This is a genomic window from Pseudomonas sp. rhizo66 (assembly GCF_031931925.1).
Classification (GTDB): Bacteria; Pseudomonadota; Gammaproteobacteria; order Pseudomonadales; family Pseudomonadaceae; genus Aquipseudomonas.
In genome coordinates this window covers 1-112,556 of sequence record NZ_JAUJWZ010000011.1, presented here as the reverse complement: position 1 = coordinate 112,556, position 112,556 = coordinate 1, and the positions used below count along the sequence as shown (strand labels likewise).

General features: G+C 60.6%; 110 protein-coding genes (1 of these 110 running past the window's edge). 51 read left to right on the top strand and 59 right to left on the bottom strand.

Annotated features, from left to right (window positions below):
* The 4 genes from ahcY to QZR14_RS14965 all read left to right on the top strand — a co-directional run.
* Nucleotides 1-827, top strand: partial view of an adenosylhomocysteinase gene (gene ahcY / locus QZR14_RS14980; RefSeq protein WP_250605838.1) — the 3' portion only. 583 nt of this gene lie to the left of the window's left edge; 827 of the gene's 1,410 nt are visible here — the last part of the coding sequence; the start codon falls outside the window, past its left edge; the stop codon is at nt 825-827.
* A gap of 173 nt (nt 828-1,000) precedes the next feature.
* A complete protein-coding gene (metF, locus tag QZR14_RS14975) occupies nt 1,001-1,846 on the top strand; it encodes a methylenetetrahydrofolate reductase [NAD(P)H] (protein ID WP_250605837.1) in 846 nt (281 codons plus the stop codon).
* 192 nt (nt 1,847-2,038) lie between these two features.
* Nucleotides 2,039-2,851 (top strand): substrate-binding periplasmic protein, encoded by an 813-nt coding sequence (locus QZR14_RS14970; protein ID WP_250605836.1) that lies wholly within the window; start codon nt 2,039-2,041, stop codon nt 2,849-2,851.
* Nucleotides 2,852-3,073: 222 nt separating this feature from the next.
* Nucleotides 3,074-4,948: a DEAD/DEAH box helicase gene (locus QZR14_RS14965; protein ID WP_311996974.1), complete on the top strand. Its 1,875-nt coding sequence runs from the start codon at nt 3,074-3,076 to the stop codon at nt 4,946-4,948.
* A 50-nt stretch (nt 4,949-4,998) separates the two neighbouring features.
* Here the strand turns inward: QZR14_RS14965 and QZR14_RS28085 are convergent, their stop codons facing one another.
* The 4 genes from QZR14_RS28085 to QZR14_RS14950 form a co-directional block, all read right to left on the bottom strand.
* The gene (locus QZR14_RS28085) at nt 4,999-5,073 is read right to left on the bottom strand and encodes a hypothetical protein (RefSeq protein WP_141234587.1); all 75 of its coding nucleotides are present in this window, start codon (nt 5,071-5,073) and stop codon (nt 4,999-5,001) included.
* Between the two features lie 110 nt (nt 5,074-5,183).
* The gene (locus QZR14_RS14960; protein WP_038358767.1) at nt 5,184-5,762 is read right to left on the bottom strand and encodes a YceI family protein; all 579 of its coding nucleotides are present in this window, start codon (nt 5,760-5,762) and stop codon (nt 5,184-5,186) included.
* A gap of 31 nt (nt 5,763-5,793) precedes the next feature.
* Nucleotides 5,794-6,345, bottom strand: coding sequence for a cytochrome b (locus QZR14_RS14955; protein WP_166221461.1), 552 nt, complete (start codon nt 6,343-6,345; stop codon nt 5,794-5,796).
* A 341-nt stretch (nt 6,346-6,686) separates the two neighbouring features.
* Entirely contained in the window at nt 6,687-8,450 is a 1,764-nt protein-coding gene (locus QZR14_RS14950; protein WP_250605833.1) for a flavin monoamine oxidase family protein, read from the bottom strand.
* Between the two features lie 223 nt (nt 8,451-8,673).
* Here QZR14_RS14950 and QZR14_RS14945 point away from each other — a divergent pair, with 223 nt between their 5' ends.
* Nucleotides 8,674-10,080 (top strand): adenosylmethionine--8-amino-7-oxononanoate transaminase, encoded by a 1,407-nt coding sequence (locus tag QZR14_RS14945; RefSeq protein WP_250605832.1) that lies wholly within the window; start codon nt 8,674-8,676, stop codon nt 10,078-10,080.
* Between the two features lie 143 nt (nt 10,081-10,223).
* On the top strand, nt 10,224-10,943 hold the full coding sequence (locus tag QZR14_RS14940) for a 16S rRNA (uracil(1498)-N(3))-methyltransferase (RefSeq protein ID WP_311996973.1): 720 nt from the start codon (nt 10,224-10,226) through the stop codon (nt 10,941-10,943).
* Between the two features lie 92 nt (nt 10,944-11,035).
* Here QZR14_RS14940 and trhA read toward each other — a convergent pair whose 3' ends face one another.
* Nucleotides 11,036-11,653 carry a PAQR family membrane homeostasis protein TrhA gene (gene trhA / locus QZR14_RS14935; RefSeq protein WP_123454262.1) on the bottom strand — a complete coding sequence of 206 codons (618 nt, stop codon included), beginning with the start codon at nt 11,651-11,653 and terminating at the stop codon, nt 11,036-11,038.
* A gap of 208 nt (nt 11,654-11,861) precedes the next feature.
* Here trhA and QZR14_RS14930 point away from each other — a divergent pair, with 208 nt between their 5' ends.
* Nucleotides 11,862-12,782: a LysR family transcriptional regulator gene (locus QZR14_RS14930; protein WP_129395882.1), complete on the top strand. Its 921-nt coding sequence runs from the start codon at nt 11,862-11,864 to the stop codon at nt 12,780-12,782.
* Between the two features lie 199 nt (nt 12,783-12,981).
* Here QZR14_RS14930 and madM read toward each other — a convergent pair whose 3' ends face one another.
* The 16 genes from madM to pilG all read right to left on the bottom strand — a co-directional run bounded on the left by madM (nt 12,982) and on the right by pilG (nt 31,399).
* Nucleotides 12,982-13,746: a malonate transporter subunit MadM gene (gene madM, locus QZR14_RS14925; RefSeq protein ID WP_038861195.1), complete on the bottom strand. Its 765-nt coding sequence runs from the start codon at nt 13,744-13,746 to the stop codon at nt 12,982-12,984.
* 5 nt (nt 13,747-13,751) lie between these two features.
* On the bottom strand, nt 13,752-14,144 hold the full coding sequence (gene madL, locus QZR14_RS14920; protein ID WP_016984760.1) for a malonate transporter subunit MadL: 393 nt from the start codon (nt 14,142-14,144) through the stop codon (nt 13,752-13,754).
* A 65-nt stretch (nt 14,145-14,209) separates the two neighbouring features.
* Nucleotides 14,210-15,130 (bottom strand): malonate decarboxylase subunit epsilon, encoded by a 921-nt coding sequence (mdcH, locus tag QZR14_RS14915; protein ID WP_311996972.1) that lies wholly within the window; start codon nt 15,128-15,130, stop codon nt 14,210-14,212.
* Entirely contained in the window at nt 15,127-15,747 is a 621-nt protein-coding gene (locus QZR14_RS14910; protein WP_250605829.1) for a malonate decarboxylase holo-ACP synthase, read from the bottom strand. Before QZR14_RS14910 ends, mdcH begins: the two co-directional genes overlap by 4 nt.
* Nucleotides 15,741-16,526, bottom strand: coding sequence for a biotin-independent malonate decarboxylase subunit gamma (mdcE, locus tag QZR14_RS14905; RefSeq protein ID WP_311996971.1), 786 nt, complete (start codon nt 16,524-16,526; stop codon nt 15,741-15,743). Before mdcE ends, QZR14_RS14910 begins: the two co-directional genes overlap by 7 nt.
* Nucleotides 16,523-17,374, bottom strand: a complete 852-nt coding sequence (locus QZR14_RS14900) for a biotin-independent malonate decarboxylase subunit beta (RefSeq protein WP_311996970.1) — start codon at nt 17,372-17,374, stop codon at nt 16,523-16,525. Before QZR14_RS14900 ends, mdcE begins: the two co-directional genes overlap by 4 nt.
* Nucleotides 17,367-17,666: a malonate decarboxylase subunit delta gene (locus QZR14_RS14895; protein WP_311996969.1), complete on the bottom strand. Its 300-nt coding sequence runs from the start codon at nt 17,664-17,666 to the stop codon at nt 17,367-17,369. Before QZR14_RS14895 ends, QZR14_RS14900 begins: the two co-directional genes overlap by 8 nt.
* Nucleotides 17,666-18,538 carry a triphosphoribosyl-dephospho-CoA synthase gene (locus tag QZR14_RS14890; protein WP_311996968.1) on the bottom strand — a complete coding sequence of 291 codons (873 nt, stop codon included), beginning with the start codon at nt 18,536-18,538 and terminating at the stop codon, nt 17,666-17,668. The genes QZR14_RS14895 and QZR14_RS14890 overlap by 1 nt, the downstream gene beginning before the upstream one ends.
* Entirely contained in the window at nt 18,538-20,208 is a 1,671-nt protein-coding gene (gene mdcA / locus QZR14_RS14885) for a malonate decarboxylase subunit alpha (protein ID WP_311996967.1), read from the bottom strand. The genes QZR14_RS14890 and mdcA overlap by 1 nt, the downstream gene beginning before the upstream one ends.
* A gap of 322 nt (nt 20,209-20,530) precedes the next feature.
* Nucleotides 20,531-20,902 (bottom strand): DUF6124 family protein, encoded by a 372-nt coding sequence (locus QZR14_RS14880; protein ID WP_311996966.1) that lies wholly within the window; start codon nt 20,900-20,902, stop codon nt 20,531-20,533.
* Nucleotides 20,903-21,431: 529 nt separating this feature from the next.
* Nucleotides 21,432-21,902 carry a chemotaxis protein CheW gene (locus QZR14_RS14875; protein ID WP_311996965.1) on the bottom strand — a complete coding sequence of 157 codons (471 nt, stop codon included), beginning with the start codon at nt 21,900-21,902 and terminating at the stop codon, nt 21,432-21,434.
* Complete coding sequence (locus tag QZR14_RS14870; RefSeq protein WP_311996964.1) at nt 21,895-27,804, bottom strand: Hpt domain-containing protein; 5,910 nt, start codon at nt 27,802-27,804, stop codon at nt 21,895-21,897. Before QZR14_RS14870 ends, QZR14_RS14875 begins: the two co-directional genes overlap by 8 nt.
* An 11-nt stretch (nt 27,805-27,815) precedes the next feature.
* Complete coding sequence (locus QZR14_RS14865) at nt 27,816-29,864, bottom strand: methyl-accepting chemotaxis protein (RefSeq protein WP_105704569.1); 2,049 nt, start codon at nt 29,862-29,864, stop codon at nt 27,816-27,818.
* Nucleotides 29,865-30,018: 154 nt separating this feature from the next.
* Nucleotides 30,019-30,558: a chemotaxis protein CheW gene (locus tag QZR14_RS14860; protein ID WP_186620027.1), complete on the bottom strand. Its 540-nt coding sequence runs from the start codon at nt 30,556-30,558 to the stop codon at nt 30,019-30,021.
* A gap of 10 nt (nt 30,559-30,568) precedes the next feature.
* Entirely contained in the window at nt 30,569-30,934 is a 366-nt protein-coding gene (gene pilH / locus QZR14_RS14855) for a twitching motility response regulator PilH (protein ID WP_007913674.1), read from the bottom strand.
* A 60-nt stretch (nt 30,935-30,994) separates the two neighbouring features.
* Complete coding sequence (pilG, locus tag QZR14_RS14850) at nt 30,995-31,399, bottom strand: twitching motility response regulator PilG (RefSeq protein WP_007913673.1); 405 nt, start codon at nt 31,397-31,399, stop codon at nt 30,995-30,997.
* A gap of 225 nt (nt 31,400-31,624) precedes the next feature.
* Between pilG and gshB the strand changes: the two genes are divergently transcribed.
* The 7 genes from gshB (at nt 31,625) to QZR14_RS14815 (ending at nt 37,635) form a co-directional block, all read left to right on the top strand.
* A complete protein-coding gene (gshB, locus tag QZR14_RS14845) occupies nt 31,625-32,596 on the top strand; it encodes a glutathione synthase (RefSeq protein WP_311996963.1) in 972 nt (323 codons plus the stop codon).
* A gap of 107 nt (nt 32,597-32,703) precedes the next feature.
* A complete protein-coding gene (locus QZR14_RS14840; RefSeq protein WP_250605820.1) occupies nt 32,704-33,603 on the top strand; it encodes an energy transducer TonB in 900 nt (299 codons plus the stop codon).
* 134 nt (nt 33,604-33,737) lie between these two features.
* Nucleotides 33,738-34,310, top strand: coding sequence for a YqgE/AlgH family protein (locus tag QZR14_RS14835; RefSeq protein ID WP_311996962.1), 573 nt, complete (start codon nt 33,738-33,740; stop codon nt 34,308-34,310).
* Complete coding sequence (ruvX, locus tag QZR14_RS14830) at nt 34,310-34,747, top strand: Holliday junction resolvase RuvX (protein WP_064589634.1); 438 nt, start codon at nt 34,310-34,312, stop codon at nt 34,745-34,747. Before QZR14_RS14835 ends, ruvX begins: the two co-directional genes overlap by 1 nt.
* 81 nt (nt 34,748-34,828) lie before the next feature.
* Nucleotides 34,829-35,335 carry a bifunctional pyr operon transcriptional regulator/uracil phosphoribosyltransferase PyrR gene (gene pyrR / locus QZR14_RS14825; RefSeq protein ID WP_250605818.1) on the top strand — a complete coding sequence of 169 codons (507 nt, stop codon included), beginning with the start codon at nt 34,829-34,831 and terminating at the stop codon, nt 35,333-35,335.
* A 27-nt stretch (nt 35,336-35,362) separates the two neighbouring features.
* The gene (locus tag QZR14_RS14820; RefSeq protein WP_007913665.1) at nt 35,363-36,367 is read left to right on the top strand and encodes an aspartate carbamoyltransferase catalytic subunit; all 1,005 of its coding nucleotides are present in this window, start codon (nt 35,363-35,365) and stop codon (nt 36,365-36,367) included.
* A complete protein-coding gene (locus QZR14_RS14815; RefSeq protein ID WP_311996961.1) occupies nt 36,364-37,635 on the top strand; it encodes a dihydroorotase in 1,272 nt (423 codons plus the stop codon). Before QZR14_RS14820 ends, QZR14_RS14815 begins: the two co-directional genes overlap by 4 nt.
* Nucleotides 37,636-37,737: 102 nt before the next feature.
* Here QZR14_RS14815 and QZR14_RS14810 read toward each other — a convergent pair whose 3' ends face one another.
* Nucleotides 37,738-38,169: an NINE protein gene (locus QZR14_RS14810; RefSeq protein ID WP_007913651.1), complete on the bottom strand. Its 432-nt coding sequence runs from the start codon at nt 38,167-38,169 to the stop codon at nt 37,738-37,740.
* 247 nt (nt 38,170-38,416) lie between these two features.
* Here QZR14_RS14810 and QZR14_RS14805 point away from each other — a divergent pair, with 247 nt between their 5' ends.
* Nucleotides 38,417-39,034 (top strand): C40 family peptidase, encoded by a 618-nt coding sequence (locus tag QZR14_RS14805; protein WP_250605816.1) that lies wholly within the window; start codon nt 38,417-38,419, stop codon nt 39,032-39,034.
* A 105-nt stretch (nt 39,035-39,139) separates the two neighbouring features.
* Here the strand turns inward: QZR14_RS14805 and QZR14_RS14800 are convergent, their stop codons facing one another.
* Nucleotides 39,140-40,174, bottom strand: a complete 1,035-nt coding sequence (locus QZR14_RS14800; protein ID WP_311996960.1) for a type IV pilus twitching motility protein PilT — start codon at nt 40,172-40,174, stop codon at nt 39,140-39,142.
* A 56-nt stretch (nt 40,175-40,230) separates the two neighbouring features.
* On the opposite strand from QZR14_RS14800, the gene QZR14_RS14795 reads away from it, so the two are divergent.
* From QZR14_RS14795 to QZR14_RS14750, 10 genes are all read left to right on the top strand, one after another.
* Entirely contained in the window at nt 40,231-40,917 is a 687-nt protein-coding gene (locus QZR14_RS14795) for a YggS family pyridoxal phosphate-dependent enzyme (protein WP_311996959.1), read from the top strand.
* A 23-nt stretch (nt 40,918-40,940) separates the two neighbouring features.
* Nucleotides 40,941-41,759 carry a pyrroline-5-carboxylate reductase gene (gene proC, locus QZR14_RS14790; protein ID WP_311996958.1) on the top strand — a complete coding sequence of 273 codons (819 nt, stop codon included), beginning with the start codon at nt 40,941-40,943 and terminating at the stop codon, nt 41,757-41,759.
* Nucleotides 41,760-41,769: 10 nt separating this feature from the next.
* Entirely contained in the window at nt 41,770-42,360 is a 591-nt protein-coding gene (locus QZR14_RS14785; RefSeq protein ID WP_250605812.1) for a YggT family protein, read from the top strand.
* Nucleotides 42,357-42,653: a DUF167 domain-containing protein gene (locus QZR14_RS14780; RefSeq protein WP_311996957.1), complete on the top strand. Its 297-nt coding sequence runs from the start codon at nt 42,357-42,359 to the stop codon at nt 42,651-42,653. Before QZR14_RS14785 ends, QZR14_RS14780 begins: the two co-directional genes overlap by 4 nt.
* A gap of 227 nt (nt 42,654-42,880) precedes the next feature.
* On the top strand, nt 42,881-44,020 hold the full coding sequence (metX, locus tag QZR14_RS14775) for a homoserine O-succinyltransferase MetX (RefSeq protein WP_250605811.1): 1,140 nt from the start codon (nt 42,881-42,883) through the stop codon (nt 44,018-44,020).
* A gap of 7 nt (nt 44,021-44,027) precedes the next feature.
* Nucleotides 44,028-44,648 (top strand): methionine biosynthesis protein MetW, encoded by a 621-nt coding sequence (gene metW / locus QZR14_RS14770; protein WP_008083798.1) that lies wholly within the window; start codon nt 44,028-44,030, stop codon nt 44,646-44,648.
* Between the two features lie 26 nt (nt 44,649-44,674).
* Nucleotides 44,675-45,109, top strand: a complete 435-nt coding sequence (locus tag QZR14_RS14765; RefSeq protein ID WP_250605810.1) for a DUF4426 domain-containing protein — start codon at nt 44,675-44,677, stop codon at nt 45,107-45,109.
* Nucleotides 45,106-45,702, top strand: coding sequence for an RdgB/HAM1 family non-canonical purine NTP pyrophosphatase (rdgB, locus tag QZR14_RS14760; protein WP_250605809.1), 597 nt, complete (start codon nt 45,106-45,108; stop codon nt 45,700-45,702). The genes QZR14_RS14765 and rdgB overlap by 4 nt, the downstream gene beginning before the upstream one ends.
* Before the next feature lie 68 nt (nt 45,703-45,770).
* A complete protein-coding gene (gene hemW, locus QZR14_RS14755) occupies nt 45,771-46,904 on the top strand; it encodes a radical SAM family heme chaperone HemW (protein ID WP_250605907.1) in 1,134 nt (377 codons plus the stop codon).
* 22 nt (nt 46,905-46,926) lie between these two features.
* The gene (locus tag QZR14_RS14750; protein WP_007913629.1) at nt 46,927-47,250 is read left to right on the top strand and encodes a DUF3392 domain-containing protein; all 324 of its coding nucleotides are present in this window, start codon (nt 46,927-46,929) and stop codon (nt 47,248-47,250) included.
* A 126-nt stretch (nt 47,251-47,376) separates the two neighbouring features.
* Here QZR14_RS14750 and QZR14_RS14745 read toward each other — a convergent pair whose 3' ends face one another.
* The 5 genes from QZR14_RS14745 to QZR14_RS14725 all read right to left on the bottom strand — a co-directional run bounded on the left by QZR14_RS14745 (nt 47,377) and on the right by QZR14_RS14725 (nt 50,586).
* Nucleotides 47,377-48,165 (bottom strand): hypothetical protein, encoded by a 789-nt coding sequence (locus tag QZR14_RS14745; RefSeq protein WP_311996956.1) that lies wholly within the window; start codon nt 48,163-48,165, stop codon nt 47,377-47,379.
* A 178-nt stretch (nt 48,166-48,343) separates the two neighbouring features.
* Nucleotides 48,344-49,069: a tRNA (guanosine(46)-N7)-methyltransferase TrmB gene (gene trmB, locus QZR14_RS14740; protein ID WP_007913622.1), complete on the bottom strand. Its 726-nt coding sequence runs from the start codon at nt 49,067-49,069 to the stop codon at nt 48,344-48,346.
* Between the two features lie 9 nt (nt 49,070-49,078).
* A complete protein-coding gene (locus QZR14_RS14735; RefSeq protein WP_250605807.1) occupies nt 49,079-49,873 on the bottom strand; it encodes a thiazole synthase in 795 nt (264 codons plus the stop codon).
* A gap of 60 nt (nt 49,874-49,933) precedes the next feature.
* Nucleotides 49,934-50,134: a sulfur carrier protein ThiS gene (gene thiS / locus QZR14_RS14730; RefSeq protein WP_123454333.1), complete on the bottom strand. Its 201-nt coding sequence runs from the start codon at nt 50,132-50,134 to the stop codon at nt 49,934-49,936.
* 71 nt (nt 50,135-50,205) lie between these two features.
* A complete protein-coding gene (locus tag QZR14_RS14725) occupies nt 50,206-50,586 on the bottom strand; it encodes a DUF423 domain-containing protein (protein WP_077574908.1) in 381 nt (126 codons plus the stop codon).
* Between the two features lie 74 nt (nt 50,587-50,660).
* On the opposite strand from QZR14_RS14725, the gene mtgA reads away from it, so the two are divergent.
* Complete coding sequence (gene mtgA / locus QZR14_RS14720) at nt 50,661-51,383, top strand: monofunctional biosynthetic peptidoglycan transglycosylase (RefSeq protein ID WP_250605805.1); 723 nt, start codon at nt 50,661-50,663, stop codon at nt 51,381-51,383.
* A 150-nt stretch (nt 51,384-51,533) separates the two neighbouring features.
* Here mtgA and rpoH read toward each other — a convergent pair whose 3' ends face one another.
* From rpoH to ftsY, 4 genes are all read right to left on the bottom strand, one after another.
* Complete coding sequence (gene rpoH, locus QZR14_RS14715; RefSeq protein WP_003229146.1) at nt 51,534-52,388, bottom strand: RNA polymerase sigma factor RpoH; 855 nt, start codon at nt 52,386-52,388, stop codon at nt 51,534-51,536.
* Between the two features lie 115 nt (nt 52,389-52,503).
* Nucleotides 52,504-53,529 carry a permease-like cell division protein FtsX gene (ftsX, locus tag QZR14_RS14710; RefSeq protein WP_099757424.1) on the bottom strand — a complete coding sequence of 342 codons (1,026 nt, stop codon included), beginning with the start codon at nt 53,527-53,529 and terminating at the stop codon, nt 52,504-52,506.
* Entirely contained in the window at nt 53,526-54,197 is a 672-nt protein-coding gene (ftsE, locus tag QZR14_RS14705; protein ID WP_003229148.1) for a cell division ATP-binding protein FtsE, read from the bottom strand. Before ftsE ends, ftsX begins: the two co-directional genes overlap by 4 nt.
* Nucleotides 54,194-55,696, bottom strand: a complete 1,503-nt coding sequence (ftsY, locus tag QZR14_RS14700) for a signal recognition particle-docking protein FtsY (RefSeq protein ID WP_311996955.1) — start codon at nt 55,694-55,696, stop codon at nt 54,194-54,196. Before ftsY ends, ftsE begins: the two co-directional genes overlap by 4 nt.
* 344 nt (nt 55,697-56,040) lie before the next feature.
* Here ftsY and QZR14_RS14695 point away from each other — a divergent pair, with 344 nt between their 5' ends.
* The 5 genes from QZR14_RS14695 to QZR14_RS14675 all read left to right on the top strand — a co-directional run bounded on the left by QZR14_RS14695 (nt 56,041) and on the right by QZR14_RS14675 (nt 61,376).
* Entirely contained in the window at nt 56,041-57,396 is a 1,356-nt protein-coding gene (locus QZR14_RS14695; RefSeq protein WP_007913612.1) for a M16 family metallopeptidase, read from the top strand.
* Nucleotides 57,389-58,876: a M16 family metallopeptidase gene (locus tag QZR14_RS14690; protein ID WP_311996954.1), complete on the top strand. Its 1,488-nt coding sequence runs from the start codon at nt 57,389-57,391 to the stop codon at nt 58,874-58,876. Before QZR14_RS14695 ends, QZR14_RS14690 begins: the two co-directional genes overlap by 8 nt.
* Nucleotides 58,876-59,490, top strand: coding sequence for a 16S rRNA (guanine(966)-N(2))-methyltransferase RsmD (gene rsmD, locus QZR14_RS14685; RefSeq protein ID WP_250605802.1), 615 nt, complete (start codon nt 58,876-58,878; stop codon nt 59,488-59,490). Before QZR14_RS14690 ends, rsmD begins: the two co-directional genes overlap by 1 nt.
* A gap of 63 nt (nt 59,491-59,553) precedes the next feature.
* On the top strand, nt 59,554-60,549 hold the full coding sequence (locus QZR14_RS14680) for a hydrolase (RefSeq protein ID WP_311996953.1): 996 nt from the start codon (nt 59,554-59,556) through the stop codon (nt 60,547-60,549).
* Complete coding sequence (locus QZR14_RS14675) at nt 60,546-61,376, top strand: AraC family transcriptional regulator (protein WP_250605800.1); 831 nt, start codon at nt 60,546-60,548, stop codon at nt 61,374-61,376. The genes QZR14_RS14680 and QZR14_RS14675 overlap by 4 nt, the downstream gene beginning before the upstream one ends.
* A gap of 78 nt (nt 61,377-61,454) precedes the next feature.
* Here QZR14_RS14675 and QZR14_RS14670 read toward each other — a convergent pair whose 3' ends face one another.
* Both QZR14_RS14670 and QZR14_RS14665 read right to left on the bottom strand, forming a co-directional pair.
* Entirely contained in the window at nt 61,455-62,309 is an 855-nt protein-coding gene (locus QZR14_RS14670) for a sulfurtransferase (protein ID WP_311996952.1), read from the bottom strand.
* 32 nt (nt 62,310-62,341) lie between these two features.
* Complete coding sequence (locus QZR14_RS14665) at nt 62,342-63,013, bottom strand: TetR/AcrR family transcriptional regulator (RefSeq protein WP_007913599.1); 672 nt, start codon at nt 63,011-63,013, stop codon at nt 62,342-62,344.
* 146 nt (nt 63,014-63,159) lie between these two features.
* Here QZR14_RS14665 and QZR14_RS14660 point away from each other — a divergent pair, with 146 nt between their 5' ends.
* The 5 genes from QZR14_RS14660 (at nt 63,160) to QZR14_RS14640 (ending at nt 67,848) form a co-directional block, all read left to right on the top strand.
* Entirely contained in the window at nt 63,160-64,590 is a 1,431-nt protein-coding gene (locus tag QZR14_RS14660; RefSeq protein WP_250605798.1) for a coniferyl aldehyde dehydrogenase, read from the top strand.
* A gap of 29 nt (nt 64,591-64,619) precedes the next feature.
* Nucleotides 64,620-65,165: a twin-arginine translocation pathway signal protein gene (locus tag QZR14_RS14655; RefSeq protein WP_311996951.1), complete on the top strand. Its 546-nt coding sequence runs from the start codon at nt 64,620-64,622 to the stop codon at nt 65,163-65,165.
* A gap of 105 nt (nt 65,166-65,270) precedes the next feature.
* Nucleotides 65,271-66,866: a GMC family oxidoreductase gene (locus QZR14_RS14650; protein ID WP_311996950.1), complete on the top strand. Its 1,596-nt coding sequence runs from the start codon at nt 65,271-65,273 to the stop codon at nt 66,864-66,866.
* 115 nt (nt 66,867-66,981) lie between these two features.
* Complete coding sequence (gene coaD, locus QZR14_RS14645; protein WP_003229157.1) at nt 66,982-67,461, top strand: pantetheine-phosphate adenylyltransferase; 480 nt, start codon at nt 66,982-66,984, stop codon at nt 67,459-67,461.
* Nucleotides 67,462-67,596: 135 nt separating this feature from the next.
* On the top strand, nt 67,597-67,848 hold the full coding sequence (locus QZR14_RS14640) for a YfhL family 4Fe-4S dicluster ferredoxin (RefSeq protein ID WP_003195146.1): 252 nt from the start codon (nt 67,597-67,599) through the stop codon (nt 67,846-67,848).
* A 142-nt stretch (nt 67,849-67,990) separates the two neighbouring features.
* On the opposite strand, the gene QZR14_RS14635 is transcribed toward QZR14_RS14640, so the two are convergent.
* From QZR14_RS14635 to QZR14_RS14625, 3 genes are all read right to left on the bottom strand, one after another.
* Nucleotides 67,991-68,314 (bottom strand): multidrug transporter, encoded by a 324-nt coding sequence (locus QZR14_RS14635; RefSeq protein WP_311996949.1) that lies wholly within the window; start codon nt 68,312-68,314, stop codon nt 67,991-67,993.
* A gap of 69 nt (nt 68,315-68,383) precedes the next feature.
* A complete protein-coding gene (gene mutM, locus QZR14_RS14630) occupies nt 68,384-69,196 on the bottom strand; it encodes a bifunctional DNA-formamidopyrimidine glycosylase/DNA-(apurinic or apyrimidinic site) lyase (protein ID WP_250605794.1) in 813 nt (270 codons plus the stop codon).
* A 12-nt stretch (nt 69,197-69,208) separates the two neighbouring features.
* The gene (locus tag QZR14_RS14625) at nt 69,209-70,021 is read right to left on the bottom strand and encodes an HDOD domain-containing protein (protein WP_311997020.1); all 813 of its coding nucleotides are present in this window, start codon (nt 70,019-70,021) and stop codon (nt 69,209-69,211) included.
* Between the two features lie 228 nt (nt 70,022-70,249).
* Here QZR14_RS14625 and QZR14_RS14620 point away from each other — a divergent pair, with 228 nt between their 5' ends.
* The 6 genes from QZR14_RS14620 (at nt 70,250) to ilvD (ending at nt 77,993) form a co-directional block, all read left to right on the top strand.
* Nucleotides 70,250-70,789: a type 1 glutamine amidotransferase domain-containing protein gene (locus QZR14_RS14620; protein WP_311996948.1), complete on the top strand. Its 540-nt coding sequence runs from the start codon at nt 70,250-70,252 to the stop codon at nt 70,787-70,789.
* Between the two features lie 180 nt (nt 70,790-70,969).
* Nucleotides 70,970-72,166, top strand: a complete 1,197-nt coding sequence (locus QZR14_RS14615; protein WP_007913577.1) for a class I SAM-dependent rRNA methyltransferase — start codon at nt 70,970-70,972, stop codon at nt 72,164-72,166.
* Nucleotides 72,167-72,610: 444 nt separating this feature from the next.
* Nucleotides 72,611-73,684, top strand: coding sequence for a SagB family peptide dehydrogenase (locus tag QZR14_RS14610; protein WP_311996947.1), 1,074 nt, complete (start codon nt 72,611-72,613; stop codon nt 73,682-73,684).
* Complete coding sequence (locus QZR14_RS14605) at nt 73,681-74,658, top strand: diiron oxygenase (protein WP_311996946.1); 978 nt, start codon at nt 73,681-73,683, stop codon at nt 74,656-74,658. Before QZR14_RS14610 ends, QZR14_RS14605 begins: the two co-directional genes overlap by 4 nt.
* A complete protein-coding gene (locus tag QZR14_RS14600) occupies nt 74,651-75,883 on the top strand; it encodes an MFS transporter (RefSeq protein ID WP_311996945.1) in 1,233 nt (410 codons plus the stop codon). Before QZR14_RS14605 ends, QZR14_RS14600 begins: the two co-directional genes overlap by 8 nt.
* A 268-nt stretch (nt 75,884-76,151) precedes the next feature.
* Nucleotides 76,152-77,993 carry a dihydroxy-acid dehydratase gene (gene ilvD / locus QZR14_RS14595; RefSeq protein ID WP_250605789.1) on the top strand — a complete coding sequence of 614 codons (1,842 nt, stop codon included), beginning with the start codon at nt 76,152-76,154 and terminating at the stop codon, nt 77,991-77,993.
* 190 nt (nt 77,994-78,183) lie between these two features.
* Here ilvD and QZR14_RS14590 read toward each other — a convergent pair whose 3' ends face one another.
* On the bottom strand, nt 78,184-79,245 hold the full coding sequence (locus tag QZR14_RS14590) for a haloacid dehalogenase-like hydrolase (RefSeq protein ID WP_311996944.1): 1,062 nt from the start codon (nt 79,243-79,245) through the stop codon (nt 78,184-78,186).
* Nucleotides 79,246-79,487: 242 nt separating this feature from the next.
* Between QZR14_RS14590 and QZR14_RS14585 the strand changes: the two genes are divergently transcribed.
* A complete protein-coding gene (locus QZR14_RS14585) occupies nt 79,488-80,879 on the top strand; it encodes an L-cystine transporter (protein ID WP_250605787.1) in 1,392 nt (463 codons plus the stop codon).
* 90 nt (nt 80,880-80,969) lie between these two features.
* Here the strand turns inward: QZR14_RS14585 and QZR14_RS14580 are convergent, their stop codons facing one another.
* Nucleotides 80,970-81,482, bottom strand: a complete 513-nt coding sequence (locus tag QZR14_RS14580) for a dihydrofolate reductase (RefSeq protein WP_250605786.1) — start codon at nt 81,480-81,482, stop codon at nt 80,970-80,972.
* 85 nt (nt 81,483-81,567) lie between these two features.
* Between QZR14_RS14580 and QZR14_RS14575 the strand changes: the two genes are divergently transcribed.
* Nucleotides 81,568-82,941 carry a DUF2868 domain-containing protein gene (locus QZR14_RS14575; protein WP_311996943.1) on the top strand — a complete coding sequence of 458 codons (1,374 nt, stop codon included), beginning with the start codon at nt 81,568-81,570 and terminating at the stop codon, nt 82,939-82,941.
* Nucleotides 82,934-84,319 carry a GTPase/DUF3482 domain-containing protein gene (locus QZR14_RS14570; RefSeq protein ID WP_311996942.1) on the top strand — a complete coding sequence of 462 codons (1,386 nt, stop codon included), beginning with the start codon at nt 82,934-82,936 and terminating at the stop codon, nt 84,317-84,319. Before QZR14_RS14575 ends, QZR14_RS14570 begins: the two co-directional genes overlap by 8 nt.
* Before the next feature lie 172 nt (nt 84,320-84,491).
* Here QZR14_RS14570 and QZR14_RS14565 read toward each other — a convergent pair whose 3' ends face one another.
* The 7 genes from QZR14_RS14565 to QZR14_RS14535 form a co-directional block, all read right to left on the bottom strand.
* Nucleotides 84,492-85,052, bottom strand: coding sequence for a phosphonate degradation HD-domain oxygenase (locus QZR14_RS14565; protein WP_311996941.1), 561 nt, complete (start codon nt 85,050-85,052; stop codon nt 84,492-84,494).
* On the bottom strand, nt 85,052-86,185 hold the full coding sequence (locus QZR14_RS14560) for a TIGR03364 family FAD-dependent oxidoreductase (protein WP_311996940.1): 1,134 nt from the start codon (nt 86,183-86,185) through the stop codon (nt 85,052-85,054). The genes QZR14_RS14565 and QZR14_RS14560 overlap by 1 nt, the downstream gene beginning before the upstream one ends.
* Before the next feature lie 189 nt (nt 86,186-86,374).
* Nucleotides 86,375-87,400: a putative 2-aminoethylphosphonate ABC transporter substrate-binding protein gene (locus tag QZR14_RS14555; RefSeq protein WP_007912988.1), complete on the bottom strand. Its 1,026-nt coding sequence runs from the start codon at nt 87,398-87,400 to the stop codon at nt 86,375-86,377.
* Nucleotides 87,401-87,446: 46 nt separating this feature from the next.
* On the bottom strand, nt 87,447-89,171 hold the full coding sequence (locus tag QZR14_RS14550) for a putative 2-aminoethylphosphonate ABC transporter permease subunit (protein ID WP_311996939.1): 1,725 nt from the start codon (nt 89,169-89,171) through the stop codon (nt 87,447-87,449).
* Nucleotides 89,171-90,247 carry a putative 2-aminoethylphosphonate ABC transporter ATP-binding protein gene (locus QZR14_RS14545; protein ID WP_250605779.1) on the bottom strand — a complete coding sequence of 359 codons (1,077 nt, stop codon included), beginning with the start codon at nt 90,245-90,247 and terminating at the stop codon, nt 89,171-89,173. The genes QZR14_RS14550 and QZR14_RS14545 overlap by 1 nt, the downstream gene beginning before the upstream one ends.
* A 193-nt stretch (nt 90,248-90,440) precedes the next feature.
* Nucleotides 90,441-91,304 carry a LysR family transcriptional regulator gene (locus QZR14_RS14540; protein ID WP_250605905.1) on the bottom strand — a complete coding sequence of 288 codons (864 nt, stop codon included), beginning with the start codon at nt 91,302-91,304 and terminating at the stop codon, nt 90,441-90,443.
* 16 nt (nt 91,305-91,320) lie between these two features.
* Complete coding sequence (locus QZR14_RS14535; RefSeq protein ID WP_311996938.1) at nt 91,321-93,576, bottom strand: heavy metal translocating P-type ATPase; 2,256 nt, start codon at nt 93,574-93,576, stop codon at nt 91,321-91,323.
* 84 nt (nt 93,577-93,660) lie between these two features.
* Here QZR14_RS14535 and cadR point away from each other — a divergent pair, with 84 nt between their 5' ends.
* Entirely contained in the window at nt 93,661-94,110 is a 450-nt protein-coding gene (cadR, locus tag QZR14_RS14530; protein ID WP_007912999.1) for a Cd(II)/Pb(II)-responsive transcriptional regulator, read from the top strand.
* Between the two features lie 20 nt (nt 94,111-94,130).
* On the opposite strand, the gene QZR14_RS14525 is transcribed toward cadR, so the two are convergent.
* The 4 genes from QZR14_RS14525 to QZR14_RS14510 all read right to left on the bottom strand — a co-directional run bounded on the left by QZR14_RS14525 (nt 94,131) and on the right by QZR14_RS14510 (nt 97,816).
* The gene (locus tag QZR14_RS14525) at nt 94,131-94,964 is read right to left on the bottom strand and encodes a hypothetical protein (protein ID WP_250605777.1); all 834 of its coding nucleotides are present in this window, start codon (nt 94,962-94,964) and stop codon (nt 94,131-94,133) included.
* 152 nt (nt 94,965-95,116) lie between these two features.
* On the bottom strand, nt 95,117-96,088 hold the full coding sequence (locus tag QZR14_RS14520) for a thymidylate synthase (protein ID WP_034153704.1): 972 nt from the start codon (nt 96,086-96,088) through the stop codon (nt 95,117-95,119).
* 50 nt (nt 96,089-96,138) lie between these two features.
* Nucleotides 96,139-96,954: a prolipoprotein diacylglyceryl transferase gene (gene lgt, locus QZR14_RS14515; protein WP_095186949.1), complete on the bottom strand. Its 816-nt coding sequence runs from the start codon at nt 96,952-96,954 to the stop codon at nt 96,139-96,141.
* A 79-nt stretch (nt 96,955-97,033) separates the two neighbouring features.
* Nucleotides 97,034-97,816, bottom strand: coding sequence for a sulfite exporter TauE/SafE family protein (locus tag QZR14_RS14510; protein ID WP_311996937.1), 783 nt, complete (start codon nt 97,814-97,816; stop codon nt 97,034-97,036).
* Nucleotides 97,817-97,948: 132 nt separating this feature from the next.
* Here QZR14_RS14510 and QZR14_RS14505 point away from each other — a divergent pair, with 132 nt between their 5' ends.
* On the top strand, nt 97,949-98,695 hold the full coding sequence (locus tag QZR14_RS14505; protein WP_123454401.1) for an NRDE family protein: 747 nt from the start codon (nt 97,949-97,951) through the stop codon (nt 98,693-98,695).
* Nucleotides 98,696-98,925: 230 nt separating this feature from the next.
* Here QZR14_RS14505 and ptsP read toward each other — a convergent pair whose 3' ends face one another.
* Both ptsP and QZR14_RS14495 read right to left on the bottom strand, forming a co-directional pair.
* On the bottom strand, nt 98,926-101,205 hold the full coding sequence (ptsP, locus tag QZR14_RS14500) for a phosphoenolpyruvate--protein phosphotransferase (protein ID WP_250605775.1): 2,280 nt from the start codon (nt 101,203-101,205) through the stop codon (nt 98,926-98,928).
* 22 nt (nt 101,206-101,227) lie between these two features.
* A complete protein-coding gene (locus tag QZR14_RS14495; RefSeq protein ID WP_003229203.1) occupies nt 101,228-101,707 on the bottom strand; it encodes an RNA pyrophosphohydrolase in 480 nt (159 codons plus the stop codon).
* A 143-nt stretch (nt 101,708-101,850) separates the two neighbouring features.
* Here QZR14_RS14495 and QZR14_RS14490 point away from each other — a divergent pair, with 143 nt between their 5' ends.
* On the top strand, nt 101,851-102,507 hold the full coding sequence (locus QZR14_RS14490) for an HAD family hydrolase (protein ID WP_311996936.1): 657 nt from the start codon (nt 101,851-101,853) through the stop codon (nt 102,505-102,507).
* Nucleotides 102,508-102,627: 120 nt separating this feature from the next.
* Here the strand turns inward: QZR14_RS14490 and QZR14_RS14485 are convergent, their stop codons facing one another.
* Together QZR14_RS14485 and ilvA are read right to left on the bottom strand one after the other, a co-directional pair.
* Entirely contained in the window at nt 102,628-103,041 is a 414-nt protein-coding gene (locus QZR14_RS14485; RefSeq protein WP_250605773.1) for a DUF2269 family protein, read from the bottom strand.
* A gap of 40 nt (nt 103,042-103,081) precedes the next feature.
* Complete coding sequence (gene ilvA, locus QZR14_RS14480; RefSeq protein WP_041072159.1) at nt 103,082-104,596, bottom strand: threonine ammonia-lyase, biosynthetic; 1,515 nt, start codon at nt 104,594-104,596, stop codon at nt 103,082-103,084.
* A gap of 148 nt (nt 104,597-104,744) precedes the next feature.
* Between ilvA and rpiA the strand changes: the two genes are divergently transcribed.
* The gene (rpiA, locus tag QZR14_RS14475) at nt 104,745-105,419 is read left to right on the top strand and encodes a ribose-5-phosphate isomerase RpiA (RefSeq protein WP_007913886.1); all 675 of its coding nucleotides are present in this window, start codon (nt 104,745-104,747) and stop codon (nt 105,417-105,419) included.
* Between the two features lie 146 nt (nt 105,420-105,565).
* Here rpiA and QZR14_RS14470 read toward each other — a convergent pair whose 3' ends face one another.
* The 4 genes from QZR14_RS14470 to QZR14_RS14450 all read right to left on the bottom strand — a co-directional run bounded on the left by QZR14_RS14470 (nt 105,566) and on the right by QZR14_RS14450 (nt 109,894).
* Nucleotides 105,566-106,483 carry an SdiA-regulated domain-containing protein gene (locus QZR14_RS14470; RefSeq protein ID WP_311996935.1) on the bottom strand — a complete coding sequence of 306 codons (918 nt, stop codon included), beginning with the start codon at nt 106,481-106,483 and terminating at the stop codon, nt 105,566-105,568.
* Between the two features lie 117 nt (nt 106,484-106,600).
* On the bottom strand, nt 106,601-107,524 hold the full coding sequence (locus QZR14_RS14465; RefSeq protein ID WP_311996934.1) for an SdiA-regulated domain-containing protein: 924 nt from the start codon (nt 107,522-107,524) through the stop codon (nt 106,601-106,603).
* A 268-nt stretch (nt 107,525-107,792) separates the two neighbouring features.
* Complete coding sequence (locus QZR14_RS14455; RefSeq protein ID WP_250605770.1) at nt 107,793-108,458, bottom strand: fumarylacetoacetate hydrolase family protein; 666 nt, start codon at nt 108,456-108,458, stop codon at nt 107,793-107,795.
* A gap of 41 nt (nt 108,459-108,499) precedes the next feature.
* Entirely contained in the window at nt 108,500-109,894 is a 1,395-nt protein-coding gene (locus tag QZR14_RS14450) for an FAD-binding oxidoreductase (protein WP_250605769.1), read from the bottom strand.
* Nucleotides 109,895-110,100: 206 nt separating this feature from the next.
* Between QZR14_RS14450 and serA the strand changes: the two genes are divergently transcribed.
* Nucleotides 110,101-111,330, top strand: a complete 1,230-nt coding sequence (gene serA, locus QZR14_RS14445; protein ID WP_064116317.1) for a phosphoglycerate dehydrogenase — start codon at nt 110,101-110,103, stop codon at nt 111,328-111,330.
* Nucleotides 111,331-111,427: 97 nt separating this feature from the next.
* Here the strand turns inward: serA and QZR14_RS14440 are convergent, their stop codons facing one another.
* Nucleotides 111,428-111,853, bottom strand: a complete 426-nt coding sequence (locus QZR14_RS14440) for a DUF4399 domain-containing protein (protein ID WP_093429790.1) — start codon at nt 111,851-111,853, stop codon at nt 111,428-111,430.
* Between the two features lie 135 nt (nt 111,854-111,988).
* Between QZR14_RS14440 and QZR14_RS14435 the strand changes: the two genes are divergently transcribed.
* Nucleotides 111,989-112,552: a transporter substrate-binding domain-containing protein gene (locus QZR14_RS14435; protein WP_250605768.1), complete on the top strand. Its 564-nt coding sequence runs from the start codon at nt 111,989-111,991 to the stop codon at nt 112,550-112,552.
* Nucleotides 112,553-112,556: the final 4 nt, after the last annotated feature.

Below are 112,556 nucleotides of genomic sequence, written 5' to 3'. Positions count from 1 at the left end.
CCAAGAACGACAACAAGTACGGCTGCCGTCACAGCCTGAACGACGCGATCAAGCGTGGTACCGACCACCTGCTGTCCGGCAAGCAAGCGCTGGTCATCGGTTACGGTGACGTGGGCAAGGGCTCCGCTCAGTCCCTGCGTCAGGAAGGCATGATCGTTAAAGTCTCCGAAGTTGACCCGATCTGCGCCATGCAGGCGTGCATGGACGGTTTCGAACTGGTTTCGCCGTTCATCGATGGTATCAACGACGGTTCCGAAGCGAGCATCGACAAAGCGCTGCTGGGCAAGATCGACCTGATCGTGACCACCACCGGTAACGTCAATGTTTGCGACGCGAACATGCTCAAAGCCCTGAAGAAGCGCGCCGTTGTCTGCAACATCGGTCACTTCGACAACGAAATCGACACCGCTTTCATGCGCAAGAACTGGGCATGGGAAGAAGTGAAGCCACAGGTACACAAGATCCACCGTACCGGCCCGGGCGCTTTCGACGCACAGAACGACGACTACCTGATCCTGCTGGCCGAAGGCCGTCTGGTGAACCTGGGCAACGCCACGGGTCACCCAAGCCGCATCATGGACGGTTCGTTCGCCAACCAGGTTCTGGCACAGATCTTCCTGTTCGGCCAGAAGTACGCCGACCTGTCGCCAGCCCAGAAAGCCGAGCGCCTGACCGTTGAAGTACTGCCGAAGAAACTCGACGAAGAAGTGGCCCTGGAAATGGTTCGCGGCTTCGGCGGCGTGGTCACTCAACTGACCAAGCAACAGGCTGACTACATCGGCGTCACTGTCGAAGGCCCGTTCAAGCCGCACGCTTACCGCTACTGATTGGCTGAGCGTCGACGCGGTGTGCCTGGCGCACCGCGTTGCCTGACTGGCGCTGCTGACCGCTCTGTGTAGGAGCTGCCGCAGGCTGCGATCTTTTGATCTGCAAAGATCGCAGCCTGCGGCAGCTGCTACAGGGTGCAGCGTCCGGCTTACGTGTTTCCAAGGGTATGACCATGTCCCAAGACCGTCGCTACAGCTTCGAGTTCTTCCCGACCAAGACCGATGCTGGGCATGAAAAGCTGCTCAACGTTGCCCGTCAGTTGGCAACGTACAATCCCGATTTCTTCTCCTGCACCTATGGCGCTGGTGGTTCGACCCGTGATCGCACCCTCAACACCGTTCTGCAACTGGAAAGCGAAGTCAAAGTACCGGCCGCACCGCACCTGTCGTGCGTCGGCGACAGCAAGGACGACCTGCGCGGCCTGCTGAACGAGTACAAGGCGGCCGGCATCAAGCGCATCGTTGCCCTGCGTGGCGACCTGCCGTCCGGCATGGGCATGACCAGCGGTGAGCTGCGTCACGCCAATGAACTGGTGGAATTCATTCGTGAAGAAACCGGCGATCATTTCCACATCGAAGTCGCTGCGTACCCGGAGATGCATCCGCAAGCACGCAACTACGAAGACGATCTCGCCAACTTCGTCCGCAAGGCCCGCGCCGGCGCCGACAGCGCCATCACCCAGTACTTCTTCAACGCCGACAGCTACTTCTATTTTGTCGAGCGTTTGCAGGCGCAGGGTGTCGATCTGCCGATCGTGCCGGGGATCATGCCGATCACCAACTACAGCAAACTCGCGCGCTTCTCCGATGCCTGTGGTGCGGAAATCCCGCGCTGGATCCGCAAGCAGCTGGAAGCCTACGGCGATGACACCCAGAGCATTCAGCGCTTTGGTGAACAGGTTGTCAGCGAGATGTGCGAACGCCTGCTGCAAGGCGGCGCACCAGGTCTGCATTTCTATTCCATGAACCAGGCTGAACCTAGCCTGGCGATCTGGAATAACCTGAAGTTGCCTCGTTGAAACAGCGGCAAGCTTCAAGCTGAAAGCAACAAGCAAGATCAAAAGATCGCAGCCTTCGGCAGCTCCTACATAGGATTTAATTACACCTGTAGGAGCTGCCGAAGGCTGCGATCTTTTGCTTTTAAATCCCCGAATTAGAGCTTGTGCAGGCACTTTCTGGCTCTTTCGCGTTTCTCGTCGTAATCTCAAGCCATGCCTTTGATCACGCAGTTATTCGCCGTGCTGGTTTTTGCTTGCCTGAGCTTCGCCGCTCGAGGCGAGAAGTTGCGTATTGTCACCGAGCCGTGGGCGCCTTACGTCTACGAAGAGAACGGTAAAAACCTCGGACTGGATTACGAAACCACGGCCATTGTCTTCAAACGTCTGGGTATCGAAGTCGAATGGCAGTTCCTGCCGTGGAAGCGCTGCCTGTCGATGCTTGAGACCGGTCAGGCCGATGGTGCACTGGATATCTTTCACAGTGATGAACGCGACGCCACCCTGCTTTACCCGAGCGAACCACTGTCGGACGTCGAGTTCGTGATGTTCTACGCCAACGACCGGCCGCACCCGTTCAGCACACTCGAAGAACTCAAAGGCCTGACCATTGGCACCTCGCCGGGCTATCTCTACAGCCCAGATTTCAGCGAATCAACACTGTTTACCCGTGAACCAGCCCCGACCCACGAAGCCAACTTCGGCAAACTGGTGCGCGGTCGCATCGACTTGCTGATCACCGATCGCCGCGTCGGTCAGCATTTGCTCGATGAGCTGAATATTCGCGATCAGATCACCGAAAACCCCACTGTCATTAGCCGCCAGAGCCAGTTTCTCGCGGTTCGGCGCAATGCCGGCATGGATTTGCTGGTGCAGCGTTTCGGTGCCGAGCTCAAGCGATTCAAGCGCGAACCGGCCTACGCCGAGCTGAGCGCACGCTACGGCGCCGCCCCCGCCAGCAGCCCATCAATGAATTCAGCCACGGCCAGCGGCAAAACCGTTGAGCAGCAGGAAAGCAGCGCGCAGTGATTGCTCTGTTATACTCCGGCGTTCCCGCCAGGCTCACGCCCGGACGCCCGGAACCGTAACAGGCCTCTCGCCCCGCTACAGCGCAGCTTTGCAGCCCGCGCGAGCGCTCCAGACGTGCCTTCGGAACCGCAGCAGGACCGGACGGGATTGCGTCCTCTTAAACGCCATTCGCGCCAGGCAAGACTCCCATTGGGCCAAGCCCTAACTAAAACAGGATTACTCATGTCCTTTGCTTCCCTCGGTCTCTCCGAGGCTTTAGTCCGCGCCATCGAAGATGCGGGCTATACCGAGCCTACTCCGGTGCAACAGCGGGCCATTCCCGCCGTGTTGCAAGGTCGCGACCTGATGGTTGCGGCACAGACAGGTACCGGTAAAACCGGCGGTTTCGCCCTTCCGATCCTGGAGCGGTTGTTCCCCAACGGTCACCCGGACAAATCCCAGCGTCATGGCCCGCGCCAACCGCGCGTACTGGTCCTGACCCCGACCCGCGAACTCGCGGCCCAGGTTCACGAGAGCTTCAAGATCTACGCCCGTGACCTGAAATTCGTCAGCGCCTGCATCTTCGGCGGCGTCGGCATGAACCCGCAGGTTCAGGCCATGTCCCGTGGTGTCGACGTGCTCGTTGCCTGCCCGGGTCGTTTGCTCGACCTCTGCGGCCAGGGCAGTGTTGATCTGTCCCACGTTGAAATCCTCGTCCTCGACGAAGCCGACCGCATGCTCGACATGGGCTTCGTGCACGACGTGAAGAAAGTCCTCGCGCGTCTGCCGTCCAAGCGTCAGAACCTGCTGTTCTCAGCGACGTTCTCCAAGGACATCACCGACCTCGCCGGCAAGCTGCTGCACAACCCGGAACGCATCGAAGTGACGCCGCCGAACACCACGGTCGAGCGCATCGAACAACGCGTGTTCCGTCTGCCGGCCAGCCACAAGCGTGCGCTGCTGGCGCACCTGATCACCGCCGGCGCGTGGGAACAGGTACTGGTCTTCACCCGCACCAAGCACGGCGCCAACCGTCTGGCCGAGTACCTGGACAAGCACGGCCTACCGGCTGTGGCGATCCACGGTAACAAGAGCCAGAACGCGCGCACCAAAGCACTGGCCGACTTCAAGGCCAACCAGGTACGTATCCTGGTTGCCACCGACATCGCCGCACGCGGTCTGGACATCGATCAGTTGCCACACGTGGTCAACTTCGAACTACCGAACGTCGATGAAGACTACGTGCACCGTATCGGCCGTACGGGCCGTGCCGGTCGTTCAGGCGAGGCGATTTCGCTGGTCGCGCCGGACGAAGAAAAACTGCTGAAAAGCATCGAACGCATGACCAAGCAGAAAATTGCCGACGGCGACCTGATGGGCTTCGATTCGAGCACCATTGAAGCCGAAAAGCCGGAAGCGCGTGAGCGTCCGGACATGCGCAACCCGCGCAACCCACGTGGCCCGCGCGGCGACGGCCCGAATGGCGGCGGCGGTGGCGGCGGTCGTAAAGATAAAGGCAAAGACAAGGGCAAGGAAAAACCGGCCGGTGAACGTGGCGAGCGCCCTGCCCGTCAACAGAAGCCGCGCGAAGGTACGCCGAGCCGTGAACAGCGTCCAAGCCAGCCGCCACGTGCAGCGGCGGATCGTGCACCGGACGAGTTCCTCGACGACGATATCGATAACTTCGGTAACCGCGTTGACTACGTGCCGAAAGCCGCTCCAGCCGGCGGTCGCGGCCGTCGTCCAGGCGCACCGGCGCAAGGTGCAGGCGCAGGTTCGGGCGCACCACGTGGCGGTCAGTCGCAGGGTCGTCAGAACGGCCCGCGCAACAGCAACGGCTCGAGCACCGGCACTCCGCCAGCCAAACGCAGCGGCCCGCGCAATGGCGCACCGCGTGATGGTCAGGGTCGTCGTGACGAGTCTTCGTCGCGCAACCGCCGTCCGGCCCGTGACGATCAGCCACGCAGCGAGCCAGCCGTGCAGAACCCGCGCAGCAACGGCCCGAAGATCATGCACAAGGAATCGAAAGCCGACCGCTTCCCGACGCCTGAGCAGCTCGATCAACTGCCAAGCCGCCCGCGTGGCGAGAAACCAGCCCTGCTGACCCGCAATCGCTGAGTTAATGCCGCCTTAAAAGATGCCCCGCTTCGCAAGAGCCGGGGCATTTTTTATGGACGACCCAAACCCGCTTTCTGTAGGAGCTGCCGAAGGCTGCGATCTTTTGATCTTAGAAAAGCCAACATCAAAAGATCGCAGCCTTCGGCAGCTCCTACAGGGGATCAGGGTTGTGACGGGCAATAAAAAACGCCCCCAGCCTTTCGACCGGGGGCGTTTTTATGTGGCAGAGCGAAAGTTATTTAACTTTCACGCCTTCCAGCGAGATGTCCAGATCTGCGGTTTGCGAGGTAGGACCTGGGCCCTTGATCCCGAAATCGTTCAGGTTGAGGGTGGTTTTGGCATTGAAGCCAGCGCGCTCGCCGCCCCATGGATCCTTGCCTTCGCCGTTGAACGTAGCCTTGAAGGTCACAGGCTTGGTCACACCGTGCAGGGTCAGGTCGCCAGTCACATCAGCAGTCTTTTCACCGGTCGATTTAACGGCGGTGGAGACGAACTTGGCATCAGCAAACTTGCCAACGTCCAGGAAGTCTTTGCTGGCGATGTGCTTGTCACGTTCAGCGTGGTTCGACCACAGGCTGGCGGTTTTCACATCAACCGAGATCTTGCTGGCTTCAGGCTTGGCCGAATCCCACGAGAACGTACCGTCGAAGTCTTTGAAAGTACCGTGAATGAAGCTGTAACCCAGGTGGCTGATTTTCCAGTCAACGAAGGCGTGCTGGCCTTCCTTGTCGATTTTGTAGTCCGCAGCCATGGCCTGACCAGCCGAGAGCAGTGCAGAACCGATTGCCAGAGCGGCCAGAGTCTTTTTCAACATGCTTTCTTTTCCTTTGAGTCGAGGTTGAATTTCAGGCTTTGCGACCGAGCATTCGCGTCAGGGTCGCATCACGATCGATAAAGTGGTGCTTCAATGCTGCCAACGCATGGAGACCGGAAAAAATTACCAGTGCCCACGCCAGCCAGAGATGAATCACCCCAGCGGTATCTGCCTGATCCGGTAGCCCGGAGACCAGTGCAGGAACTTCAAACAGGCCAAACACCGGGATCCCGACACCGTCTGCGGTGGAAATCAGGTAACCGGCAATCATCACAGCGAACAGCGCCAGATACAGAAACCCGTGGCCAAACTTTGCGCCGATACGGGTCATGCGGCTGTAGCTTTGCAGCGTCGGCGGCGGTGGGCTGATAAAGCGCCACAGCACCCGCAACACCATCACTCCCAGCAGCACCAGACCGATGCTCTTGTGCAGGTCCGGCGCGTCTTTGCGCCAAGTGCTGTAGTAATCCAGCCCGACCATCCACAGGCCCAGCGCGAACAATCCGAAGACCACCAGCGCCACGCCCCAGTGCATGAAAATGCTGACCCAACCATAGCGCGAAGAAGAGTTACGTAGCTGCATTGCCCAAATCCTGTGAGAACTGCGAACCAAGACTAGCGAGTTATCTATCGAATTAAAGCGGAAAATTTTGCTTTGAAATATCGAGAAATACGATCAAGAGTCTGGAAGTGGCGTGTTAAGGAAAGATTAAAGGGAAAAGTCTGGCTGGATGTTAGGTGGAAGGTCCTGATGATGTGCCGCTTGAACAGGCCTCATCGCGGGCAAGCCCCACAGTGGTCGGTAGCGCTCACAAACTCTGCGTTCACCGCAAAAACCTGTGGGAGCGGGCTTGCCCGCGATGAGGCCCTCACAGGCAAAAAAAAGCGCGGCATAAAGCCGCGCTTCTTCATTCACCGCAAGGTTTACTGCGCCTTGGTCTCGGTCGTTGCAGCAGGCTTGGCCGCTGGCTTCTTCGCCGGTTCAGCCTTTTTCGCTGCCGGTTTGGCCGCAGGCTTTTTCGCTTCGGTCTTCGCCGCCGGTTTCTTAGCCGCTGGCTTGGCCGCTGCTTTCTTCGCCGGTTCAGCTTTCACGGGTGCCGCAGGCTTCGGAGCTTCCACCGGAGCTGGCGCAGGGGTCGGTGCAGGTGCTGGAGCGACCGGCGCTGGAGTCGGCTCTGGGGCCTTCACAGGCTCAGGCTTCTTCTCGTCATCCGAACCGCCGAACAGATTAGTGAAGAAGTTGCCCTTCTTCGCCGCCACGGCACCCGCCGCGCCTGCCGCTGCTGCAGCCGGCACCACTTTCGCCGGTTCAAACGATTTGCCCGCCGCCAGGTCTTCAACCTGACTAGCCGCACGCTGACCGGTGCGCAGTGCACCTTCCAGGGTGCCCGGGTACAAGGTGTCGGTGTGTTCGCCAGCGAACGTCACGCGTTGCAGCGGACGTTCCCACAGTCGCCAGAACTTGCTGATCTGGCCCGGGCCGTAAGCCAGGTAGGCGCCGCCCATCGACGGGTCGGTGCTGTAGCGACGGATTTCATAACCGGTGAACGAGCCACGGGCCTGTGGATAAAACGCGTGCAGACGAATCAGCACCTGATCGACCATCTGCTTGTCGCCAAACGCCTGCATCACACGAGCGTTGTCGCCGGACAGGTTGATCACCACGTTGGCCCCGCCCTTCAGGGCTGGCTCGATCCAGAGCATGCCGAGGCCGGCGTTGCTGTAGATCTCGCCGGACATGCGCGCCTTGCTTTCCCACACCGGCGTCTTGAACTTCAACATGATCTGGTCGCGCCAGCCATAGTTGGTGCCCTTGATCGCCGCCAGATGCTGGGCATCCAGTGCCGGGGTCAGGGCAATCTTGTTCAGCGCGCGCAATGGCACGGCCAGTACAACGTAATCGGCCTGGTAACCGACGCTGCCGACCTTGACGGTCACGCCGTCCTTGTCCTGAGTGATCGCCGACACTGGCGAGTTGGTCTTGATGGTTTTGATCTGTTTGACGAACGCCTGCGCCAGCACCTGGCTGCCACCGACCAGACGCGAAGCGCGCAGGTCACGGTCGGAGATGCCGCGATACACACGGTTCTGCTGCGCGAAGTACAGCAGCGACAGACGCGAAGGCTCGTCGTAATGCGTGCGGATATCCTGGTTGATCAACTGACGCGCAGTGGCCGGCAGGTTCTGCTTGTCGAGCCAACTCGACACGGTGATCTGGTCCAGCGCGTGCAGGGTGCTGGTCGCCGCCGGGTTCTGTGGATCGTCGATCGAACGCGCCAGATCATCGAGGGTTTTCTGGTAGCGCTTCAAGGCATCGGCGGTGGCCGGCTGCTTGGTCGCCAGATCGGCAGCGGAGAAATACTCGCCGTCGATCAGGTAGCCCGGGGTCCGCACGAATTCCGGCGCAGGCGTGGTACCGAGTTTGAATGTCGAGACGTACTTGTTCAGCACCGGCTGGGTCTTGTCGTTGCCGATCCACTCGCTGGTGGCCATACCGGAGCGACCGCCCAGGCTCGGTTTGGCTTCCAGCAGGGTGACCTGCCAGCCCTTGTTTTGCAGCTCGTAAGCGGCGGTCAGGCCCGACAGGCCGCCGCCGATCACGATTGCGGTTTTATCCTTGGCCAGCGCCGTAACGCTGAACAGCCCCAACATCACCAGCGCACAGGCGCGCAGCCAACCGACAGACATTCAGCGAACTCCGGAAATACACATAGGAAAAAGCAGTTGTGCGGGTCAGACGACCCAAAGAACCGCGAAGAATACGTTAGCCATCAAAACGCCGCCAGCGACGTCTATCGGCTCATACAAAGTAGCTCAATCGACACAATGGGTTGTCCCCACGCGATGCATTGCATAGGCTTGCGCGATTGTTTGCCCGCGCCTGTCGCGAGCCGCCTCGAGGAGACTGTAAATGGGCCTTAATAATCAGTGGATGCAACGCGATCTCGCGGTGTTGTGGCATCCCTGCACCCAGATGAAAGACCACGAACAGCTGCCGCTGATCCCGATCAAGCGCGGTGAAGGCGTCTGGCTCGAAGACTTCGAGGGCAAGCGCTACCTCGACGCGGTCAGCTCTTGGTGGGTCAACGTATTCGGCCACGCCAACCCGCGCATCAACCAGCGCATCAAGGATCAGGTCGATCAGCTGGAACACGTGATTCTGGCCGGTTTCAGCCATCAACCGGTGATCGAGTTGTCCGAGCGTCTGGTGAAGATGACGCCGGAAGGCCTGAACCGGGTGTTCTACGCCGATAACGGTTCGTCCTGCATCGAAGTCGCGCTGAAAATGAGCTTTCATTACTGGCTCAATCGCGGTCAGCCGAACAAGAAACGCTTCGTCACCCTGACCAACAGCTACCACGGTGAAACCATGGCGGCGATGGCGGTCGGCGACGTGCCGCTGTTCACCGAAACCTACAAAGCCCTGCTGATGGACACCATCAAGGTGCCGAGCCCGGATTGCTACGGGCGTCCGCAAGGCATGAGTTGGGAAGAGCATTCACGCAACATGTTCGCCGCCATGGAACAAACCCTGGCCGAGAACCATGACAGCGTCGCGGCAGTGATCGTCGAACCGTTGATTCAGGGCGCTGGGGGCATGCGCATGTATCACCCGGTGTATCTGAAATTGCTGCGCGAAGCCTGCGATCGCTACGGCGTGCACTTGATTCATGACGAAATCGCCGTCGGCTTCGGCCGCACCGGGACGATGTTTGCCTGTGAACAGGCCGGCATCCGCCCGGACTTCCTCTGCCTGTCCAAGGCCCTGACCGGCGGCTACCTGCCGCTGGCCGCGTGCCTGACCACCGACGAGGTCTATAGCGCGTTCTACGACGACTACCCGACATTGCGCGCCTTCCTCCATTCGCACAGCTACACCGGCAACCCGCTGGCGTGCGCGGCGGCACTGGCGACGCTGGATATCTTCGAGCAGGACAACGTCATCGAAAACAACAAGGCCCTGGCCCAGCGCATGGCGTCGGCGACGGCGCATCTGGTCGATCACCCGAACGTCTCCGAAGTACGCCAGACCGGCATGGTCCTGGCGATCGAGATGGTCAAGGATAAAGCCACAAAAGAGGCCTACCCTTGGCAGGAACGTCGCGGTTTGAAGGTATTCCAGCATGCGCTGGAACGTGGCGCGTTGCTGCGTCCGCTGGGCAGCGTGGTGTATTTCCTGCCGCCGTACGTGATCACCCCGGAGCAGATCGACTTCCTCGCCGACGTCGCCAGCGAAGGCATCGACATTGCTACGCGTGACAGCGTCAGCGTCGCCGTGCCGAAAGACTTCCACCCCGGCTTCCGCGATCCGGGCTGATTCAAAATTTGTGGCGCCTGAACTGCCGCTTTCGCGAGCAGGCTCGCTCCCACAGGGGAATGCATTCCAAATGTGGGAGCGAGCCTGCTCGCGAATGAAGTCGACACCGATCCACCTGATTCACATCTTTCCAGAGACCCAAAATGAGACTGTCCCGCTTCTTTATCGACGCCCCCCTGAGCACCGGCGAACACGAATTGCCCGAGGCCCAGGCGCATTACATCAGCCGCGTACTGCGCATGGCCGAGGGCGATGCGGTGCAGCTGTTCGACGGTTCCGGCCATGAGTTTCGCGGTTCGCTGGTGGAAGTCGGCAAGAAACGCGTGACCGTGCAGATCGACGAGCAATTCGCGGGGCAGGTCGAGTCGCCGCTGCACATCCACCTCGGCCAGGGCCTGTCCCGGGGCGAGCGGATGGACTGGGCGATCCAGAAAGCCACCGAGCTGGGCGTGAATGAAATCACCCCGATCTTCAGCGACCGCTGCGAAGTCCGTCTCAAGGACGAACGCGCCGACAAACGCCTGCTGCACTGGCGTCAGGTGGCGATCAGCGCCTGTGAGCAGTGCGGTCGCTCGCGGGTGCCGGTGATTCATCCGCCGGTGTTGTTGGCGGACTGGATCAAACAGACCGAAGCCGAGTTGAAACTGGTGCTGCATCCGGTGGCCGAGCCGCTGGTGAGTCATGCCAAACCTTCGACGCTGGCGTTTCTGATCGGGCCTGAGGGTGGTTTGACCGACGCCGAAGTCGAGCAGGCCAAAGGCAACGGTTTCCACGCCGCCCGCCTCGGCCCGCGCGTACTGCGTACCGAGACCGCGCCGGTGGTTGCGCTGGCGGTGGCCCAGCAACTTTGGGGGGATTTCTAACCCCCCAAAAGATCGCAGCCTTCGGCAGCTCCTACAGTTGAAATGCATTCCAATGTAGGAGCTGCCGAAGGCTGCGATCTTTTGATTTTGCTTCACAGGACGTAGAACATAATCGCCACAAAGTGCAGCAAACTCCCGGCAATCACGAACAAATGCCAGATCCCGTGCGCATGCCGCAAGCGGTGATCGAGGGCAAAAAAGATAATCCCCACGGTGTACAAAACCCCGCCAGTGGCCAGCCAGGCGAAACCAGTGGTGCCCAGCGCCGCCAGTAATGGCTTGACCGCCACCAGCACGATCCAGCCCATCACTGCGTAAATCACGATCGACAGGATCCGCGCCTCCGAGCGTGGCTTGATCTCCTGCAAAATGCCGATCAGCGCCAGCCCCCAGACAATCCCGAACAACGTCCAGCCCCAAGGCCCGCGCAGGGTCACCAGACAGAACGGCGTGTAGCTACCGGCAATCAGCAGGTAGATCGAAAAGTGATCGACCTTCTTCATGATCGCTTTCTTGCGCCCGCGCACGCTGTGGTACACGGTCGAGGCGCTGTAGAGCACCAGCAAGGTAAACGCGTAGATCGCCACGCTGACAATTTTCCACGGACTGCCGTCCAGGCAGGCAATCACCAACATCCAGACGCCGCCGACAAAAGCCGCCACTGCCCCGACCAGATGGGTCCAGGCGTTCAATCGTTCTCCGTGATACATGTATTGCTCACCTCACATTCGTTACCGCAGCGCGCAAGGCTCGGGCCTTGAGCGTAAAAGCGCAATGTTTCTGTTCAACGCCAGGATCAAAAGATCGCAGCCTTCGGCAGCTCCTACAGGTGATCGCATTCCAAAGCAGGAGCTGCCGAAGGCTGCGATCTTTTGATCTTCAAGGCACAATCGACGCATTCTAAAAAGAGTCCGCGCCATGCTGATCGACGAAGAGTTGACCCTGAAAAAACTCGAGGTGTTCCTCGCCTTCATGCGCACCGGCAACCTCGCCCGCGCCGCTGCCGAGTTGCAGACCAGCAATGTCAGCGTGCACCGCGCCATTCACTCGCTGGAAAGCGCCCTGCGCTGCCCGCTGTTCAAACACGAAGGCCGCAACCTGACACCGCTGGAAAGTGCTTACGTCCTCGAAGAACGTGCACAGAAGTTGATCAACGACGTAGTCGAAAGCGTGCGCCTGACCCGCGAAGCCGCCGGGTTCTCGGCTGAACGTTTCAAACTCGGCTCGCTGTATTCGCTGACGGTGAAAACCGTGCCGCAACTGATCATGGGCCTGAAGATCCGCCGCAGCGAACTCAACATCGACCTGATCCTCGGCTCGAACATCGACCTGCTCTACAAGCTGAAAAACATGGAAGTCGACGCGATTCTGGTGTCGCTGGACGACAGCATCAACGACCCGGATTGCGAGCAGATTGCGCTGTTCTCCGACGACATCTTCCTCGCCACGCCAGCGGATTCAAAATTCGCGCAACGCAGTGAAGTGGATCTGGCCGAGGTGCGCGATGAAACCTTCATCACCCTGACTCAGGGTTTTGCCACGCATCAGGACGGCAACCGGGTATTCAAGCAGGCAGGGTTCGAGCCGAAGGTGGCGATGCAGGTCAACGATATCTTCACGCTGTTGAGCATGGTCAGTTCGGGGGTGGGCTATGCGTTGCTGCCGGGGCGGATTGCGGCGGTGTACGAGAACCGGGTGAAGCTGATTCCGTTGCAGGAGAAGTACCGGTTGCAGCAGCACATTGGGGTGGTGTTTTTGAAGGCCAAGGAGCGTGACCCGAATTTGCTGGCGTTGCTGGCGGAGTGTCGGATGTATGCCAATCGACAGGTTGGGGTTTAGATCAAGATCAAGATCAAAAGCTACCCCCTCACCCCAGCCCTCTCCCCCAAGGGGTAGAGGGGGAAAGGGAGCAGGTCGGGGACTTTTCAAGGCCTGAGTTCGACTCAGGACGTTCAGGTCGGTGGATAACGCGAAAACAACTCGGCCGGTTCCCTCTCCCTCCGGGAGAGGGCTGGGGTGAGGGCAGCTTCTACGGCGACTACCCCATCAACCCGCGCATCGCCAGAAACAACAACGAAGGCCCAAGCAAACACCCAAGCGCGGTGTAAAACGCCGCCGTCAGGCACCCGTAAGGCACCAGCTTCGGATCGGTCGCCGCCAACCCGCCGGCCACACCACTGGACGTGCCCATCAAGCCGCCGAAAATCACTGCGCTACGCGGATTGTTCAGGCCGATCATCGGCGCCACGAACGGCGTCATCACCATCACCAGAATCGCCTTGATCAACCCCGCCGCAATGGACAGCGCCATGACCTCGGAACTGGCGCCAATCGCCGCGCCGGTCACCGGGCCGACAATGTAAGTCACCGCGCCGGCACCAATAGTGGTCAGGCTCACAGCATCGGTATAACCGAACGCCATCGCCACGCCGACACCGGCCACAAACGAAGTCCCCACCCCCACAAACAGCGCCAGCACCCCGACAAACCCTGCCCGCTTCAACTCATCGACACTGACGCCGAAAGCCGTGGCGACAATCGCGAAGTCGCGCAACATCGCGCCACCCAACAGACCGATACCCGACAACAACGGAATATCCACCACGCCTTTCTGCCCACCGGTCAGTGCACCGCCGACATACGACAGCACCAGTCCCAGCAAAATGGCGATGGCCGAGCCGTGCAAACGGCCCTTGGTGAAGGTGTTGGACATCCAGTAGGAGACCCACATGGTCAGCCCGACAATCAGAAACCCGCTGATCAAACCGTAGCCGGTGATCACTTTCATCATCGATTCGTACATGGCGATTACCCCGCAGTCTTGGCTGGAGCGATCGGGGTCTGCTCCTTGTTGCCCATGCGCGTCAGCACGGGCACCAGGGCAAAAGCGATCACCACAGCGAGGGTGCCGGCAAGAATCGCCATCGGCCCGCCCTTCAACGCGCCATAGACGTTTTGCTGCGCGGCCATGGCGACCACGATCGGAATGTAGATAGCGCTCCAGAACTCGACGCCCTGCTCAGTCTTGCCCTTGAGCCAGCCGCTTTTGTTCAGATAACTGCCGAGGCCGATCAACAGCAGCATCGCAATGCCGACGCCGCCGACGTTGGCCGGCACGCCGATCAGCTTGCCGAGCAGTTCACCGACCCAGATACCCACCAGCGTACAAAAGGCGAGAAACGCCACACCGTAAATAATCATTGTTGTAGTCCTCAAAGTGCATCGTCGAATGTTGTTTTTGTTGTTCGAAGCTTGAGTCGGCGGTTTTAGAGTTGGCGGCCACCCTCCTCTCGCAACAGCGCCTGCAAGGTGTCGAGACGAGCACTGTCGAAGGCAGTGACGGTGCCCTGCTCGAACACCCGGCGCGCCAGCCCGGTCAGCACCGCACCGGGCGGCAGTTCGATTTGTAAACGCACGCCGCGCTCGTAGGCGCTTTGTACGGTGCCGCGCCAATCCACCACGCGGCACATGTTGAAAGCGAGGTCGTCGCGCAGCGCTTCTACTTTGGTCACAGGGCGCGCGCGACTGCCGCTCAGGTAAGCGATTTTCGGGGTTTTCAGTTCGACCTTGGCGAAGGCTTCGGCGAGGGTTTTCGCCGGTTTTTCCAGCAGCGGACAGTGCGACGGCACACTCACCGCCAGGCGTTTCGCCAGACCGGCGCCACGACTGCGCGCCAGTTCAGCCACCGCTTGCATGGCCTTGTCGCTACCGGCAATGACCACTTGGTTTTCCGCATTGATGTTGGCCAGATACACCGGCGAATCCTCGCTGTGCACTTGCGCCAGCAGCGTTTCGACTGTGGATAACTGCAGACCGATAATCGCGGTCATGCCGTAGCCTTGTGGATAAGCCTGCTGCATCAGTTCGCCGCGCAGGCTGACCAGATGCAACGCGTCGGTGAAGCTCAATGCACCCGCAACCACCGCTGCCGGGTAGGCGCCGATGGACAGGCCGGCGACGTAATCCGCCATGAGTCCGTCGTGCAATAACTGACGCGATGCTGAAACGCCGGCGATCAGCAGGCACAGCTGAACCGCCCTTGTCGTGCGCAACGCTTCGCTGGAATCGAGCAGCGAAACATCTTCGCCGAGCACATCGCTGGCCTCGGTCAACGTTTCCCGAGGCACGCGCTGCAGCATGCCCGCTTGCTGCGCGCCCTGGCCGGGGAACACCAGCAGACTGCTCACGCTGCCTGCTCCTGCGGGTTCCACGGGTCAGTCACCAGACCGGCCTGATACTCGTTTTTCAGCAGCACTCGCGCCGAACCACCGGCCCATTCACGCAACGCCACAGCACCGAACGGCGTCTGCAATTGCAGGTCGACCCGGCACACAGCTTGATCGAAAAGTTCAACCAGTTTGCGTGCCTGATTACGCGTGATCAGTTGCGGTGTACGCAGAATCAGATCGAGGTCACTGGCCGCGTGCATCGCGGTAAAACCACTGGCCAATTCAAACCCGACACTGCCGCTGACACCCCAGACCCAACCGCAGTCATCGAGCATCGGCCGCAATTGTTTGAGTGCCTGCATGACCGGCAGATCGCGCTCGCACTCAACATGACAAAGCGCTTCGGGACTGACCCGACAGGCAATCGAATCGATCGCCATAAACGCCGCCAGCCGCTGTTCGCGCAGCACGCCGCGCACGCCCACCGCGACAAAACCGTCAGTGCTCAAGGCCCGCCGCACCACCACCGGTTGCCCGGCGGCCAGCGACTCGACTGCCCACAACGGCGCATCCGCCGGCAACTGCGCCGGACTCATGCCCCAGAGCAAGTCGTGGGCCAGAGGCGTGTTCACCACTGTGCCCTCAGCAGTTCGCGAACCTTGCTGGAGGCCGCACGGTTTTTCGCGCCGAGGCGATTGCTCAAGTCAGTACCGGCAATATCGCCGATGGCTTGTTTGAGGCATTCGTTCACCCGTGTCAGATCCTCCGCCGTCGGCTGTTCAATCTGCTGCACCGACAGGGTTTCCCAGAGCAGTCCGAGGCTCGCATAACTGTCGATGTCATACGCCATCGGCGGCACGCTGGCGGCCAGCGCTTCCAGCTCTTCAACGCTGCGCAAGGTCACCCGCGCCGCCGACGCCTTGCCCATCGCATGCACCATCACGCCCGGATCGCGCAGCGCAATCAAACGATTGGCCTGATAGCCGTGGGCGAGAAACGCACCAGACATGGCTTTGCCCACTAGCAGCGCAATCACCGGGTGCCCGGCCAGACGCGCACGGGCATAACTGTCCGCCGCACCGGCCAACGCCTGATGAATGCCGAGCGCTTCTTCGCGCCGACCATAAGCCTGGCTCGGTACATCGACGATGGCGATGATCGGACGCTTCTGCGCTTTATCACGATCAGCACTGATCGCGTCATCCACAGCCTTGGCCAGCCCCCAGCCTTCAAGCAAGCCAACTTCGCCATTGCGAGCACGCGGAAAACGATTGTCCGGATCAGCGACCACAGCGATAAAACGCCCCAGCTCACCGTCGGCAACCTTCAACGATGGCGGCAGCCCTTCGATACTTTTAGCGCCCGCGCTCAAGGCGTCGAACCAGTGCAAACCGCGCAGCGAATAACTGCTCATGAGCGCTCTCCTTGATACAGATCGCGAACCACCGACGGTTCGATTTGCGGGTCAGTGTTCAGACTGTCGAGACGCTGCAGAAACCAGTCGGCGCGCTGGCTGCGCGGTTGTGCCGGCAAACCTTGCTGGAGCAATTCGCCGACCTGCTGACGAATCTTCGCCACGTCATCGGCGACATACCGATCGACAAGACCACTGGCGAAACGCTGCTCGCCGCCGGTCAGGCTCCAAATGAAAGGCCGGTCGCGGGAGTCGTATTCCTCGATCCCGGCTTCCTGCTCGATCACCTGCGGGCCATTCAAGCCGAGGCGTGCTTCCTGAGTCACCAATAGATAGCTGCAGAGCGCCGCCGCAATCGACATGCCGCCGAAACAACCGACGCTACCGGCGACCACGCCAACCACCGGTTGGTACTGCTGCAAATCGACAATCGCCGCATGAATATCGGCAATGGCCGCCAGCCCGAGGTTGGCTTCCTGCAAGCGCACGCCACCGGTTTCCAGCAGCAGCACCGCGCGGGTCGGAATGCCTTTGCGGTTGTCTTCGGCGGCCAGTTCCAGCGCGCCGGCAATCTTCGCCCCGCCGACTTCGCCGAGGCTGCCGCCCTGAAACGCGCCTTCAATCGCAGCGATCACCACCGGTAAACCGTCGAGTTTGCCCTTGGCGATCACTACGCCGTCATCGGCCTGCGGCACCACGCCCTGACGTTCGAGCCACGGCGACATCACCCGTTGAAACGGGTCGAGCAATTCGCGAAAACTGCCAGCATCGAGCAAGGCTTGCGCCCGTTGCCGCGCACCGAGTTCGACGAAGCTGTGTTTGTGCAAAAGCGCTGCGCTGTCAGTCATGGCCGATCTCCTCGAAACCTTGTTCCAGACGCAAGCGCACCACCCCTGGCGTCGCGCCGAAATCGTGGATATCGATGGCCATCGCCGGCGGCGTGGTGCCGTCGAACATCCGCGCAAACAGGTGCTGCCAGTGCAGCTGCGCGCCATTGACCGAGGTCTGCACATTGATCGTCAACTTGCCGGCCACACCCGGTTCGATCAGCACTTCCAGATCCCCCGAGCCGACACAACCGACCAGCGCACGCCCGCGTGGCGGCTGCCCGGCGGGGAATTCAAACGATAGGGTTTCCATCAAAACGCTCCCTGAAGGATGCCGTCGCGCTCGATACGGTCGAGCAGCAGCGTGGCGGCGAGCAAGTCGGCGGCGCCACCGGGCGAGGCATTCAATGCGATGAGTTGTTGATCGAGTTCGTGCAAGCGGCGACGACCACTGAGGCTCGCGCTGCCACCGGCGTCGAGCACCGCTTGCGCGCCGGACTGCATGGCGTGCAGGCCCTCTTCGCCGGCGCGGTAAAGCACGCAGGTGTCAGCCAGGTCAGTCATGATCGCGAGCAAGGCGTCGAGCCGGGCGTTCTGTTCGCCGTGGCCATTGGCGCGGCTGCGCCTGAGTTGTGGCAGGCCGCGTTGCAGTACCGAAGGGAAGCCGAGTTGCGCTTGTTCACGGGCACCACGGGCGCCGTAACGCAGGGCGACTTGCGCGCCGTGGCTCAAGGGTTTTGGTGCGTGGCGATCATCCAGCAAGGCCAGACGTGCGGCGCGCAGGGTCACGGCATTGGCGCTGGAGGATTGCGGTTCCAGTGCAGCGGCGGTCACCAACAGACCCAAGGCCCAGATCGCCCCTCGATGGGTGTTCACACCGTTGGTGGTCGCGAGCATCGATTGCTCACCTTCACGACCAATCCGGCCAATCGCTTCGCGTAACGTTGAATCGACTTCGCCGATTGCAACCGCCGCTTCAGCCATTTCCTTGAACGCCGGCCACAACGCCAACGCCGACGCGTGCATCAAGCCTAGGTGCAGATCGGTGTGCGCGCCATTGCCGCGACGGTCGACCAGCGCCGGTTTCGGCGACAGATCGGCTTCGTCGATCAACGCGTCCACCGCCAGATCGGCCAGGCGTTCGCTCAGGCTGAGCGGTTTCGCTTGCAGGTTAAATGCGTGCATTACCAGCTCCTGAACTTGGCGGGCGGGTTGTACAAGCCACCGGACCACTCGACCAGATCGGCCACGCTTTTCGCCGCCAGCAGTTCGCGGGTGGCGTCGGTGCGGCGGATGCCGAGGTCTTCGGGCAAGGCGATCAGGCCTTCGCGGCGCATGCGTTCGGTGTCTTTCGGGTTGTGGCGCAGGCCGATGGCGGTGACGCCCGCGACGGCGGCGATCATCGCCTGACGCTCTTCCAGCGAGCGCGCCTTGTACAGGTAGGCGATGCCTTCTTCGGTGAGCAGGTGGGTGACGTCGTCGCCGTAAATCATGATCGGCGCCAGCGGCATGCCGCTTTTCTTCGCCACCTCGACCGCGTCGAGGGTTTCGACGAAGGTCGGTTTGCCGCCCTCCTGAAACGTCTCAACCATTTGCACCACGAGTTTCTTGCCGCGTTCGAGCATCGGTTGCTGCGCATCGTCGTGGCGCATATCCAGCCACGCCGGGGTGCCGTGACGGCGACCGCGCGGGTCGTGGCCCATGTTCGGCGCACCGCCGAAACCGGCGAGGCGGCCACGGGTCACGGTCGAAGAATGGCCGTCGCCATCGACCTGCAACGTCGCGCCGATAAACAGATCCACCGCGTATTGCCCGGCCAGTTGGCAGAACATCCGGTTGGAACGCAGCGAGCCGTCGCGGCCGGTGAAGAACACGTCGGGGCGCGCGGCGATGTAATTTTCCATACCCAGTTCAGTGCCGAAGCAATGCACGCTTTCGACCCAACCGCTCTCGATCGCCGGGATCAGCGTCGGGTGCGGGTTGAGCGTCCAGTTGCGGCAGATCTTGCCTTTAAGGCCGAGGGATTCGCCGTAGGTCGGCAGGATCAATTCGATGGCGGCGGTGTTGAAACCGATGCCGTGGTTGAGCGACTGCACGTTGTGTTTTTCATAGATGCCGCGAATCGCCATCATCGCCATCAGCACGTGCACAGGCTTGATGTGACGTGGATCGCGGGTGAACAGCGGTTCGATGTAGAACGGCTTGTCGGCCACCACGACGAAATCGACCCACGACGCGGGGATGTCCACGCGAGGCAGCTCGCTGACGTCGTCGACCAACTGATTTACCTGAACGATGACGATGCCGTCGCTGAACGCGGCCGGTTCGATCAGTGCCGGGGTGTCTTCGGTGCTCGGGCCGGTGTAGATGTTGCCGGCGCGGTCGGCCATGAACCCGGCCGAAAGCACGACGTTGGGAATCAGGTCCACCACCAGTCGGGCGTAGAGTTCGATGTAGGTGTGGATCGCGCCGACTTCGAGCAAGCCGTCTTCAAGCAACTGGCTGATGCGCAGGCTCTGGGTGCCGGCGAAGGAGAAATCCAGCTTGCGGGCGATGCCGCGTTCGAACAGGTCGAGGTGCTCGGAGCGACCGACGCTGGGCATGATCATGTGCAGGTCGTGGAGCTTTTCCGGGTCAGCTTTGGCCAGCGAGCGCGAAAGGAAATCCGCCTGCTTCTGGTTGTTGCCCTCCAGCACCACACGGTCGCCGGGATGAATCAGCGCTTCGAGCGCGGCGACGATCTTGTCGGCGGGCAACACCACACCGTCGGCCAGCCCACGCACCTTGTCGAGGCGGCGCTGCTTCTCATCGCGCCGCCGCGTCCAGCGCGAGTCGGGGGAAATTGTTGTTGTCATGCTCACTCCACGGGTTCGCTGTCGTGGAGCTAAGGTAGGCGTGTGGGGTGGGGGCATCAATCAAGCGCGGTGGTGAATCATTACGCTCAGGGTAACGATCAAGAGCCGCCCTCACCCTAGCCCTCTCCCGGAGGGAGAGGGGACCGATTGGGGGATATTCGGGAATTGCGCCGACCTGGAAATGTTGTACTGAATCCGGAATTCACCAGGTTTACCAAATCCATAATCGACTGGTTTTTTCAGGTCGATGTATAGCGCAAGACACCTCGGCCGGCCCCCTCTCCCTCCGGGAGAGGGCTGGGGTGAGGGTCGGGCTTTTTCGCTACTCCGTCGGCACCAACCTATCCAACAAACGGTTAACAGCCATCTCCGCCACCATCACCACTTGCGCAATACCTTGCACAGTCTTGCGGTGCGTACCTTCCACCATTGCCGCATGGTTGTTGAGCATCACCGTAGCCGAGCCGAGGGTTTCACTGGCATCGGCCAGCAGGGATTCGGTGTCGGCATTGGGATTGGGATTGGCCATGTACAACGTGTTGGGGGTGTAGGGCGTGGCCATCAGGTCGGCGTTGGTCGGGCCGAGGTAATGGTCGAGGGCGCGTTCGGCTGCTTCGTGGAATTTCCTGGAATCGGGGGATTCGTAGGGGGATGCCGGGTCTGTGAGCGGGGGGTTAGGCGTTGGTTTAATCATCTTCAGGTTCCGAAATTAAGCTGGAACCGCTTCTCTGCTAAAAGAAGGGGTGGCAGCTGAACGCAGGTTAGCAGACCGGGGAACCTAAGGAAGCCGGCGCGCCGAAGCGCCCTGCGCACAGCCGCCATCGAATGCAGGCGCTGAGCCTAACGATGATGTATGTGCACCCTTAGATTAACCACGGGCTGCTAAACCCGATCACTGGAAATCAGTGACGGAATCAAGTTACGCAGCATGCCAAAGGCGCACAAGCCGGCGGATTCTGGTGCATGCGTAGGCAGCGGCGCAAGGATTTGTAGGCTAGAGAGCCGTAACACAGAGTGTCTTTAAACAACGGGGTTAAAGGGTGTTTATTGCACTGCAGAAATTGAGGATTTGCTTGTAAGAATTTGCTGGTGCTACTGGCCCCATCGCTGGCAAGCCAGCTCCCAGAGTGTCCGAGTTGTATTCGAATTCTGTGAACCACACAAAAACCTGTGGGAGCTGGCTTGCCAGCGATGAGGCCAGTCAGAGCGACACGAATTCTGGATCAGTGAACCAGCCCAGCATCCACCAACAACTTCTCCAGCCCCAACAAATCCGGCACCTTCGCCACCTGCTCCCCGACCTGCACCGCCGCCTGCTCCAGCGAGCACAACGGCACGTCGACATAACTCAACTGGCTATCAAGCTTGTACGAACGCGGAATCCCCTGCACCAGCAGCGCAATGAACTTCAGCTCCGGCAATCCACCGAGGGCATTGAGAATCACGATCCGCGCGCGCTCGCCAATGACGATTTTCTGCCCGCAGGCCGATTCAAAACTCAACAACGGAATCTGCCGTTCACGCCACGTAACCTTGCCCAGATACCACGGCGGCGTGTCCAGATCGAAGGTACTGGCCTGATAGTCAATCAACTCAGCGACAGCGACGTTAGGCAGGATCAAATTGCGATCCGCCAGCGGCAGCAGCAGGCCGGTGAGTTGGCTGGTGCGCTGATTGTGGCGGCGCTCATGCATGTTTCTTGCTCCAGTGGGCAATGCTTTCGAGCAGCACCGATTCCTGATACGGCTTGCCGAGGTAGTCGTTGACGCCGATGGCCATGGCGCGATCGCGGTGTTTCTGGCCAGTGCGTGAGGTGATCATGATGATCGGCAGGTGTTGCAGGCGTTCGTCGTTGCGTACCTGGGTGGCGACTTCGAAGCCGTCCATGCGCGGCATTTCGATGTCGAGCAGCATCAGGTCGGGCATGTGTTCTTCGAGCAGCAGCATGGCGTCGACACCGTCCTTGGCCGTGAGCACGTTCATGCCGTGGCGTTCGAGCAAACGGCTGGTGACCTTGCGCACGGTGACCGAGTCGTCGACCACCATCACCAGCAGCGGTTTCTGCGGTTCGCTGTCGAGTTCCGGCAGCGTCGATGGCTGTGCAACCCGCGCCTGCATCGCACGGATCGGCGCGAGCAAATCGAGAATCAGCACCACCCGGCCATCGCCGAGAATCGTCGCCCCGGACACGCCTTGCACCGCCGCGAATTGCGCGCCGAGGCTCTTGACCACGATCTCGCGGGTGCCGGCCATGGTGTCGACCAGCACCGCGATGCGCCGGTCGTTGTAGTGCACCAGCAGCACCGGCAACGGCAGGTTCTGCCCCAGCAGTTTCGGTCGTGGCGCAGTTTTCAGCAGCTCGCCGAGGAAGCAGAGTTCATAGGTCTGGCCGCCGTAGTGGTAGCGCGGCGGATCCTGACGGAAGTGTCCTTCCAGATCATTCGGTAACACGCGAACGATGCCTTCGATGGTATTCAGCGGGATCGCGTATTGATCCTCGCCGCACTGCACCATCAACGCGCGGTTGACCGACACGGTGAACGGCAGACGAATGCGGAAATGCACGCCCTGCCCCGGCACCGAGTCGATGCTCATGGTCCCACCCAACTGCCGTACTTCTTCGTGCACCACGTCCATGCCGACGCCGCGCCCGGAAATCTGGGTGATTTTCTCCGCAGTGGAAAACCCTGGCTGCAGGATGAACTGCAACACGTCGCGGTCACTGATCTCTGCGTCCGGCGCGAGCAAGCCGCGCTTGATCGCCTTGCGCCGCACCGCTTCCAGCGGCACCCCGGCGCCGTCGTCGCGGATATCGAAAACGATGTCGCCGCCTTCACGGGACAAGTCCAGGCTGATCGTACCCTGTGCCGGTTTGCCCGCCGCCAGCCGCACTTCGGCAGACTCCAGACCGTGATCGACGGCGTTGCGCAGCATGTGCTCCAGCGGCGCGGCCATGCGTTCGAGGACGTTGCGATCCATCTCGCCTTCAGCGTTGCCGACGACGAAGGCGACGTCTTTGTTCAGCTCTTCGGCGACCTGGCGGACGATGCGTTTGAGGCGCGGCAACATGCGCTCGAACGGCACCATGCGCGTGCGCATCAGGCCTTCCTGCAACTCGGTGTTGATCCGCCCCTGTTGCTGCAAGAGGTTCTCGGCGTCGTGGTTGCGCCGGTCGAGGGTTTCTTTCAGATCAAGCAAGTCCGAGGCCGATTCGAACAGCGCCCGCGACAGTTGCTGCAACTGCGAATGACGGTCCATTTCCAGCGGGTCGAACTCCTCGTAGCCGAGGCGTTCGGCGTCGACTTGCTGGCGGCTGAGAATCCGCCCCTGGGTTTCAGTGTCGAGCCGGCGCAGTTGATCGCGCATGCGTTCGATGGTGGTTTCCATCTCGTTCAGCGCGATCTGTGCGTCGTTGACTTGCTGTTCGATACGGCCACGGAAGATCGAGGTTTCGCCGGCCAGATTGACCAGCTCATCGAGCAGTTCGGCGGAGACCTTGACCATGTCCGCGCCAGCGTCGGCAGCCGGCGGCACCACTTCAGTCTTGACTGGCACCGGCAACACCGGCGGCGTGTCGGGCGTCACCGGGTGGCTGAAATTCTGGATCGCATTGATCAGCCGATCGGCCGGCGGACACGGTTGCCCGGCGCGCACGCCATCGAGCATCTGCGCCAGCCGATCATGACCGCGCTGCACCAGCGCGAACAGTTCCGCCGAGGGCTGCAACGCCCCGGTCGAGAGACTTTCGTAAAGGTATTCCAACTCATGGGCGAGGTCGCCGATCGGGCCGATCTCGACCATTCGCGCGCCGCCCTTGAGCGTGTGCAAATCCCGCAGCAGGGTTTCCACTTCCTGACGATTGCCAGGCTCGGCCTGCCAGCGCAGCAGCGCGGCACCGGAGTTTTCGATGATGTCGAAACCTTCTTCGAGGAAGATCTCCAGCAGTTCCGGATCGTGCCCGGCGCTGTCGGGATCGACCGCTGGCGGGGGCGTTTCGCTAGCGCTTTGGCCTTGGCGCACCTCACGCAGGGTTTCGATCAAATCCTCGGCTGGCGTCAGTGGCTGATGCTGTTGCAGTTGTTCCACCAGCAGCGCCAAACGCTCATGGCTCTTGAGCAGCAAGCGCCCCAACGCTTCACCGTAGCTGTAGCGACGATCGACCAGACCTTCGTAAAGGCTTTCCAGCTCCTGGGCCAGATCACCGATGGCCTCGACTTCGGCCATCCGCGCGCCGCCCTTGAGGGTGTGCAAGTCGCGCTGCAACGAGGACAGCGGCGCGGCGTTGTCCGGGTCATTGAGCCAACGCTGCAAGGCCTGGCCGGCGCTGTCGAGGATGTCCACGGCCTCCTCGATAAATATCTCGACGATCTCGTCATCCGCTTCAAACGGGGCGGCCGCCTGCTGCAATTCCGCCGTGGCGCTGCCCAGTTCACGGATGCTCAGGGTGCGGCTGCCATCGCTGCGAATCAGGCCCATGGACGACGGGTCGAGGCTTTGATCGAGCAGATCATGCAACGCCCGGATCCGTGCCGGTTGCGGGGTGACTTCCTGGCCTGCGGCCAGTTCGTCGAGCATGTTGATCAGTGCTTCGTGGGCGTTCTGCGCTTCGCGGAAAAACTGTTCGCTGACCGCCAGACTGCTTTCTTCCACCGCGCCATAGAGGTCAAGCAAGGCTTCACAGAGCACGTCCACCGGCAGCAGATCGGCCAGGTGCGCGCCTTCGCCAAGGGTGGTCAGTTCATCCAGCAAGGCGCTGAGTTCCTGACGCTCGCCGGGGTGTTGCTGCCAGCGCTGCAACAGGCTTTCGGCGTCGAGCAGGATGTCCATGCCCTGGGCGAGGAAGTTGTTGATCAGTTGCGGATCGCGCTTGATTCGCAGGCCGGTATTCGGTGCGTTGAGAACGCTTTCGAGACGTTCGGCGAGCAGCGCGTCGGTGCGTTTGATCAGCGACTGTGCACCGACAATCGGCGCCAGCGGATCGTGCTTGAGCTGACGCAAGCCGATACGGAACAGGCCTTCGGCTTCCAGCAGCAGTTCCACTTCGTCGAGGTCCAGCGGCAACTGATGCGCCTTGAATTCGCGGGCCAGTTGATCGAGCGACGCGGCCAGTTCGGCAATCGGCAACACGCCGGCCATCGAGGCGCTGCCCTTGAGCGTATGCAGGGCGCGTTGCAATTCATCGCTGGCCTGTAGCGGCACATGCTCGGCGGCCTGATCGAGAAAGCGATTGAGACTGGCTAGGTGGGTTTCGGCTTCTTTGCGGAAGATCTCCAGCAACAGCGGATCGAGCGCGGCGACATCGTCGACGTCTTCAGCCGCCAGCGGTTGGTCACCCTTGGCCAGAGCATGGGCGCGGGCAGCGAGTTGATCGACATCGCTGCGTTGACGCTGGCTGTTGGTGGCGAATTCGTTAATCAGTTCCGGCAGCAACAGCACCGTGTCGGTAAGCAGTTGCTGCACCACCGAGCCGGGTTCGACGCTCTGTTCCAGCACGCGGTTGAGCAGGTTTTCCACCGCCCAGGCCAGTTCGCCAAGGATCAACGCACGGACCATGCGCCCACTGCCCTTCAAGGTGTGGAAGGCGCGGCGCAGTTCAATCAGCGCTTCACGATCCTGCGGGTTGGCGCTCCAGCGCGGCAGGTATTCGTGGAGGACTTCGAGGACCTCATCGGTCTCTTCGAGGAACACTTCACGCAGTTCATCATCGACCGGTTCTTCATCGGCAGGCGGCGGCATCAGACTGCCGGGGGTGATCAGCGCCGGCGGGTTGAGCGCCGAAACCGGGCTGGCCAGAACATCGGCCAGCGACTGTACGGTTTCCGGGTCATCGAGCGCCTGCAGGTCCTGCATCACCAGCGCTTCGCTGGGGCTGAGCACGTCGTCGAGTACCGGCACATGCTGCGCGCCGGGCTGTTCATCGGGAAAGAAGCCGAGACTGGCGAGGCTCTTTTGCGCGACGTCCAGAAGTTGCTCGTTCGGCGCCTGCGGGTCGTCGCTCAAACGTTCGAGGTAATACTCGAGGCTGCTGATGACATCGGCCAGATGATCCAGTTGTTCCCAACCCGGTTCATGGGGATCGAGCAGCAAATGTTCGCGGATGAATCCATTGCAGGCCTCTACCAGACTCGCCGCGCGGCTCAATGGAATCATCGCCAGTGCCCCGCGCACCTGGGTCAGCAGCGCCGGCAACGGTTGCAGGTGCTGGCGATCCCAATCGGCGTCGATGTAGTCGACGATCATGTCCTTGGCCTGTTGCAGACAGATGCGCGCTTCCTTGATCACGATCTGATGGATCTGCGTCAGGTCGGTGGTCGGCAGGCGTGAGTCTTCCGGACTTTCCGGCTCGACGGTGCCGACCATGCCGGCCAGCGTCGCTTCGACGTACAGCAGCGCCCCGGCAACGTCCATCAGGATCGCGTCGTTCGGTTCGCGCTGGCCCTGAGCAAGGCTGAGCACCACCGCCAGTTGATCGATGATCACTTTGCGCGGCTGGCCAAAGCCGAGCACCGCGAGGGTGTCGGCAATCTGCCGCAACGGTGCGAGCAGGCTTTCCAGATCGGAAGTGTGCTGACGGTCGCTGCGCACGAATAGGTCGAGGCGTTCCTTGACCCGCACCAGTTCTTCACACAGCGCCGCCAGCACCGAGCGCATCGCATCGCGGTCGGGGCCGGCCAGGCGTGCGCGTTCTTCGTCGACCATCGCGCTGTCAGGCAACGCGTCGTCCAGGGAGTAGCGATCTTTCATGGTCAGCATCTGCCCGGTGGGATGTTCGGCTTTGGCAATATAGAACAACAGGCTTTTCAGCAGCTCAGCCGGAGGCGGCTGATTGAGGCCGGACATACCTTGCTCGAGCAAGCGCTTGAGCTCTTTGTCGGCATCCTTGAACAGGCTGCGCAACGCCGGGCTGTTGGCGATGACGCCTTGACGCATGCCTTCAACCAGCGCCGAAGCGACCTGCCACAGTGGGCTCAGTGGCGAATCACCGCTCAGCGCTTCGAGGCGGGTGAAGACTTTGGCCAGATATTCGAGGTGGGTCTGATCATCCTGTTCGCGCAGCAAACCGACCAAGGCCATTTGCAGCGTCTGCCGGAGTTTGCGCAGCACGTTCGGCAGTTCTGCTGGCTCGAGCAGCGCCAGTGCTTCGGCGCTCAAGGGCGGTAACTCAGGCAGTTGCGGGCTGAACAGACTGGTTTCCGAGAGCAGGCTTTCGCCACGGGCGCTGCGCAGATCGTTGATCAGTGGCAGCACCACCAACGGCAAATCGCGACGGGCGCCCTGCACACGATCGAGGTAGATCGGCAATTGCCCGAGGGCTTGCAGCAACAGGTGCAGGGCTTCGTCGCGATGGCTGACGCGCTCATGCTGCAAAGCTTCGACCAGATGTTCCATTTCTTCAGCGAGCAAGGCTGCGCCGTAGAACTCGACCATCTGCAAACTGCCATGGACCTGATGGATGTAATCCAGGCACTCGTCCAGCCCCGGAAAAGCCTGCGGATCATCGAGCACGGCTTCAATCGCCTGATGCGCCTGCTTCAGCGTTTCGGCAATTTCGCCTTTGACCCATTCGAGGGCCACATAGTCGTGCCGATCACCCATAACCACTCCAATCACGCTTTATCTGTCGCCGCCGGCAAGGTGAATCCGGACACCGAACGCCGTAGCTGACTGGCCATTTTCGCCAGGTTGCCGATGCTCTCGGCGGTGGCCGTGGACCCCGACGAGGTCTGCGAGGTGATCTGCTGGATCACGTTCATCGTCAACGAGATCTGCCCGGCCGAAGAGGTCTGCTGCTGCGCTGCGTTGGAGATGCTTTGAATCAGCGCCGCGAGGGTCTTCGATACGCCTTCGATTTCTTCCAGGGCCACACCGGCATCCTGCGCCAGTCGCGCGCCGCGCACCACTTCGGTGGTGGTTTGCTCCATCGAGATCACGGCTTCATTGGTGTCGGTCTGAATCGCCCGCACCAGCGTTTCGATCTGCCGGGTAGCAGCTGACGAACGTTCGGCCAGGCGCTGCACTTCGTCGGCGACCACGGCAAAACCGCGCCCGGCATCCCCGGCCATCGACGCCTGAATCGCCGCGTTGAGGGCGAGGATGTTGGTCTGGTCGGCAATGTCGTCGATGAGGCTGACAATGTCGCCGATTTCCTGCGACGACTCGCCCAGACGCTTGATGCGTTTGGCGGTGTCCTGAATCTGCTCGCGAATGTTGTCCATGCCGTGGATGGTGTTGTGCACCACCTCGTTGCCCTTGTTGGCGATTTCCACCGAACGCTCCGCCACCGCAGAGGATTCGGCGGCGTTGGCCGAGACCTGATCGATGGATTCGGCCATGTCGCTGATCGCCGTCGACGCTTCGGAAATCTGCTGGGCCTGATGCTCCGAAGCCTGGGCCAGATGCATGGCGGTGGCCTGGGTTTCCTGCACCGCTGCGGCGACCTGGCCGGCGGTGAGGTTGATCGTCGCGACGAGATCGCGCAACTGGTCGACGGAGTAGTTGATCGAGTCGGCGATGGTGCCGGTGAAGTCCTCGGTCACCGAGGCGGTCACGGTGAGGTCGCCATCGGCGAGGTCTTCGATTTCATCGAGCAAGCGCATGATCGCGTTCTGGTTGCGCTCGTTCTTCTCGGCGGTTTCACGCAACTGGCGGTTGGTTTCCCGGACCATCACCAGACCGATGAGGATGATCGAGGCCAGCGCCAGCAAACCGAGGACGTAACCACCGATGGTGTCGGTGTTGCGCCCGCCGGCAAGGTTTTCGAAGCGAGTGGCCAAGTGCGAGGCTTCGTCGAGCAGGGTTTGCGAAAGGCTGAAGATGTTGCTCGCCGACTCCCGCACCTTGAACAGCTCCGGCGAGGTTTCGAGAATTTCATCCACCGAGCCGGACACGAACTGGAACAGCTCGGAGATTTCGCTCAAACGGGCGCGGGCGTCGCGGTCTTCGACCTGGCTGATTTTCAGCGCCGGGTTGCCTTGCAGCATGCCGTTGAGCACTTGGCCGAAACGGGTGGCATCGCGGCCAAAGGCATCGGCTGCCTGTTGCGAGTTTTCATCGCCAGCAAGCACGGTGTTGACCGCGCCGAGGATGCGTTCGGCCAGCAGTGATTGGCGCTGGGCCATAGCCACCTGCGCCGCCGGGGCGCCGCGCTGCAGGAGGATTTCGACAACTTTTTCGTATTCGATCTGCAACTGCGGCACGGTTTCGGCCAGGGTCGCGGCGACCTGATGCAGCGACAGCACGGTCTGCTCGCTGGAGAGAATCGCGTCGGTGTTTTTCAGCAGGCGTTCCCAGTCGAGCTGCACGGCGCGCATTTCCGGGCGCACGGTGGCCGGTGCGGGTGGCAGGCCGGTGGCCGGGTCGCCTTTTTTCAGGTAACCCCAGCGCTGGGCGAAATCGTTGCGCGCATCGCTGAGCAACTTGAACGCAGCAGCCTTGCCGGCGGCGGCTTCGGTGGCGTTCTTGGCGATGCGTTGCGAGAGCACGCGCAGCTCACCGGCGTGGCCGATGTACTGTTTGTCGTAGTTCGCCTGGGTGTTGAGGTAAGCGAAGTTGGCGAACAGCAGCATGATGAACACGATCAGTGCGATAAACAGCACGATGATCTGCGAGCGACTGCGCGAGCCTTCCGCCGGCTTGCCTGTTTTTGCTTTTATCATCGGTCCTCGCCCTTAACCCACACCTTTGAGGCCTGCTGCAATCCCTGTGGGAGCGAGCTTGCTCGCGAAAGCGCTGGGTCAGCCAATATTTATCTCGCCTGACACGCCCTCTTCGCGAGCAAGCTCGCTCCCACAGGGGACGGTGTTGAATCTGTTATATCGCGACGCTCATGAACACCGGGGATTTGGCCAATGCAAACAGGCTGAACACCCGCCAGTTCTGCTCGCGCCGGAAATAGCCTTTGACGAACTCGGCCTTCGAGCCCTGGCGTTTGCTGATCGACAGCGGTTCAAAGCTGTTCTGCTCAAAGTGCTGCAGGCCGATAACCTCATCGACCATCAGCCCGGCAAATACATCACCATGCTCGACCACCAATACCCGCCGCTGTTTACGCAACGGCGACAGCTCATGGCCGAAGAAGCCACACAGATCCATGATCGGCAGCAGCCGCCCACGCAGGTTAGCCACGCCTTTGACCCACGGCTTGACCCCGGGCAATTGAGTGAAGCGCGGCTCGTGCAGCACTTCGCTGACTTCGCCCATCGGCGCCACATACCAATGCTCGCCAAGGCGAAAGCCGATGCCGCTCCAGCGATCCTGGCGCGCCGCCTGCGACGGCAAGTCCGCCGCCAGCAAGCGGCAGCGCTGGTCGATCTGCCAGAGCAGTTCGAACGCGGTCAGCGATTCGCTCATGGTTGCGCGATCAGCCTTTGAGCACGTTGTTCAGGGTTTTGATCAGGGTGTCTTCGTCGACCGGTTTGGTCAGGTAATCCTTGGCGCCCTGGCGAGTGCCCCAGACCTTGTCGGTTTCCTGATCCTTGGTGGTGATGATGATCACCGGGATGTGACTGGTGTCGGCATCCTTGGTCAGCTGGCGGGTGGCCTGAAAACCGTTGAGGCCGGGCATGACAATGTCCATCAGCACGGCGTCGGGTTTTTCCTGACGGGCCAGGGCCACGCCGTCGGCGCCGTTTTCGGCCTTCAGGACTTCATGGCCGTGCTTTTCGAGCATGCCGGTGAGTTTGTACATTTCAGTCGGCGAATCATCGACGATCAGGATACGTGCCATGGTTTTCCCCATTTTTCTTGTCGACGCCCGGCCCGCTGGCCGCGTGTCTCTGTACGTGTCTTACTGCGGCAAAACGGCGGCGAAGCCCGGAACATGGGCCTGAATCGCGTTGAGCAGTTCTTCCTTGCTGAAAGGCTTGGTCAAAAATTGATCAGAACCGACAATCCGCCCCTTGGCCTTGTCGAACAGCCCGTCGCGCGATGACAGCATGATCACCGGTGTGGCCTTGAACGCACTGTTGTTCTTGATTAAAGCGCAGGTCTGATAACCATCCAGACGCGGCATCATGATGTCGACAAAAATGATCCCGGGATGGTTATCGGCGATCTTGGCCAGGGCGTCGAAACCGTCGATCGCCGTGATCACTTCGCAACCGACATTCTTCAACAAGGTTTCGGCGGTGCGACGAATCGTTTTCGAGTCGTCGATCACCATGACCTTCAAGGCGCTGGACTGCTGTTCCATAAGAGGGTTCTACCGTCGCCTTTGCGAATCAATTTGTCCGTTTTGCGGTTATCAATGGCTCGAAACCCTTGATGCTCAAGGGCCAGCACGCTACGCCAGCCTTTTTAGCACAGTCTCCAGATGCAATCTATCGACGGGTTTTTCCTTGACCGAAAACCCGCCCGGCGCCACTCTGGCGGCACTTTTTCAATACCGATCCGGTAGCCAATTTTCGAGGAAAACCCAATGAGCGTTCGCGTCGGGATTGTCATGGACCCTATCGCCAGCATCTCCTATAAAAAGGATAGCTCGCTGGCCATGCTGCTGGCCGCGCAGAAGCGTGGCTGGGAACTGTTCTACATGGAACAGCGCGACCTGTATCAGGCTGAAGGTCAGGCCCGGGCGCGCATGAAGCCGCTGAAGGTCTTCGCCAACCCGGAAAAATGGTTCGAACTGGAGGCCGAACAGGACAACCTGCTGAGCGATCTGGACGTGATCCTGATGCGCAAGGATCCACCGTTCGACATGGAGTTCGTCTACTCCACCTACCTGCTCGAACAGGCCGAAACCGCTGGCGTGCTGGTGGTGAACAAACCGCAGAGCCTGCGCGACTGCAACGAAAAACTGTTCGCCACGCTGTTCCCGCAGTGCACGCCGCCGACCATCGTCAGCCGTCGCCCGGACGTGTTGCGTGAATTCGCCGACCACCACGGCGACGTGATCCTCAAACCACTGGACGGCATGGGCGGTTCGTCGATCTTCCGCCACACCGCCGGCCACCCGAACCTGTCGGTGATCCTCGAAACCCTGACCCTGCACGGCAAGCAGCAGATCATGATTCAGGGCTACCTGCCGGCCATTGTCGATGGCGACAAACGCATCCTGATGATCGACGGCGAGCCGGTGGATTACTGCCTGGCACGGATTCCGGCGCAGGGCGAAACCCGTGGCAACCTGGCTGCCGGTGGCCGTGGTGAAGCGCGCCCGCTGACCGACAAGGATCGCTGGATCGCCGCGCAGGTCGGCCCGACGTTGCGTGAGAAAGGCCTGCTGTTCGTTGGTCTCGATGTGATCGGTGAAAGCCTGACCGAAATCAACGTCACCAGCCCGACCTGCATCCGTGAAATCGACAATGCGTTTGGCACCGATATTGGCGGCTTGCTGATGGACGCCATCGCCAAGAAGCTGCAAGCCGCCGGCAAAAAGCCACAAGCTTGATGCACGTCACATGCAGTCTGTCGCTTGAAGCGTGAAGCCCAAGGCGTGAAACCAACATTGCGTTATCATGCGCAGCCTCTGAAAAACGCGATGTTGGTTTTCTTGTCATGACCCTCCCGTCCGATCTGCCCGCAGAACTCGCCCACCGTGGCGTGCGCCCGGCCGATCGCCTCGGTTTTACCCTGTTCCTTGCGGCGCTGATTCATTTGGCGCTGCTGCTCGGCGTCGGCTTCACGATGGTCGAGCCCAAGCAAATCAGCAAAACCCTGGAAATTACCCTCGCCACCTTCAAGAGCGAAAAGAAGCCGCAGAAGGCTGACTTTCTCGCCCAAGAGAACCAGGAAGGCAGCGGCACGCTGGACAAGAAGGCGATCCCGAAGACCACTGAAGTGGCGCCGTTCCAGGACAATCAGGTCAAAAAAGTCACCCCGCCACCGGCCGCCAAGCCGCAAGTGCAGGAAGCCGCGCCCAAGGCTGCAGTGACCACCGTCGCGCCGAAACCTAAAAAAGCGCCGACCAAGAAAGAAGAAGCCAAAACCGAAGTCAAACCGACAGTCGACGCGCCAGAATTCGACAGCTCGCAGCTGTCCAGCGACATCGCCAGCCTCGAAGCCGAATTGGCCAAGGAACAACAGCTGTACGCCAAACGCCCGCGTATTCACCGTTTGAGCGCGGCGTCGACCATGCGCGACAAGGGCGCCTGGTACAAAGACGACTGGCGCAAGAAGGTCGAGCGCATCGGCAACCTCAATTACCCCGAAGAAGCACGGCGCAAGCAGATCTACGGCAATTTGCGCCTGATGGTTTCGATCAACCGCGACGGTTCGCTGTATGAAGTGCTGGTGCTGGAATCCTCCGGCCAGCCGCTGCTGGACCAGGCGGCGCAGCGCATCGTCCGACTGGCGGCACCGTTTGCCCCGTTTACCGGGGACTTGTCGGATATCGATCGTCTGGAAATCATTCGCACCTGGAAATTTGCTCGCGGCGACAAGCTCTCCAGCAATTAAGGGCAAGATCAAAAGATCGCAGCCTTCGGCAGCTCCTACATTGGCCTGCATTCACATGTAGGAGCTGCCGAAGGCTGCGATCTTTTGGCGGCTTCAGCTTGTCAGTTTGCCCCCCGAACGCCACACTAGCGCACATGAAAAACGTCAGCCCCAGCTACCTCAAGCATCAATTCCTGATCGCCATGCCACACATGGCCGACCCGAACTTTGCCCACACCTTGACCTACATCGTCGAGCACACGGCCAATGGCGCGATGGGGATTGTGGTCAACCGGCCGCAAGAGCTGAATCTGGCCGACATCCTTGAGCAATTGCGCCCGGAGATCGACCCGCCAGCACTGTGCCAGCACGTACCGATCTTCATCGGCGGGCCGGTGCAGACTGATCGCGGTTTTGTCCTGCACCCGGCAGGCAAAACCTTCCAGGCCACCGCGCAACTGGACGGTGATCTGGCCCTGTCCACCTCGCAGGACGTGCTGTTCGCCATCGCTGACGGCGTCGGCCCGGCGAAAAGCCTGATTGCCCTCGGTTATGCCGGTTGGGAAGCCGGGCAGCTGGAAGCGGAACTCGCCGATAACGCCTGGCTGAACTGCCCGTACGACGCCGACATCCTCTTCAACACCAGCAGCGAACTGCGCCTCGAAGCGGCGGCCAGGCATCTGGGGATCAACCTCAGCCTGCTGACGAGCCAGGCAGGTCACGCCTGATGGCCCTGCGCCTGATTCTCGGCTTCGACTACGGCACCAAACAGATCGGCGTCGCGGTCGGCCAGGTGATTACCGGCCAGGCCCGTGAGCTGTGCACCTTGAAGGCACAGAACGGCGTGCCGGACTGGAACCAGGTCGAAGCCCTTATAAAAGAATGGAAACCCGACGCTGTCGTCGTCGGCCTGCCGTTGAACATGGACGGCACGCCGAGCGACATGTGCGTACGCGCGGAAAAATTCGCCCGCCGCCTCAATGGCCGCTTCAACCTGCCCTTCTATACCCATGACGAGCGCCTGACCACGTTCGAGGCCAAAGGCGAGCGCCTGGCCCGTGGCGGGCAGAAAGGCAGTTACCGCGACAACCCGGTGGACGCCATCGCCGCCGCTCTGCTGTTGCAGGGCTGGCTCGATGAAAACACTGCATTGTTTGAATCCTGACAAGCGCTTCGGCGCTTTTCTTTTGGTTATAACCCGAGCCACGTCCGGCAGGACGCCGCTCGGACTCAAGAAGGAGCAACCATGAGCCTGCCCAATCCCGCCGATCTGATCAGCCAGATGGCGACCCGCCTCAAGGCGCACCTTGCCCAACGTGAAATCAACGAGCCGCGTTACATCGGCATTCGCACCGGCGGCATCTGGGTCGCGCAGGCCTTGCTCAAGGAGCTGGGCAGCGACGCGCCACTGGGCACGCTGGATGTTTCCTTCTACCGCGACGACTTCAGCCAGAACGGCCTGCACCCGCAAGTGCGCCCGTCCGCCCTGCCCTTCGAGATCGAAGGCCAGCATCTGGTGTTGATCGACGACGTACTGATGAGCGGCCGCACCATCCGCGCCGCCATGAACGAATTGTTCGACTACGGCCGCCCGGCCAGCGTGACCCTGGTCTGCCTGCTGGACCTCGACGCCGGCGAGTTGCCGATCCGCCCGAACGTGGTCGGCGCGACCTTGTCGCTGGCCGCTCACGAGCGGGTCAAGCTGTCCGGCCCTGAGCCGCTGACGCTCGAACTGCAAGATGTCTCCCTTTAATCCGCCCTATTGAGAGTCCCCCTCGCGATGACGCCTCTAGATACCAAGCGCCCGCTGCAGCTCAATGATCAGGGCCAGCTGCGCCACTTCCTCTCGCTCGATGGCCTGCGCCGCGAGTTGCTGACGGAAATCCTCGACACTGCCGACTCGTTCCTCGAAGTCGGTGCCCGGGCGGTGAAGAAAGTCCCGTTGCTGCGCGGCAAGACCGTGTGCAACGTGTTCTTCGAAAACTCCACGCGCACCCGCACCACTTTCGAACTGGCAGCCCAGCGGCTGTCGGCGGACGTGATCACCCTGAACGTGTCGACCTCGTCGGCGAGCAAGGGTGAAACGCTGCTCGACACCCTGCGCAACCTCGAAGCCATGGCCGCCGACATGTTTGTCGTGCGCCACGGTGATTCCGGCGCCGCGCACTTCATCGCTGAGCATGTCTGCCCACAAGTGGCGATCATCAACGGCGGCGACGGCCGTCACGCCCACCCGACGCAGGGCATGCTCGACATGCTCACCATCCGTCGGCACAAGGGCGGTTTCGAAAACCTCTCGGTGGCGATCGTCGGCGACATCCTGCACTCACGGGTGGCGCGCTCGAACATGCTCGCGCTGAAAACCCTCGGCTGCCCGGACATCCGCGTGATTGCGCCGAAGACCCTGCTGCCGATCGGCATCGAGCAATACGGCGTGAAGGTGTACACCGACATGACCGAAGGCCTGAAAGACGTCGACGTGGTGATCATGCTGCGCCTGCAGCGTGAACGCATGACCGGCGGCCTGCTGCCGAGCGAAGGCGAGTTCTACCGACTGTTCGGCCTGACCACCGCGCGTCTGGCCGGGGCCAAACCGGATTGCATCGTCATGCACCCGGGGCCGATCAACCGCGGTGTGGAGATCGAGTCAGCGGTGGCCGACGGCCCGCACTCGGTGATCCTCAATCAGGTGACCTACGGCATCGCGATTCGTATGGCCGTGTTGTCCATGGCCATGAGCGGACAAACCGCGCAGCGTCAATTCGAGCAGGAGAACGCCCAGTGAAGCTCAGCATTCTCGGCGCACGCGTCATCGATCCAAGCAGCGGCCTGGATCAAATCACCGACATTCACGTTGAAGCCTGCAAGATCGTCGCCCTCGGCGCGGCCCCGGCGGGTTTCACGGCAGTGGAAACCATCGACGCCCAAGGCCTTGTCGCCGCTCCGGGCCTCGTCGACCTCAACGTCGCCCTGCGCGAGCCGGGCTATAGCCGCAAAGGCTCGATCGTCAGCGAGACCCGCGCAGCGGCCGCCGGCGGTGTGACCAGCCTGTGCTGCCCGCCGAAAACCAAACCGGTGCTCGACACCTCCGCCGTGGCCGAGCTGATCCTCGACCGTGCCCGCGAGGCCGGCAACACCAAGGTGTTCCCGATTGGCGCACTGAGCAAAGGTCTGGACGGCGAGCAACTGGCTGAATTGGTCGCCCTGCGCGATGCTGGTTGTGTGGCGTTCGGCAACGGCCTCGAAAGCTTCCGCAACACCCGCACCTTGTGCCGGGCGCTGGAATACGCGGCGACGTTCGACCTGACGGTGATTTTCAACTCGCAGGATCATGATCTCGCCGAGGGCGGTCTGGCCCACGAAGGCGCGGTTGCGAGCTTCCTCGGCCTGCCGGGGATTCCGGAAACCGCTGAGACCGTGGCCTTGGCCCGGGATCTGTTGCTGGTCGAGCAGACTGGCGTGCGTGCGCACTTCAGCCAGTTGACCAGCGCGCGCGGCGTGGCCCTGATCGCGCAGGCTCAGGCCCGTGGTTTGAAGGTAACGGCTGATGTCGCGCTGTATCAGCTGATTTTGACCGACGAAGCGCTGATCGACTTCAGCAGCCTGTATCACGTGCAACCGCCGCTGCGTACACGTGCGGATCGCGATGGTCTGCGTGAAGCGGTGAAGTCCGGCGTGGTTTCGGCGATTTCCAGCCATCACCAGCCGCACGAACGCGACGCCAAACTGGCACCGTTCGGCGCAACCGAGCCGGGCATCAGCAGTGTTGAACTGTTGCTGCCGCTGGCGATGACGCTGGTGGAGGATGGGTTGCTGGATCTGCCGACCTTGCTGGCGCGTTTGAGCGCTGGCCCGGCTGAAGCGCTGCGTCTGCCGGCCGGCAAACTGGCGGTAGGTGGTGCGGCGGATATCGTGTTGTTTGATCCGCAGACTTCGACCGTGGCCGGTGAAAACTGGTTGTCGAAGGGTGAGAACTGCCCGTTCATTGGGCACACTTTGCCGGGTGTGGTTCGCTATACGCTGGTGGATGGGCGGATCAGTCACCAGGCTTGATACCGGGTTGCCCCCAATCGCTGGCAAGCCAGCTCCCACAAGGTCTTGCGCTATCTTTGGGTTAGCGCAAAAACCTGTGGGAGCTGGCTTGCCAGCGATGGCTTACTGGAAGGCGCCTCTGCCTTCGGCGTTGCGTACGGACACCTGATCATTCAGCGTCCAGAAGTCATACAGCACCCCCAGAAAGAACAACCCGCCCGTCAGCAGATAGATCAGTCCGCTGATCCACTTGCCCTGATACATCCGGTGCACACCCAATGCTCCTAGGAACGTCAGCAGAATCCACGCCACGTTGTATTCGATCGGCCCGGCGGTAAAACGCAGATCCGCCTCGCGATCCATCGCCGGGATCAGGAACAGGTCGATCAGCCAGCCAATACCGAGCAAACCGAAGGTGAAGAACCAGATCGTCCCGGTCACCGGCTTGCCGTAATAGAAGCGGTGAGCACCCGTAAAACCGAAAATCCACAGCAGATAACCGATGATTTTGCTGTGCGTATCTTGCTGCTGAACGAATTGTTGATAGGGGTTCATGAAGACCTCGATTCACACGATAGATAAATATTCTTGAATTCTTTGTGACTTTTTTACAGGTAGCCGACGTACGGCAAATGTTACCGTTGCTACCGTCAAAGCCTTATAGCACCGGACTTCTGTCCGACAATTGCGTCCATTTGCCGCTTATTTGGTTCCGTTGGCCGCCAACTGAATCGACCAACGGACTCGGAATGAAAAAAACTCTGTTATAAAGTTGCGCGCTATCACTAAAGAGCCACGCCTAATGCGACCATTTTTCAAGACATGGCTAACCATTTGCCTATTAATGCCACTGGCCGCCCACGCCACCAATCGTGAGCAACGTCTTCCCAACGTTAACGGCTTCACCCCTAAATCCCATGCTTCGGCTCCTTCGAGCAAGAGCAGCAAAAGCAAAACCACCACGCTGAGCAGCAAGAGCCACAGCAAGCTGGTGCCACCAATGGCGAGCAAGGAAAGCAGCAATGTGCTGAGCCGTGCGGTGAACGTCCTCGGTACACCTTATCGTTGGGGCGGCAGCAGCCCAAGTAAAGGTTTTGATTGCAGCGGCTTGGTGAAATACGCGTTCAACGACGCCACCTTCGACCTGCCACGCACCTCGAACGCCATGGCCAGCGGCCACGGCGAGAAAGTCGAGCGCAAGGATCTGAAGCCGGGCGACCTGATTTTCTTCAACATCAAGAGCCGTCGGGTCAATCACGTTGCCATCTACCTGGGCAACGATCGCTTTATCCACGCACCGCGTCGTGGCAAAGCGGTGAGCATCGATACGTTGAACAAGCCTTACTGGGAAAAGCATTACGTCGTGGCCAAGCGAGTGTTGCCGAAAGAGCAAAGCCAGATGCGCGTGGTTCAGCGCTGAGTCTTCGAAGCAAGATCAAAAGATCGCAGCCTTCGGCAGCTCCTACATCGGGATCAGCGTTTCCCTGTAGGAGCTGCCGAAGGCTGCGATCTTTTGCTTCTGGTCTCAGAAATTATCAGGCGTACGCGCCTTCTCCCGCGCATGCTCGCGGCTGATCAAGCCTTTGGTCACCAGTTCCTTCAGGCACATGTCGAGTGTCTGCATGCCCAACGACCCACCTGTTTGAATCGCCGAATACATCTGCGCCACCTTGTCTTCACGGATCAGGTTACGGATCGCCGATGTCCCCAGCATGATCTCGTGTGCCGCCACCCGCCCGCCGCCGATCTTCTTGATCAACGTCTGCGAGACAACCGCTAGCAGCGACTCGGAAAGCATCGAGCGCACCATCGACTTCTCGTCTCCGGGAAATACATCAACCACGCGGTCAATGGTTTTCGCGGCAGACGTGGTGTGCAAGGTGCCGAATACCAGGTGTCCAGTCTCGGCTGCGGTCAGCGCCAGGCGAATGGTTTCCAGATCACGCATCTCGCCGACCAGAATCACATCCGGATCCTCACGTAGCGCTGAACGCAAAGCCGTGGCGAAACTGCGGGTGTCGCGATGGACTTCACGCTGATTGATCAGGCATTTGCGCGATTCGTGGACGAACTCGATCGGGTCCTCAATGGTAAGGATGTGGTGATGCCGGTGGGTGTTGAGGTAATCGATCATCGCCGCCAGCGTGGTCGACTTGCCCGAGCCTGTCGGCCCGGTCACCAGCACCAGCCCGCGCGGTGCATCGGTGATCTTGCGGAAGACATCGCCCATGGCCAAGTCTTCCATGCTCAGCACTTTCGACGGGATCGTACGGAATACGGCGCCGGCGCCACGATTCTGGTTGAAGGCGTTGACCCGAAAGCGCGCCACGCCCGGCACTTCGAAAGAAAAGTCGGTTTCCAGATGTTTCTCGAAGTCGACCCGCTGGGTGTCGTTCATGATGTCGTAGATCAGATCGTGCACTTGTTTGTGATCGAGTGCCGGCAGATTGATCCGCCGCACATCGCCATCGACACGGATCATGGGCGGCAGGCCGGCCGACAGGTGCAGGTCGGACGCGCCTTGTTTGGCGCTGAAGGCCAGCAGTTCAGTGATATCCATAGCGCTCCTCAATTCCAGTAGAATGCCGCGAACCTTCAGACCGCCGGCGCCTCTTGATGTCCACGATAGCAGACAACATTTCCCACGTTGGTTCGCGCATCCAGACCGCGACCCAAGCCGCACATCGTCCTGAAAACAGCGTCCAGTTGCTCGCCGTGAGCAAAACCAAACCCGCCGAAGCGCTGCGCGAGGCGTATGCCGCCGGCCTGCGCGACTTTGGCGAGAACTACCTGCAGGAAGCCTTGGGCAAACAGCTCGAACTGGCTGACCTGCCCTTGATCTGGCACTTCATCGGCCCCATTCAATCGAACAAGACTCGCGCCATCGCCGAGCATTTCGACTGGGTGCATTCCGTGGATCGCCTGAAAATCGCTCAACGCCTGTCCGAACAGCGCCCGGCCGAACTGCCGCCGCTGAATATCTGCATTCAGGTCAACGTCAGCGGTGAAGCGAGCAAATCCGGCTGCACCCCGACCGACCTGCCGGCATTGGCCGCTGCCATCAGCGCCCTGCCCCGATTGAAACTGCGCGGCTTGATGGCGATTCCCGAGCCAACCGACGACCGCGCCGAGCAAGACGCGGCCTTCGCCGCCGTGCAGAAATTGCAGGCGAGCCTCGATCTGCCGCTCGACACACTTTCCATGGGCATGAGCCACGACCTTGAGTCGGCCATCGCCCAAGGCGCCACCTGGGTGCGTATCGGTACGGCCCTGTTTGGCGCCCGCGACTATTCCCAGTCTTGAACGATTCCAGATAAGGACCACACATGAGCAACACACGTATTGCGTTTATCGGTGCGGGCAACATGGCGGCCAGTCTGATTGGCGGCCTGCGCGCCAAAGGGCTGGAAGCGGCGCACATCCGCGCCAGTGATCCGGGCGAAGAAACCCGCGCCAAGGTCAGTGCCGAACACGGCATCGAAACTTTCGCCGACAACGCCCAGGCCATCGACGGCGTCGATGTGATCGTGCTGGCGGTCAAGCCGCAGGCGATGAAAGCCGTGTGCGAGGCCATTCGCCCAAGCCTGAAACCCAATCAATTGGTGGTGTCGATTGCTGCCGGTATCACCTGCGCCAGCATGACCGCGTGGCTCGGCGAGCAGCCGATCGTGCGCTGCATGCCGAATACCCCGGCGCTGCTGCGTCAGGGCGTCAGCGGCTTGTACGCCACCAGCGAAGTGACCGCCGAGCAACGCCAGCAAGCCGAAGAGCTGCTGTCCGCCGTCGGCATCGCCTTGTGGCTGAAGGAAGAACAGCAACTGGACGCCGTCACCGCCGTGTCCGGTTCCGGCCCTGCCTACTTCTTCCTGCTGATCGAAGCCATGACCGCCGCCGGCGTCAAACTCGGCCTGCCGAAAGACGTCGCAGAACAACTGACCCTGCAAACGGCGCTGGGCGCAGCGCACATGGCGGTTTCCAGCGATGTCGACGCCGCCGAACTGCGCCGTCGCGTGACCTCGCCAAACGGCACCACGGAAGCTGCAATCAAATCATTCCAGGCCAATGGCTTTGAAGCCCTGGTCGAAACCGCACTCGGCGCCGCCGCGCACCGCTCGGCCGAAATGGCCGAACAACTGGGCAAATAAGGAGCCTTACATGATTGGATTGAACACCGCAGCGGTTTACGTGCTGCAAACCCTCGGCAGTCTGTACCTGCTGATCGTGCTGCTGCGCTTCGTGCTGCAACTGGTGCGGGCGAACTTCTACAACCCGCTGTGCCAGTTCATCGTCAAAGCGACCCAGCCACTGCTCAAACCACTGCGCCGGATCATTCCGAGCCTGTTCGGTCTGGACATGTCGTCGCTGGTGCTGGCGATTCTGGTGCAACTGGCACTGATGGCGCTGACCCTGCTGCTGACTTACGGCACCACCGGCAACCCGCTGCAACTGTTTATCTGGTCGATCATCGGCGTGACCGCGCTGTTCCTGAAGATCTTCTTCTTCGCCCTGATCATCAGCGTGATCCTGTCGTGGGTTGCGCCGGGCAGCCACAATCCGGGTGCTGAGCTGGTCAACCAGATCTGCGAGCCGGCGCTGGCGCCGTTCCGCAAGTTCCTGCCGAATCTTGGCGGTCTGGACCTGTCGCCGATTTTCGCCTTCCTCGCGCTGAAGCTGATCGACATGCTGGTGATCAACAATCTGGCGGCAATGACGATGATGCCGGAAATCCTGCGCTTGCTGATGTGAGCTGGTTCCGTTGGGACGGTGACGACCTGATCCTCGAGTGTCACCTGCAACCGGCAGCCCGTAGCGATGATTTCGCCGGGCTGCACGGTGATCGGCTGAAAATTCGCCTGACTGCGCCGCCGGTTGAGGGCAAGGCCAATGCGTATCTGCTGGGTTTTCTGGCCAAGGCGTTCGGGGTGTCCAAGAGCCAGGTCAGTTTGCTCAGTGGTGAGCTGAACCGGCAAAAGCGGGTGAGGATTTGTTCGCCGAAGAAGTTGCCGGATTTGCCGGGGTTGGTTGGGCGCTTGTCTTGAGTTTGGCGGCGTCTGTGCCCCTCACCCCAGCCCTCTCCCCCTGGAGAGGGAGCCGATTTGGGTGGTTTTCAAGACCTGAGTTCAACTCGATAGATCAGGTCGGCGTAGCTCAAAAGAACACCTCGGTCAGTCCCCTCTACCTCTGGGAGAGGGTTAGGGTGAGGGCTGCTTGCCGCTAACCCCCCCGGTCTTTAGACTTACGCCTCATTTCAACGAGAGCAGGGTCGATGCCAACTGCCTTTCCCCCCGATTCTGTTGGTCTGGTGACGCCGCAAACCGCGCACTTCAGCGATCCGCTGGCCTTGGCCTGCGGCCGTTCGCTGGCCGCCTATGACCTGATCTACGAAACCTACGGCACGCTGAACGCGCAAGCGAGCAACGCCGTGCTGATTTGCCACGCCTTGTCCGGCCATCATCACGCAGCCGGCTACCACAGCGTCGACGACCGCAAACCCGGTTGGTGGGACAGCTGCATCGGCCCCGGCAAACCGATCGACACCAACAAGTTCTTCGTGGTCAGCCTGAACAACCTCGGCGGCTGCAACGGCTCCACCGGCCCGAGCAGCATCAACCCGGAGACCGGCAAACCGTTCGGTGCCGACTTCCCGGTACTCACCGTGGAAGACTGGGTGCACAGCCAGGCGCGTCTGGCCGACCTGCTCGGCATCCGCCAGTTCGCCGCAGTGATCGGTGGCAGCCTCGGCGGCATGCAGGCGCTGCAATGGACCATCACTTACCCGGATCGCGTGCGTCACTGTCTGGCCATCGCCTCGGCTCCGAAATTGTCGGCGCAGAACATCGCCTTCAACGAAGTCGCGCGCCAGGCGATCCTCACTGACCCGGAATTCCACGGCGGTTCGTTCCAGGAAGCGGGCGTGATTCCCAAACGCGGGCTGATGCTGGCGCGCATGGTCGGGCACATCACCTACCTGTCCGACGATTCGATGGGCGAGAAATTCGGCCGTGGCCTGAAGAGCGAGAAGCTCAACTACGACTTCCACAGCGTCGAGTTCCAGGTCGAAAGCTACCTGCGCTATCAGGGCGAAGAGTTCTCCGGTCGTTTCGACGCCAACACCTATCTGTTGATGACCAAGGCGCTGGATTACTTCGATCCGGCGGCGAACTTCGACGATAACCTGGCAAAAACCTTTGAAAACGCCACGGCCAAGTTCTGCGTGATGTCGTTCACCACCGACTGGCGCTTCTCCCCGGCCCGCTCGCGGGAATTGGTGGATGCGCTGATGGCTGCACGCAAAGACGTCAGCTACCTGGAAATCGACGCACCGCAGGGCCACGACGCCTTCCTGATTCCGATCCCTCGCTACTTGCAGGCGTTCGGCAATTACATGAACCGCATCACGTTGTGAGAAAGCCATGAGAGCTGATCTGGAAATCATCCAGGAATGGATCCCCGCTGGCAGCCGCGTCCTCGACCTCGGTTGTGGTGACGGCGAGCTGCTGACCTGGCTGCGCGACAACAAGAACGTCACCGGTTACGGCCTGGAAAACGACGCCGACAACATTGCCGAATGCGTGGCCAAAGGCATCAACGTCATCGAGCAGGATCTGGACAAGGGGCTGGGCAATTTCGCCAGCAACAGTTTCGATATCGTCGTCATGACCCAGGCCCTGCAAGCGGTGCACTACCCGGACAAGATCCTCGACGAAATGCTCCGCGTCGGCCGCCAGTGCATTATCACTTTCCCCAACTTCGGCCACTGGCGCTGCCGCTGGTACCTGGCGAGCAAGGGCCGCATGCCGGTTTCCGAGTTCCTGCCGTACACCTGGTACAACACGCCGAACATTCACTTCTGCACCTTCGAAGACTTTGAAGAACTTTGCCGCGAACGTGATGCGAAGGTCATTGATCGGCTTGCCGTGGATCAACAGCACCGTCACGGGTGGGCCAGTAAGCTATGGCCTAATCTGTTAGGTGAGATCGGTATCTACCGCGTCAGCAGCCCGCAGCTTGCAGACCACAAAGTCGCGGTCTGAATCCCGTCATTTCGAGGAGCACGATCATGGGTCGTTTAGCGTTGTTGTTATTGACTGCCTGCCTGAGCGCCAGCGCCCTGGCGGCCGACGTCATCAAGGGTGAACGCAAGGAAACCTTTGGCGACGTGACGGTGCACTACAACACTTTCAACTCGACGTTTCTGACGCCGGACATCGCCAAGGCTGCGGAACTGGTGCGCAGCAAGAATCAGGGTGTGATCAATGTCTCGGTGATCAAGGACGGCAAACCGCTGATCGCCAATGTCACCGGCACGGTCAAAGACCTGACCAGCAACAGCGTGCCGCTGAAATTCCGCCAGATCACCGAACAGGGCGCGATCTACTACATCGCCCAGTACCCGGTGGAGCAGCAGGAAACCCGCACTTTTGAAATCAAGGTGCAGAACGGCGACAAGATCAACACCATCAATTTCAACCAAGAACTCTTTCCCGGCGAATGATGAACATCAAGCAGCTCGTACTGGCCAGCCATAACGCCGGCAAACTCAAAGAACTTCAGGCCATGCTCGGCGACTCGGTGCAACTGCGCTCGATTGGCGAGTGGAGCAAGGTCGAGCCGGAAGAAACCGGCCTGTCGTTCGTTGAGAACGCGATTCTCAAGGCGCGCAACGCCGCACGTATTTCCGGGCTGCCGGCGCTGGCCGACGATTCCGGTCTGGCGGTGGATTTCCTTGGCGGAGCACCGGGCATCTATTCGGCGCGCTATGCCGACGGCCAGGGCGATGCAGCAAACAACGCCAAATTGCTCGATGCGCTGAAAGATGTGCCGGAAGCCGAGCGCGGCGCGCAGTTTGTTTGCGTGCTGGCGCTGGTGCGTCATGCTGACGATCCGTTGCCGATCCTCTGCGAAGGCTTGTGGCACGGACGCATTCTGACCGCTGCCAGCGGCGAACACGGTTTCGGCTACGACCCGCTGTTCTGGGTGCCGGAGCGTGACCTGTCCAGCGCCGAACTGAGCCCGGCCGACAAGAACCAGATCAGCCACCGCGCCCGTGCAATGGATCTGCTGCGCCAGCGTCTGGGCTTGAAATGACCGTTGATTCTTCTGCGTCGTCGCTGATTGTCGGCGGCGCCGCTTCTTCGCCTCGGGCGCCGCTGCCAATGCTGCCGCCCTTGGCGCTGTACATCCACATCCCGTGGTGTGTGCGCAAATGCCCGTATTGTGATTTCAACTCGCACACTGCCAGCCCGGTGTTGCCGGAGCAGGAATACGTTGATGCGCTGCTGGCCGATCTCGATCAGGATCTGCACGCCGTGTACGGTCGTGAAATCAGTTCTATCTTCTTTGGTGGCGGCACGCCGAGCCTGTTCAGCGCCGAAGCCCTCGGGCGGCTGCTGGAAGGCGTCGAACAGCGGATTCCGTTTGCCCACGACATCGAAATCACTCTGGAAGCCAACCCCGGGACCTTCGAGCAAGAGAAGTTCGTCGCGTACCGCAAGCTGGGGATCAATCGCCTGTCGATCGGCATCCAGAGCTTCCAGCAGGAAAAGCTCAAGGCGCTGGGGCGGATTCACAACGGTGACGAAGCGGTACGCGCGGCCGGTATGGCGCGGCAGGCCGGGTTCGATAACTTCAACCTCGACTTGATGCACGGTTTACCCGATCAGTCGTTGGACGATGCCCTCAGCGATCTGCGCCAGGCCATCGCGCTGAATCCAACGCACATTTCCTGGTATCAGCTGACGCTGGAGCCGAACACGGTGTTCTGGAACCAGCCGCCGGTGCTGCCGGAAGATGACACGCTGTGGGACATTCAAGAGGCCGGGCAAGCGCTGCTGGCGGAACACGGTTATGCGCAATACGAAGTGTCGGCTTATGCCCAGGCGGGTCGGCCAGCGCGGCACAACCTCAATTACTGGAGTTTCGGCGACTTCATCGGCATCGGCGCGGGTGCGCATGGCAAGCTCAGCCATCCGGACGGGCGCATCGTGCGTACCTGGAAAACCCGTTTGCCGAAGGACTATCTCAACCCGGCAAAAAGCTTTCAGGCCGGCGAGAAAGCGCTGACCAACGACGAGATGCCGTTCGAGTTTCTGATGAACGCTTTGCGCCTGACCGCAGGCGTCGAATCGCGCCTGTATCCGGAGCGTACCGGGCTGTCGCTGGAAAGCCTCGCCGAAGGCCGGGCGGCGGCAGAACAAAGCGGTCTGTTGCAGGTCGAACCGTCACGTCTGGCGGCCACCGAGCGCGGACAGCTGTTCCTCAACGACTTGCTGCAACAATTTCTGAACTGACTTCAGTCCCAAGGGAAAACGCATGGATTTGATACTCGACCTGCTCGCCACCGTCTCCCGCTGGAGCCGCAGCAACCTTTCGGAAATCGCCCTGGCGCTGGTCGGCTGCCTGCTGGTGCTGTTCGGCGCCGACTTCAAAGGCTGGGTCGAGCAACGCCTGGGCAGCATCGCCGGTGCCTTGCGCGTGCCGCTGATGGCGCTGCTTTGCGTGATCGGCAGCGGCGCAGCATTGATCTACGCCACGCCGTGGGTGATCAAGGGCTTGAGCCAGTTCAACAACTACAGCCTGGCGCCGGTGTTGTTGGTGGTCCTCGTGCTCATCGGCGTAGTCGCCGACCGCCGCTGATTCCGCAATCACCCCAAAACAACTGTGGGAGCGAGCCTGCTCGCGAAGGCGTCTTAACATCCAACAACATCGTTGATTGTCAGACCGCTTTCGCGAGCAGGCTCGCTCCCACTATTGGGCCTTGGTTCAATGATTCTTCGATAAGTGGCTCTGCGCCTGAAGGATCGCCTTGAGGCCAACGGAATCCTTGCAGCCCAGCGCTATCGCTTTATCGAAGTGTTCGATATTGCCGCTGTCGCGCATATCGCTGCCGTTCACACGAGTCAACGCGAGTATGTAGTAGGCCTCAGCCCGAAACTGGTCTTCGGACAATACCAAGCCAGCTGCGCGGGCTCGCATCGCGGCCAGCGGCCCGACCTTGCCGGCAGGCGCCCCGTTTTCTTCGAAACACAGCGAACGTTTGGCCTGCAACGGATAGTCGTCAGCATGCGTATCAGGCTTGAGCAGCAACTGCTCGAGAGACTGCAAGAATTTCAAATGATCAGGATTTTGCGCATCAAATCGTTCATACGCTTTGTCGCACAAATGGTAATAGCCCACCGCAGCCGCTAACAATCCATCATCCATGGCCTGCTGATAAAGACCACAGGTCTGTAAGCGCGTCTGCTCGGAAAACATCGGGTTGTCCTGCAGGCTGGCCAAAAAATAGGTGGCCAGCGTGTGCCCGCCGTCCGACGCATGCTTGAGGTTGTCCACAAGAGCCTCGAGATCACCTTCGGCAACGCGCAATTGTTCAGGGGTGTATTGCACGCTTTCCCCGGCGTCCTCACGCTTGATCCGGTCATTCGCGTCGCGCTCGATCTTTGCCGCCGTTCTCTGCGCACTCGCGAAGTATTCCTCGGGACTGACTACCCGTTCGCACGCTGCGCAACAAATGAGCCCCAGAACCAGCGTGCAGGCAAAAATGGCTTTCAAGATTTGTCTTCCTTTACAAATGGGGGCCTCGAGCTTTCGGCGGATCATAGCCAAACTTGAGCAAACTCCAGAAACAACTGTAGGAGCTGCGGCACGCTGCGATCTTTGATCTTCAAAATCAAAATCAAGATCAAAGATCGCAGCGTGCCGCAACTCCTACAGGGGTGTTGCGTGATGCTTAAGCGAGTTTTTCGAACTTCAGGTCCCACACGCCATGGCCAAGACGTTCGCCGCGGCGTTCGAACTTGGTGATCGGGCGTTCGGCCGGGCGCGGCACGCACTTGCCGTCTTCGGCGAGGTTGCGGTAGCCCGGGGCGACGTTCATCACTTCCAGCATGTATTCGGCGTACGGTTCCCAGTCGGTGGCCATGTGCAGAATGCCGCCGACCTTCAATTTGCTGCGCACCAGTTCAGCGAACGAGGCCTGAACGATACGACGCTTGTGGTGACGGCTCTTGTGCCACGGGTCCGGGAAGAACAGCATCAGGCGATCGAGGCTGTTGTCGGCGATGCAGCGGTTGAGCACCTCGATCGCGTCGCAATCGTAGACCCGCAGGTTGGTCAGGCCCTGAGTCAGCACACCATTGAGCAGCGCGCCAACACCCGGACGGTGAACCTCAACACCAATGAAATCCTGCTCCGGTGCCGCCGCGGCCATTTCCAGCAGCGAGTGGCCCATGCCGAAACCGATCTCCAGCGAGCGCGGTGCCGAACGGCCGAACACTTGATCGTAATCCACCGGCGCGTCCGCCAGCGGCAGCACGTACAGCGGCGCGCCCTGATCCAGACCGCGTTGCTGGCCTTCGGTCATGCGCCCGGCGCGCATCACGAAACTCTTGATGCGGCGGTGTTGGCGCTCGTCGCCTTCTTCCGTCTGGATAGGCGTGTCGTTCGATTCAGTCATCAATGGCTCTTACTTGATCAGACCATCCAGCGGCGAAGAGGCGCTGGCATAGAGTTTTTTCGGCATACGGCCAGCGAGGTAGGCCAGACGGCCTGCAACGATGGCGTGTTTCATGGCTTCAGCCATCATCACCGGCTGCTGGGCGTGGGCGATGGCCGAGTTCATCAGCACTGCATCGCAACCCAGTTCCATGGCGATGGTCGCGTCGGACGCAGTGCCGACACCGGCATCGACCAATACGGGAATGTTGGCTTCTTCGAGGATGATCTGCAGGTTGTACGGGTTGCAGATGCCCAGACCGGAACCGATCAGACCGGCCAGCGGCATCACCGCGATGCAGCCGATTTCTGCCAGTTGCCGGGCGATGATCGGGTCATCGCTGGTGTACACCATCACGTCGAAGCCTTCCTTGACCAGCGTTTCCGCAGCCTTGAGGGTTTCGATCACGTTGGGGAACAGGGTCTTCTGGTCGGCCAGTACTTCCAGCTTCACCAGGTTGTGGCCATCGAGCAGCTCACGGGCCAGGCGGCAGGTGCGCACGGCTTCGATGGCGTCGTAGCAACCGGCGGTGTTCGGCAGGAAGGTGTAGCGCTCCGGCGACAGCACGTCGAGCAGGTTCGGCTCGCCTTCGATCTGGCCCAGGTTGGTGCGGCGCACAGCGAAAGTGACGATCTCGGCACCCGAGGTTTCGATGGCCTGGCGGGTTTCTTCCATGTCACGGTACTTGCCGGTACCGACCAGCAAACGCGACTGGTAAGTACGACCGGCCAGTACAAAAGGCTTGTCGCTACGAACGATGCTCATGGGGAATCCTCTTTAAAGGTGAGGGTCTTGCAGAATTCTGTGCCCTTGCGGACCGGGCGATCAGCCGCCGCCGATGGCGTGCACCACTTCAACGTTGTCGCCGTCATTGAGCGTGGTGCTGGCATGCTGGCTGCGCGGAACGATATCCAGATTGAGCTCAACTGCTACCCGGCGTCCGGTCAGTTCCAGACGGGTAATCAGGGCCGCAACGGTTTCACCGTCGGGCAGTTCAAGGGATTCGCCGTTCAACTGAATGCGCATGCGCTAGGCCGCCATCATTTTTAGGGGGTGGCATTCTAGCCCGATCATGACCTAAAGGTCAGCACCAAGCGTCAAGCGGTTGGTTGCAGGCGCCAGGCGGCGAGCCCCAGGCAAACCCATCCGGCCAGAAATGCCAAGCCACCGAACGGGGTGATGATGCCGAGCTTGCTGATGCCGGTCATGGTCAGCACATACAGACTGCCGGAGAACAGCAGGATGCCCACGGTGAACGACACGCCAGCCCAAGCGACCAGTCGCCCCTGAATCTGCGTAGCCAGCAGCGCCACACCGAACAGCGCCAGGGTGTGCACCAGTTGATAGGTAACGCCGGTGTGGAAAATCGCCAGATATTCAGGCGTCAGGCGGTTTTTCAGGCCATGGGCGGCGAATGCGCCCAACGCAACACCAGTGAAACCGAAAAAAGCAGCCAGCATCAAAAAGCCACGCAGCATTGGGAACTCCAGTCAGACGCGATCGGCAGGGTCTGTATAATGGCCCGCTCCACCGGTTCGGCCAAGCCATCTCTATGCTGCGTACTATTTTCCGTCGTCTCACGAAGGCCCTGCTCTGGTTCGCAGGCGGCAGCGTCTTGCTGGTGCTGGTGTTTCGCTTCGTGCCGCCGCCGGGCACGGCGTTGATGGTCGAACGCAAGATTGAATCGTGGGTCGATGGTGAGCCGATTGACCTGCAACGCAGGTGGAAGCCGTGGGACGAGATCTCCGATGACCTCAAGGTGGCGGTCATGGCCGGTGAGGATCAGAAGTTTCCCGAGCATTGGGGTTTTGACTTCAGTGCGATTCAGGCTGCCTTGGCGCACAACGAACTGGGTGGCTCGATTCGCGGCGCCAGCACCTTGAGCCAACAAGTATCGAAGAATCTGTTTCTTTGGGCCGGCCGCAGCTACCTGCGCAAAGGCCTGGAGGCATGGTTTACTGCGCTGATCGAGGTGCTCTGGCCAAAGCAACGGATTCTTGAGGTGTATTTGAACAGCGTCGAGTGGGACGACGGCGTGTTTGGTGCCGAAGCGGCGGCACGGCATCACTTTGGCGTAAGCGCCAAGTCGTTATCACGACAACAAGCGAGCTATCTGGCGGCCGTTCTGCCCAATCCGCGTGTCTGGAGTGCCAGCCATCCGACCGCTTATGTGTCGCGCAGGGCCGGGTGGATTCGGCAGCAGATGAGTCAGTTGGGTGGAGATAGCTATTTGCTGGGCCTCAACGATTCGCGCCGGGCACCTTGGTCGCAGTGATTAAAAGCAAAAGATCGCAGCTTTCGGTAGCTCCTGCAGGTGAAATGCAATCCAATGCAGGAGCTGCCGAAGGCTGCGATCTTTTGATCTTCTAAATGAAAACGCCCCGATCATCGCTGATCGGGGCGTTTTTTATTGCCGAGGCGCCGGTTACGCGGCGATCGACAACTTGAGCTTGTTCATCGCGCTCTTTTCGAGCTGACGGATCCGCTCGGCCGATACGTTGTACTTCTGCGCCAGGTCGTGCAGCGTGGCTTTCTCTTCTGCCAGCCAGCGCTGGTAGAGGATGTCGCGGCTACGTTCGTCCAGCACTTCCAGCGCTTCGTGCAGGTTGTGGTTGGAGTTGTCGCTCCAGTCGGCATCTTCCAGTTGACGGGCCGGGTCGTACCGGTGGTCTTCCAGATAGTTGGCCGGCGACTGGAAAGCGCTGTCGTCGTCGGCTTCAGCAGCCGGGTCGAAGGCCATGTCATGGCCGGTCAGGCGACTTTCCATCTCGCGCACTTCCCGCGGCTCGACGCCGAGGCTTTCCGCCACGCGGTGGACTTCCTCGTTGTTCAGCCACGCCAGACGTTTCTTCTGGCTGCGCAGGTTGAAGAACAGCTTGCGCTGGGCCTTGGTGGTCGCGACTTTCACAATGCGCCAGTTGCGCAGGATGAACTCGTGAATTTCCGCCTTGATCCAGTGCACGGCGAACGACACCAGACGCACACCCATTTCCGGGTTGAAGCGCTTCACGGCCTTCATCAGGCCGACGTTACCTTCCTGGATCAGGTCAGCCTGAGCCAGACCATAGCCGGAATAGCTACGGGCAATGTGTACGACAAAACGCAGGTGGGCGAGCACCATCTGCCGAGCCGCCCCCAAATCCTGCTCATAGTAGAGACTCTCGGCCAGTTCACGCTCCTGCTCCGGCGTCAGCAATGGAATGCTGTTGACGGTGTGCACGTAGGCTTCCAGGTTCGCACCCGGAACCAACGCATACGCAGGTTGCAAAGAATTGGTCATGCGAAAAAACCTCCCACTTACATACTCGTGCCTCTCGGCACTGCGAAAAATTGACCGGGAATTCAAGTGCAAGTTCCCAAAAAAACCGCGAGGTCAATCACGCGCAAAAAAGATTCTACTTCGGCGCCAGCTCCCTGAGATGGCGTGCGACTGCAATCCATGCACCGATATAACCCAACAGCACCGCGCCAAGCAAGAGCGACAGACCGTCGGCAACTGGCACTCCGGCCAGCGCGAAATCACTGCCGTACAAGCCGGCCAGTCCAACCACCGCATCGTTCAGCCAGTTCAGGCCGAACGCCAATACACCCCAGGACAAAAGTCCCGCACCGAAGCCATACAGCGCGCCCATATAAAGGAAGGGACGACGCACATAGCTGTCAGTGCCGCCGACGAGTTTAATCACTTCTATCTCGGTGCGGCGGTTTTCAATATGAAGACGAATGGTATTGCCTATCACCAAAAGTAATGCAGAAACCAAAAGCACCGTCAGACCGAAAACAAAACGGTCGCCAAGCTTGAGGATGGCGGCCAGACGCTCGACCCAGACTAGATCAAGTTGCGCCTGTTGTACCTTGGGCAGCTCGGAAAGTTTTTGTCTTAATGCTTCCAGAGTTGGCTTGTCGACTTCGTTCGGCGTGACCAGCACTACGCCCGGCAACGGGTTCTCCGGCAGCTCACGCAGGGCTTCGCCCAGTCCGGACTGTTGCTGAAACTCTTCCAGCGCCTGATCACGACCGACGTATTCAGCATCAGCTACGCCGGGCATGCCTTTGATCTGTTCACGCAACGACTCGCCCTGCTCCGGGCTGGCGTCGAGTTGCAGATACAACGAGATCTGCGCCGCGCGCTGCCACGAACCGCCAAGACGTTCGACGTTGTTGAGCAACAGCGAAAGCCCCATCGGCAGGCTCAGCGCCACGGCCATCACCATGCAGGTGAAGAAACTGCCGATTGGCTGCTTGCCGAGACGACGCAAACTGTCGAGCAGGCTGGCGCGATGGCTTTCGATCCACGCGCGGAACAGCGTGGCGAAGTCCGGGCCATCGTCTTCGTCGTGTTTTTTCTTCTTCGGTGGCTGCGGATCGGCGGCTTTCGGCGCCACGCGCTCGGAAACCTTGGGACTGCGTGTCGCACTCATACCCCGGCCTCCCCATCGCCGATCAGTCGGCCGCGTTGCAGGGTCAGCATGCGGTGACGCATGCGCGCGATCAGTGCCAGATCGTGACTGGCGATCAACACACTGGTGCCCAGACGGTTGATGTCTTCGAACACACCCATGATTTCCGCCGCCAGACGCGGGTCGAGGTTGCCGGTCGGTTCGTCGGCCAACAGCAAGGCCGGACGGTGAACAATGGCGCGGGCAATGCCGACACGCTGTTGCTGACCGGTGGACAGGTCGCCGGGGTACAGATCGGTTTTATCCGACAGCGCCACACGCTCCAGCGCCGAATCGACGCGCTTGGCGATTTCGGCCTTGGACAGCCCGAGAATCTGCAGCGGCAACGCGACGTTATTGAACACCGTACGATCAAACAGCAATTGGTGATTCTGGAACACCACGCCGATCTGTCGGCGCAGGAACGGGATCTGTGCGTTGCTGATGGTGCTCAGGTCTTGCCCGGCGAGCAGCAGTTTGCCGCTGGTCGGACGTTCCATCGCCAGCAACAGACGCAACAAAGTGGATTTACCGGCGCCGGAGTGGCCGGTGACAAACAAGAACTCGCCACGACGGACTCGAAAGCTCAGCTCATGCAAGCCGACGTGACCGTTCGGGTAGCGTTTACCGACCTGTTCGAAACGAATCATGAACGCTCCCGCTCGGCAAACAATGCCTGGACAAAGGGTTCGGCTTCAAAGGTACGCAAATCGTCGATGCCTTCACCGACGCCGATGTAGCGGATCGGCAGGCCAAACTGCTTGGCCAGGGCGAAAATCACCCCACCCTTGGCGGTGCCGTCGAGCTTGGTCAGCGCCAGGCCGGTCAGTTCGACGGTCTGGTTGAATTGCTTGGCCTGGTTGATGGCGTTCTGACCGGTACCGGCGTCGAGCACCAGCAATACTTCGTGCGGCGCGTCGGCGTCGAGCTTGCCGATCACCCGGCGAACCTTTTTCAGTTCTTCCATCAGGTTGTCTTTGGTGTGCAGACGACCGGCGGTGTCAGCGATCAATACGTCGATGCCACGGGCCTTGGCGGCCTGCACGGCGTCGAAGATCACCGAAGCCGAGTCAGCACCGGTGTGCTGAGCAATGACCGGAATCTTGTTGCGCTCGCCCCAGACCTGCAACTGCTCCACGGCGGCGGCGCGGAAGGTGTCACCGGCGGCCAGCATGACTTTCTTGCCTTCCAGTTGCAGCTTCTTCGCCAGTTTGCCGATGGTAGTGGTTTTGCCGGCGCCGTTGACGCCGACCACCAGAATCACGAACGGCTTGTGCTGCGAGGCGATTTTCAGCGGTTGTTCGACCGGCTTGAGCATCGCGGCCAGTTCGGCCTGCAGGGACTTGTACAGCGCGTCAGCGTCGGCCAGTTCCTTGCGCGCGACCTTCTGGGTCAGGCGCTGGATGATCTGCGTAGTGGCTTCGACGCCGACGTCGGCGGTGAGCAGACGGGTTTCGAGGTCATCGAGCAGATCGTCGTCGATGGTTTTGCGGCCGAGGAACAGACTGGCCATGCCTTCGCCGATGCTGGCGCTGGTTTTCGACAGACCTTGCTTGAGGCGGGCGAAGAAACCGGCTTTGGTTTCTTCGGTGCGCGGGGCTTCGACTGGGGCCTCAGCAACCACTTCAACCGGCACGACTGGAGCAACCGCAACAGGTGCAGGCTCGGGCTGTTGAACAACAGGGGCAACCGGGGCAGCAAACGCCGGAATAACAGGCTCAGCGACAACCGGCGCAGGCTCGACAACCGGCTCAACCACCGGCGCCGGAGCAACCTCAGGAACGTACGCAGCAGGCGCAGGAATCTCTGGCGTAATGTGCGGTGCAGCCTCTTCAACCAACGCCACCGGCTCTTCCGCCACGGGCAAGGTCAGCCAGGGCTCGGCCGCCGGAGTCAGTGGCAGTTCAGCCGCCACAGGCGCTTCAGGCTCAGGTTCTGGCTCGACCGGTTGCAACACCGGCTCGGCAATCGGCAGCACAATCGGCGCCGGTTCTTCTTCTATTACCGGAACCGGCGCCGGGGCAGGTTCAGGAATCGCGGGCGGCTGTTCGACGACGGGTTCCTGCGGTTTCTTACGCAGCCATCCGAACAGGCTTTTCTTCTCGCCAGCCGCAGCTGGGGTCTTCTTGTCGTCGTTGGAACCAAACATGGAGGACGGCTATCTCACGGTAGCGACGCGCCATAAGGGCGCCTCGGCAAATAAATATTCGATGCAGAACAGACTGTGTTTCACCCAGCTTGTTCACGCGCAACATTTTGTCGAGGCGCTACAGGCACCTCAAAGATCGTTTTAACGAAGGTCTAAACCGGTGAAAATCGGCGAAAACGCGGAGTTTAGTAGGTAAAACACTGCTTTGCGCCGCAAACCCATTCAGCCTGATCAAGTCCCAGAACCTGATAGGCGTGGTCGCCGGTAAAACGGATCAGTATCCTAGCACCCTCTCGCCCGCCGACGCTAAGACCAAGCGGGCAGCCCAACAGGTTAAAAAACGAATGAATGCTCTAGCCCGCCGCGCTGCAGGCCTGCTGCTCAGCACAGTCTGCCTGCCCCTTTCGGCCTTGGCGGCCGACCCGCAACCGACCCACGAATTCACCCTCGACAACGGTCTCAAGGTCGTTGTGCGCGAAGACCATCGCGCCCCTGTGGTGGTCTCGCAGGTCTGGTACAAGGTCGGTTCCAGCTACGAAACCCCGGGCCAGACCGGCCTGTCCCACGCGCTTGAGCACATGATGTTCAAGGGCAGCGAGAAAGTCGGCCCCGGCGAAGCGTCGCTGATCCTGCGCGATCTCGGTGCTGAAGAGAACGCCTTCACCAGCGACGACTTCACCGCTTACTACCAGGTGCTGGCCCGCGACCGTCTGGGCGTGGCCTTTGAGCTGGAAGCCGACCGCATGGCCAATCTGCGCCTGCCGGCCGACGAGTTCGCCAAGGAAATCGAAGTCATCAAGGAAGAGCGCCGCCTGCGCACCGATGACAAGCCGATGTCCAAGGCCTACGAGCGCTACAAAGCCATGGCCTACCCGGCCAGCGGCTACCACACGCCAACCATTGGCTGGATGGCCGACCTCGACCGCATGAAGGTCGAGGAGCTGCGTCACTGGTACCAATCCTGGTACGTGCCGAACAACGCCACACTCGTCGTGGTCGGCGACGTCACCCCGGACGAAGTGAAAACCCTCGCCCAACGCTATTTCGGCCCGATCGCCAAGCGCGACGTGCCACCGGCGAAAAAACCACTGGAGCTGGCCGAACCCGGCGAGCGCCAGATCACCCTGCACGTGCAGACGCAATTGCCCAGCCTGATGCTCGGTTTCAACGTGCCAAGCATTGCCACGGCCGAAGACAAACGCTCGGTCAACGCCTTGCGCCTGATCTCGGCCCTGCTCGACGGTGGCTACAGCGGTCGCATCCCGACACAACTGGAACGCGGCGAAGAGCTGGTCTCCGGCGGTTCGTCGAGCTACGACGCGTATACCCGTGGCGACAGCCTGTTCACCCTGTCGGCAACCCCCAACACCCAGAAGAAAAAGACCATCGCGCAAGCCGAGGCCGGTCTGTGGAAACTGCTGGAGCAGTTGAAAACCACCGCGCCGTCTGCCGAAGAACTGGAGCGCGTGCGTGCACAAGTGATTGCCGGCCTGGTCTTCGAACGTGATTCGATCACCAGTCAGGCCACCGCCATCGGTCAACTCGAGACCGTCGGTCTGTCGTGGAAACTGATGGACACCGAACTGGCCGATCTGGAAAGCGTGACCCCGCAAGACATCCAGAACGCCGCCAAGCTGTATTTCACCCGCGAACGTCTCAGCGTCGCCCACGTCCTGCCACTGGAGACGACTCATGAGTGAGCGCAAATCCCCACGTCTGCTGCTCGGCCTGATCGCCGTGGCGGTGATCGGCTCTGCCGCGTTCTACCTGATGCCCGGCGCTGACAGCACTGCCAGCGAAGCACTCGACAACGCCAAGTCCAGCCAAAAGCTGCAATCGCTGGCCGAGCTCGACGGCAAGGCCCCGGCCAGCCGCAAGCTCGATGTACAGACCTGGAACACCGCCGAAGGCGCCAAGGTGCTGTTCGTCGAAGCCCATGAACTGCCGATGTTCGACATGCGCCTGATCTTCGCCGCCGGCAGCAGCCAGGACGGCAATGCGTCGGGCCTGGCGGTGCTGACCAACGCAATGCTCAACGAAGGTGTCGCCGGCAAAGACGTCGGTGCCATCGCGCAGGGTTTCGAAGGTCTGGGCGCGGATTTCGGCAACGGTGCCTTCAAGGACATGGCGCTGGCTTCGTTGCGCAGTCTGAGTGCCGCCGACAAACGTGAACCGGCGCTGAAGCTGTTCGCGGAGGTGGTTGGCAAACCGACCTTCCCGGCCGACTCGTTCGCACGCATCAAGAACCAGATGCTCGCCGGTTTCGAATACCAGAAACAGAACCCCGGCAAACTCGCCAGCCTTGAGCTGATGAAGCGCCTGTACGGCGATCACCCGTACGCGCATTCGAGTGACGGTAACCCACAGAGCGTGCCGAAGATCACCCTCGCGCAGTTGCGTGAATTCCACGCCAAGGCCTACGCCGCCGGCAACGTGGTGATCGCGCTGGTCGGTGACCTGTCGCGTACGGAAGCCGAGTCGATTGCCAATCAGGTTTCCGCCGCACTGCCCAAAGGCCCGGCGCTGGCGAAGATCGCTCAGCCGCAGGAGCCGAAAGCGAGCATCAACCATATCGAGTTCCCGTCGAAGCAGACCAACCTGATGCTCGCGCAGTTGGGCATCGATCGTGACGATCCGGATTACGCCGCGCTGTCGATGGGCAACCAGATCCTCGGTGGTGGCGGTTTCGGCACGCGCCTGATGAGCGAAGTGCGCGAGAAGCGCGGCCTGACCTACGGCGTGTACTCGGCGTTCAGCCCGATGCAGGCGCGCGGCCCGTTCATGATCAACCTGCAGACCCGCGCGGAAATGAGCGAAGGCACGCTGAAACTGGTGCAGGACGTGCTCGCCGATTACCTGAAAACCGGGCCGACGCAGAAAGAACTCGATGACGCCAAGCGCGAACTGGCCGGCAGCTTCCCGCTGTCCACCGCGAGCAATGCCGATATCGTCGGCCAACTCGGCGCCATGGGCTTCTATAATCTGCCGTTGAGCTACCTGGATGACTTCATGCGTCAGTCGCAGAGCCTGAACGTCGAGCAAGTCCGCGACGCCCTCAACAAACACCTGAGCACGGACAAAATGGTCATCGTCACCGCTGGCCCGACCGTGCCGCAAAAGCCGTTACCGGCCCCATCTGATAAACCTGCCGAGCAACCGCTCGGGGTTCCGGAGCATTAATGGCAACTCGTTCCCCTAAAAAACCTGCGCACAACGTCCACAACGGTGTGAACCAGTTGCGCATCATTGGCGGCCAATGGCGCAGCCGCAAGCTGAGCTTCCCTGATGCGCCGGGCCTGCGCCCGACGCCGGACCGTGTGCGTGAAACCCTGTTCAACTGGCTGGCGCCGTACGTTGAAGGGGCCAAGGTGCTCGACCCGTTCGCCGGCAGTGGCGCGCTGTTTCTCGAAGCGCTGTCCCGCGGCGCGGCCATGGGTCAGGCGCTGGATGCCAGCAACATTGCCGTCTCCAGCCTGAAAGAACACCTCGGCACCCTGCGCTGCACCAACGGTCAGGTGCAGACCGCCGACGCCCTGCGTTATCTGGAAACCCAGACCGCAACACCGTTCGACCTGGTGTTCCTCGATCCGCCGTTCAACCAGAACCTGCTGCCTGCCGTCTGCACCTTGCTCGAAGAGCGTCAGTGGCTGGCGCCGGACTCGTGGATCTACACTGAAAGCGAAACCGCGCCATCGACGCTGGGCCTGCCGGGCAACTGGCGCCTGCATCGCGAACAGAAATCCGGCCGGGTTTATTACGCGCTGTGGCAACGTACGGCAGAGATCGCCGGTTAACCGACCGGCCTGAATATGCGGCGCCCCTTCCAACAAGGTCGCCGCTCTGCATCGAGAACCATCGTGTCCGCTTCTTCAGAACGCTTCCTCCCCGCCTTCGGCCTCGGCAATCCGCACCTGCAAACCTTGTGGGGGCCGCTGTGGCGCAAAACCGTGCATATCGAACGTGAACGTGAACGCCTGTGGCTTGAGGATGGCGACTTTCTCGATCTCGACTGGCACGGCCCGCACACCGCCGATGCGCCATTGGTGCTGGTACTGCATGGGTTAACCGGTTCCTCCAATTCACCCTACGTGGCGGGCATCCAGAAGGCGTTGGCCGATCAAGGCTGGGCCAGCGTTGCGCTGAACTGGCGCGGCTGCTCGGGCGAGCCGAATCTGCTGCCGCGCAGTTATCACTCCGGCGCCAGCGAAGACCTCGCCGAAACCATCAGACACCTGCGTGCCAAACGACCGCTGGCACCTTTGTATGCCGTCGGCTACTCCTTGGGCGGTAACGTGCTGCTCAAGCATCTCGGGGAAAGCGGTGGCGCCAGCGGTGTGCTCGGCGCGGTGGCGGTGTCGGTGCCGTTTCGCCTGGACCAATGCGCCGACCGCATCGGCCAGGGCTTTTCCAAGGTCTATCAGGCGCACTTCATGCGCGAGATGGTCGCCTACATCAAGAACAAGCAACGCCAGTTTCAGCATGACGGTCGCGAAGACGGACTCGCCGCGCTGGCAGCCCTTGGCTCGCTGGAAAACATGCGTACCTTCTGGGATTTCGATGGTCGGGTGACCGCGCCGTTGCACGGTTTCAATGATGCCGAGGATTACTATCGTCGCGCGTCGAGCCGCTATTTCCTCGGAGAGATCCGTACGCCGACCCTGATCATTCAGGCGGCGGACGATCCGTTCGTGTTCCCGCACAGCTTGCCGCAGTCCAGTGAGCTGTCGGCGTCGACCGTGTTCGAACTGCAGGCACGCGGCGGGCATGTCGGCTTTGTCGACGGTTCGATTCGTCAGCCTGGTTATTACCTGGAACGTCGCATCCCGCAGTGGCTGGCGCGCGTGCCCGCATGAGCGATCAGGGCGAGTCGATCCGCTTCTGGCAAACAGCGCCGCTGGCCGGGGTCGAGTTGCTCTCGGCACGCTACATCGAGCATCGTTTCGCCCCGCATGTGCACGACGGCTTCGTGATCGGCATGATCATGGCCGGCGCCCAGCGTTATCGCTATCGCGGCGCCGAACATCTGGCCGGCAGCGGCACGCTGGTATTGATCAATCCCGACGAATTGCACACCGGGCACAAGGGCACCGAGGATGGCTGGCTGTACCGGGCGTTCTATCCCGATACCGCGCAAATCGTTTCGCTGCTGGATGAGCTGGAACTGTCCACCACCAACCTGCCGGCATTCGGCGCCACGCTGTATCGCGACCCGGATCTGGTCAACGGCTTTGCCCATTTGCACCGTTTGCTCGAAAGCCCGGCCACCGCGCTGCAACAGCAAACGCTGTGGCGCGAGATGATGTTGCGGCTGTTGCAACGCCATGCGGCTGTGCCGGCCCCCGGACGAGCCGGCAAGGAACACCGCGCGGTGCTGTTGGGCAAAGAACTGCTGCACGCGCAACTGGCGGCGCCGCCATCGCTGGAAGAACTGGCGGCGGCGGTCAATCTGTCGCCGTTCCATTTCGCCCGAGTGTTTCGCCGCGCCACCGGCATGCCGCCGCACACCTGGCTGATGCAGCAGCGCATCGCCCAGGCTCGTGCACTTCTGCAGCACGGCTGCTTGCCGGTTGAAGTCGCCACGCAACTGGGCTTTGCCGATCAGAGCCATTTGAGCCGGCAGTTCAAACAGGCTTATGGCGTCGGGCCCGCCGCGTACCGTAGCGCCCGGATGGAAAGCTAAAAGATCGCAGCCTTCGGCAGCTCCTACAGGGAAATGCATTCCAATGTAGGAGCTGCCGAAGGCCGCGATCTTTTGATCTTATTCGCCGGTGGCGATACCGCGCGAAGGCTGGTTGATCCACTCGCTCCACGATCCGGCATACAACGACGCCAACGGATAACCCGCCAGACACAATGCAAACAGGTTATGACACGCCGTCACGCCAGACCCGCAATAGGCAACCAGATCCGCTGGCGAACGCTCGCCGAGCTTGGCGGCAAAACGCTGTTTGAGCTGATCGGCGGGCAGAAAGCGCCCATCGCTGCCGAGGTTGTCGGTGAACGCTGCGCACTGCGCACCGGGAATATGCCCGGCCACCGGATCAATCGGTTCGACCTCACCTTTGAAACGCGGCAAGGCCCGGGCATCGATCAACGTCAGCGCCGGTTGACCGAGCCGCTGTTGCAGTTGCTCGGCGCTCAGCAGCAGGCTCATGTCCGGCTGACCACTGAAATTACCGCGACTGATCGTCGGCGCATCCAGGCTCAGCGGCAATCCGGCCGCATGCCACGCCTTGAGTCCGCCATCGAGAATGAACACGCCGTCACGCTTGCCCAGCCATGCCAGCAACCACCACGCCCGCGCGGCGTAGGCACCGGGGCCGTCGTCATACAGAACCACATCGCTGTCGTTGTTGATGCCCCACGCCTGCAGCCGCTCGATCAACGCCGCTGGCTCGGGCAACGGATGACGACCGGTCACGCCTTTGACCACGGCGCCGCTGAGGTCACGCTCAAGATCGGCGAAACTCGCCACGGCAATGTGCCCTTCGGCATAGCTGCGCTGACCGTAGTCCGGGTCTTCGAGGGCAAAACGACAATCGAGAATCACCAGCCCCGGCTGCGCCTTGCGGGCATCCAGTGCTTCGGGGCTGATCAGTTGCGCAATCGGCATAACGGGCTCCTGGGGGATTTCAACAGAACGGTTTATTTCACGTCTTCGAGGGCTTGGGCCAGCGGCACGTAGAATTCTTCGAATAACGCATTGACCTCGTCACGCGCCTGCTCGGTGACAAACCCGGCTTCCAGCACCAGCACCTGATACACGCCACGTTTAATGGCTTGTTCACTGAGGTGGTTGGAGTTCTCGCGGGTGGTGCACAGGAAGCGCACCCAGGACGTCAGAATGATCCACGCATTGAGGGTCAGGGACTCGATCTGCACGCGATCCATATCCAGGATCCCGGCGGCAACAAAACCTTCGTAGATCGCCGCGCCCTGAATCACGCATCGCTGGGAAAAGCGCCGATAGCGGGCGGCGAGTTCCGGATCGCTGTCGAGCAGATGCTCGAGATCACGGTGCAGAAAGCGGTAGCGCCACATCGCCGAGAGCAATTCCTTGAGATAGAAACGCTTGTCCTCGACCGTCGCCGCGCGCCCCTGCGGCGGGCGCAGAAAGCTGTCCACGAGGCTTTCGTACTCACTGAACAACACGGCGATAATCGCCTGCTTGTTGGGGAAGTGGTAGTACAGGTTGCCCGGAGAAATCTCCATGTGGGCGGCGATGTGATTGGTGCTGATGCTGCGCTCGCCCTGCTGATTGAACAGTTCAAGACTGTTCAGCACGATACGCTCGCTGGTTTTTATTCGTGGGGCCATGGCTTGAGCTTTAATTCAGAGTGCGTTGGGGGGCATCTTACGACCTAACCGGAAATGGATAAAACGATGTTGAGCAGGGAAGTCATTTGACTTTCTAGAGCATAGACTCTAAAAAGTTCGTCACTACAATAAATCCGGAGCAGACCATGACTGCCGACGTTGCTTACCTGCAAACGCTGCAACAACCGCTGGCCGAACTGGACCGGTTGTTCCAGGCGCAACGGGCTGCGTATGCCGCCAATCCGATGCCGCCCGCCGCTCAGCGCCAGCAGTGGCTCAAGGCACTGAGTGATTTGCTCAGCAACGAGCGCCAGGCCTTGATCGAGGCAATCAGCTCCGATTTCAGCCATCGCAGCGCCGACGAAACCCTGCTCGCCGAACTGATGCCGAGCCTGCACGGCATTCATTACGCCAGCCGCCATCTCAAGGGCTGGATGAAAGCCTCGCGGCGCAAGGTCGGCATGGCGTTCCAGCCAGCCTCGGCGAAGGTGGTGTATCAGCCACTGGGCGTGGTTGGCGTCATCGTGCCGTGGAACTACCCGTTATACCTGGCCGTCGGCCCGCTGGTCGGCGCCTTGGCGGCGGGCAACCGGGTGATGCTCAAGCTCAGCGAATCAACCCCTGCCACCGGACTGTTGCTCAAGGAATTACTGGCGCGGATCTTCCCCGAAGACCTCGTCTGCGTGGTGCTCGGTGAAGCCGACATCGGCGTGGCATTCTCGCGCTTGCGCTTCGATCACTTGCTGTTTACCGGCGCCACCAGCATCGGCAAACACGTGATGCGCGCCGCCGCCGAAAACCTGACCCCGGTCACCCTGGAACTGGGCGGCAAGTCGCCGGCCATCGTCTCCCGCGATGTGCCGCTCAAGGATGCTGCCGAGCGCATCGCCTTCGGCAAAACCCTCAACGCCGGTCAGACCTGCGTTGCCCCGGATTACGTGCTGGTGCCGGAGGATCGGGTCGGCGCTTTCGTCGAAGCCTATCGCCAGGCGGTGCAGGGTTTTTACCCGACACTCACCGACAATCCCGACTACACGGCGATCATCAACGAACGCCAACTGGCACGGCTCAACGGCTATGTCAGTGATGCCACCAGCAAGGGCGCGCTGTTGATTCCGCTGTTCGAGCAGGGTCAGGGCCGACGCATGCCGCACAGTGTGCTGCTGAATGTCAGCGATGAGATGACGGTGATGCAGGACGAAATCTTCGGCCCGCTGCTGCCGATCGTGCCGTATCAGGATCTGGAGCAGGCATTTGCTTACATCAATCAGCGGCCACGTCCTCTGGCTCTTTACTACTTTGGCTACGACAAACGCGAACAGAACCGGGTGCTGCACGAAACCCATTCCGGCGGCGTGTGCCTCAACGACACATTGCTGCACGTGGCTCAGGACGATATGCCGTTCGGCGGCATTGGTGCTTCCGGCATGGGCCACTACCACGGTCACGAAGGCTTCCTGACCTTCAGCAAAGCCAAAGGCGTGCTCATTAAACAGCGCTTCAACGCGGCCAGGCTGATTTATCCGCCCTACGGCAAATCGATTCAGAAACTGATCCAGAAGCTGTTCATTCGCTAAACACTTGTCACCGCCGGGTAATAACAACAATGCACCCAAGCCTGACCGAAACACCCGCCCTGTCCCGCCGTGGCCTGCTGAAATTCAGCCTCGGCGCCACGGCGTTTCTCGCCACTGCCGGGCTCGGCGCCAGCCTCAGCGGCTGCTCATCGAGCGTCGCGGCCAACGGTTTTGTCTCGTTGCGCGACGGCGACCTGCTGTTTCTGCGCGCGCTGATTCCGGTGATGCTCGACGGCGCCGTGGTGACCGAAAAGATGTCGGCCGCCGTCGAGGGCACGCTCAAATCGCTGGACTACAGCCTCGATCACCTGTCGCCGGAAATGCTCAAACTCACTCGGCAACTGTTCGATGTGCTGGGCATGGCCGTCACGCGCGGGCCACTCACCGGGATCTGGGGCAGTTGGGAAAACGCCAGTGCCGAGGCCATGCGACATTTCCTTGAGCGCTGGGAAAACAGTTCGCTGAACCTGCTGCGCATGGGGCATAGCTCGTTGCAGCAGATGGTGATGATGGCCTGGTACTCCCGCGCGGAGTCGTGGGCGCATTGCGCTTATCCGGGCCCGCCCACGGTCTGAAACCGTGTTGCCCCCGGCTCGCACATTTGAAATGCATTCCCCTGTAGGAGTGAGCCTGCTCGCGATGAGGCCCGCCATAACAACAAAAACAAGAGATCCTGATCAATGCCCGTACCCGACCCGTTCCGCGAAGGCCTCGCCCGAGGCTGGAAAACCTACAACGGCGCCCAGCTGAGCGACGATCTCAGCCTTGAAGCCGACGTGGCCATCATCGGCAGCGGCGCCGGTGGCGGCACCACGGCGGAAATCCTCAGCGCCGCCGGCTACAAAGTGCTGCTGATCGAAGAAGGCCCGCTGAAAACCAGCACCGATTTCAAAATGCTCGAAGACCAGGCCTACAGTAGCCTCTATCAGGAAGGCATCGGCCGCATGAGCAAGGACGGCGCGATCACCATCCTTCAGGGCCGCGCGGTCGGCGGCACGACGCTGATCAACTGGACCTCGAGCTTTCGCACCCCGGAGCCGACCCTCGAGCACTGGGCCAAGGAACACAACGTCAAAGGCCACAGCCCTGCCGAGATGGCGCCGTGGTTCGAGAAAATGGAGCAACGCCTCGGCGTCGCCCCGTGGAGGGTCCCGCCCAACGCCAACAACGACGTGATCCGCAAAGGCTGCGAGCAACTCGGCTACAGCTGGCACGTGATTCCGCGCAATGTGCGCGGTTGCTGGAACCTCGGCTATTGCGGCATGGGCTGCCCGACCAACGCCAAGCAATCGATGATGGTCACGACCATTCCGGCGACGCTGGAAAAGGGCGGCGAGCTGCTGTATCTGGCCCGCGCGGAGAAGCTGCTGATCAGCGGCGACAAGGTCACTGGCCTGCAATGCGTGGCCATGGATGAACGTTGCGTCGCGCCGACCGGCCGCAAAATCACCGTCAAGGCGCGGCATTACGTGCTGGCTGGCGGCGGCATCAACAGCCCGGCACTGCTGCTGCGTTCAGACGCTCCAGACCCGCATAAAGCCCTGGGTAAACGCACTTTCCTGCACCCGGTGAACATGTCCGCCGCGCGCTTCGACGAGGTCATCAACCCGTTTTACGGGGCGCCGCAGTCGATCTACTCCGACCATTTCCAGTGGAAGGACGGCACCACCGGGCCGATGGCCTTCAAACTCGAAGTGCCGCCGCTGCATCCGGCACTGGCGGCCACCCTGCTCGGCGGCTTTGGCGCAGAAAGCGCGCAACATATGGCGGATCTGCCGCACACCCACGCCATGCTGGCCTTGCTGCGTGACGGTTTTCACCCGGACAGCACGGGCGGTGCAGTCGAGCTGCGTGGCGATGGTTCGCCGGTGCTCGACTATCAGGTATCACCCTACGCTTGGGAAGGCCTGCGTCGGGCCTTTCACGTCATGGCCGACATCCAGTTCGCCGGCGGTGCCAAATCGGTGATGCCAATGCACGCCGACGCCCGTTACGTGAAAACCTTGGCCGAGGCCCGCACGCTGATCGATGGTTTGAGCCTTGAGCTGTACCGCACGCGCCTCGGCAGCGCCCACGTCATGGGCGGATGCGCAATGGGCGAAGAGCCGAAAAGCGCAGTCACCGACAGTCTCGGCCGCCATCATCAACTGACGAATCTGTCGATTCATGACGGCTCGCTGTTCCCCACCAGCATCGGCGCCAACCCGCAGCTGTCGGTGTATGGCCTGACCGCGCAACTGGCGACTTCCCTCGCCGATCGGCTGAGAAACCCGTGAAAAAACCGATTAATCGCCTCGTCTATAGTGCTTTCTTACCCAACAGGCGACTTGGCCGACCGGGACGGCTGCGATACCATCCGACTCCCCAACGGACTCCCGCCAGGACGACGCGATGAACCGAGTGTTGTACCCAGGTACCTTCGACCCTATTACCAAGGGCCATGGCGATCTGGTCGAACGCGCCTCGCGCCTGTTCGACCACGTGATTATTGCGGTCGCTGCCAGCCCGAAGAAAAACCCGCTGTTCCCGCTGGAACAACGGGTTGAACTGGCTCGCGAGGTCACCAAGCACCTGCCGAACGTGGAAGTGGTCGGCTTCTCGACGCTTCTGGCGCACTTCGCCAAAGAGCAGAACGCCAATGTGTTCCTGCGTGGTTTGCGCGCGGTGTCGGACTTTGAATACGAGTTCCAGCTGGCCAACATGAACCGTCAGCTGGCCCCGGATGTGGAGAGCCTGTTTCTCACGCCGTCCGAGCGTTATTCGTTCATTTCCTCGACGCTGGTGCGGGAGATTGCCGCGCTGGGTGGCGATATCAGCAAGTTCGTCCACCCCGCTGTGGCTGACGCGCTGACCCTACGCTTTAAAAAGTAGGAGCTGCCGAAGGCTGCGATCCTGGTTGTTGATTACAGCCCTTGATCGCAGCCGCGTGCACTGCGCGCGCCAATGCGGCACAATTGCGCGCATTGATTTATAGCGCCCGGGCCTGCCGCCCCGGCTGGAGTTAGCATGTCCCTGATCATCACCGACGATTGCATCAACTGCGACGTCTGCGAACCCGAGTGCCCGAACGCCGCCATCTCCCAAGGCGAAGAGATCTACGTGATCGACCCGAACCTGTGCACCCAGTGCGTCGGCCACTACGACGAACCACAATGCCAGCAGGTTTGCCCGGTGGATTGCATTCCGCTGGACGAAGCGCATCCGGAGACTGAAGAACAGTTGATGGAGAAGTACCGCAAGATTACCGGCAAGGCCTGATCCAACAGTTTTATAGCGCTCTTTCGGGCCTCTTCGCGAGCAGGCTCGCTCCCACATTGGATTTGCGTCGCTCACAAATCCCCTGTGGGAGCGAGCCTGCTCGCGAAAGGGCCATTAGCTGCTCCGCAAATCCCTGATCAGCTCACTCACGCTGCTCAAACCCCTCCCCCGTACACCCCAGGCACCGCACAAAAGCGGCTTTCGCCGGATCCACTACCAGCGCCTGCCCGGCATCGCCAATCCCGCCACCCAGCGCGGTAAACGGCAACGACACGACAAATGCCCCGGCACCGATCACCGTCGCCACCACCAGCAAAGGTCGAGCAATCAGCAAATCGCCAAGCATGGCGTAGGCCGGTGGATTCTGGATGGTGTAACGCGGGTCACCGCTGCCGTTTTCCGCGGCCTGAACAGCCAGACTGGAACACAGCAACAGCGCAACAACGAGGGCTTGCATGGACTTCATGGCACGATCCTTCGGGCTGAACAGTGAGACCACTCACTATAGACCGTAGGGCTTTTTCAGCTTTTGGCCTCAGGTCTGGCAGCGCGGGCAGAACACGCTGGCACGCTGACCGAGCTTCACTTCACGCAAACCGGTACCGCAGACCTTGCAGTGTTCACCGCCACGGCCGTAGACAAACAGTTCCTGCTGGAAGTACCCCGGCTGGCCGTCGCCGCCAATGAAATCACGCAACGTCGTGCCACCGCGCTCGATGGCAGCGGCCAGAATGCGTTTGATCTCGATCGCCAGCTTCAGATAGCGCCCCCGGGAGATGCCCCCGGCTTCACGACGCGGATCAATCCCGGCGGCGAACAGCGCTTCGGTCGCGTAAATATTGCCAACCCCGACCACGACCGCGTTGTCCATGATGAACGGCTTGACCGCCATCGACCGCCCGCGCGACAGCTGAAACAAGCGCTCGCCATCGAACAGATCGGTCAGTGGCTCAGGCCCCAGGCGAATCAGCAGTTCATGATTGAGCGGATCGGTACTCCACAACATCGCACCGAAACGGCGCGGATCGGTGTAGCGCAGCGCCAGCCCCGACTCCAGCTCGATATCGACGTGTTCGTGCTTAAGCGCCGGCAATCCTGCTTCGACCAGACGCAAATTACCCGACATGCCCAAGTGGCTGATCAGCGTGCCGACTTCGGCGTTGATCAGCAGATACTTGGCGCGACGCTCGACCAGCACGATGCGCTGCCCCGACAGGCGCACATCGAGGTCTTCCGGGATCGGCCAGCGCAACCGCCGGTCACGCACGATCACCCGACTGACACGCTGGCCTTCAAGGTGCGGGGCAATCCCGCGACGGGTGGTTTCGACTTCCGGCAGTTCAGGCATGGCGTCCTCGAATCAATGCGCGCCGAGGTCGCGGATCGTTTGTTTGAGGGTTTCGAAGTCGTAATCCGACAGCCCTACGTAATCGAGTACCAACGGCCCGACGGCGTTCCATTCGAAATCTTCGGTCTGGTTGCCCAAGACGCGGTAAGACGCACAAATGTGCTCGGCCATCTTCAGGATCGCCAGCAGGTTTTTCAGCTGACTGTTGCGCGACGACTCATCGCTGAAAATCGCCAGTGCATTGTGGTGATTGGCGATGGCCGCGCTGACATGCTCCGGCAGGCGCCAGGACTTGGCGGTGTAGTAGCCGACCACGGCGTGGTTGGTGTTGAACTCGCTGTTCTCGGTGTCGACGACCCGACATTCGGCACTGGCATTGGCGTAGGCCTTTTCCAGCACCGTCATGTAGTTGGGGAAGCGCTGCAGCATCAGCGGCACGCCGCAATCGTGGAACAGGCCCAAGGCATACGCCTCATCGCCGGCCTGGGTGCCGATACGCTTGGCCAGCGTCAGGCAGGTCATTGCCACGTCCTGGGCGGTGTCCCAGAAACGGTTGAGGGTGACGATGGTGTCGTCGTTCATCTCGCCCTTGATCGACTGCGCGTTGATCAGGTTGATGATCGAACGGCTGCCCAGCAGGTTCACCGCACGCTGGATCGAGGTGATCTTGTTGCTCAAGCCGTAATACGGCGAGTTGACGATTTTCAGCAACGAGCCGGACAGGCCGGGATCCTGGGAGATCAGCTTGGCGATCACCTCCAGGTCCGGGTCGGGCATGTACTGCTCCATTTGCAGATCCACCATGATCTGCGGTTGCGCAGGCACGCTGATGCCTTGCAGCGATTGTTGAATCTGTTCGGTGGTCAGCTCTTGGGACATAAGTACACACTCTGGGACAGGCGGCGATTCTAACCTCTAAAAACGGCGGGACGACACACCAGTGGGCAATTGTCAGGAACTTTCATTTAGCTCGCGGCTTCGGAATCTGTAATGCCCAACGGATCACTCCGGTCCATTGCGGCGGCAAACTCCCACAGACTCAGGAGCTTATCGATGGCCACCTCTCTCAACGGCAAACGCGTCGCCATTTTGGTAACAGACGGTTTCGAACAGGTCGAATTGACCGGTCCCAAGCAGGCACTGGAGCAAGCCGGCGCCCAGGTCGACATCCTTTCCGCCGAGGCCGGCAAGGTCAAAGGCTGGAACCACGACAAACCGGCGGACGACTTCAAGGTCGACCAGACATTCCAGGGCGCCAGCAGCGAGCAATACGACGCGATCGTCTTGCCGGGCGGCGTGCAGAACTCCGACACCATCCGCATCGATCAGGACGCCCAGCACCTGGTCAAGACCGGCGCGTCTGCCGGCAAACCGATTGCGGTGATCTGCCACGGCGGCTGGTTGCTGATTTCCGCCGGGCTGGTCAACGGCAAAACCATGACCAGCTACAAGACACTCAAGGATGACCTGGTGAATGCCGGGGCCAACTGGGTCGATAAAGAAGTGGTCAAGGACGGTCACCTGATCAGCAGCCGTCAGCCGGATGATATTCCGGCGTTCAACAAGGAACTGATCAACGCACTGTCTGCGTAGTATTCACAACCGCCTTCGCAAGCAAGTCGAATCGTCGCTCCCACATTGGTCTTGTGTCAGTCACAAATCCCCTGCGGGAGCGAGCCTGCTCGCGAAGAGGCCATCAGCGTTTCATCGCTCATCAAACCCGGCACAAGTCGCAACACGCTATACTCCCGCTCTTTTTTCCGGAGCGACGTCATGTCCCTGCCTAGCTTGCGCCTCAAAGCCAACGCCGACCGTCGCCTGCGCGCCGGCCACCTGTGGGTCTACAGCAACGAAATCGATGTTGCCGCCACCCCTCTGCACGGCTTCAATGCCGGCGACCAGGCCATCCTCGAAGCCGCTGGCGGCAAGCCGCTGGGCATCGTGGCGATGAGCCCGAACAACCTGATCTGCGCCCGCCTGCTGTCGCGCGACACCAAAGTTGCGCTGGACAAATCGCTGCTGGTGCACCGTCTGAACGTGGCCCTGTCGCTGCGCGAGCGCCTGTTCGACAAACCGTTCTACCGTCTGGTCTACGGTGATTCCGATCTGTTGCCAGGCCTGGTCGTTGACCGTTTCGGCGACATTCTTGTGGTGCAGATCGCCTCGGCGACCATGGAAGCGCATAAAGATGACGTGATCGCGGCCCTGACCCAAGTACTCAAGCCAAGCGGCATTCTGTTCAAGAACGACTCCGCCGCCCGTGACGCCGAAGGCCTCAACCGCTACGTCGAAACCGTGTTCGGCCTGGTGCCGGAGTGGGTGGCGCTGGAAGAGAACGGCGTGAAGTTCGAAGCCCCGGTCATTCAGGGTCAGAAAACCGGCTGGTTCTACGACCACCGCATGAACCGCGCCCGCCTGGCCCCTTACGCCAAAGGCAAACGCGTCCTCGACCTCTATAGCTACATCGGTGGCTGGGGCGTGCAGGCTGCTGCGTTCGGCGCCAGCGAAGTGTTCTGCGTCGATGCTTCGGCCTTTGCCCTCGACGGTGTCGAGCGCAACGCCGCGCTGAACGGTTTCGCCGACAAGATGACCTGCATCGAAGGCGACGTCTTTGAAGCCTTGAAAGAACTGAAAGCCAGCGAAGAACGCTTCGACGTGATCGTGGCCGACCCGCCAGCGTTCATCAAACGCAAGAAAGACATGAAAAACGGCGAAGGCGCCTACCGTCGTCTGAACGAGCAAGCCATGCGCCTGCTCAACAAGGACGGCATCCTGGTCAGCGCGTCGTGCTCGATGCACTTGCCGGAAGATGACCTGCAGAACATTCTGCTGACCAGCGCCCGTCATCTGGATCGCAATATCCAACTGCTCGAGCGCGGCGGCCAGGGCCCGGATCACCCGGTGCACCCGGCCATCGCCGAAACGCGCTACATCAAGAGCATCACCTGCCGTCTGCTGCCCAACAGCTGATTCTTGCGGATAACGGGGAGCCAGCAGGCTCCCCGTTCTGGCTTCAGGCACCGCCCTTCCCTTCGCTATCTCCCTCGACTTCCTACAATTATATTCCCGCACAAATGCAGGACATTTCCTTACGTCTTTTAATTACTGAAACTTGCCCTACAAGTTTATTTCCTGCTAAAGATTGCTCCGACAAAATTACTGGAAATTTCCTACTTAATATCCCCTTGCCAATAATCCATTACAAACTATTATGAAGTTGTCACCACGAGGTGACTTCAACTATCTATCAATGAACAAGGAGTTCACATCATGAAAAGTATTTCTCTGGAAAGTAAAAAAATCGCGAACCTGGCTTTTCTGGTCGCCCCTAAAGCCCGTTAAGTAAGTCAGGACGCCGGGGAGTGCCGGCAACCCGGTGTCCTTTTTGACTTCTTCCAGAGTGAATCAACCTACATGCACATCAATCCATATCTATTTATATTGCCGCGCTCACCCGGACAAGTTGTGTGGAACTATAAAAACCACACACAACACGAACTTGACCTCAACTACGCAACCCGCCTTGCACAACTAATCAGCAACCCCGAACTGTTCGACACCCATAACATAATAGACACACAACTATTGAGTGCGGACATTCTAACGGTTTCAAAAACAGACAATCCTCCATGGGGCTGGGACGAGCTGTCGAAGATTTATCACGTCGGCACGCAAAACATTCCCAGTGAACATACCCCACAGAATATTCACGAGTGGTCCCGACAATATCTCGCGCATTGCAATGAAGTATTGGCCACACCAGCGCCCGCGACAGATCGCCCGACGCTTGAAACCGAACAGCGTATAACCTTGCCCGCGCCCTGCGCATTGAATGACCACAGCCTGGGAAATGTGCTGCTCCAACGCAAAACCTGCCGCTCCTACACGGGCGCAGCGTTAACCCTGAATGACGTCGGCACCCTGCTCTATCTCTCACTCGGCTATCTCCACGAACGCGACCACGATCGCGACGACAGCATCGCCCAAGGGCTCAGCGCTCGGCGAAGCAGTCCGTCCGCGGGGGGCCTGAACGCTTGCGAAGGCTTTCTGCTGGTGCAGAACGTCGACGGCCTGGAGCCCGGCATCTATGCCTATCATCCGGCCGACCACACCCTGAGCCGGGTCAATCCGCTGCCTCAACCAGCGCTGGGCCAATTGCTTGGCGGTCAGCATTTCATCAACAACCTGCCGTTGGGGTTGTTTATCACCGCCCGTTTCGACCGACTCTGGTGGAAGTACGAACACTCGCGGGCCTATCGCATGGCCTTCGTTGAAGCAGGCCACTTGTCGCAAACCTTTCAACTGGTCGCCACAGCGCTGGGCCTCAATACCTGGCTGACTGGGGCGTTTGCCGACCAGCAGGTCGAAGCACTGCTCAATCTCGAGGGCAGTGCTGAACAGCCGTTGCTCTTTGTCGGTTGTGGGCAAAGCGACGGGCAAGTGATGTGCGCCGAAATGCGCGAACTGTTGCGCGAGGGACAGGCATGACCCTGTCGATGGCCGACCCGGATCAAGCGCCGGTGTCCTGGGCACTCAAATTTACCCTGGGAGACTGGGAGAGCCGGGCCTCGGTGCGCAGCAGTACCCATGACTATCAATTGCCCGACGATGTGCCGCTGCAACTGCAAACCCGCTACTGGTTCCCGCCGGCATTTCTGCCCTATCTGGCGCATCCGGCCATCCAGGCGGCGGGGCGCGACGTGCAGCATCGACTGGCAGCCAACCACCTGGTGCACTTTCTCGATTACACCACCGTGCTCGAACACCGCATCGTCAATCGCGCGGTGGAAGTCATCGTGCACCGGGAACTGCCCATTTACGTGCCTCTGGCGATGAAGCATGCAGCACTGCAGCTCTACACCGACGAGGGTTATCACGCGCTGTTCTCCAATCGTCTCGCCGAGCAGATCGCCGCGTATTACGGGTTCACCGGACGTCCGACGCTTCCGAAGCGCATCAGCCGCCTCAACGCACTGATCGCCCGCACCCCGGAAAACAACCGGCCACTGGCATGGTTTCTGCTCGGCTTCGTCTCGGAAACCATCATTGCCCGGGAGCTGCTGGACGTCTGCCGCGACAGCCTGGTGTCCAGCGTGAACGACATGCTGCGCGACCACCTGACTGACGAAGCCCGCCACAGCCGCTACTTCAGCGAGGTGTTCCATTATTTCTGGCTGTCGATGAACAGCCGCCAGCGTGCGTTTGTGAGCCGGACACTGCTGGAAATCATCGGGATTTTTTTCGAGGCCGACGAACGCTGGCTGCAACAGAGCCTGCGAGGGGCAGGCATCGCCGACACTGACGTGAAACAAATCGTCGGCGGCATGGCAACCGTGCAAGCCAACCAGGCCCGTGCACGATCAGGCGCCGTCGCAACGCTGGACGCACTACGAAAGGCCGGTTTTTTTGCCCTTCCCCATAACCAGAAACTTTTCGCCAAGGCTGGACTGATCGATGGATAAAGGACAATCCGTGGCAACCACAAGGCAGCGCCGCGCCGCTGTCAGCCTGTTGCTGGCCATGGTACTGCTGGGTGTGTTTCCACTGGATGTGCTGCTGCCTTCCTTTCCGGCGATGGCGACGCACTTTCTCCGTTCACCGGCAGACATCGCACTGTCCATCAGCCTGTTCGCCGTAGGAATCGCGTTTGCCCAGCTCTTGATCGGCCCCCTCTCGGACGTGATCGGGCGCAAGGGCCTGTTACTCGCCGGCATGAGCGTATCGATGCTGGGTGCGCTCGGTTGCGTGATGACCGCCGATTACTCGCTGTTTCTGGTATTTCGGGTGATGCAGGCCTTGGGCTGTGGATGTTTTGTGCTGTCCCAGGCGCTGGTGCAGGATCTGTTCGAAGGTGAAGAGCGCGACCGGTTACGGATCCTGATGGTCACGGCGACCGGGATATTCATTTCGGTATCGCCGCTGGCCGGGACCTTTCTCCAGGCCACACTCGGTTGGCGCGGCAGCTTCTGGGTCTTTACCGCGCTGTCCGCCACGGTGCTGATCAAGGCCTGGCTGTTTTTACCGAACAGCCGTCCAGCCTCGGGGGGGTCGCCGATCGACTTCATTCCGTCCTATCGACGCGTGTTGGGGGACTTCGAATTTGTCAGTTACTGGCTGATTTCGGCGTTTGCCTTTGCCTGCCACTTCTCGTTCATCGTGATTTCGCCGCTGATTTTCATGGACCAATTGCAACTCGCGCCCTATGACTTTTCGCTGATCCTGCTGGTTTACGGTGCGGCCTACGTTGTCGGCGGGATCCTTGCCGCGGTACTCAATCGACGCATCACGCCGGTTCAGCAAATCTTCACCGGGCTGAGCCTGATACTGCTGTCGGGGCTGGCGATGCTGTACCTGGCAGCCAATCATGCGTTGGCGCCAGCCACGGTGTTGATCCCGATGCTGATCTGCACCGCCGGCACTACCATTGCCCGCCCCGCTGCCACCTCTCGGGCCATGGGCCTGTTTCCTGAAAACGCCGGCACCTCGGCCTCGGCGGGCAGCACGATCATCTTTATTTGTGGCGGGCTGATCAGCGCCCTGATCAGCCTCAGTCCGGCCAATCTGCAATCGACGCTGGGCTACAGCTTTGTGCTGCTAAGCGCGATCGCGCTGGTGCTCAACAACCGGCTCAGCCGTCGCGCGAGAAAACTTGAAGATAATGTCATGGCGCAGACCGGCGGTGATTAAACCCGCCGGTCGTCATCCCATACACGCCGTCTGCACTGGAACAACGCTTTGCGCCATTCCCTCCAGACGCCAGCGGTGTAGAATCGGCTGATTCATCGCCATTCATCCCCCGGCGGGTTTATGAGCTCAGGCTGAGACCAGCGGCGATCCCGCAACGTCATCGGCAACTTCACGGACACACGGCCATTGCTGAGTGTTCCAGACGTCAATAGAAGCTCACTCCCCTTTTGCACCTGATTAGTAAGCGATTAGCCGCCCGGAGTGCTCCATGCCAGATTACCGCTCGAAAACATCCACCCACGGCCGCAACATGGCCGGTGCCCGCGCACTGTGGCGCGCCACGGGGATGAAAGATGACGACTTCAAAAAGCCGATCATCGCCATTGCCAACTCGTTTACCCAGTTCGTACCGGGCCACGTGCACCTGAAGGACCTCGGCCAACTGGTCGCCCGTGAAATCGAACGCGCCGGCGGCGTGGCCAAGGAATTCAACACCATCGCCGTGGATGACGGCATCGCCATGGGCCACGACGGCATGCTGTATTCGCTGCCGAGCCGCGAAATCATCGCCGACTCCGTCGAGTACATGGTCAACGCCCACTGCGCCGACGCCATCGTGTGCATTTCCAACTGCGACAAGATCACCCCGGGCATGCTGATGGCTGCCTTGCGCCTGAACATTCCGGTGATCTTTGTGTCCGGCGGCCCGATGGAAGCCGGCAAGACCAAACTCGCTTCCCACGGCCTCGACCTCGTCGACGCCATGGTGATCGCCGCCGACGCCAGCGCTTCTGACGAGAAAGTCGCTGAGTACGAGCGCAGCGCCTGCCCGACCTGCGGTTCGTGCTCCGGCATGTTCACCGCCAACTCGATGAACTGCCTGACCGAAGCACTGGGTCTGGCGTTGCCGGGCAACGGTTCGACCCTCGCCACTCACAGCGATCGCGAACAACTGTTCCTGCAGGCTGGCCGCACCATCGTCGAGCTGTGCAAACGCTACTACGGCGAGAACGATGAGTCGGTATTGCCGCGCAACATCGCCAACTTCAAGGCGTTCGAAAACGCGATGATGCTCGACATCGCCATGGGCGGTTCGACCAACACCATCCTGCATTTGCTCGCTGCCGCTCAGGAAGCCGAGATCGATTTCGACCTGCGCGACATCGACCGTCTCTCGCGCAGCGTTCCACAGCTGTGCAAGGTTGCGCCGAATATCCAGAAGTACCACATGGAAGACGTGCACCGCGCCGGCGGTATTTTCAGCATCCTCGGTTCGCTGGCCCGTGGCGGTCTGCTGCACACCGACCTGCCGACCGTGCACAGCCGCAGCATGGAAGAAGCCATCGCCAAGTGGGACATTACCCAGACCACCGATGAAGCCGTGCATCACTTCTTCAAGGCCGGTCCTGCCGGCATTCCGACGCAGACGGCGTTCAGCCAGTCGACCCGTTGGGAAACTCTGGATGATGACCGTGAAAACGGCTGCATTCGCAGCTTCGAACACGCCTATTCGCAAGAAGGTGGTTTGGCCGTGCTGTACGGCAACATCGCTCTCGATGGCTGCGTGGTGAAAACCGCCGGTGTTGACGAGTCGATCCACGTCTTCGAAGGCAATGCGAAGATCTTTGAAAGCCAGGACAGCGCCGTACGCGGCATCCTCGCTGACGAAGTGAAGGCAGGCGACATTGTCATCATTCGCTACGAAGGTCCGAAAGGCGGCCCGGGCATGCAGGAAATGCTCTATCCGACTTCGTACCTGAAATCCAAAGGTCTGGGCAAAGCCTGTGCGCTGCTCACCGACGGCCGTTTCTCTGGCGGTACGTCGGGTCTGTCCATCGGCCACGCTTCGCCAGAAGCCGCCGCCGGCGGCGCAATAGGCCTGGTGCAGGACGGCGACAAAGTGCTGATCGACATCCCGAACCGCTCGATCAACCTGTTGGTCAGCGACGAAGAACTGGCGGCACGCCGCGCCGAGCAGGACAAGAAAGGCTGGAAGCCTGTTGAAGTGCGTCCACGCAAAGTGACCACCGCCCTCAAGGCCTACGCCTTGCTGGCGACCAGTGCCGACAAAGGTGCTGTGCGTAACAAAGCGATGCTCGACGGGCTGTAAGCCTCAATCGCCGAAACAAAAATGCCCCGCCAAGTGCGGGGCATTTTTTTGTCTGGCCGAAATCCCAAAGTCACTGCAGATCAAACTGTGGGAGCGAGCCTGCTCGCGAATGCCGTATGTCAGAAACGAAGAAGGTGACTGACACTAAGCTTTCGCGAGCAGGCTCGCTCCCACATTAGATCTGCGGTGATTACTGGATTTCTTCTGGCTTGACGATCACCCAGTTCTTGTCCGCCGTCACCGGCAAACCTTCTTTCGCCTGCGCAGCTGCATACTTGGCCATCATGCCGTTCAACTGCGTCATGTATTTGTCCTTGCGGTTGATCCACAAGTGAATCCCGCCCTTGGCCACATCAACATCGTGGAACAGCATGTAGCCGTCACTGGTCGGGGTATCGCCGCCAACCAGTACCGGTTTTTTCCACTCGTCGATGTAAGTCAGGATCGCCGCGTGCTTGCCGGCCATCCAGGTGGCCGGGGTCCAGAGATACGGGGTCAGTTCGAGGCCCAGGTTGACCTTCTCGTCATACTTGCCTGCGGTGATCTGTTTGCGCGCGGTGGTCAGTTCGCCTGTCTTCGGATCCTTGAGCAACATCGAAACGCCAATGACGTTCTGCGGTTTGACGTTGTAGCCATACTTCGGATCCGCCGCGACCATGCGCACCAGTTCTTCCGAGGCGGCGGTCATCACGTAGACCTCGATGCCGTTCTCCATCAGCTTGTTGTACAGCTCTTGCTGGCCGGTGAAGATCTTCGGCGGATTAACGTCGAGTTTCTTCACCACATCGCCTTCGTAATAAGTCGCCGGCACCGGTTTGCCCGAAGCCATCAGCTCATCGACGTAACCCTTGAGCTCTTTGAGGGTGAAACCGGAGAACACCTGCGCCACCCACGGGTAGCAGACCATGTCGTCGACTTCGCAGAGGCGATAGTAGTAACTGAACAGGCTTTCCTTATGGTCGGCGGTGTCCTTGAACGGCATCAGTTTCAGGGAGGGGTCGAGTTTGTCGCGGGTGATCAGGCCCTTGTTTTCCATGAACGGCAGCAACGACTCTTCGAGGTCGTAGCGGTAGCTGGTGTTGTCCATGTCGAACACCGCGTAGTTACCCTTGTTGGCGTTGGCGGCGATCATCGCGTCCAGCGCCTTGGCCTGATCCGCCGGCCAGTGTTTCAGGTCGGTGGCGAAGGCCTGAGTAGCCAGGCCCATGCCCACCGTCAGTGCGACAGCCAGAAATTTCGGTGCAAACTTCATAAGCCTCTTCTCCCCTGATTCAAAGAAATCGACGCTAACAAATATGTGTGACAGTCCTCGTCTGTCAGCGACCGTCCGCGTCCCTATTGCGCCAGATGCATTGCCGAGAGCGACACGCGCTTATTCCAAAAACGACGGACGACCTGCAATTTCGGTATTAATTCATTGCAAATCAAACTGTTAGGCTTGCCGGTTCGCAGTTGCCCAAGAATGCGACTGGCACAAGTCTTATCGGAGTTTTCATGAATCTGCCGCTGATCCTCAATCTGCTGGTGTTCCTCGCCTTGCTCTTCGGTCTGGCACAAACCCGCCACACCAGTTGGAGTCTGGCGAAAAAAGTCCTGCTCGCGCTGGTATTGGGCGTGACGTTCGGCGTAGCGCTGCACACCGTTTACGGGGCCGGCAATCCGGTGCTGAAAGCGTCGATCGGCTGGTTCGATCTGGTCGGCAACGGCTATGTGCAGTTGCTGCAGATGATCGTCATCCCGCTGGTGTTCGCCTCGATCCTCAGCGCCGTGGCGCGTCTGCACAACGCCTCGTCGCTGGGCAAGATCAGCTTCCTGACCATCGGCACCCTGCTGTTCACCACCGCGATTGCGGCGCTGATCGGCATCGGCCTGACCAACCTGTTCGGCCTCACCGCCGAAGGCCTGGTCGCTGGGACCCAGGAAATGGCCCGTCTGCAAACCATTCAGACCGACTACGCGGGCAAGGTCGCCGACCTGAATGTGCCGCAGTTGCTGCTGTCGTTCATCCCGCAAAACCCGTTCGCCGATCTGGCGCGGGCCAAGCCGACCTCGATCATCAGCGTGGTGATTTTCGCCGCATTCCTCGGGGTTGCCGCGCTGCAACTGCTCAAGGATGACGTCGAGAAAGGTCAGAAAGTGATCAACGCCATCGACACCCTGCAAGCCTGGGTGATGCGCCTGGTGCGTCTGGTGATGAAGCTGACCCCGTACGGCGTGCTGGCGCTGATGACCAAAGTGGTCGCCGGTTCCAACCTGCAAGACATCATCAAACTCGGCAGTTTCGTCGTGGTCTCGTACCTCGGTCTGGGCCTGATGTTCGTCGTGCACGGCTTGCTGGTGTCGGCGGCGGGCATCAATCCGTTGCGCTTCTTCCGCAAGATCTGGCCGGTGCTGACGTTCGCGTTCACCAGCCGTTCCAGTGCGGCAAGCATTCCGCTGAGCATTGAAGCGCAGACACGTCGTCTGGGGATTCCACAATCGGTGGCGAGTTTTGCCGCGTCGTTCGGTGCGACCATCGGCCAGAACGGTTGCGCCGGTCTGTACCCGGCAATGTTGGCGGTGATGGTGGCGCCGACTGTTGGCATCAACCCGCTGGATCCGCTGTGGATCGCGACGCTGGTGGCGATTGTGACGTTGAGTTCGGCGGGCGTGGCCGGTGTCGGCGGCGGCGCGACGTTCGCGGCACTGATCGTGCTGCCGGCGATGGGCTTGCCGGTTTCGCTGGTGGCGCTGCTGATTTCGGTTGAGCCGCTGATCGACATGGGCCGCACGGCGTTGAACGTGAGTGGCTCGATCACGGCTGGCGCGATTACCAGTCAGGTGATGCAGCAGACTGATAAAGAATTGCTGGATGCGGATGAGCATGCGGAGCTGGCGCAGGCTTGATGTAAAGCAGGATCAAAAGATCGCAGGCTTCGCCAGCTCCTACAGGGGAAATGCGTAAACCTTGTAGGAGCTGCCGCAGGCTGCGATCTTTTAAGCCTTTTCCCAGACTTCGAAGTTGTACGCAGGCTTGTCGCCCTCAGCCGGATTCGGCACGTTCGACACCAGCTTCCACTGGTTCAGATCAAACTCCGGAAACCACGCATCCCCTTCCGGGCTCAAAGCCACGCGAGTCAGATACAGACGATCCGCCTGCGCCAGCCCTTGCGCGTACAACTGCGCCCCGCCAATCAGCATCAGCTCATCGACGCCCTGCTCCTTCGCCCACTCTTCGGCGCGAACCACGGCAGCGTCCAGCGATGGATAAACCTCGGCACCTTCGAGCACCAGACCGGTCTGACGGCTGACCACGATGTTCAAGCGCCCCGGCAATGGCCGACCGAGCGAATCCCAGGTCTTGCGACCCATGATGATCGGCTTGCCCAAGGTGGTGGCCTTGAAGTATTTGAAGTCCCCCGGCAGGTGCCAGGGCATGCTGTTGTCGACGCCGATCACGCGGTTTTCACCGAGGGCTGCGATCAGGCTGAGGGGGAGTGATTTAGTCATGCCGGCGAGGATACCAGAGCCGTGCTTGCCCCGATAAGCGCCACAGCGGTTATGCTCTTCAATCAATTAAGCGACGGGAAGCCGCGTGACTGAACTGACTCCACTGCAAAACCTATGGCTCACCGAGACCGTGCGCCTGCGCGAAGAACACGCAGGCACTCTGGATGAACTGGAAGCCAATCGACTGGCCCGCGCGGCCGGCGGTGATCTGCCGAGCCGTATTCAGCGCCGGGCGTTATGGCTGGCCAACCGTGACGGGCTGACCGCCGCCCTCAAACATTGGCTGCAAGGCGCGCGTCTGGCGCTGGTGCTGCTGATGATTTTCGCGGTGCTCAGCGGTGCCGGTCTGGCCTTCGCCGCGCTGGGGCAAACACCGGTCAATGTGTTCTGGGCCTTGGGCAGCCTGCTCGGGTTGAACCTGATCCTGCTGCTGAGCTGGTTGCTGGGATTGATCTTTGCCGGCGAGCACGGCGCCACGCTAGGCCGCTTGTGGCTGTGGCTCAGCGAAAAATTCGCCCGCGATGCCAAAGCCGCGCAACTGGCGCCCGCCCTGCTGCTGATGCTGCAACGCAAGAAACTCAATCGCTGGGCGCTCGGCACGCTGGTCAACGGCTTGTGGCTGCTGGCAATGCTCAGCGCACTGGTGCTGCTACTGACGCTGATGGCAACCCGGCGCTACGGCTTCGTCTGGGAAACCACGATTCTCAGCGCCGAGACGTTTATCCACGTCACCCAGGCGCTCGGTTATCTGCCGTCGCTGCTCGGTTTCAACGTGCCGACGGTGGAGATGATCCGCGCCAGCGGCGACGGCGCACTCGACATCGAAAGTGCCCGGCAGGCGTGGGCAACATGGTTGGTCGGCGTGTTGGTGGTGTACGGCGTGCTGCCGCGCCTGCTGTTGGCCCTGTTGTGTTTCTGGCGCTGGAACAGCGGCAAAGCCGCGCTGCGTCTGGACCTGAACCTGCCTGGCTACGCGCAACTGCGCGAACGCCTGATGCCGACCAGCGAACGCCTCGGCGTCAACGACCCGGAGCCTGCGCAATTGCATCGCGTCGAAAGCAGTGTCGGCGAACTCGCCAGCGAAGGCGCGTTACTGGTCGCCATCGAACTCGACGAACAACGCACATGGCCGCCCGCGCTGCCGAAAAACGTCAGCAACGCCGGCATCCTCGACAGCCGCGAATCCCGCCACAAACTCCTCGAACAGCTGAGCCGCTTCCCGCCGGCGCGTCTGGCGATTGCCTGCGACCCACGGCGTTCGCCGGATCGCGGCAGCCTCGCCTTGATCGCCGAACTGGCGCGCAGTGCGGGCGAAACCCGCATCTGGCTGCTGCAAGCGCCGCCCGGTGAAGCACTGGATGGCGAACGCCTCGGCGACTGGCATGTCGCGCTGCAACAGCTTGATCTGCCGTTTGCCGATTGCGCGCCGTTGAACTGGCTGGAGAGTGGCCATGACTGATGCCTGGAAAGCGCCGCTGAAACTCGCGGTGGTCGGCCACACCAACGTCGGCAAGACCTCGCTGCTACGCACGCTGACCCGCGATGTCGGCTTCGGTGAAGTCTCCCATCGCCCGAGCACCACGCGGCATGTCGAAGGCGCGCGGTTGTCGGTGGACGGCGAGCCGTTGCTCGACCTCTACGATACGCCGGGGCTGGAAGACGCGATCGCCCTGCTGGATTTTCTCGAACGCCTGGAACGTCCCGGCGAACGCCTCGACGGCCCGGCGCGCCTGGCGCGGTTTCTCGACGGCAGCGAGGCGCGCCAGCGTTTCGAGCAGGAGGCCAAAGTGCTGCGGCAATTGCTCGCCTCCGACGCCGGTCTGTATGTGATCGACGCCCGCGAACCGGTGTTGGCCAAGTACCGCGATGAACTCGAAGTGCTGGCCAGTTGCGGCAAACCGCTGCTGCCGGTGCTGAATTTTGTCAGCAGCGCCCACCATCGCGAGCCGGATTGGCGTGAAGCGCTGGCGCGGCTGGGGCTGCATGCACTGGTGCGTTTCGACAGTGTGGCGCCGCCGGAGGATGGCGAGCGGCGGCTGTATGAAAGCCTCGCGCTGCTACTGGAAAATGCCCGTCCGCAATTGGAACGGTTAATTGCCGATCAACAGGCGCAGCGCCTGGCGCGTCAGCACAGTGCGGCGCGGTTGATTGCTGAATTGTTGATCGACTGTGCGGCCTGCCGGCGCAGTGTGGTCAGCGACGCCGAGCAGGAACAGCAGGCGATCAGTGAACTGCGCAAAGCTGTGCGCCAGCGTGAACAGAAATGCGTCGAGGCGCTGCTCAAGCTGTATGCGTTTCGCCCGCAAGATGCGGCGGCGAGTGATTTGCCGCTGCTGGATGGGCGTTGGGGCGATGATCTGTTTAACCCGGAAACCTTGAAGCAACTCGGCGTGCGCGTGGGCGGCGGCATTGCTGCTGGCGCGGCGGCGGGAGCTGGTGTGGATTTGCTGGTCGGCGGAATTACCCTTGGCGCGGCGGCGCTGGCGGGTGCGATTGCCGGTGGTGCGCTGCAAACCGCGCGCAGTTATGGCAGCCGGTTACTGGGCAAGATCAAAGGGCAGCGAGAATTGACCGTGGATGACGGGGTGTTACGGCTGTTGGCGTTGCGCCAGCGGCAGTTGGTGTTGGCACTGGATCAGCGTGGGCATGCGGCGCTGGATGCGGTTCAGGTCGCAACACCGCAGGACAAAACATGGCGTGAGGGCAAGTTGCCGGAGGCATTGAGTAAAGCGCGGGCGCATCCGCAGTGGTCGTCGTTGAATCCGCAGTCGAAATTGAATCAAGCGGAAAGGCAGGAGCAGATTGAGGCGTTGGTTGATCGGGTGCTTGAGCTTTAGATCGCTACCCCCTCACCCCAGCCCTCTCCCCCAAGGGGGCGAGGGGGAAAGGGAGCAGATATGCATGCTGTCCAAACCTGAGTTCGACTGGATATCTCAGGTCGGCGTATGACAGAAGATCACTCAGTCGGCCCCCTCTCCCTCCGGGAGAGGGCTGGGGTGAGGGCGACAATCACACAGTAGACAACAATCTCGCAGCCTTACGCTTCAAAACCCCAAGATCCATCACCGGCACCGCCCTCTCCTTCGCCAGCTCATCCCACTGCCGCATCCGCAGGCTGACTGCACACAACGGATCCCGCGCAAACGCATCCGCCTCAGCCTCGGTCATCACCCCGCCCTGATACTCCAGCGTCCGCCGACTCGCCTCACTCAAACGATCGTAATACCCCGGCTCACGCAATGTCAGATATCGCTTGGCCTGCACGTGATATTCCACCAGCCGCGCCATGCGCTCGCTGAAACCGGCCTCACGCAAATAATCCGCGCCCAGGCGTTCATGGCTGACCACGCCGTAGCCGCCCATGTTTTCCGCACCCTCGGCACACAAATGGCCGATGTCATGAAAGAACGCCGCCAGCACCACTTCATCATCAAAGCCCTCGGCCATTGCCAACTCGGCAGCCTGAGACATGTGCTCGATCTGCGACACCGGCTCGCCGATGTAATCGCTGGTGCCAAAGCGTTCATACAACCCGAACACCCGGGCGACGACTTGCTCGTGACCTGTCATCAAGCTTCCTCCAGCAACTGCGCGATATTGCGCTCGGCCAGCGCCGGGCCGACGCTCATGCCGACGCCCGTGTGCATCAGCGCCACACTCAACCCCGGTGCCGGGCGCAGGAACGAAAACGGCCCCGGCCCCCGAGCACCATAGACGCCCTGCCAGCGCTCGACCACTTGTACCTTGCAGCCCAGCGTCTGCTCGGCGAGTTCAAGCATCCAGTTATCCACTTGCTCGGCGTTGAACGGTGAAGGATCACTGCCGTAATGGTGCGAGTCGCCGATGATCAGTTCGCCGTGCGGCGTCGGGCTGATCAGCAGGTGGATGCCGTTATCGTGCAGGTGCGGTTGCTCGCGCAGAATCTGCGCCTGCACCGCCGCCGCTTCGGGCAGATCGGCGAAGGCGCCGTAGTGCACGCAACTGAGGCCGGTGAGCAAGGCGTGTTGCAGATTCAGATCGATCTGCGGTTTGGCGCGGAGCATTTGCAGGCGGCAGATTTGCGGATCGAGTGCGGCAACCGGCTCGGCGAGCAAGGTCTGATAGTCGTGGCCGGAGCAGACGATGATCTGCTTCGCCGTGTAGCTGCCGGCGGTGCTGTGCAGACGCCCCGGTTCGACGTCGCGAACCAGCGTGGAAAAGTGAAACTCCACGCCAAGGTCGCGGCGCAGGTAATCGATCAGTGCCGGAATCGCTTCGCGTGAATACAGCTGTTGATCGTCCATGCCGTGCAACGCAGCGCGGTGGTGGCTGAACTGGCCGAGATACAGATCGCGCAGGGCAGCGCCGCGCAGCAACTGGATGTTGTAACCGTGTTCCACGGCGCGACCGTTGCAGAAGGCTTCCAGCAGATGTTCCTCGGCTTCAGTACGGGCGAACAGGTAAGAACCGTTGCGCTTGATTTGCAGACCGGCGAGCTGCGCCCAGTCACCCCAGATCTCGCGGCTGGCCTTGGCCAGTTCGAGCATCGTGCCCGGTGGCTGGCCGGTGACCAGCGCCTGGCCGAAGTTGCGCACCGAAGCGCCGAGGGGCGTGGCAGTGCGTTCGAAGACAGCGACCTTGAGGCCGCGTTTGGCGGCGGCGTAGGCGTGGGACAGACCCAGAATACCGGCGCCTACGATTAACAGGTCTTGGTGTTGTGTCATTTAGAAATGTCCTGCATGAGAGACCGCTTTCGCGAGCAGGCTCGCTCCCACAGGGGACTTTTTGTGCCCACAAAATTTGTGTTCACTGGAGATCCAATGTGTCAGCCCCCTCAGAGAATTGTGTTGTGAACACGGTCCAATGTGGGAGCGAGCCTGCTCGCGAAGGGGCCCTGTCAGTCGATAAAGATCTTACTTGGCCGCGACTTTCTCGGATTTGCCGTCATAGCGCTTGCGCCACTCGGTCAGAATCTCGTCGCGGTTCTTCGAGGCCCAGGCAAAGTCGTTCTTGATCAGGCGCTGCTCGTAATCCGCCGGCAATTCGGTCTGCGGCTTGGCGATCCCTGGCTGCGCGAGGACAGCGAAGTTCTCCTTGTACAGATCCATCGCCTCAGCGCTCGCCGAGAAATCAGCCAGTTTCTTCGCCGCCTCTTCATGCGGTGTGCCTTTGATCACGGCGGTCGCTTCAATCTCCCAACCAAGACCTTCCTTCGGCAGGATAATGTCCAGCGGCGCGCCCTGACGCTTCAGCTGTACGGCCGGGTATTCAAAGGAAATGCCGATCGGGAACTCGCCCGCCGCTGCCAGTTTGCAAGGCTTGGAACCGGAGTGAACGTACTGGCCGATGTTCTGGTGCAGACCGTCCATGTACGCCCAGCCCTGCTTCTCGCCGAAGGTTTGCAGCCAGGCACTGACGTCGAGGAAACCGGTGCCGGACGACGCCGGGTTGGGCATGACGATCTTGCCCTTGTACTCAGGCTTGGTCAGGTCCTGCCAGCTCACGGGCTTGGTCAAACCCTGCTTCTCGGCCTCGACGGTATTGAAACAAATGGTCGCGGCCCACACGTCCATGCCGACCCAGGCTGGTGGGTTGGCGGCGTCGCGGTAGTTCGCGCCGATCTTGCCGAGGTCCTTCGGCGCGTAGCTTTGCAGCATGCCTTGCTGATCGAGGATCGCCAGGCTCGAAGCGGCGAGGCCCCACACCGCGTCAGCCTGTGGACGGGCCTTTTCGGCGAGCAGTTTGGCAGTGATGATCCCGGTGGAATCGCGCACCCATTTGATCTCGACGTCCGGGTTGGCCTTTTCGAAGGCTTCCTTGTAGGACTTCAGTTGCTCGGCTTCGAGGGCGGTGTACACCGTCAACTCGGTTTTTGCCGCGAAGGCATTCAGGCTGAAAGTAGCGAGCACAGCAGCGGCCAGGGCCATAGGCTTGAACATGATCGTTTTCCTGTCTTTTGAGTTGAAGGGCAGTTGAAGGTGCAAATCAGTGACCCGGCGCGGTTTGCCGCCAGGCCTGGGAACGGCGCAGCAAGCCGCGCGAAGCCCACGCCAGCAGCAAGGACACGCCCGCCGAGGTGAACAGAATCAGAGTCGACATCGCCGCCGCGCCGCCGACGTTGCCGGCGTCATCCATGTTCAGCACCGCCACCGCCGCGAGGATGGTGTCGGGGCTGTAAAGGAAGATCGCTGCCGACACCGTGGTCATCGCCGAAACGAACAGGTAGCGCACGATGTCCAGCAGCGCCGGCAGGCAGATCGGCACGGTCACGCGCAGGTAGTGGCGGTACAGCGGCGCCTTGAGCGACAGCGCTGCCGCTTCGAACTCGGCATCGAGTTGGCGCAACGCGGTGGTCGCGGTCATCTGCGCGGTGGTCAGATAATGCGCAATGGTGCAGACGATCAGCAGCGTCATCGTCCCGTAGAGCACATGCAGCGGGTTGCCGGTGAGGTTGAAGAAGAAAACGTAACCCAGACCGAGCACCAGCCCCGGCACCGCCATCGGCACGAAACTGAGCATGCGCAGGGCCAGATTGAGGCCGCGCTGGCTGCGGGTTTTCTCCATCAGGTAAGCGCCGGTGAAGATCAGCACGCTACCGATCAGCGCCGTGCCCAGCGCCATCTTCAGACTGTTGCTGTAGGCCAGCCAGCCACCGCCGGCGGTTTCGTTGAACTGGTAATGGTTGAGCGACAGCGACAGGTTGTATGGCCAGAATTTCACCAGCGACGAAAACACCGCCATGCCGAACACCAGAATCAACGCGGCGCTGATCAACAGGACAATCGCCAGATAGCAGCCATCACGCAGCTTCGACGGCGCCGGTTTGAACACCTGCGCCCGACCGCTCATGGAGTCACCGTGACGGCGACGCAACCAGGCGTCGACGCCGAAGCTGAACAGCGCCGGCAGCAACAGCACCATGCCGATCAAGGCGCCGCGACCGAATTGCTGCTGGCCGACCACGGCTTTGTAGGCTTCCAGCGCCAGCACTTGATAGTCGCCACCGACCACCACCGGCACACCGAAATCGGTGATGGTCAGGGTAAACACCAGACAGAACGCAGCAAACACAGCCTGACGCGTCGCCGGCCAGGTGATGCTGCGAAACGCCTTGGCCGGACTGGCGCCCATGCTTGACGCCGCATCGAACAAGCGCGCATCGGCCAGCGACAATGCCGAGAGCAGAATCATCAGCGCATGGGGAAAGGTGTAAATCACCTCACCCAGCACAATCCCCCAGAAGCCGTAGATGTTGTCCGAGAGCAAGCCGCGCAACATGCCCTGATTGCCGAACAGATAGACCAGCGCAATCCCCGGCAGCATCGACGGCGCCATCAGCGGCAGCAGGGAAATCCCGCGCCAGATGCCTTTCGCTGGAATCAGCGTGCGTTGCAACGCGTAGGCAAACAGGTAGGCCAGCGGTACGACGATGGCCGCGACGCTGAGGGAAACTTTCAGGCTGTTGCCGAGCAGCCAGTGGAAATTCTCGCTGCTCACCAACTCCTTCGCCGCCACCCAGCCACCGCCCTGCCCGGCTTCACTGCTGAAACCGCGCCAGAAGATCGCCAGCAACGGCAGCAACACCGCGATACCGAGCAACAGCAGCAAGAGCACTTTGCCGCCGACGACAAAAATGCGGTCGCCGATTTCGGCTTTCGAAGTCTGCCGCACCTGCTTGTGCGGTAGCGGCAGCGCGAGATTGCTGTTCATCAGGCAAACACCTGCAGGCTGCGCGGCGGCAACGCGACCATGATTTGCTGGGCGCCGAGGCGCGGCATGGCTTCCGGGGCGAGTTCGGCGAGCAGCGCGTGGCCGGGCAATTGATCGAGTTCGAAGCTCATGCGGCAGCGATTGCCGAGGAAAGTGATCTCGCGGACTTTGGCCGGGAACAGGTTTTCCTCATGCACCAGCGGGTTGACGTTGATCGCTTCCGGGCGGCAGAACAGTCGGCCCGAGGCGCCGCTCACGCTGCCATCCGCCAGACGCACATTCATCCCGCCAACCCGGGCGTGACTGTCGCTGCTGCGCTGAAACGGCAACCAGTTACCCTGACCGACAAACTCAGCCACGAACGGCGTGGCCGGACGGTTGTAGATGTCCTGCGGGGTGGCGTACTGCTCGACACGGCCGTTGTTCATCACGGCGATGCGGTCGGCCATCAGCATGGCTTCGTCCTGATTGTGGGTGACCATCAGGGTGGTGATGCCGAGATTGCGTTGCAGCTGGCGCAGCTCGGTGCACAGATGCTCGCGCACCCGGGCGTCGAGGGCCGACATCGGCTCATCGAGCAACAGCAGCGACGGTGCCGGCGCCAAGGCCCGAGCGAGAGCAACGCGCTGTTGCTGGCCGCCGGACAACTGGCCGGGGTATTTTTTCTCGCTACCCGTGAGGCCGACCAGTTCCAGCATCTGCCCGACGCGCTGTCGCACTTCGTCGCGACCGCTGCCCGCGAGGCCGTAGGCGATGTTCGCCTCGACGGTCAGATTGGGGAACAGCGCATAGGACTGGAACAGAATCCCGTAGTCGCGGGCTTGCGGGGCGAGGTGCGAGACGTCGCGATCACCGAGGTACAACTCGCCGCTGTCCTGTTTTTCCAGCCCGGCGATGCAGCGCAGCAAAGTGGTCTTGCCGCAGCCCGACGGGCCGAGCAGGCACACCAGTTCACCGGCGGCGACGTCGAGGGAGACGTTATCCAGTGCGGTGAACGCGCCGAAGCGTTTCTGCACGCCGCGCACGTTCATCGGCGCACCGGGGTTGGTCAGGGCAGTTGCGATGGCAGGATTCATGGACAGACCTCATCAAGCAGATGAGGCCAATCCTAGAGTTGTAATGCGTCCGTCATGTGGCAGTGAGGCAAAAACGGCTGATAGTGGTATTCGGGGATTTTGGTTGGAGATCAAAAGATCGCAGCCTTCGGCAGCTCCTACATTGGAATACGTCCCCCTGTAGGAGCTGCCGAAGGCTGCGATCTTTTGATCTTCAAGCCGGGGACATTTCCTGCGCCAACCCAAGAAACGCCGCCGGCAACCGCGCGCCCTTGCGCTCCTTGAGGCAGTAAAGGTACTCAGGAATCTGCGGCGCATTCTCGATGGTCAACACGCGCAACTGCGGATCATGCGGCACTTCCTGCCGGGCAATGATGCTGATGCCGATATTGCGCAACACCGCCTCGCGGATTGACTCACGGCTGCCGATCTCCAGCAACGGCCCGAAACTCACCCCGGCGCTGGCCAGCAACTCTTCCGTCAGCCGCCGCGTGGTTGAACCGGATTCACGCATCAACAACGTATGCCCGGCCAGCGCACTCAACGCGACATGCTCCTGCGCCGCCAGCGGATGATTGCGATGCACCGCCAGCACCAGTGGATCAGTGCCGAGCACCCGGCGAATCAACCGCGCGTCATCGAGCAACTGCGACGAAGCGGCGACGTCCACCCGATAGTCCTCCAGCGCTTCGAGCACCTGTTGCGAGTTGCCGATTTCCACCGACACTTCCACCTGCGGCAAGCGCTCGCGAAAGGTCTTCACCAGATCGAGGATGTAATACGGCGCGGTGGCAGCAATCCGTAACGTGCCCTGCACCTGACCGCTGTTGCGCAGGAAGAACTCGATGTCCGCCTCTTGCTGCAACAGCGCCTTGACCATCGGCAGCAACCGCGCGCCTTCATCACTGACGCTCAGGCGCCGGCCGCCACGGTAGAACAGTTCCACCGAGTACTGGCTTTCCAGATTGCGGATCTGCGTGGTCACGGTCGGTTGGCTTAGGCCGAGCTTCTTCGCCGCCAGCGTGATGCTGCCCAGGCGGGCGACCATGTAAAACGCTTTCAGCTCGGCACTCAGCACAACCATCCCTCATCGTCTATTTGCGCAACAGACGCAAACCGTTGAACACCACCAACAGACTCACGCCCATGTCGGCGAACACCGCCATCCACATGGTGGCAAGTCCGGCGAAGGTTACCCCAAGAAAGATAGCCTTGATCACCAGTGCCAACGCGATGTTCTGTTTCAGGATGCTCGCAGTGTTGCGCGACAGGCTGATGAACGCGGGGATCTTGCGCAGATCGTCGTCCATCAGGGCGACATCGGCGGTTTCGATCGCGGTGTCGGTGCCGGCCGCCGCCATGGCAAAACCGATCTCGGCGCGGGCCAGTGCCGGGGCGTCGTTGATGCCGTCGCCGACCATGCCGACGCGATGGCCCTGCTTGTACAGGTCTTCAATGGCTTGCAGTTTATCGGTCGGCAGCAAGTCGCCCTTGGCCTGATCGATGCCGACCTGCGCCGCGATCGCCTGCGCGGTGTGGACGTTGTCGCCGGTGAGCATCAGGGTTTTCACGCCCAGTGCATGCAGCTGGCGGATTGCTTCACGGCTGGTTTCCTTGACGGTGTCGGCCACGGCGAACAGCGCCAGCGGGCCAGAGCTGTCGAGCAGCAGCACCACCGACTTGCCCTGTTTCTCTAGGGCGAAGAGTTTTTCTTCCAGCGCTGGCGAGCACAGGCTCAACTCTTCGACCAGACGATGGTTGCCCAAGTGGTAGGTCTGGCCGTTGATTTCGCCTTTGACGCCACGCCCGCCCAACGCTTCAAAGTTATCCACACTCAGCGCCGCGAAGTTTTTATCCACAGCCGCATTGGCGATCGCCAGCGATACCGGGTGATCAGAGCGTGCGGCCAATGCCGCGGCAATCGCCGGCGCAGTGGCATCGGCGGTCGGATCGAGCGACAGGTAATCGGTTTGCACCGGTTTGCCGTGGGTGATCGTCCCGGTTTTATCCAGCGCCAGATAATCGAGCTTGAAACCGCCCTCCAGGTACACGCCGCCCTTGACCAGAATGCCTTTGCGCGCCGCCGCCGCGAGGCCGCTGACGATGGTCACCGGGGTCGAAATCACCAATGCACATGGGCACGCGACCACCAGCAACACCAGCGCACGGTAGATCCAGTCAAACCACACCGCGCCCATGAACAGCGGCGGAATGATCGCCACAGCCAGGGCAAACACAAACACCACGGGCGTGTAGATTTTCGAGAATTGATCGACGAAGCGCTGGGTCGGCGCACGCGCGCCTTGCGCCTGTTCGACGGCGTGGATGATGCGCGCCAGGGTCGAGTTGTTCGCCGCTGCAGTAACCAAGTACTCCAGCGAACCGGCCTGGTTGATGGTGCCAGCGAAGACTTTGTCGCCGACGGTTTTTTCTACCGGCAGGCTTTCCCCGGTGATCGGCGCCTGGTCGATGGTCGAACTGCCGCTGACCACTTCGCCGTCCAGCGCTATGCGCTCGCCGGGTTTTACTCGCACACGGGCGCCGAGTTCGACGCTTTTAACCTCTTGTTCGATCCAGTTGCCGTCGGCTTGCTGCACCGTGGCCTGCTCCGGAGTCATCTGCATCAGGCCACTGATGGCGTTACGGGCGCGATCCAGGGAGCGCGCTTCGATCAGCTCGGCCACGGTGAACAGGAACATCACCATCGCCGCTTCCGGCCATTGGCCAATGAGGATGGCACCGGTCACGGCGATGCTCATCAGCGCGTTGATGTTGAGGTTGCGGTTCTTCAGGGCGATCCAGCCCTTTTTGTAAGTGGTCAGGCCCCCGCTGAGGATCGACACCAGCGCAATGATCGCCACCACCCAGGTCGGCGCGGCGCTGGTGAAGTGGATCACTTCGGCGGAGAGTGCGCCGACACCGGACAGCGCCAGCGGCCACCAGTGTTTTTTCACCGGTGCCGGGGCTGGCGCCTCGACGCCCGCCTCCAGCGGCTCGGCGTGCATGCCGAGGGATTTGATCGCCTCGGTGATCGGTTCGATACTTGGCAGATTGTGGGTAACGCCAAGCACACGGTTGATCAGGTTGAATTCCAGCTGCTCAACGCCGGCGAGTTTGCCGAGCTTGTTCTGGATCAGCGTCTGCTCGGTCGGGCAGTCCATCGCTTCGATGCGGAAGCTGCTCAGCCGCGCATCGGCGCTGGTCTTTTCACTCAATTGCACCCGCGCAGGCGTGGCAGCTTTCGACGCGCAGCAGGCATCGCCGCCGTGGTCATGTTTATGCACAGGCTGCAATTTATGGCTGTGATCGTGCCCCGCGTGGGGCTTGTGGGTGTGCTGGGAATCGCTCATTGGTCGCGTCCATGAAGGTGCCTGTTGCCAAGTAAAGACCCTGTAGCCACTATAGGGTCAAGCACCCATTTGGAGATGACCGTCATGAAGATCGGAGAACTGGCCAAGTTGACCGACTGCGCCGTGGAAACCATCCGCTACTACGAGCGCGAAAACCTGCTGCCGGAACCGGCGCGCAGCGACGGCAACTACCGCGTCTACACCCAGGCCCACGCCGAACGCCTGACCTTTATCCGCAACTGCCGCACCCTCGACATGACCCTCGAAGAAATCCGCAGCCTGCTCGCCTTGCGCGACAGCCCGCAGGATCAATGCGAGAGCGTCAATGCATTGATCGACGAGCATATCCAGCATGTGAAGGCGCGAATTGATGGGTTGCTGGCGTTGCAGACACAGTTGCTCGACCTGCGCCAACGGTGTGGCGAAGGGCCGATGGCCGATCAATGCGGGATTTTGCAGCGGTTGGAAGTGAGTGGCGGGGTGGTGGCGACGGAGGTCGAACATTCCCATGTCGGCAGAAGTCATGGGCATTAGTCCTTCGTCGCCGATAGCGCTTACACCAGTTTGAACTCCATTACGCCACGGGAACCCATGCCATAGGCCAGTCCGGGGACCATACCGGACCCCAGGAAAAGACTGCAGAACAGATGAACAGTCTCGCCACGATGCGCCTGATAGACCGAGGGCTCAATCCGAAAACTGTGCGATGAATCGGGGCTGACCGTCAGTTTGCGCTGGTAGTCGCGCCAGGCGCCGGCCTGTCCGCCGCTTGTACTGCTTTTCCAGAACATTTCAATGGCGTTGTTGGTTCTCAGGTTTTCAATCCGTGGAATGGTCAGGCAAACGCCCTCGGGATGCCGATCGATTTCAAGGACGCCTTGCGCGACGGCATCAATAAAAACCGGGCCGGTCTGTGCCAGTTCCGGCGCGAACGTCATATACAACGACGAGGAGGGCAAAAAGCCTTTCTCTCTTTCAATGACAAAAAAGACTTCGACCCGATCGCCGGCGAACGTCCTTGCGATCTCGTCGGTAACCGCAAAATGCAAAGGGATGTAACTCACCACGGTCTGAGGCTCGGATCTATAGCTACCGCCGGAACCACCGAGTGCGTTCCATTGCACCCGAACCTGATCGCCAATCCGGAAATCCTGCTCATTGACCGACACACCGACACGCAGCGAGTCGATGAAAATCGGCGCGCCATTGAATATTTCCATGGGCACCACGCATCCCCATGGATCAATACTCGGAATGGCATGGAACAGCCCCGAACGGCTTTCACAGCCGATAAACGGCCAACTGTTCAACTGCTTCGATCCGGTGGGTGCAAAACCGAAAAAGACCTCCGAGAACCCAGCCGTTGCGCCAGATGCTGTACTTGTCATGATGAAGCTCCTGAAATGAAAAAAGAGGGTGTTTGACTGACCTACGTCCATTAGGCCCGTGATCAGTCAAGCACCCTCTCTTTCATTTGCCTACTGTCAGACATGACAGTCTGCTAGACCAGCACCGAATATAAACGCCTTTGCGCCTTCTTTCAGACCGCCATCGGCGCGGTCATTGGCGCGTGGTGCTCATAACCTTCCAGCGAAAAATCGCTCGGCTCGACCAGCTCCAGCCATTCCGGCTGATACACGCCGGTCTTGGCAAACTCCGGCACACGATCGGAGATCTTCAGCTTCGGCATGGCAAACGGCTCGCGCTTGAGCTGTTCGTTGAGCATGTCCAGATGGTTCTCGTAGACGTGCGCATCACCAATGAAATAGGTGAACCAGCGCGGCGTGTAGCCGGTCAGGCGACCGATCAGGCTCAGCAGCGCGGCGCCCTCGGTGAGGTTGAACGGCGTGCCCAGGCCCAGATCGTTGGAACGGATGTAGAGGGTCAGAGAAATCTCTTTGGTCTCGACGTTCGGGTGGAACTGGTACAGCAGATGGCATGGCGGCAGGGCCATTTCATCGAGCTGCGCGACGTTCCAGCCGTGGAACAGGATACGGCGGCTGCCCGGATCGTTGATGATCGTGTCGACGCACTGGCGCACCTGATCGATGGCTTTGTACAACACCACATAGGCCTGACCGTCTTCTTCGCCCTGGGCGATCTGCTTGTAGCCATTGCTCAAGGTTTGTTCGATGGCGGCGGTGTTACTCAGCGGGATCTGCTTGTACGCCGGCCATTTGCGCCATTGCACGCCGTAGATTTCGCCGAGGTCGTCGTCGCCCTGACGGAACGGGTTGGCCAGCCACTGCGCGTTTTCGTTGGCGTTCTGGTCCCAGACCTTGCAGCCCAGCGCACGAAATTCAGCGGCGTTGTTCACGCCACGGAGAAACCCGCACATCTCGCCAATGGCCGATTTGAAGGCCATTTTGCGCGTGGTGATCGCCGGAAAACCTTCCTGCAGATCGAAACGCAGCATCGCACCCGGGAAACTGATGGTGTTGATGCCGGTGCGGTTGGCCTGTTTGGTGCCGTTCTGAATGACGTGCGAGACCAGTTCGAGATATTGCTTCATGAGTTACCTGTGTCCTTTGAGCCCCGGCGTCGCGCGCCGGGGTTCGTAGTTTAAGCCGTCGGCGCGAGCGGTGCTGCCGGTGCGCGACGATAGGCCAGCCAGATCAGGAACAGCCCGCCGACGATCATCGGCACGCAGAGCACCTGGCCCATGGTCAGCCAGTTCCAGGCCAGATAGCCCAGTTGCGCATCCGGCACGCGAACGAACTCGACGATGAAACGGAAGATGCCGTAGAACAGCGCGAACATGCCGGAAACGGCCATGGTCGGGCGCGGCTTGCGCGAGAAAATCCACAGGATCAGGAACAGCGCCACGCCTTCGAGCGCGAACTGATACAACTGCGACGGATGACGCGGCAGTTGCGCCGGGTCGCTGAACGGCGGGAAGACCATCGCCCACGGCACGTCGGTGGCCTTGCCCCACAGCTCGGCGTTGATGAAGTTGCCGATACGTCCGGCGCCCAGGCCGATCGGCACCATCGGTGCGACGAAGTCCATCAACTGGAAGAACGACTTGCCGTTGCGCTTGCCGAACCACAAGGCCGCCAGCATCACGCCGATGAAACCGCCGTGGAACGACATGCCGCCCTTCCACACTTCGAAAATCAGCGTCGGGTTGGCCAGGTAAGCGCTCAGATCGTAGAACAGCACATAGCCCAGACGTCCGCCGACAATCACGCCCATCGACAGCCAGAAGATCAGATCGGAGAGCTTCTCCTTGGACCAGGTCGGGTCGAAGCGGTTGAGCCGGCGCGACGCCAGCAGCCACGCACCGCCGATGCCGACGAGGTACATGAGACCGTACCAGTGGATTTTCAGCGGACCGATGGCCAGGGCCACCGGGTCGATCTGCGGGTAAGGCAGCATTGCGACTCCTCGTTAGAGTTGAAACCAAAATTCCCGGGCGACGCTGCCACCTCAGGATTAAGCCAGGATTGCGACGCGGTTAAAGCAGGAAGCTCAAGCCCACGCTGAACAGCAAAGCGGCGAACAGCCGTTTCAGCAAGCGCGGCGACAATCTGTGCGCCAAACGCGCGCCGATGCGGGCGAAGACCATGCTTGTGAGGGCGATGCCCAACAACGCCGGCAAATAGACAAAACCGAGACTATGCGGTGGCAACAACGGATCGTGCCAGCCCAGAATCATGAAACTTAATGCACTGACCAAAGCGATCGGCAGACCGCAGGCCGATGACGTCGCCACCGCTTGCTGCATCGGCACGCTGCGCCAGGTCAGGAACGGCACGGTCAGCGAACCGCCGCCCACCCCGAAAATCGCCGAGGCCCAGCCGATCACACTGCCGGCCACAGTAAGACCGAGTTTGCCCGGCACCGTTCGGCTGGCCTTGGGTTTGATGTCCAGGGCCAGTTGCACGGAAATCACCAGGGCAAACACACCGATGATTTTTTGCAGGTTGGGTCCGGAGATCGCTTCCGCGGTCAGCGCACCGAGACCGGCGCCAATCAGAATACCCACGGCCATCCACATGAAGATCGGCCAGCGCACTGCGCCACGACGGTGATGTTCACGCACGGCGTTGACCGAGGTGAAGATGATCGTAGCCAGCGACGTCCCGACCGCCAGATGGGTAAGGATCGACTGATCAAAGCCCTGCAGAGTGAAACTGAACACCAGCACCGGGACAATAATGATCCCGCCGCCAACCCCGAACAGCCCGGCCAGCACGCCCGCACAGGCGCCCAGCGCCAGATAGAGCAGAAATTCCATGACCGTCTCCCCAGACCGCATCCGCAAAACCGGAGCGGCATGGTAACGGATGCACACCCTTTGGCTCCACTGGCGATGGATGCACGGACGCCGGATGCGTAGAGTGAGCAAAAAACACACAAGGACCACCTTATGTGCCTGATTGTTTTCGCCTGGCGCCCCGGCCATGCCCAGCCGCTGATCGTCGCGGCCAACCGTGACGAGTTCTACGCCCGGCCAAGCCTGCCACTGGCGCCCTGGCCGGAGGCGCCGCATGTGCATGCCGGACGTGATCTTGAGGCCGGCGGCACCTGGCTGGGGATTGGCGCCAACGGACGCTTTGCCGCGCTGACCAATATTCGCGATCCGCATCAACCGCCGGCACGCAAGTCACGGGGTGAGTTGGTGGCGCGGTTTCTGACCGCTGATGCGTCAATTGATGATTATTTGAGCGATGTGGTCGGACGTGCGCCGGAATATGCCGGGTTCAACCTGCTGCTGGGCAACAGCCATGAGCTGTGGCACTTCAATGCGCGGATGTCGGAACCGGTAATGCTGGAGCCGGGGGTTTACGGGCTATCAAATGCGGGGCTGGATACGCCGTGGCCGAAACTGCTCAAAGCCAAGGCTGCACTGACTGCAGTGCTGGATGATCCGCAGCCTGAGCGGTTGCTGGAGCTGCTGGGCGATGCGCAGACGGCGCCGTTTGCCGAATTACCGGATACCGGGGTGGGCCTGGCGACGGAATCATTGTTGTCGAGTGTGTTTATTGCCAGCCAGAGTTACGGCACGCGGGCGAGTACGGCGTTGATCGTGAAGGCGGATGGGTCGCGGCGGATGGTCGAGCGGAGTTTTGGGCCGTATGGCGGACATCTTGGGGAAGTTGAGCTTTGCGTCTAAGAGCAAACCCTCACCCCAGCCCTCTCCCGGAGGGAGAGGGGGCCGACCGAGGTGTCTTGAGCCATGCATCGACCTGAAAGACCGAGTCGACTATGGATTCGGTAAAGCACTTTCAGGTCGAGTCGACTTTGGATTCGGCACAGCACTTTCAGGTCGGCGTAGTTCTGCAGCATCCCCCAATCAGTCCCCTCTCCCTCCGGGAGAGGGTTAGGGTGAGGGGCTTTTGATCTTTAGACGGCTTTGACGACCGCCGGCGGATGCATCTTCGACAACCCGAGGTTCTTCAGCGCCAATTGCAGCGAGCTGTGGATAACTTGCGGGTTATCAATGGTCATCAGCTCCGCCAGCAACTCCTGAGCCTTGCTCAGATTCACCTGACGCAACATCCACTTCACCTTCGGCAAGTTGGTGGCGTTCATCGACAGGCTGTCGAAACCCATCGCCATCAACAGCACCGCCGCCGCCGGATCACCGGCCATTTCGCCGCAGATACTCACCGGTTTGCCTTCGGCATGGGCATCGCGCACCACGGTTTGCAGGGCTTGCAGCACCGCCGGATGCAGGTAGTCGTAAAGATCGGCCACACGCGGGTTGTTACGATCGACTGCCAGCAGATACTGGGTCAAGTCGTTGGAACCGACGGACAGGAAGTCGACCATTCGCGCCAGTTCCTTGGTCTGGTACACCGCCGCCGGAATCTCGATCATCACGCCAATCGGCGGCATCGGCACGTCGGTGCCTTCGTCGCGCACTTCGCCCCAGGCCCGGTGGATCAGGTGCAGGGCTTCTTCGAGTTCGTGAGTGCCGGAGATCATCGGCAGCAGAATCCGCAGGTTGTTCAGGCCTTCGCTGGCCTTGAGCATCGCGCGGGTCTGCACCAGGAAGATTTCCGGGTGGTCGAGGGTGACGCGAATGCCGCGCCAACCGAGGAACGGGTTGTCTTCCTTGATCGGGAAGTACGACAGCGACTTGTCACCGCCGATGTCGAGGCTGCGCATGGTCACCGGTTGCGGGTGGAACGCGGCGAGCTGCTCGCGGTAGATCGCCAGTTGCTCCTTCTCGCTCGGGAAGCGCTGGTTGATCATGAACGGCACTTCGGTGCGGTACAGGCCGACACCTTCGGCGCCGCGCTTCTGCGCCCGCGCCACATCGGCCAACAGGCCGGTGTTGACCCACAGCGGCATGCGGTGACCGTCGAGGGTCACGCACGGCAGGTCGCGCAGGGTGTCGAGGCCCAGCGCCAGTTGTTTCTCTTCTTCGACGACTTCGGCGAACTGCTTGCGCAGCACTTCGCTCGGGTTGGTGTAAACCTCGCCGCGTGTGCCGTCGACGATCATTTCGATGCCGTCGACCTTGGCGTACGGCAGGTCGACCAGACCCATGACCGTCGGAATGCCCATCGCACGGGCGAGGATCGCGACGTGGGAGTTACCCGAGCCGAGTACCGAAACCAGACCGACCAGCGTGCCTTCCGGCACCTCGCCGAGCATTGCCGGCGTCAGCTCTTCGCTGACCAGAATGGTTTTTTCCGGGTAGACCAGGTTCTGCTGGCGCTCTTCCTGCAAATAGGCGAGCAGGCGGCGACCCAGGTCTTTGACGTCTGAGGCACGCTCACGCAGGTAGGCGTCGTCCATCAGTTCGAAACGGTTGACGTGCTCAGTGACCACCTGACGCAGCGCGCCCTGCGCCCACTGGCCGGTCTTGATCACGGTGGTGATTTCGCTGCCGAGCGAGGCATCGTCGAGCATCATCAGGTAGACGTCGAACAGCGCGCGCTCTTCCGGGCGCAACTGGGTCGCGAGCTTGGCGGACAACGCGCGCATGTCGGCGCGCACGCCTTCGATGGCAGTCTTGAACAGCGCAAGCTCAGCGTCGATGTCGGTGATGGTCTTGTCCGGCACCACGTCGAGATCGGCCGGCGGCAGCATGACCACGGCGGTACCGACGGCGGCACCCGGCGAACCCGGCACGCCAACGAACTTGGCTTCCTGAATCCCTTTGCCCTGACGGCCCAGACCACGGATCGAACCGGTGGCCTCGGCGTGGGCGATAACCCCGGCGAGCTGCGCGCTCATGGTCACGAGGAAGGCTTCTTCACCTTCGTCGAACTGGCGGCGTTCTTTTTGCTGGATGACCAACACGCCGACGACGCGGCGGTGGTGAATGATCGGTGCACCGAGGAACGAGGCGTAACGCTCTTCACCGGTTTCGGCGAAGTAGCGGTAGCGCGGGTGATCCGCGGCGTTTTCGAGGTTCAGGGGTTCTTCACGCGTGCCGACCAGACCGACCAGACCTTCGTTGGGTGCCATGCTGACCTTGCCGATCGAGCGCTTGTTCAAGCCCTCGGTAGCCATCAGGACGAAGCGGTTGGTCTCGGGATCAAGCAGGTAGACCGAGCAGACCTGGCTGCCCATGGCCTCTTTGACGCGCAACACAATAATCCCCAACGCCGCCTTGAGATCCTTGGCGGAGTTAACTTCCTGGACGATCTTGCGCAGCGTATTGAGCATGGCTCGGGGTCGAACTCCGTCGTCAGTCGCGCGCTAAAAGGCGCGGGGCAAGCTCTTTGAGGGCGCGGCGATACACCTCGCGCTTGAATGTCACCACCTGGCCCAACGGATACCAATAGCTGACCCAGCGCCAGCCATCGAACTCCGGTTTACCGGTCAAATCCATCCGCACCCGCTGCTCGTTGGAGATCAGGCGCAGGAGAAACCATTTCTGTTTCTGGCCGATGCACAGCGGTTGGCTGTGCGTACGCACCAGACGTTGCGGCAAACGATAGCGCAACCAGCCCCGGGTACAGGCCAGTATTTCAACATCTTCACGTTCCAGGCCAACTTCTTCGTTCAGCTCGCGGTACAAGGCGTCTTCCGGCGTCTCTTCAGGGTTGATTCCCCCTTGCGGAAACTGCCAGGCATCTTGATTGATACGGCGAGCCCATAGCACCTGGCCGGCGTCATTCGTCAGAATGATCCCGACATTGGGGCGGAAACCATCGGGGTCGATCACGGCAACAACCTCGCAAACGCATGTCGTCGCATTGTTCCACAAAGGTTGATAAGGCGGCAACGAGGCTTCCTACCTTATGTGCACTCTTGTGAAAAGACCGTATTCTTGTCGCCTTTTTACTGACTTTTCAGCGGGTAACTGCAATGCGCCTGGCTCTATTCGATTTGGACAACACCCTTCTGGGCGGCGACAGCGATCACGCCTGGGGCGACTATCTGTGTGAACGCGGCTTCCTCGACCCGATTGCGTACAAGGCGCGCAACGACGAGTTCTATCAGGATTACCTGGCCGGCCAACTGGATAACGCCGCGTACCTGAACTTCTGCCTGGAGATCCTCGGCCGCACCGAAATGGCCGTGCTCGAGCAATGGCACAACGATTACATGCGCGACTGCATCGAACCGATCGTGCTGCCGAAGGCGCTGGAACTGCTGAAACAACACCGCGATGCCGGCGACAAACTGGTGATCATCACCGCGACCAACCGCTTCGTCACCGCACCGATTGCCGTGCGCCTGGGCGTTGAAACCCTGATCGCCACCGAATGCGAAATGATCGACGGCCGCTACAGCGGACGCAGCACCGATGTCCCGTGCTTCCGCGAAGGCAAGGTAACGCGCCTGAACCGTTGGCTGGAAGAGACCGGGTATTCGCTGGACGACAGCTATTTCTACAGCGACTCGATGAATGATTTGCCGCTGCTGGAGCAGGTGGCGAATCCCGTCGCGGTCGATCCGGATCCGAATTTGCGTGCCGAAGCCGAAAAGCGTGGCTGGCAGGTGATCAGTCTGCGCAACTGATTACGCCATCGCTGGCAAGCCAGCTCCCACAGGTTTCGCGGGCGTTCACAAAATCTGTGCTCACCGAAAAGCCCTGTGGGAGCTGGCTTGCCAGCGATTGGAGCAAATCGGTCTCAAGCCTTAAACAGGCTTGGCCCCCATCAACGCCGCAACGGCGAGAAATCCGACGCCGCTGACAATCGCCAGTGCCAGATTGAATTTCCGATTGCCGACCCCGCTCGTCCACAGCCGATTCAGCCGAACCAGCAGCCAGACCGCACTGAACGTGGCCACGGCATAGATCACGCTGGAACCCAGAATCCACAACTGCCCCAATGGCCAGCCAATCAGATGCACCAACCACCAGCCGGTGAAGGGCATGCTGAACATGCCGATCAGCATCAAACACCAGATAAACAGCCAGGGACGCTGCATCGTGCTGGCCGGCCCTTCGCTGCGATTACGCCAGGTCAGGGCGGCGAGTCCCAGCCCGCTCGCGAGGATCACCACGGTCGCCGCGACGTGAAGGACTTTCAGGGTGGTCAGGGTTTCCATGTGTTCGTCTTCCTTGGGCCATGCCCATCAGCGTAGCCGCTCAGCCAAGAAACAGCTGATAGGCCGGGTTCTCGCTTTCGTCCCAGTACGGGTAGCCGATTTCCTCAAGCGCTGCCGGCACCAGATGACGCTCATCGTGCGGGACTTGCAGGCCGGCGACCACGCGGCCATCGGCAGCACCGTGGTTGCGGTAGTGAAACATCGAGATATTCCAGCGCCCACCGAGCTTGTTGAGGAAGTTGAACAGCGCGCCCGGACGCTCCGGGAACTCGAAGCGGAACACCACTTCGTCAATCACGTGCGCCGCGTGGCCGCCGACCATGTGGCGGATGTGCAGTTTGGCCAGTTCGTTGTCGGTCAGGTCGAGCACCGGGAAACCCTGTTCGGTGAGGCTCGCCAGCAATGCACTGCGCGGGTCGTTTTCCGGGTGGGTCTGCACGCCAACGAAGATGTGCGCTTCGCTGCCGGTGTTGTAGCGGTAGTTGAATTCGGTGATCTGACGCTTGCCGATCGCTTCGCAGAACGCCTTGAAACTGCCGGCCTTCTCGGGGATGGTCACGGCAATGATCGCTTCGCGGCCTTCACCCAGCTCGGCGCGTTCGGCGACGTGGCGCAAGCGATCGAAGTTGACGTTGGCGCCGGAGTCGATGGCTACGAAGGTCTGGCCGCTGACGCCGCGCAACTCGACGTATTTCTTGATCCCGGCCACGCCCAAAGCGCCTGCAGGTTCGGTGATCGAGCGGGTATCGTCGTAGATATCCTTGATCGCTGCACAGATCTCGTCGGTGCTGACGGTGATCACTTCATCGACGTAGTCTTTGCAGATATCGAAGGTGTGCTGGCCGATCTGCGCCACTGCTACGCCGTCCGCGAAGATGCCCACGGTCGGCAGCACCACGCGCTCGCCGGCAGCCATCGCCGCTTGCAGACAGTTGGAATCATCCGGTTCAACGCCGATGACTTTGATGTCCGGGCGCAGGTATTTCACATACGCAGCGATGCCGGCGATCAGACCACCGCCGCCGACCGGAACGAAAATCGCGTCCAGCGGCTGCGGGTGCTGGCGCAGAATTTCCATCGCCACGGTGCCCTGCCCGGCAATGGTGTGCGGATCATCGTATGGGTGGATGTAGACGTAGCCTTTTTCATCGACCAGTTTCAGCGAATAAGCCAGGGCTTCCGGGAAGGAATCACCGTGCAGCACCACCTTGCCGCCACGCGAACGCACGCCTTCGACTTTGATCTCCGGGGTGGTCTTGGGCATGACGATGGTGGCTTTGACGCCCAGCACTTTCGCCGCCAGGGCCAGACCTTGCGCATGGTTGCCCGCCGACGCGGTGACCACGCCACGGGCGCGCTCTTCGTCAGTCAGCTGGGTCAGCTTGTTGTAGGCGCCGCGAATCTTGAACGAGAACACCGGCTGCAAGTCTTCACGCTTGAGCCAAATGTCATTGCCCAGCCGCTCGGAGAGCTGACGAGCGTTCTGCAACGGGGTTTCTACGGCAACGTCATAAACGCGCGAGGTGAGGATCTTCTTGACGTACTGTTCGAGCATCGGAAAGCATCACTGAGCGGGTTGGGCAGGGCCAAGGAGTCTAACCCGGCTTTTGCCCGGACGACCACACGAATCCAGAGGTTTTAGCCGCGCTTGCGGCTATAATGCCGGCCTTTCCGTTATCACCTTGCCCGCTTCCGGAGCCCGCATGACCCAGGATCAACTCAAACAGGCAGTGGCTCAGGCCGCCGTCGACTTCATCCTTCCGAAACTCGACGACAAGAGCATCGTTGGGGTCGGCACCGGCTCCACCGCCAACTGCTTCATCGACGCGCTGGCCCAGCACAAGGGCGCATTCGATGGCGCCGTCGCCAGTTCCGAAGCCACCGCCGCGCGCCTCAAGGGTCACGGGATTCCGGTGTATGAACTGAACACCGTCAGCGACCTGGAGTTCTACGTCGACGGCGCTGACGAAAGCGACGCGCACTTGAACCTGATCAAGGGCGGCGGCGCCGCATTGACCCGCGAGAAGATCGTTGCCGCCGTGGCCAAGACCTTCATCTGCATCGCCGACGCCAGCAAACTGGTGCCGGTACTGGGCGAGTTCCCGCTGCCGGTCGAAGTGATCCCGATGGCCCGCAGCCACGTTGCCCGCCAACTGGTGAAACTGGGCGGCGATCCGGTGTACCGCGAAGGCGTGCTGACGGACAACGGCAACATCATCCTGGACGTGTTCAACCTGCAGATCACCAACCCGGTGGAGCTGGAAGCGCAGATCAATGCAATTGTCGGCGTGGTGACCAACGGGCTGTTCGCGGCGCGTCCGGCGGACCTGTTGTTGCTGGGTACCAGTGAAGGTGTGAAAACCCTCAAGGCTGAGTAAGCCCAGACTGCCCACCCTTTATTGGCAGACGAATAAACCTGTGGGAGCGAGCCTGCTCGCGAAAGCGCCAGTTCAGCCAACATTTTCATTGGCTGACACGACGCCTTCGCGAGCAGGCTCGCTCCCACAGTGTTTTGGGGTGTTGATTAGTTCGGGGCTGGTTTTTTGAAGACGTAAAACAGGTTCGGCTCACTCACCAGATACAACGTCCCGTCATCATCCATCGCTATGCCTTCGGCCTGCGGCACGGTTTTCTTCAAACCCTGCCGGCCGCCACTGATGGACATGGTGCTCAACGGGCGCCCGTCAACATCCAGTTCCAGAATCAGCCGTGACTCATCCGACAGCGCCAGCAGATGCCCGCTGCGCTCGTCGTACTGCAGACTCGACAGATCGCGCACAAACATCCCGGCGTCACGCTTTGGATCGTTGATCACATGCACCGCGTAGGACTTCTCCGGATTGAAGTGCGGAAAACCGTGCACTTCGTAGATCAGCATCGGATTACGCTCTTTCGCAACAAACAGACGCTTGCCCACCGAGTCGTAAGCCAGGCCTTCGAAGCCCTTGTTGCCGGCCATGTGCACGCCGAGGGTCATCTGCTCGGCGTCCGCCGCGTCGAGGAAGGTGGTGTCGTCCTCCAGGTGAATCTTGATCAGCCGCTGCTGGCGCTCGTCAGTGATCACGTAAGTGTCAGCGCTGATGTACTCGACCGCCTCCGGATCGCCGAAGCCAATCAGGGCGATGCGCCGCAGGATCTTGCCTTCCAGCGACAACTCGACCAGTTCGGCATTCTTGTTGGTCACGGTAAACAGGCTTTTGCGCACCGGATCGAAGGTCAGCGCCGAAACATCGGCCTCCAGCCCATCGATCACCCGTGCCTCGATGTCTACGCGATATTGATCCAGGCCGATGGCCTGACTGTTCAGCGGCTGCCACAGAGTATGCAGGTTGAACCAGGCGCGCTCGAAAAGGCGCATGTATTGGCCGATCGCGACCAACGCGATCAGGGCAATCACCGACAGGATGATAATCAAAGGCTTGGGGCGGGCAAGTCGACGCATTCGGGCGGGCTCGGAATCAAAACAGGCGGATGAAATATCACGCCTGTCTGAACTGAAGCTTAATGGCCACTTGCCTGTCAGGACAATCAGACTTGTCTGAAATTGCCGCGAGGACAGTTATTGCTGTTTTTCGAAGCGATAAAACAAGTTCGGCTCGCTGACCATGTACAGCGTGCCCGCCTCGTCCATGGTCACGCCTTCGGCGCGGGGGATGGTGTTTTTCAGACCGTTGAAGCCACCGAGCAGGGTCATGAAGCTGACCTGTTCGCCCTTCTCGTCCAGTTCCAGCAGCAAGTGCGAATCAGCAGACAGCACCAGCGTATGACGCGTGCGCGGATCGATTTCCAGCGCCGAGAGGTTGCGAATATCCAGTTCATCACTGGCGAGTTTTTGCTTGTCGCCCTTGAGGATCTGGCTGCCATCGCTTTTCCAGGTAAACAGCGCTGGTGGCCGCTCCTCACCCAGCAGTAATTGCTGGTTGTGCGCATCCCAGGTAATTGCCTCGAAGGCCTTGTTCTGATCTTTCGAAGGGCCGAGATCGTATTTCGGGAAATCGGCGATGTTCAATTCGCGGGTGTCAGCGTCGACCTTGACGATCGACAGCATGTGCTGACGCTCATCGACGATGGCCATCAGGCCATTTTCCATGACGGTCAGGCCTTCCGGATTGCTCCAGCCCACCAGCGGCATCTTGCGCAACACCTCGCCTTGCAGCGTCAGCTCGGCGAGAAACGGGTTTTTACCCATCACCGAAAACAGCGTTTTGGTCTGCGGGTTGTACGACAGATCCGAGGCTTCGTCCTTCTCCATACCCGTCAACGGCTTGGCATCGATCACTACCCGGTAGTCCGGCAGCCAGATGCTGTCTTTCTGCTCGGCCTGGCTTTCGAAGCGCTCCTGCAGCCACAACACACCGCGATCATCCCAATGCATGGCAAACGCCAGGGCATAGGCGGCGGCAAGCACCAGCAATAGCCAGACATACCAACGCAGGGCGAAACGTGAACGGCGGGTGGGCTTGAGCTGAGTTTGAGATGACATCGATGGACGCGTTCCGAAAATTCAGGCTATGGGTAATAGCACAAAGAGGCCGGCTCAGACGCCAGAATGAGAGGAATTATCCGTACACGATGTGAAAAAAACGGCAAATGGCGGGATTGTCGTGTGTTGCCCGCCATCTTCAGGGCATCACAAAACAATGTGGGAGCGAGCCTGCTCGCGAAGGCAGAGTGTCAGTCAACGATGATGTCGACTGACCTGACGCTTTCGCGAGCAGGCTCGCTCCCACAGGGGATTTGCAGTGTGGCGATTAGCGCACGCTGCTGGTGAAGCTGCTCGCGCCGACCAGTTCGAGGACGATGTCATCACCAACGTTCAGCGGGCCGACACCCACTGGCGTGCCGGTGAGGATCACGTCACCGGCCTGCAGCGAGAAGCAACCCGCCATGTGCTGGATCATCGGCACGATCGGGTTGAGCATCGCGCTGCTGTTGCCGTCCTGACGCACTTCGCCGTTGATGGTCAGGCGAATGCCAATGTCGGTCAGGTCAGCGAAGGTGCTGCCGACCACGAACGGGGCAAGCACCGCCGCGCCGTCGAACGACTTGGCGATTTCCCACGGCAGGCCTTTGGCTTTCAGTTCGGCTTGCTTGTCACGCAGGGTCAGGTCGAGCGCCGGGGCGAAACCGGAAATAGCGTCGAGCACTTCTTCACGGCTCGGCCTGGTCGACAACGGTTTGCCGATCAACACGGCGATTTCCGCTTCGTAGTGCACCGAACCGCGTTCGGTCGGAATGCTGAAACCACCTTCAAGCGGCACCACGCAACTGCCCGGTTTGATGAACAGCAGCGGTTCGGTAGGCACCGGGTTGTCCAGTTCCTTGGCGTGTTCGGCGTAATTGCGGCCAATGCACACGACTTTCCCGATCGGGAAGTGAATGCGCGTGCCGTCGACGTACTGGTGCTGATAGCTCATTTACCGACTCCTGCCTTCATTGATTCATCAAAGATTGCCGATCAAACCGCGAAAATCTTGCCCGGGTTCATGATGCCGTTCGGGTCGAACACCGCTTTCACCGCTTTCATGTACTCGATCTCGACCGGGGAGCGGCTGTAGGTCAAGTAATCGCGCTTGGTCATGCCGACACCGTGTTCGGCGGAGATCGAGCCGTTGTACTTCTCAACGGTTTCGAACACCCACTTGTTGACGGTCGCGCACTTGGCGAAGAACTCGTCCTTGCTCAGGTTATCCGGCTTGAGGATGTTCAAGTGCAGGTTGCCGTCGCCGATGTGGCCGAACCAGACGATCTCGAAATCCGGATAGTGCTCACCGACGATCGCGTCGATTTCCTGCAAGAACGCTGGCACTTTCGACACGGTGACCGAGATGTCGTTCTTGTACGGGGTCCAGTGCGAGATGGTTTCAGAGATGTACTCGCGCAGCTTCCACAGGTTCTGCAACTGGGTTTCGCTCTGGCTCATCACGCCGTCCAGCACCCAGCCCTGCTCGACGCAATGCTCGAAGGTTTCCAGTGCGCTGTTGGCCACTTCTTCAGTAGTCGCTTCAAATTCCAGCAGCGCGTAGAACGGGCAGTCGGTTTCGAATGGCGCCGGTACGTCGCCACGGCCCATGACCTTGGCCAGTGCCTTGTCGGAGAAGAATTCAAACGCGGTCAGGTCGAGCTTGCCCTGGAACGCGTGCAGCACCGGCATGATCGAGTCGAAATCAGCGGTGCCGAGCACCATGGCAGTGAGGTTTTTCGGCGCGCGATCCAGGCGCATGGTCGCTTCGACGACAAAACCGAGGGTGCCTTCGGCGCCGATGAACAACTGACGCAGGTCGTAACCGGTGGCGTTCTTGATCAGGTCTTTGTTCAGTTCCAGCACATCGCCTTTGCCGGTGACGACTTTCATGCCGGCGACCCAGTTGCGGGTCATGCCGTAGCGAATCACTTTGATCCCGCCGGCATTGGTGCCGATATTGCCGCCAATCTGGCTGGAACCTGCCGAAGCGAAGTCCACCGGGTAGTACAGGCCGTTTTCTTCGGCGACATTCTGCAAATGCTCGGTGACCACGCCCGGCTGACAAACGGCGGTGCGGTCGGTGAGGTTCACGTCGAGAATCTGATTCATGTAGTCGAACGAGACGACCACTTCGCCGTTGGCCGCCACCGCAGCGGCAGAAAGGCCGGTGCGCCCGCCCGATGGCACCAGCGCAATCTTGTGGGTGTTGGCCCAGCGGACCACGGCCTGCACCTGCTCGATGGTCTTGGGAAATACGATGGCACTCGGCGCCGGGGCGAAGTGTTTGGTCCAATCCTTGCCGTACGCATTCAGGGAGTCGGCGTCGGTCAGGACCTTGCCAGGCTCGACCAGGGTCTTCAGTTCATCAATCAGGGCAGGATTGGTCATCGATAGAACTCTCGAACAATTCATGGTCATCCTGAGAACGCTTCACGTCGCAGGAATGAGTGTTTAGCAGGGCGGCTATGCTAGCATACCGACCCCGCAGGCCAGTGCCCAAGGCCAGTTCTGCGGTAACGGCTTTCCTGCCGTTTGGGTCAGCTCCAGGCTGCTCCCCTCCCTGCCATTTTTCTCCGGGATACAGGTTTACGCAGATGAGCAAGACTTCTCTCGATAAGAGCAAGATCAAGTTCCTTCTTCTCGAAGGCGTCCACCAATCGGCTGTCGACGTCCTCAAGGCGGCGGGCTACACCAGCATCGAATACCTGACAGGTTCCTTGCCGGAAGCCCAGCTCAAGGAAAAGATCGCTGACGCTCACTTCATCGGCATTCGTTCGCGCACCCAACTGACCGAAGAGATCTTCGATCACGCGAAGAAGCTGGTCGCGGTCGGCTGTTTCTGCATCGGCACCAACCAGGTTGACCTGAGTGCTGCCCGTGAGCGCGGCATCGCCGTGTTCAACGCGCCGTACTCCAACACCCGCTCCGTAGCGGAACTGGTGCTGGCCGAAGCGATCCTGCTGCTGCGCGGCATCCCTGAGAAGAACGCTTCCTGCCACCGTGGCGGCTGGATCAAGTCGGCAGCCAACTCCTTCGAGATCCGTGGCAAGAAACTCGGCATCGTCGGCTATGGCTCGATCGGTACGCAACTGTCGGTTCTGGCGGAAGGTTTGGGCATGCAGGTGTTCTTCTACGACACCGTGACCAAGCTGCCACTGGGCAACGCCACGCAGGTCGGCAACCTGCACGAGCTGCTGGGCATGTCCGACATCGTCACCCTGCACGTTCCGGAAACCGCTGCGACCCAGTGGATGATCGGCGAGAAGGAAATCCGCGCCATCAAGAAGGGCGGCATTCTGATCAACGCGGCGCGCGGCACTGTGGTCGAATTGGACGCCCTGGCGGACGCGATCAAGGACAAGCACCTGATCGGCGCGGCCATCGACGTATTCCCGGTGGAGCCACGCTCCAACGACGAGGAGTTCGAAAGCCCGCTGCGTGGCCTCGACAACGTCATCCTGACCCCGCACATCGGTGGTTCGACCGCCGAAGCGCAAGCCAACATCGGTCTGGAAGTGGCGGAAAAACTGGTCAAGTACAGCGACAACGGTACTTCCGTTTCGTCGGTGAACTTCCCGGAAGTGGCCCTGCCGGCTCACCCTGGCAAGCACCGCCTGCTGCACATCCACGAAAACATCCCGGGTGTGATGAGCGAGATCAACAAGGTCTTCGCCGAAAACGGCATCAACATCTCCGGTCAGTTCCTGCAGACCAACGAGAAGGTAGGCTACGTGGTGATCGACGTCGACGCCGAGTACTCGGACCTGGCGCAAGAGAAGCTGCAGCACATCAACGGCACCATCCGTAGCCGGGTTCTTTTTTAAGAACTGCTACAAGCCTCAAGTTACAAGCGGCAAGTGATGTTTGCTTTTACTTGAAGCTTGCAGCGATAAAAAAGGGAGCCCCGAAGGGCTCCCTTTTTTATTCCACGTTGACGGTGATTTTCTTCGAGACGATTGGCGGATCGAACGGCATGTGGCCGCTGTCGCCCAGCTCCAGTTGCAGGGTGTGCTTGCCGGGTGCCAGCTTGACGTCGGCCTGGGTTTGCGCCTTGCCGAAGTGCATGTGGTTGGCATCATTCGGAATCGGAGCGCCGGCCGCTGGCAGCTTGTCGACGTCGATCAGCAGGTGGTGGTGACCGGTGTTTTTGGTGACATCACCGGCCGGTGCCAGTGCAACGTCCTTGGTACCGAACTTGACGGTGAAGGTCTGCGAAACCGTGGCCCCGTCTTCGGGAGAAACGATGAACACTTCGGCGCCTTTAGGGGCCGGTGTCGCCGCACTGGCCAGCACCGAAACACCCATCAACACACCCGCCAACGCTGCACGTGACATAAAGCTTTTCATTTTCTTCTCCAGTTTTTCCGTAAAATCCGTATGGTCATGACAACTTCACGACCATTCGTTGTCGAAGGCACTCGACAACCATAGCAAAGCGAGCCTGACTCAGAGCGTCGCGATAATGATTTCAAAGGAGTGACCATGCGTTTTCTGCCTGGCCTGATCTGCCTGCTACCCCTTCTGAGCCCTTTGGCTCATGCCGAACTGATTGATGACGTCAACGACCGTGGCGAGCTGCGCATAGCCCTTGAGGCTAATACACCGCCCTTCAACTTCAAGGAAGGCGACACACTCACGGGGTTCGAGGTCGAGCTTGGGCAACTGCTGGCCAACGAGCTGGATGTGCGCGCCGACTTCATCGTCACGGATGAGGCCGACCTGCTCCAGGGCGTTGAAAGCGGCAAGTACGACGTCGCGCTCAACCACATAGCACTGACACCCGAACTCAAGGATCGTTTCGACTTCAGCGAGTCTTACGGCAAGGTCGATGCGCAATTGCTGGCGAAGAAAGATGAGCAGCCACGGCCGATGGTGCTGGTGCAGGCGTTGACGGAAGAGAAGCCGAAAGCGACAGAGCCGGTGGATTTGGCGATTCCGTTTCAGAAGGGCAATCCGGCGTTTCAGGCCAGCCTTGCGAGCGCGATGCAGCGGATCAAGGCGGATGGGCGCCTGGCAGCGCTGACTGAGAAGTGGTTGAAGCCTTAAAAGC

Excerpts from the sequence above, each read along its gene's own strand:
- QZR14_RS14655 (WP_311996951.1), top strand. The coding sequence starts at position 64,620 with ATGCACCCAAGCCTGACCGAAACACCCGCCCTGTCCCGCCGTGGCCTG.
- QZR14_RS14520 (WP_034153704.1), bottom strand. The coding sequence starts at position 96,088 with ATGAAGCAATATCTCGAACTGGTCTCGCACGTCATTCAGAACGGCACC.
- ftsX (WP_099757424.1), bottom strand. The coding sequence starts at position 53,529 with ATGAGTGCGACACGCAGTCCCAAGGTTTCCGAGCGCGTGGCGCCGAAA.
- proC (WP_311996958.1), top strand. The coding sequence starts at position 40,941 with ATGAGCAACACACGTATTGCGTTTATCGGTGCGGGCAACATGGCGGCC.
- pilG (WP_007913673.1), bottom strand. The coding sequence starts at position 31,399 with ATGGAACAGCAGTCCAGCGCCTTGAAGGTCATGGTGATCGACGACTCG.
- rpiA (WP_007913886.1), top strand. The coding sequence starts at position 104,745 with ATGACCCAGGATCAACTCAAACAGGCAGTGGCTCAGGCCGCCGTCGAC.
- QZR14_RS14465 (WP_311996934.1), bottom strand. The coding sequence starts at position 107,524 with ATGTCATCTCAAACTCAGCTCAAGCCCACCCGCCGTTCACGTTTCGCC.
- QZR14_RS14505 (WP_123454401.1), top strand. The coding sequence starts at position 97,949 with ATGTGCCTGATTGTTTTCGCCTGGCGCCCCGGCCATGCCCAGCCGCTG.
- QZR14_RS14735 (WP_250605807.1), bottom strand. The coding sequence starts at position 49,873 with ATGAGCATCGTTCGTAGCGACAAGCCTTTTGTACTGGCCGGTCGTACT.
- mtgA (WP_250605805.1), top strand. The coding sequence starts at position 50,661 with ATGCTGCGTACTATTTTCCGTCGTCTCACGAAGGCCCTGCTCTGGTTC.
- ilvD (WP_250605789.1), top strand. The coding sequence starts at position 76,152 with ATGCCAGATTACCGCTCGAAAACATCCACCCACGGCCGCAACATGGCC.
- thiS (WP_123454333.1), bottom strand. The coding sequence starts at position 50,134 with ATGCGCATTCAGTTGAACGGCGAATCCCTTGAACTGCCCGACGGTGAA.
- serA (WP_064116317.1), top strand. The coding sequence starts at position 110,101 with ATGAGCAAGACTTCTCTCGATAAGAGCAAGATCAAGTTCCTTCTTCTC.
- QZR14_RS14635 (WP_311996949.1), bottom strand. The coding sequence starts at position 68,314 with ATGAAGTCCATGCAAGCCCTCGTTGTTGCGCTGTTGCTGTGTTCCAGT.
- QZR14_RS14450 (WP_250605769.1), bottom strand. The coding sequence starts at position 109,894 with ATGACCAATCCTGCCCTGATTGATGAACTGAAGACCCTGGTCGAGCCT.
- pyrR (WP_250605818.1), top strand. The coding sequence starts at position 34,829 with ATGAGCCTGCCCAATCCCGCCGATCTGATCAGCCAGATGGCGACCCGC.
- madL (WP_016984760.1), bottom strand. The coding sequence starts at position 14,144 with ATGATTATTTACGGTGTGGCGTTTCTCGCCTTTTGTACGCTGGTGGGT.
- madM (WP_038861195.1), bottom strand. The coding sequence starts at position 13,746 with ATGTACGAATCGATGATGAAAGTGATCACCGGCTACGGTTTGATCAGC.
- QZR14_RS14590 (WP_311996944.1), bottom strand. The coding sequence starts at position 79,245 with ATGAAGTTTGCACCGAAATTTCTGGCTGTCGCACTGACGGTGGGCATG.
- rsmD (WP_250605802.1), top strand. The coding sequence starts at position 58,876 with ATGGCAACTCGTTCCCCTAAAAAACCTGCGCACAACGTCCACAACGGT.
- trhA (WP_123454262.1), bottom strand. The coding sequence starts at position 11,653 with ATGTATCACGGAGAACGATTGAACGCCTGGACCCATCTGGTCGGGGCA.
- mutM (WP_250605794.1), bottom strand. The coding sequence starts at position 69,196 with ATGCCTGAACTGCCGGAAGTCGAAACCACCCGTCGCGGGATTGCCCCG.
- QZR14_RS14440 (WP_093429790.1), bottom strand. The coding sequence starts at position 111,853 with ATGAAAAGCTTTATGTCACGTGCAGCGTTGGCGGGTGTGTTGATGGGT.
- coaD (WP_003229157.1), top strand. The coding sequence starts at position 66,982 with ATGAACCGAGTGTTGTACCCAGGTACCTTCGACCCTATTACCAAGGGC.
- QZR14_RS14875 (WP_311996965.1), bottom strand. The coding sequence starts at position 21,902 with ATGCATGAGCGCCGCCACAATCAGCGCACCAGCCAACTCACCGGCCTG.
- cadR (WP_007912999.1), top strand. The coding sequence starts at position 93,661 with ATGAAGATCGGAGAACTGGCCAAGTTGACCGACTGCGCCGTGGAAACC.
- ftsY (WP_311996955.1), bottom strand. The coding sequence starts at position 55,696 with ATGTTTGGTTCCAACGACGACAAGAAGACCCCAGCTGCGGCTGGCGAG.
- QZR14_RS14565 (WP_311996941.1), bottom strand. The coding sequence starts at position 85,052 with ATGACAGGTCACGAGCAAGTCGTCGCCCGGGTGTTCGGGTTGTATGAA.
- QZR14_RS14545 (WP_250605779.1), bottom strand. The coding sequence starts at position 90,247 with ATGAATCCTGCCATCGCAACTGCCCTGACCAACCCCGGTGCGCCGATG.
- QZR14_RS14675 (WP_250605800.1), top strand. The coding sequence starts at position 60,546 with ATGAGCGATCAGGGCGAGTCGATCCGCTTCTGGCAAACAGCGCCGCTG.
- QZR14_RS14555 (WP_007912988.1), bottom strand. The coding sequence starts at position 87,400 with ATGTTCAAGCCTATGGCCCTGGCCGCTGCTGTGCTCGCTACTTTCAGC.
- mdcE (WP_311996971.1), bottom strand. The coding sequence starts at position 16,526 with ATGAGCAGTTATTCGCTGCGCGGTTTGCACTGGTTCGACGCCTTGAGC.
- QZR14_RS14890 (WP_311996968.1), bottom strand. The coding sequence starts at position 18,538 with ATGCACGCATTTAACCTGCAAGCGAAACCGCTCAGCCTGAGCGAACGC.
- QZR14_RS14795 (WP_311996959.1), top strand. The coding sequence starts at position 40,231 with ATGTCCACGATAGCAGACAACATTTCCCACGTTGGTTCGCGCATCCAG.
- QZR14_RS14970 (WP_250605836.1), top strand. The coding sequence starts at position 2,039 with ATGCCTTTGATCACGCAGTTATTCGCCGTGCTGGTTTTTGCTTGCCTG.
- QZR14_RS14570 (WP_311996942.1), top strand. The coding sequence starts at position 82,934 with ATGACTGATGCCTGGAAAGCGCCGCTGAAACTCGCGGTGGTCGGCCAC.
- ruvX (WP_064589634.1), top strand. The coding sequence starts at position 34,310 with ATGGCCCTGCGCCTGATTCTCGGCTTCGACTACGGCACCAAACAGATC.
- QZR14_RS14605 (WP_311996946.1), top strand. The coding sequence starts at position 73,681 with ATGACCCTGTCGATGGCCGACCCGGATCAAGCGCCGGTGTCCTGGGCA.
- QZR14_RS14940 (WP_311996973.1), top strand. The coding sequence starts at position 10,224 with ATGAGACTGTCCCGCTTCTTTATCGACGCCCCCCTGAGCACCGGCGAA.
- QZR14_RS14955 (WP_166221461.1), bottom strand. The coding sequence starts at position 6,345 with ATGCAGCTACGTAACTCTTCTTCGCGCTATGGTTGGGTCAGCATTTTC.
- QZR14_RS14615 (WP_007913577.1), top strand. The coding sequence starts at position 70,970 with ATGTCCCTGCCTAGCTTGCGCCTCAAAGCCAACGCCGACCGTCGCCTG.
- rdgB (WP_250605809.1), top strand. The coding sequence starts at position 45,106 with ATGATGAACATCAAGCAGCTCGTACTGGCCAGCCATAACGCCGGCAAA.
- QZR14_RS14785 (WP_250605812.1), top strand. The coding sequence starts at position 41,770 with ATGATTGGATTGAACACCGCAGCGGTTTACGTGCTGCAAACCCTCGGC.
- QZR14_RS14805 (WP_250605816.1), top strand. The coding sequence starts at position 38,417 with ATGCGACCATTTTTCAAGACATGGCTAACCATTTGCCTATTAATGCCA.
- QZR14_RS14765 (WP_250605810.1), top strand. The coding sequence starts at position 44,675 with ATGGGTCGTTTAGCGTTGTTGTTATTGACTGCCTGCCTGAGCGCCAGC.
- QZR14_RS14695 (WP_007913612.1), top strand. The coding sequence starts at position 56,041 with ATGAATGCTCTAGCCCGCCGCGCTGCAGGCCTGCTGCTCAGCACAGTC.
- QZR14_RS14865 (WP_105704569.1), bottom strand. The coding sequence starts at position 29,864 with ATGATAAAAGCAAAAACAGGCAAGCCGGCGGAAGGCTCGCGCAGTCGC.
- QZR14_RS14860 (WP_186620027.1), bottom strand. The coding sequence starts at position 30,558 with ATGAGCGAATCGCTGACCGCGTTCGAACTGCTCTGGCAGATCGACCAG.
- QZR14_RS14895 (WP_311996969.1), bottom strand. The coding sequence starts at position 17,666 with ATGGAAACCCTATCGTTTGAATTCCCCGCCGGGCAGCCGCCACGCGGG.
- QZR14_RS14725 (WP_077574908.1), bottom strand. The coding sequence starts at position 50,586 with ATGCTGCGTGGCTTTTTGATGCTGGCTGCTTTTTTCGGTTTCACTGGT.
- QZR14_RS14870 (WP_311996964.1), bottom strand. The coding sequence starts at position 27,804 with ATGGGTGATCGGCACGACTATGTGGCCCTCGAATGGGTCAAAGGCGAA.
- QZR14_RS14510 (WP_311996937.1), bottom strand. The coding sequence starts at position 97,816 with ATGGAATTTCTGCTCTATCTGGCGCTGGGCGCCTGTGCGGGCGTGCTG.
- ftsE (WP_003229148.1), bottom strand. The coding sequence starts at position 54,197 with ATGATTCGTTTCGAACAGGTCGGTAAACGCTACCCGAACGGTCACGTC.
- QZR14_RS14945 (WP_250605832.1), top strand. The coding sequence starts at position 8,674 with ATGGGCCTTAATAATCAGTGGATGCAACGCGATCTCGCGGTGTTGTGG.
- mdcA (WP_311996967.1), bottom strand. The coding sequence starts at position 20,208 with ATGACAACAACAATTTCCCCCGACTCGCGCTGGACGCGGCGGCGCGAT.
- QZR14_RS14670 (WP_311996952.1), bottom strand. The coding sequence starts at position 62,309 with ATGCCGATTGCGCAACTGATCAGCCCCGAAGCACTGGATGCCCGCAAG.
- QZR14_RS14750 (WP_007913629.1), top strand. The coding sequence starts at position 46,927 with ATGGATTTGATACTCGACCTGCTCGCCACCGTCTCCCGCTGGAGCCGC.
- QZR14_RS14660 (WP_250605798.1), top strand. The coding sequence starts at position 63,160 with ATGACTGCCGACGTTGCTTACCTGCAAACGCTGCAACAACCGCTGGCC.
- QZR14_RS14535 (WP_311996938.1), bottom strand. The coding sequence starts at position 93,576 with ATGAGCGATTCCCAGCACACCCACAAGCCCCACGCGGGGCACGATCAC.
- pilH (WP_007913674.1), bottom strand. The coding sequence starts at position 30,934 with ATGGCACGTATCCTGATCGTCGATGATTCGCCGACTGAAATGTACAAA.
- hemW (WP_250605907.1), top strand. The coding sequence starts at position 45,771 with ATGCTGCCGCCCTTGGCGCTGTACATCCACATCCCGTGGTGTGTGCGC.
- QZR14_RS14960 (WP_038358767.1), bottom strand. The coding sequence starts at position 5,762 with ATGTTGAAAAAGACTCTGGCCGCTCTGGCAATCGGTTCTGCACTGCTC.
- ptsP (WP_250605775.1), bottom strand. The coding sequence starts at position 101,205 with ATGCTCAATACGCTGCGCAAGATCGTCCAGGAAGTTAACTCCGCCAAG.
- gshB (WP_311996963.1), top strand. The coding sequence starts at position 31,625 with ATGAGCGTTCGCGTCGGGATTGTCATGGACCCTATCGCCAGCATCTCC.
- QZR14_RS14550 (WP_311996939.1), bottom strand. The coding sequence starts at position 89,171 with ATGAACAGCAATCTCGCGCTGCCGCTACCGCACAAGCAGGTGCGGCAG.
- QZR14_RS14800 (WP_311996960.1), bottom strand. The coding sequence starts at position 40,174 with ATGGATATCACTGAACTGCTGGCCTTCAGCGCCAAACAAGGCGCGTCC.
- QZR14_RS14820 (WP_007913665.1), top strand. The coding sequence starts at position 35,363 with ATGACGCCTCTAGATACCAAGCGCCCGCTGCAGCTCAATGATCAGGGC.
- QZR14_RS14650 (WP_311996950.1), top strand. The coding sequence starts at position 65,271 with ATGCCCGTACCCGACCCGTTCCGCGAAGGCCTCGCCCGAGGCTGGAAA.
- metF (WP_250605837.1), top strand. The coding sequence starts at position 1,001 with ATGTCCCAAGACCGTCGCTACAGCTTCGAGTTCTTCCCGACCAAGACC.
- metX (WP_250605811.1), top strand. The coding sequence starts at position 42,881 with ATGCCAACTGCCTTTCCCCCCGATTCTGTTGGTCTGGTGACGCCGCAA.
- QZR14_RS14900 (WP_311996970.1), bottom strand. The coding sequence starts at position 17,374 with ATGACTGACAGCGCAGCGCTTTTGCACAAACACAGCTTCGTCGAACTC.
- QZR14_RS14880 (WP_311996966.1), bottom strand. The coding sequence starts at position 20,902 with ATGATTAAACCAACGCCTAACCCCCCGCTCACAGACCCGGCATCCCCC.
- QZR14_RS14600 (WP_311996945.1), top strand. The coding sequence starts at position 74,651 with ATGGATAAAGGACAATCCGTGGCAACCACAAGGCAGCGCCGCGCCGCT.
- QZR14_RS14585 (WP_250605787.1), top strand. The coding sequence starts at position 79,488 with ATGAATCTGCCGCTGATCCTCAATCTGCTGGTGTTCCTCGCCTTGCTC.
- QZR14_RS14455 (WP_250605770.1), bottom strand. The coding sequence starts at position 108,458 with ATGAGCTATCAGCACCAGTACGTCGACGGCACGCGCATTCACTTCCCG.
- QZR14_RS14470 (WP_311996935.1), bottom strand. The coding sequence starts at position 106,483 with ATGCGTCGACTTGCCCGCCCCAAGCCTTTGATTATCATCCTGTCGGTG.
- trmB (WP_007913622.1), bottom strand. The coding sequence starts at position 49,069 with ATGACTGAATCGAACGACACGCCTATCCAGACGGAAGAAGGCGACGAG.
- QZR14_RS14560 (WP_311996940.1), bottom strand. The coding sequence starts at position 86,185 with ATGACACAACACCAAGACCTGTTAATCGTAGGCGCCGGTATTCTGGGT.
- ilvA (WP_041072159.1), bottom strand. The coding sequence starts at position 104,596 with ATGCTCGAACAGTACGTCAAGAAGATCCTCACCTCGCGCGTTTATGAC.
- rpoH (WP_003229146.1), bottom strand. The coding sequence starts at position 52,388 with ATGACCAATTCTTTGCAACCTGCGTATGCGTTGGTTCCGGGTGCGAAC.
- QZR14_RS14640 (WP_003195146.1), top strand. The coding sequence starts at position 67,597 with ATGTCCCTGATCATCACCGACGATTGCATCAACTGCGACGTCTGCGAA.
- QZR14_RS14950 (WP_250605833.1), bottom strand. The coding sequence starts at position 8,450 with ATGTCTGTCGGTTGGCTGCGCGCCTGTGCGCTGGTGATGTTGGGGCTG.
- QZR14_RS14485 (WP_250605773.1), bottom strand. The coding sequence starts at position 103,041 with ATGGAAACCCTGACCACCCTGAAAGTCCTTCACGTCGCGGCGACCGTG.
- lgt (WP_095186949.1), bottom strand. The coding sequence starts at position 96,954 with ATGCTGCCTTACCCGCAGATCGACCCGGTGGCCCTGGCCATCGGTCCG.
- QZR14_RS14690 (WP_311996954.1), top strand. The coding sequence starts at position 57,389 with ATGAGTGAGCGCAAATCCCCACGTCTGCTGCTCGGCCTGATCGCCGTG.
- QZR14_RS14810 (WP_007913651.1), bottom strand. The coding sequence starts at position 38,169 with ATGAACCCCTATCAACAATTCGTTCAGCAGCAAGATACGCACAGCAAA.
- QZR14_RS14525 (WP_250605777.1), bottom strand. The coding sequence starts at position 94,964 with ATGACAAGTACAGCATCTGGCGCAACGGCTGGGTTCTCGGAGGTCTTT.
- QZR14_RS14835 (WP_311996962.1), top strand. The coding sequence starts at position 33,738 with ATGAAAAACGTCAGCCCCAGCTACCTCAAGCATCAATTCCTGATCGCC.
- QZR14_RS14620 (WP_311996948.1), top strand. The coding sequence starts at position 70,250 with ATGGCCACCTCTCTCAACGGCAAACGCGTCGCCATTTTGGTAACAGAC.
- QZR14_RS14965 (WP_311996974.1), top strand. The coding sequence starts at position 3,074 with ATGTCCTTTGCTTCCCTCGGTCTCTCCGAGGCTTTAGTCCGCGCCATC.
- QZR14_RS14580 (WP_250605786.1), bottom strand. The coding sequence starts at position 81,482 with ATGACTAAATCACTCCCCCTCAGCCTGATCGCAGCCCTCGGTGAAAAC.
- QZR14_RS14930 (WP_129395882.1), top strand. The coding sequence starts at position 11,862 with ATGCTGATCGACGAAGAGTTGACCCTGAAAAAACTCGAGGTGTTCCTC.
- QZR14_RS14840 (WP_250605820.1), top strand. The coding sequence starts at position 32,704 with ATGACCCTCCCGTCCGATCTGCCCGCAGAACTCGCCCACCGTGGCGTG.
- QZR14_RS14490 (WP_311996936.1), top strand. The coding sequence starts at position 101,851 with ATGCGCCTGGCTCTATTCGATTTGGACAACACCCTTCTGGGCGGCGAC.
- QZR14_RS14610 (WP_311996947.1), top strand. The coding sequence starts at position 72,611 with ATGCACATCAATCCATATCTATTTATATTGCCGCGCTCACCCGGACAA.
- metW (WP_008083798.1), top strand. The coding sequence starts at position 44,028 with ATGAGAGCTGATCTGGAAATCATCCAGGAATGGATCCCCGCTGGCAGC.
- QZR14_RS14665 (WP_007913599.1), bottom strand. The coding sequence starts at position 63,013 with ATGGCCCCACGAATAAAAACCAGCGAGCGTATCGTGCTGAACAGTCTT.
- QZR14_RS14435 (WP_250605768.1), top strand. The coding sequence starts at position 111,989 with ATGCGTTTTCTGCCTGGCCTGATCTGCCTGCTACCCCTTCTGAGCCCT.